We start from the raw sequence: 115,343 nt of genomic DNA, 5'->3' as shown, positions 1-115,343 counted from the left end.
AGTTGGAATATTCATATTTTACCAAGGCATCTTATTTTTACTAGAAAGGAAAACACTACCTTCTCTATGACTTAGGGGTAATTCGGCAAGAGAGTTCACTTTTTTCCAATCATTTTTTTGAAGAAAAATATTTAAGCCGACTTGTAAACTGTAGTCGAAAATAGTTTTTGCATTTTTTTCGCCATTAATTTCCATCATAAAATCAATTTTTAAAGCGTCCTCCGAAGAAATTGAAGTTAATACATCTGCTTCTTGACCTTCAATATCAATTTTAATTAAGTCAAATTCTTTAGCTATATTACCTATGTTATTAACTTTAACTTCAAATTTATCTAGCTCTCCATAGGGATTACTTTTTGCGCCGCTCAAATGACTTCCAGTTAAGTTTCCACATACTCGTGTAAATTCAGCTTTGCCATCAAAACTTGCCGCGGCTTCATTTATTGGCTTAATCTTTTTACAATTATTTAATTCTAGGTTTTGTTTTAAAACGCGGAATGTTTCAGGGTCCGCTTCAAAACATGTAACTTGATAATCTAATAAGCTCAGCACTATTGAATGCAGACCGATATTAGCGCCAAGATCTAACACATTCTTATAGTTATTTTTATTTTTCAAGTAAAAGCTTAAAATGATTAGCTCATCAATACCAAATAAATGAGTCGTATTAATATTGCCCATATCGTAATACGGAAGAGAAAATGTAATATTATCCGTTAATAAAAATGTTGGTGTTGATGTCGTGTTATAAGCGCTGGCAATTACTTTTGATAGTTTTTTGTTAAGAAGCTGGTAATCACTGCTTGATTGTACGTGTGATTGTGTATTCCTAGCTAGCATAACCAGCTCTTGGTGTAAGTTTATCATTATAGATTTTCCTTCAAACTGGGTATAAGCATAGCTTTTTTTTGTTTTATGTAAGCAAGTTCAGGGCTCATATTCTCTAATGGATTGCCATACTTGATAATCGGTTCATATCTAAAGTTTGGGTTAATTACTAATTCGATAAGCTTTGGCCCTTCTTGATCCATGCGAAGGTGTAAACGTTCTACTAATAATTTTAATTGCTCATTATTTTCAACTTTTTCAGAGTCGATCCCATAAGCTTTAGCAACTTCAGAAAAATTTATGTGAGGCAAGCCATTATTACAATCAGCAGAAAAATAATTTGAGTCTAGCCAATCATCTTGGGTTTGTTTTATCATACAATGACCACTATTGTTAAATACAATAATAATGACTGGAAGTTTCAAGTGATTTAACGTTGAAAGTTCTTGGATATTCATTTGCAAACCACCATCGCCAACTATACAAAATACTTCTTTTTCTTTTGCTAGGGCAACACCAATCGATGCAGGTAAAGCATAGCCCATGGGGGTATTATTATATGAAGAAATATACTGCTGGCCTTTTTTCTCTTTACCGTAGACAAGAGTTAAAGGTAAGCAAGTACCTGTATCCACACATATATTTTGGTCATCACAGAAAGCACCACTAAACAACTCAACAGCTAAATATGGGTTTACACCACCGTAATTATATTCAGGTATGTAGTTAAACTCTTGTGTGACATCCGTAATATAATTTAGCCACACATCGTTATTTTTAAATATTTCAATTAAATCTTCACAATGCAGTGAAAAAGCATCTAAAAAAACTTGTACAGATACAGGAAATTGATAGTTGATTACTTTGCCTAATTGGGCAAATTTCTCTATTTCGTTATGGTCAATATCCACCATTGCGATTTTAGCTTCACGTGCAAAGGTATCTAATTTTGCTGTGGCTTTTGAATCTAGTCTGCACCCAATAGAAATGATAAAATCGCAATTTTGTAAAACGATATTATTCCCACGTAAAGAATGAGTTCCAAAATTCCCTAGATTTAGCTCGTCATCATGATTTGCAATCCCTTTGAGCGGCCAAGTCGATAGAAAGGGGATTTTTAGTTTTGTTGCAAGTGAAATTAACCGTTCTGCTGAGTTATGGCACCCAGCACCAAGAATAAATAAAGGTTTTTTCGCTTGTTTTAATGACACTATGAAGTTATTAAATATGTTTTCTTGAATTACTTTATGGTTTACAGTTGATTGATTAAAAGCTTCAAATGGTATTTTTTTTATATCTAATATCTCTCGCTGAAAGTCATCAGGAATATCTATTAACACAGGCCCTGGCCGGCCACTTAATGCTGCTTTTATAGCTTCAGGTAATACAGTGATAATGTCATTAGGTCTTTTTAATTGTATTGCGTACTTTGTTATTGGCTTTGCCATAGAAACAATATCGGTTTCTTGGAAACCATATTGGCGAACCCCTAATTTATGCGATTGCCTAAATGAAGCTACATTTCCAGTTATATGTAAAGTAGCTACAGAGTCAAAGTAGGAGCTTGCGATACCTGTTAATAAATTTGTAGCGCCTGGGCCTGATGTGGCTATAGTCACGCCTAGTACATGGTGTGTTTTTGCATAACTATCAGCAGCCATCGCACATGATTGCTCATGTTGCATTGCAATAGCTGAAAGCGAAGGGTGTTTTTCAATTGAGTCAATTAAATGTAAAGCAGCACCGCCTTGCAGAACAAATACATGCTTGATATCTAATTGAGCAAGGTAAGATGCAATATAATCCGTTAGTTTCATTTATGTATGCTCTTTATTGAGTCTACGCAATTTGTAGATATTTGGGTTTTCAAGAGACTCCAAAAAATCCTCATGAAAAATTTCTTTGGATGCAATGCTATAGTTTCGTCCACTAAACTTACTATTTGCATTATCAAGAAGAAAAATTAAGGAGTCGATGACCAGTTGCATAGACACAAAGTCATTTTCCTCATATCTTCTGGCTGTTTCCTTATATGCTTCCGGCACTATTTCTTTTGCGTGGAGTGTTTGTTGGTGAATAGGTGTATCTACCCAGCCAGGACCAACATTTAGAAAGATTAAATCGGGATATTCAGCAGCTAAAACTTCAGTCATTTTTATTAATGCTACTTTCGCATTTATATAAGAGTTGAACTTCGTCGGGGCGCTATTGACGCCTCCGCCAGCAAAAGTCAGGATTTTGCAGTTTGATTTCATTTTTAGAACTGCTGAACTTAACACTTGCACTATAGATAAGTAATTAATTCTATATGCATTTTCCCAATCGTCATAAGAGCAATCTGATAGAGAACCGATTGGCTCGAGTGTGCCATGAACAAAAATTATACTATCATATATTGAAAAGTTCGTTTTATGGCACCAATCGTCAACGTTTTTTTGTGAGCTAAAATCAACTTTTGTTAGTTCAGCAAAATCTAAGTTTGATTTTCGCCCTCGATAAGTACCGTGAATAATCGTATTTTGGCTTAAGCGCTCAGCAAGTGCTTGCCCAATACCACTATTTATTCCTGTAATTAATACTCGATTCATTAAAACGGGCCTTTAAACCAGTTACCAGGAACATCGTGAGGAAATTCTACATCTTCGGTCATAAATATTTCCCTATCAAGGAGTTCAGATACAGCTTTAGTAATCTCAGTTCTGGTTTTGTAGTATTTTTTTGTTAATCCAAAGCTCGTAGGTTCAGGGTAAGAGGGGAGTGCTATTCGTTTTATTGGTTTTTTTAAGGAAGTAAAGCATGCTTCATATATTTTTGCTGAAATTTCACTAGAGACAGAAAATGAGTTATGTCCTATATCAGTGCATATGCAGGTTTGAGTCTTATTGACAGAGTTATAAATAGTTTGCCAATCAATATTTGTCGGTTCAGATACCTCAATTACCTCGCAGTTAACACCTTGTTTTTTTAGGAAGTTGTGGCAGTGTATGGCTTCTAGGAGCATATAGCTATTAGCGATGATAGTGACATCTTCACCTTCTTTGATGACTCTCGTTGTTTGCATGTTTGAGTTGTAATCGACGCACGTTTCTTTGTCGATGTTTTGGTTATGCAGCCATCGATGTTCAAGGAAAATAGTTGGATTATTATCCATTATACTTTGATAAAGTAGCTGTCCTACATTATCAGTTAAGCTTGGAGTAACAACTTTAAGTCCAGGGATATGTGCAAACCATGATTGCAAGCTTTGTTGATGAGTGGGTCCTTGACCCCAACCCCTACCTATGATTAAACGTATTGTTAAAGGTACAGTCATTTGCCCATTAAACATGTAGTGCCACTTAGCGGCATTATTTACAAGTTGGTCCATGGCAAGCAAGAAAAAATCGACTCGTTGATGGGTCATTAATACACGTGTGCCAGTAATAGCTGCGCCAATCCCTACACCCGTCATTGCATTTTCAGATGTTGGCATATCAAAGACACGGTCTGAGCCAAACTTTGATTGTAAGCCTGTAGTTGTACCAAAAATAGCTTTTGGATCATTAATACCTAATCCCATACAAATCATGCTATCGTCTTCAGCCATGGCACAGTGCTGTGCTTGGTTTATTTCTTCAGCGAATGTTGTTGTTTTATTTTGCATAAAGAAACTCTTCGTTTAACTGTGGATTTGGAAAAGGGCTATTTTCAGCAAAAAGAAAAGCATCTTCTATTTCATTTTTTATTTTGATAATCATTTCGTTATGAGTTTTCTCGAAATGTTGATCTGCTGATAGTTCCGCGAATAATAATTTTAACGGATCTTTTTCAAGCCATGTTTTGACTTCACCTGCGGCTCTGTAGTTTAAGTCATCATCAAAATTAGGACCGCAATGCTCTCTGTGACGATATGTATCAAGCTCTAAGAGTGCTGGGGCATTATTCTTTCTAATATATTCAATAGCACTCTCAACGGCATGGGTTAGTGGTATTAAAAGATTTCCATCAGCGTGAAAGCTTTCAACTCCAATTGATTGCGATAAATCCGTAATGCTTCTATTAACCGGCTGGCGAACTTCTAATGGGCTATACACTGAATAGCGGTTATTCTCACATATGAATAATATAGGAAGAGATTTAACTGCTGCAAAATTTAACGACTCGTAAAAAGCGCCTTCTTCCGTTGCACCGTCACCAAAATAACTTACGGTCAAAAAATTGCTATTTTGTAGTTTTTGACTTAGCGCACTGCCAACCGCCAGTGGTATACTATTACCCACAATTGCAGTGCTAGCTATAAAACCGCAATCCAAGTCTGTTAAGTGCATAGAGCCACCTCTGCCACCTGTGCAGCCTGTCGCCTTGCCATATAATTCAGCTATCATTTTCTTTAATGATCCGCCTTTGGCTAGATAGTGGGCATGTGCTCTATGTGAACTGAAAGCCTTATCATCTTTAGATAAAAAATTAGAAACAACAACAGGTACTAGCTCTTGACCTATTGACAGATGTGTTGGGCATCTCATTTCTTGCTCAGGGTAGCGTAAGGCTATTATTTCTTCTATTTTTCGAATTCTTAATGATTCGAAATATGCATCAAGTTTTTTCATTAGGGTATAAACCAATAAAAATCGCCAGTGTAGCCTGTATCTTTGAAAAACTCTTTCCACTGATCAACATGCATCATTGTTTTGGCTGTTAGATTCCAGGCTTCCATGCGTTCTTTTTCTTGTTCATTTCTATATGCATCAACAGTAATAAATGCTTTAGCTTTAGAAACTCGCTCTATTTCTTGCAGTGCTTTTGCACAATTATTAAGATCTAAATTATGAATAGTGTTAATTGATATTACAGTATCAAAACTATTGTCTTCGAAAGGTAATTTAGTAGCGCAACCTTGTTGTAATAAGTGCTTTACTTCCTGTTTGGCATTGTCTAATGCGTAATGGGATATATCTATTCCACTCAATATCATTGTTGGTAGCTGTTGTAAAATATCATAAAGCATAAATCCTTTTGCACAGCCTACGTCTAATAAACTGCTATTTTCTTGCAGGCCAAAGTGCGTAATAAAGTCAGGCACGACTGGCTGCCAAAACCGTGAATGATAGTTAAAACCACCATAGCCGTGCTCTCTATCACCATCAAAGAATTCCTCGTCAAATTGGCGCGCTATAGCTCTAACTGCTTCACTTTTGGCTTCTAATCTACCAGAAAGATCACGCTTAGACTTAGGGTAATTTTTTAGTAAATCTATTTCTTGTCCTATCATGATTACCTCAAGGTTTGTGAATATAGTCATGTTCTTGCTTGGCGAGTACATCTAAATTTTGCTTCATCCAATAAATTGTTCGTTCTAAGCCGTTTTCTAATGAAATAGAATCTTGCCAATTTAGCTCGGAGCGAATTTTTTTTGTGTCTAATAAATATGCTGCATCTTTTCCTAATCGATCTTCAGTCGATTGGCACACTTGTTCAAATGGGAGCTTAAGCATATTGCAGATTGTTTCAACGAGTACTCGAATAGAGATCATTTTATCTGTTGAAATATGGTAAATATCACCATTTTTACCCTTTTCGCCAATAAGTTGTGTCGCTGAAGATACATCGTCAATATGTATAAATGATCGTGTTGAATGCCCTCCGCCATGCAGCTGTAATTTTTTGCCTAGTAGGGCATATAAAATAGTACGAGGGATTATGCGATAAAGCTGTTGGCCTTCACCATAAACATTGGCAGCTCGTGTAAATACCACTGGAAAGTCATAAACATCTGCAAATGTATGTAGACTCATATCTGCAGCAGCACGGGAGACTGCATATGGTGTACTGGGTTGATAATTAGTATGCTCTGGTACTAATCCGTTACAACTACCATAAACTTCGGGAGTTGATATATGGATGTATTTTTCAAGGAAATCTAATTGTCGGAGAGAATTGTGTAACTTGATCGTTGAAACAGTGTTAGTCATAAACCAATGTTCAGGATGTTGCCAGCTTTGACCAACCATGCTTTGTGCAGCAAAGTTATAAATTTTTTTAATTTTTTTCTGTTTAACAATATCAATAATTTTTTGCAGATGATGATTTATATCCAGTTGGCTAAATTGCAATTTATCTGCATTTTTTTGCCAACTATATGGTAGTAATGCTGAATTAGGTTCTGATGAGCGACTAACAGCAACAATTTGCTGATCATTTTTTAGCATATGCGCACAAAATGATGCCCCTGAAAATGAATTGCTTCCTAAAACTAAAATTGATGAGTCATTCATAGTTTAGATTGCCGCCTTATTTATTTTATTCTCAAGAAGAGAAAATTGAGTTTGAATATTTTCAAATGAATCATCCATCCATGCATTTATTTGAAATTCATTATCATTAAAGTAATGATTTTTTCCAACTTCAAAGCCGTGCATGCTATTTGTTCTGTCTGATAGATTTGGAATATCATTCGAACACCATCTAAAAATGATTGAGCGAGCCCCTTCAAGATAGCTAATCGGATAAAGAGGACCACTGTCAACACCCATATTTATATACGCTTCATGGTATAAGGCGAGCCTGATACTTAAATCTACAGCTGCAAGGGGATACGTTGTAAGCGATTGATATTTTTCTTCAAGGGGCTCACTTACTTTATAAGTATCTCTAATAATTAGCGGAAAGTATTCATTGAGGTCTAGTGATAATGCAAAATCAAGCCATGCCGTTGTATTGCTATTTCTGTGCTCGGAATTTGCCCAATATTCTCTCAATGTAATTGTTATTAGCTTTTTTTTGCCCACGTTATGTCTTATGAAGTCATTAACAATAGTATAAGCTTGTTGTGGAGGTGCTAAGTTACTTAATTTAATATTTTGCTCGGCATAAGATTTTAATAATTTAAAATCTCCAGCTGCTTGTCTAGGGTTTTGAAAGTAGTTATTTGGATATATGCTAGGGTTCAAGCTTTTATAGTATACAAGGCTACTTTGCGAAATCGGCTGATCAATACCTATGCATGAGGCAAGACAATTAAACATGGGTTTAATAACCTTTTCGATACGCCATTTAGCATCAACGTTATCGTGATATACATTTAATCCTGGAGTATCGTCACTATGGCTAGGGATAATTACAAATTGAATATTTTTTTTATTTTGTTTTTTTCGTTCTATTTCAGCTAAAACGATAAAAGTAGTTACATCAAAGCAGGGCAAATTATAAGAGAGATCATAAAAAGCATATAACGTTGATTTAGTATCAATAGCAAATTGCATTTGTATACAAGGAATGAGCTTACCGCTCATGTGGTTAAAAAAAGAACATTGATTAGTGGTAATACCAATTTTATTTAAAGATTGTAAGATATCAAAGACAAATTCAGAACAAATTACTACTTGGAGCGTTTGTTTTTTTTCTAGTTTTGATAATTCTTCTAATGATTTTGCAGGCGTGCCTTTGTATGATTCGCCACCATTTGTACAAGCAAAAATATTATTGTCAGTATTATATTCTGATCGGATAAACATTTCTGTTGAGGCTGTAATTCCGTAGACAATGGTGGTCATTAATTAGCCTCACGTAATGCATTGTATAGAGCTTTCATTAAGATATGCCCGACAATAACTTGAGTATCTTCTGATATCTGCATATCTTGGACTTCGAAATGGAAAACTTGGTCAAGCATCGGCTTAACTTTACCGCCAGAAAATCCTAAAATGCCCACTGTTTTCATGCCAATGTCGAGTGCTTGTTGAGTCGCTCTAATTATATTTTCAGAGTTACCGCTACCAGATAAAACAAGTAAAATATCATTGCTGTTTGCTTTAACTTTTAGCTGATGTGCAAAAATATTTTCATAACCAATGTCATTGCCTAGGCAAGTTAAAACAGAGCTGTTTGCTGGTAATGCTTCAACTTTTAATGCATTACCTTCTGGGCTAATACCAAATGTAAAGTCATTTGCAAGGTGGATTGCATTTGCTGCTGAGCCGCCATTGCCACATAAATATAAAGTGCCGTTATTTGCCTTCATAGTAAGTAAGGTATCAACAAGACTCTTAACTTGTTCACTATCTAACTGTTTTAATACATCCGTTAGGGTGTTCACATAGTTTGTTGTCAGTTTTTTCACTGAATCCTTGGCTATAGTGGTTGCAGATTGGTTGTTAGTCATAAAACTTCTCTTTGCATCCATTTAAGGTTGTAAAAATGGTCTTCATCTTTAAGTAAGTCTTGTTTGTAAGCTGTAATAATTTCGGTAATGGCTGTGTCGACATTTTTATTGGGTGTAAAACCGCTAGATAGTAACTTATCTGAATTAATACGGTAACAACGAGGGTCATTTGAAGGAGTAACCTCAATCTCACATGCTATTTTAGCCTGTACCATTTTTGCTATATCCATAATTGAGATATTTTCAAACCCTGCATTAAAGACACCAGAGACTTTCTCTGGATTATCCAGCATATAAATATAGAGATCAGTAATATCGTCAATATGAATATTTGGTCTGACTTGATCGCCGCCAAACACTGTGATTTTTCCATTTTTTAGAGCTTGCATTGTCAGCATATTGACAGAAACATCTAAGCGCATTCGTTTAGATAAACCGCATACAGTTGCTGGGCGTACAATTTGTACCGCCATGTCGTCGGCATAACTAAGAAGTACACGCTCTGCAACCATTTTCGTTTTGTTGTATTCAGAAATAGGCTCAAGCGTTAAGTCCTCAGTTACTTGCTCTTCATCTTTAACGCCGTATACGCTACCCGATGACGCATAAATAAACTGTTTTATTCCACAGCGCTTTGCTTTATCGGCTAAGCGCATAGTTGCTAACGCACTCACTTCCCATGTTAATTTAGGGTTTAAATCACCACAGGGATCGTTTGCGATAGAAGCAAGATGAATAATAGAATCCACACCGTCTAAGTTAATCGTATCAGTGTCGCGTACGTCACCTTTAATGACTGAGAGGTTGTCATGAGAGGGCAAAAAATTACCAAACCATTGGATGTCAAACGCGATTACGCGATGGCCTAAAGCCAGTAGTTTTGGAACCAGTACAGTTCCTTTATAGCCAGTTGCACCGGTAACTAATATTGTTTTTGGATTCATTTAATATTCTCTAATTCTTTGGTAGTCATAAATATAATGTTCAATGACATACAATTATTATGCCTAACTTAAGTAGATTTTTGCTCTACATGTTTATTTATATCGGTGATGTGAGGGTTTTCCTTTAATGTTTTTATTAAATCATTATAGGAAAAATCTACTTTATTCAAAAAATGCTCATAAACAGCGGTAATTGCTTTGTAATCGTCTGGTTCATCAAGTGTTAGGCGAAAGTGGCTATAATCTTCATACGCACTGAATGTGTGAGTCGTTATAGTATTAAATTTTGCCATGCCTAACGTAACATGCTCACGATCGTCCGGTGATGTTGCTTTTAGATGGGTATTCTCTAGTAAATCAAATGAAAATGCGCAGCAGTCAAGTCCTCTAGGGTAACCACTATGAGGACCTAAATTAACCATGTCATAGGTTTGAGTCACTCTTTCATTAATCACTTTGTTACATAGCTCTTCATCAATCAGTGGACAATCACTCGTTAGCCTAACTATGGTTGTAGATGATTGAGCATTATAATGTTTAGCAGCCAGATAATAGCGGCTTAGTACGTCTTGTGTATCCCCTTGGTAGGTTTTAATATTCAGCTGTGTGCATAAATCCAAGATAGGCTGCTCAGTGCCATCATTAGTTGTTGCGACAATGATTTGATCGTGCCAGTTTGGTAAGCGTTCAAGCATAATTTGTAACACTGGTTTGCCACACAGCGGCAACATCACTTTGGCAGGCAATCTGGTTGATGTCATACGTGCTTGAATTATTATTAATACATCAGACATGGTCACTGGTAATCGTAATTATTATTGAGATAAATATAGCAAATCATTACACTCTTGCACATAACTTAAAAGTTAAAATCCTTTTGGATCAATATAGTTTATCAAATTGTAAGCTATTGTAGATAATTAGGTATGAAATTTGCTTTGATTTAATGATTTTTTGACAGTGCAATTTAAGGGGCGCAAATGGCGTTTAATTCTGAAATTACCATCGATGGTAGAAAAATTGGGCCAGGTCATCCTGTGTATATTATTGCCGAAATGTCAGCAAACCATGGTCAAAATTTAGAGCAGGCGAAAGCGTTAGTTAGAGCCGCAAAAGAGGCCGGAGCTGATGCGATAAAGTTACAAACTTACCGCGCAGATACTTTAACAATGGATTGTAAATTACCGCATTTTGAAGCAACAGGTCCATGGCAAGGACAATATTTATATGATTTATACGAAGGGGCATATATGCCATGGGATTTTCACGCCCCTTTAATTCAGCTGGCGAATGAAATCGGTATCACTATTTTTTCTTCACCATTTGATGATTCTGCAGTCGATTTATTGGAATCTTTTGATTCACCTGCATATAAAATAGCTTCGCCAGAGTTGATCGATCATGACCTCATTCGAAAAGTTGCTGCGACTGGAAAGCCGGTGATTATGTCAACAGGTGGAGCAACGCTTGCTGAGATTGACGAAGCTGTGAAAGTTGCTCACCAAGCAGGAGTAACAGATTTAGCTATATTGAAATGTACAAGTAGCTACCCAGCTCCCCCGCAAAGCATTAATTTAAAAACAATCCCTCATTTAACAGATGTTTTTAAAGTACCAATAGGCTTATCGGATCACACATTAGGTAACCATATACCTGTCGCCTCTGTAGCTATGGGGGCGACAATTATAGAAAAGCATTTTGTGATGAGTAAAGAAGATGAAACGGCTGATAGCTTTTTTTCCATGACACCAGATGAACTTGAAGATTTAGTTCAAGGAGTTAGGCAAGTTGAGTTGGCTATTGGCAGTGTACATTTCCCTAGTGAGCCCAGTAAAGCAAGGCGTTGCCTATTTGCAGTGAGGGATATTGCTGCTGGTGAAGTTTTGAACAAAGAGAATGTGGTCAATCTAAGGCCTGGTGTAGGTGAGCTGATGCCAAAGGATTTAGGATTTATAACGGGCAGACTCGCAACGAAAGCGATTAAAAAAGGTATGCCTTTGACTTGGCATCACGTTGGAGCGATTAAATGAACTATCTAATTTACGGAGCGGGTCATTTTGGAGAATGTTTTTATAGAATTTTAGTAAAGCAAAAGCTACAAGTTAATGGGTGGATCGATCAACGTTTAGTTAGCCAGATGAAGTATAATTTACCTATTTTTGATGAGCATACAGCTGATCGTAATATGACAGTCATTGTTGCTGTAACGCCGTTAGTTAACTCTAATAGAGGGCAAATCAAAGAGCGCCTACAAGAGCTCGGTTATAATAATGTTCTTGGCTTTTTTGAGGCTGCACGAGAGTTCCCAGAAGTGTTTAAGGAATATGCACAGCTAGAGCATTTATGGATGCGCACAAGTCATCATGATATGTTGAATTTACCAAGTATTAAGTGGTTACGAGCGCGTTTGGGGGATGATAAAAGTAAAAATATATTAGATAAATTGTGTGCTTTTAGGGCATCCCTTTCTATTGATGACTACCCTGAACCGGATAGAAAAATTGAGTACTTCCCAGATGATATACCTTTCAATTTTCAATCACCAATTCGTTTTATCGATTGTGGTGCTTATACTGGGGATACAGTAGAGGCGTTTGTAGAACTTCATAAAAAAAATATTATAACACTTGAGCATATTTCCTCATTTGAACCCGATACAAATAATTATCAAACACTTACAAATACACAAAACAGGCTAAAGAAAAATAATCCTGAAATTTCTTTTCAAGCATTCCCTTCGGGGGTTTGGAAATGTGTTGATTTACTTAATTTTAATCAAGGGCAAACAAGCTCCAGCAATATTATACAAAGTGAAGTTATAAATGATTCTTCAGTATCTGTTGTTGATTTAGACTCAACTTGTCAAGCTATGGATATAAACTATATAAAAATGGACATAGAGGGGGCCGAATTAGCTGCTCTTGAAGGTGCCAAAAGTTTAATTCAAACCCAACAGCCTGTGCTAGCTATTTGTGTTTACCATAAACCGAAAGATTTATGGGAACTCCCTCAATTTATCGATCAATTGCAGCCTAATTACGATATGTATTTACGAGTACATGAACATTTAGGGTTAAGCACCGTTTTGTATTGTATTCCAAAAGGTTCTCATTAATGAAAAATCAACTTATTAACTTTTTATATCAGTTTTTTACAGACAGAGGTTGCGCTGTTGATATTGATAATATTTTAGAGCTTTCATTCAAGGATGATATAGCTTTGGATTCATTTGAGATTCTGACATTAGTAATGCAGATTGAATTGACTTTCGGTATAAAAATTGAACCTCAGGAATTGCTTGATCCAAAGACGAATTATGTGAGTGGATTTGTTGATATGGTTATGGCAAAGCAATAATTATGTTTGCAATTCGTATCACTAATAAGCAAGACAATGGCATTGGTCATTTAATGCGAATGAAACATTTGGCTTCTGCATTAAAACAGCATCAATTAGGTGTCCACATAATTCTTGATGATTTATGTCAGTTTAGCCAAACGCTGTATGCAGATTTTAAAGTGGCTGATGTTCATTGGCAAAATTATGAAGAGGACGCACTTTTAACAATTAATTATATGCATCAGAATAGTTTATCGCATTTAATAGTTGATAGTTATACTTTACCGCATGAATACGAGCAGTTGATAAAGAAATCCGGTTTTACCTTAACCGTTATTGATGATAACGAGCGACAACATACTTGCGATTTTTTGATTGATTATAAATGGGTAGGACCGAATACAAAGAGCCGTTATGAATCGCTAGTACCGACTGATTGCGTTCGTCTTTTAGGCCCGAATTATTGTATTTTAGATCCCACATATCGTACCGTTGAAAAGCACTCTTCGGAGTCAGATCTTCCCGTTCGAGTTTTATTTTCATTAGGTGGCGGTGGTGATCTTTTTATTCTAAAAAGAATCTTTGATGGATTACCAAGAGCCATTCAAGCAAATGTTCTTTTTGATATAGTGGTAGGTCCCTATGCAACGAATAAAGATACTATGTATGCTATTGGGCAAGAGTTTCCAAATATTAATATTTTAGAGAATGTAACTTGCCTGAAAGAGTATTATGAAAGAGCCTCACTTTTTGTGGGTGCATTAGGCACCTCTTTTTATGAATGTGCTGCGACTAAAACACCAGCGATTACTTTTTCTCTTGAGGATAACCAGACTAATGATATTGATATCTTGGAGTGGTTAGGTCACTACCTCCATATTAATGATGTTTCTATTGATGATTTTTTGCGATTAGGAGAGTTAATTGATATCGCTCTTAGTCAATTACCAAGATTACAATTGCTGGTAGCCAAAAGAAAAGTATCGGTTGATGGCGAGGGGGCACGGCGAATAGCTAAAGCTCTTGTCGGTGAGAAGATATCAACAAATTGTTTTGCTATTGCTGAGCAGCACTGCGAAGTAAAGACTGAATTAACAGATAATTTGGTTGTTTGCCAAGTTGATGATACCCATATAAATAGTTATTTATCGGCTAGAAACTTACCTAGCAATAGCGTGAGAATGACTGTGCAGAATGCTATTAAGCCATTGGAACATTATTTATGGTGGTTTAATCAATCACGTTTTAACTTTGTGATTACAGAGCGAGAAGGCAGTAGGCAATCTCAAAGTTTGTATATCTGGCATAATTTATATAAAGATAAGTATTTATATGGCGGCTGGTTTTCTTGTAATCAAGATCTTTCCTTGCCCATAGCTATGATCGCCTTACAATGGCAACTTGAGTTTTGTAAAGCGAGTCATCCCAATGCTATTTGGCTTGCGGTGATCCACAAAGACAACAAATTTGTAAATTTGCTAAATAGCTATATGGGATTTGTGGCAATACCAATACATTCAAAAGAATATAAAGTAACGCAACAGTTATTTCCTTTGGCCGATGAGCAGTTTAATTTTGTAATGTGGGACCCAAATGCACAATAAAAATATATACCAGCTTGTTCAATCACATACGGTTACTCAACCTGAGAAAATTGCGTGTATATATCAACAGACCCAAATTAACTACCAACAACTAATAAATAAGGTTGATTCTTTAGCTGCTGGCCTGACTCAGTTAGGAATTAAGCAAGGACATAAAGTTGCGTTATTTTGTCCAAATAACCTCGAGTTTACATATTGTTTATTAGCTGCGGCTAAACTGGGTATTGCGCTTGCGCCATTACCACTAACTCTTAAAGGACAGGCTTTATCAAAAGCGTTACAAGTAGCTGATTGCGAGTATGCTATAGCATGGATAAGTGTGGCTGAACAACTTGTTAATAATGATGTTTTAGCTACCGACAATATAATTACGATAGGTGGCAATAGTGATAACTTGATTGATTTGGTCAATGTAATGTCTGCATCCACGGCGCAATATGATGAGTTTCCAGTAGAAAATATCAATTTACCTTATATTCTTACCATGACTTCAGGTTCTACTGGTCAACCTAAGCCAATAGTATTTACTCAAGCGACTAAAATTGTTCGCGCATTTGATGCGACGGCTCAGTATTACCAATTAGATAAAAGCGATGTTGTGTTGGTTTCAACACCTTTATATCATTCACTTGCACAGCGCTCTTTACTGATGCCACTAATGTTGGGCGCAAGTGTAGTTATTTTACCCAAGTTTTCAGTTAATGCTTGGCTTGATGCAATCAATACTCATAAAATTAGTTTTTTATTTGCTGTTTCAAGTCAACTAAAGGCCTTGATCCCAGAGTTAGCAAAAGCGCAGTTAACAAGCTTGAAGTGTGTTGTATCATCTTCTGCAACGCTTGAAAGCGACGACAAAAAGTCACTGTTATTAGCCTTGAATTGCCGTTTTCATGAATGTTATGGGGCATCAGAAATGGGGGTGATCAGTGATTTTGATATAACCGAGCCGAATGTACCGATCAATAGTGTAGGTAAGCCTTTACCAAATCTGAAAATAAAAATATGTGATGCTGAACGTAATACTTTGTCTAATGGTAATATCGGTGAAATAGCTTGTCGCTCACCAACTGCGTTTGCACAATATTATAACTTACCAGAGCAAACTGCGCAGAGTTACGACAGTGATGGTTATTTTTTTACTGGTGACCTTGGTTATTTGGATGATGATAATTATCTTTATTATGTTGGTCGAACAAAAGAAGTTATTAAATCGGGCGGGATCAATGTTTACCCGAGCGATATTGAGTTGGTAACTAATTACTTACCTTGGATTGCTGAGTGTGCGGCTTTTGGAGTAAGTGATGATAAATTTGGAGAAGTCATTTTATTATCTTTTGTTTGTAATGATACTGCGCCAGTGAATGCAAAAATGCAGTTGCAAATGCATTTATTCAAAGAACTTACTGACTATCAGCAACCGCGAATTTTGTTTGAGATGAAAAGACTGCCAAAAACCGAAATGGGTAAAATCCATAAACCGAGTATCAAGCAGGCATATCTAGAGAGTTGTAATTAAGCGTATTACACGCTTTCCCAGCCAAGTGTTTGTGTCGAACGTTTAGCAGCAGCAAATAACTTTAAGCCATCTGCGGCGTGTTCTAAACCAAATACGTATGGTTGGTTATTTTCTTGCCCTAGTTGAAAACATTGTAAATCTTCAGCGATGTCGCTGTATAAGTTTGCAAATGCTTCTACAAAACCAGTGGGGTGGCCTGGTTTCATGCGGTTATATCTAAATTGGTGGGCGTAGTCGCACTGACCCGCTCGGTCTAATATCTCTCGCCTACCATCATTAAAATTTAGTTCTAACTCATCGGGGTTGAGCTGTAACCATTTAGCACTTCCGGTATCTCCATACACTCTGATCTGTAAACCGTTACGATGACCAATAGCCGTTTTTGACATCCACATGCTGCCTTTGACGCCACTGGCATACTTTACTAGCATTTGTACGTCATCGACTAAATTAGCATATTGAGAGTGGTTACTAAATTCGGCTAATGTGTGAGTTGGTTCCTCACTCAATAAAAAGCTACTTAGGTGATGAAGGTGAACACCTAAATCTAAGCAAATGGTTGGTACTTCAGCATCTCGCAGACGCCACGCCTGCGGTTGTGATGTTTTTCCCGCGATATCGGGGGGGCGGCGAAAGCCTTCTTGCGGCATTTCTAAATGAATTTTTTGAATTGTTCCCAGCTTTCCTGAATTTATTAAATGCTTTAACTCACGTACCATTGCATAGCCACTGTAGTTAAAAGTAACAGCTAAAAATTGTTTCTTTGGATCATAATAAGGGCGAAGAATTGCAATTTCTCGTGGTCCACAAACCATCGCTTTTTCACAGATTACGGGTAATTTTTTTTCGAATAAATACTGTAAAACTTCTAAATGATGCGGTGTTGGAGTGAGCACTACAAAAGCATCAATGTGACCCTTTTCAGCTTCGACCATTTCTTTCCAATCTGCGTAAACACATTCTGCTGGGATCCCCCAATGAATACCTGTAGCTTGATTATTTTCTTGATTACGACAAAAGGCACCGGCAACAACTTGAAATTTATGATCCATGTGAGCTGCGCAAAAGTGTACATAGCCAACAGCTGACGTGTTACCCCCGCCAATAAAAGCAAGTTTGAAAGTCGGGTGAGTTTGTAACATAGTTGCCTCAAGGTTCATTAAATAATATGTTTATATCGTCAAAAAGGTTGAAAACTTTAATTTAAGATTTGCTGTAGAGTGTTCAGTATAAAATGCACTTCTTGCTCTTTCAACGATGGATGAAGAGGAAGGGTGATAGCACCTTGATAATATTTTTCAGCATTAGGGAAATCACCAGCCTTAAAGCCTAGAGCTTGATAGTATGGCTGTAAATGTATTGGAATATAATGAACGTGGCCAATGATCCCTACTGCTCGAAGCTGAGTTACAGCGTTTTTATGACGAGTTGCATCGCTATTATTAAGTTGAATTATGTACAAGTGATAAGCGGAATAACAGGTATCAATTTGTTGCAATGGACGAACCAAATTTAAATTAAGATGTGTATCATATATTTTAGCAAGGTGATGTCGCTGCTTAATAAATTCGTCAACTTTACTTAGTTGGCTAAGCCCTAACGCTGCGTGTAAATCAGTCATTCGATAATTAAAGCCAAGCTCGATTTGCTGATAGTACCAAGGCCCATGGCTTGCATCGGTCATTTCACTTTCATCTGATGTGATCCCATGGCTTCTTAATCTTTTTAAACGCTTTGCTAAATTATCATCATTTGTAACCGCCATACCGCCTTCAGCTGACGTGATGATTTTCACAGGATGAAAGCTGAATACGCAAATATCTGAAAACTCACAATTACCAACAGGCTTATCTAAATATTTAGCACCAATGGCGTGAGAGGCATCTTCGATAATTTTAAAATCATATTTAGTAGCGAGCTGATGAATGGCTTGCATATTACATGATTGACCCGCCAAGTGTACCGGTATTACAACTTTAGGTAAGCAGTTATTTTTTTCTGCTAGGATCAGCTTCTGCTCAAGTTCCTTAATCGACATGTTGCCGGTATCTAAGTCAATATCAACAAAGTCAATCTTAGCACCACAATAAAGTGCGCAATTACTTGATGCTACAAAAGAAATAGGAGATGTCCAGACTATATCGTTTTCTCCAACGCCTAATGCTAGGCATGCGATATGTAACGCCGATGTTGCACTATTTACTGCAATGCCATGCTTTACTTTACAGTAACTAGCAATGCCAGCTTCAAATGCGGGTACTTTAGGACCTTGCGTGAGCCAGTCAGATTGTAAGACATTGAGTACCGCATCAATATCTGCTTGGTCAATAGATTGCTTTCCATATGGGATCATAAAAGTGCCTGAATATTAAAAGCTGCTATTTCTTCTATCGTTAAGAAGTGGGGGTTACTTAAAGAACTATATTCAAATCCGATCTCAACTTTCCTACCGCACTCATTTAATGCATTTGTATCAAAATTATTGCTGCGACTACTAAATTTAATGCCAGGTGCAATCACAAAATGATCATCAAATTCGTAGGTATCAAAACACAAATCAGAAGGGCACATCACCTCATGTAATTTTTCGCCCGGGCGAATACCGATATTTTTTTGTGGCAGGTTTGGTGCCATTGCTGTTGCTAAATCAGTAATACGAATTGATGGGATCTTGGGAACAAAAATTTCTCCCCCTAACATCCTCTCAAAGTTAGTTAAAACGAAATCAACACCTTGCTGAAGGCTGATCCAAAAGCGGGTCATTTCTTCATGGGTGATAGGGATATGGTCGCGGCCTTGATCAATAAACTTTTGGAAAATAGGCACTACTGAACCGCGCGAGCAGACTACATTACCGTAGCGAACAACTGAAAATGTGGTGCGATTACCACCGGCAATATTATTAGCGGCAACAAACAATTTATCGGATGCTAATTTTGTCGCACCATATAAATTAATTGGGTTGGCTGCTTTATCAGTAGAAAGCGCAATGACTTTTTCAACATTATTGTCTAAGGCAGCATCAATGACATTTTCAGCACCATTAATGTTAGTTTTGATGCATTCCATCGGGTTATATTCTGCGGCAGGGACCTGTTTAAGAGCTGCAGCATGAATAACGTAATTTACTCCACGCATTGCACGGCGTAAGCGGTCTTTGTCGCGTACATCACCGATAAAGTAACGCATACATGGTTGATCAAAGTCTTGCTGCATTTCAAATTGTTTTAACTCATCACGAGAGAAAATAATTATTTTTTTTGGCTTGTATCGCTCAAGTAACGTTTTTACGTATTTTTTACCGAATGATCCGGTACCACCGGTAATTAAAATTGTTTTGTTATCGAACATAGTTTTACCCAAGTTATTTATCATTGGCGTAGTTATAGTAAAAAATTAAATACGCAAAAAGTGAAATTTAATACACTGCTCAGTACTTTACCTATTAACAGAGTAGGTTAGCAAGCACGATGCCAAGTTAATTTAATTAAACAATGGTACAAAGTGCAAAATTTGGCAAATTAAGCTATAATTTAACCAATCAGCGTGTCGGAGCCTGTTATGAAAATTCAATCACCAGCAACTAGTTTTTTAAACCAAACACAGCAAACCAGTAACAAGCTTGCAGAGCAACTTGCTACGGGTAAAAAAGTCAACTCTGCGGCAGATGATGCCGCGGCATTGCAAATTATAGATCGGTTAACCTCCCAGCAAGACGGTTACAGCCAAGCGGTGAATAATGCCTATGATGGTATTTCTTATTCGCAAGCGACCGAGTCAAACTTGTCGGGTGTCAACGATGCTGTCTCGCGTATTCGTGAATTATCTATTCAAGCAGGTAATGGCGCATTAAATGATAATGACCGTGCTGCTTTGCAAGAAGAAGTGGTGCAATTACAAAGTCAGATTACAGAGACGTTTGAAAATGCCAATTTTGCAGGTAAACCTTTGTTTGATGGTCAGTCGGTGTCGTTTCAAGTTGGTCCAGATGCGAATGCAAATCAAACGGTTACTCCTTCGGATGGTAGTTTTGCATCAGTAATATCAACAATTGATATTTCTACTCAAGCAGGTGCACAAGCTGCAATTGATATTAGTGACCAAGCGGCGGACGAAATTAACGCCCAGCGTGCTGAACTTGGTGCTTTTCAAAATACATTGGCTAGCACTATTAAAGGCCTGGGTACTCAGCAAGAAAATATTGCCGCGAGCCAAAGTCGAATTCAAGATACCGATTATGCTCAGGCGGTTTCACAGCAGGTATCAAATGATATTTTAGCTCAAGCGTCAATAGCACTGCGTGGCCAAGCTAACCAATCGGCTGAATCTATTTTAGGGTTATTATAACGGCTATGATAAAACAGTAATTCTTAAGTATTACTTGCAATTAGCTTAGTGTCTGTTTTTTGGCATCTATGTCAAAAAACTGCCGCTTTGTGCTTGCATCCCTGTCAAACTCGCTTACAATTTAAATTATTAATAGCTTGTAGTAACTGTGGTTCGCTAAATAATGATCTTGATTTTAGACAATAATAATAATCGTGCGATTGGTTTACATGCTGCGCTTACCTTTATTGGTGAGGCAGTGCAACTGCTTGACGATGCAAGCCTTGAACAAGAATGTGAAAAATACCAAAAGCAATCATGTATGGTGATCCTCGGTGCATTGCAAAGCTTAGATCATGAAAGCGTGATCAAGCGCCATCCAACAATACCATTTCTATTAATTGGTGAAACCCTTAAACCACTGTTGAGCATTGCCAATGTAGTTGGCCTTATCTGTGAACCTTTTAACCATGATGTAACGACTCAATTACTGCATGATTGCCAACAGTATCAACGGATGTTGCCAAATGAGCATAAACACGCAAAACCGCACAAAACCTTTGATGGCTTAGTTGGTGAAACTGAAGCGGTTAAAGATGTACGCTTTTTAATTGAACAAGTTGCTAAAACGGACGCCAACGTATTAATTTTAGGCGAATCAGGTACTGGTAAAGAAGTGGTTGCTCGTAATGTTCATTTACTATCAAAACGTAATACAGGGCCATTTGTACCCGTTAACTGTGGGGCTATACCTGCGGAGCTGTTAGAAAGTGAGTTGTTTGGTCATGAAAAAGGCGCGTTCACCGGTGCTATTTCAGCGCGCAAGGGCCGCTTTGAACTTGCTCAAGGGGGGACGCTGTTTTTAGATGAAATTGGCGATATGCCGCTGCAAATGCAAGTAAAGTTATTGCGAGTGTTACAAGAGCGCAGCTATGAGCGGGTTGGTGGTACAAAACCAATTCAAGCCGATGTACGGGTGATTGCTGCTACACACCGTGATCTTGAACAAATGATAGATCAAGGAAGTTTCCGCGAAGATCTATATTATCGACTCAATGTTTTTCCTATCGAAAACCCATCTCTTGCAGAACGTGCTGATGATATTCCATTATTATTAAAAGAGTTAATGCGCCGTATTAATGAGCAAAGTGGTACTACCGCTAAGTTTACTGAGCGGGCAATTGATAGTTTAAAAGAGCACACATGGCCGGGGAATATTCGCGAGTTAGCGAACTTAGTTGAGCGTATGGTGATCATGTTGCCAGATAAAGTGGTTGATATTCCCGATCTACCAGCAAAATATCGTTATATTGAAGTTGATGCTTATGAACCACAATATCCCGAAGAGCTTATGGAGCGTGATGCTTTCAATGATATTTTCAGTACTGGTTTTAGTGATTACGACGATGAGCCAGAAGTTGAAGCAATTCAGCCATCAGCAGACCTTTTACCCGACGAAGGGATTGAGCTAAAAGATTATTTAGCTGAGCTGGAAATTAGCCTGATCACTCAGGCCTTAGAGCGTTATGATTATGTCGTAGCGCGTGCTGCGGAGATCTTGGGTGTACGCCGCACAACCTTAGTTGAAAAAATGAAAAAATATAACCTATCACGAGATTAACACGTGCTAAGTTGCTAATATTTTACTTCGCAATATCAGTAATTACAGAGTGTGGTCGTCGTTTACGGTGATAAGTTCATTGACGCGCTAAAGCACTACCTACCATTTCGGTGCTTGCAAATAGTTACTTAATTTTTACCACCGAGGCGCTGCGCGCTACACGGAGCTGAAGGGCTAGGACCCTAATCCCTTCCTCTTTGAACTCGGAGTTCTCTGTGGTGGATCAATCATTTAAAGGTCTTTTGCACAAAGAGAAGTGAATGAGATCAAATGAGCAGATAAAAATATATATAAATCTTTCGTGGCTGAAGCCTGCTTATATGTGGGTTAAGCATTTGTAGGAAATGGCTTCAGCCATTAATTCCTAGACGCTAGATTTAGGATCCTAGCGCCTAGTCACTTTTCTAGCTCTTAACACCTAGTATTTTTCAATAATCTCAGCTTTACGAAAACAATCATTACTGTGATCATTCACCATACCACAGGCCTGCATATGGGCGTACACTGTGGTTGGACCTAAAAACTTAAATCCCCGTTTTTTTAAATCTTTTGCAAATGCAGTTGAGGCCTCTGTGATTGCAGGGTAGTCACTAAGTTTATCTAACTCATTCACTAACGGCTTACCACCTACAAACTGCCATTGATAGTTACTGAAGCTGCCAAATTCTTGCTGAATTTCAATAAAACGTTTGGCGTTATTTATAGTTGCTACAATTTTTAAACGATTACGTATAATTGTTTCATCAAGCATTAATCGTTCAACATCGTGCTCGTTCATTTGTGCGACTTTTTCTACATCAAAATCCAAAAATGCACGACGATAGCCATCACGTTTCTTTAAAATCGTATACCAACTTAATCCTGCTTGTGCTGATTCCAGAGTAATAAATTCAAAAAGTGTTTGGTCATCATATACTGGGATCCCCCATTCATCATCGTGATAGGCAACATAGTCATCTTTACTGGTATCGAGCCAAGGGCAGCGACATAAATTTGTTGAATTCATAGTGTCTCCTTGCTTTGCTTATTTTAGTTTGTCATTTTTTTGTCGCGTTATTTATACGCTAAGCAAATGAAATTAATCAATATAATTGTTGGTACAATTTGTGCATTTAGCTAGTTAGATCCTGTAAACGAGAATGCATTATGGCCTTAGCTAATGTCTTAAAACCACAATTTATCACAGCGACCCAGTATAACCCATGTTTACTGCAAGAAGAGTACATTGGTGAGTTAAGTGAATTACGCCAGCAAGCCAGTTGGTTAAGTCATTTAGTAGATACAATGCCTGCGGGTGTTGTGGTGCTTGATGGTCGCGGTTTGATCGCTAAAGCTAATCAAATTGCAACAGACATGCTAGGGGAGCCACTCGAAGGTGAAAAGTGGTTCAGTGTGATCCAGCGCTCGTTTCGGCCCCAACAAGATGATGGCCATGAAGTATCGCTAAAAGATGGACGCTTAATTAAGTTAGAAATAACGGCATTAGCGCCAGAGCCAGGGCAATTAATCTTAATGACTGACTTAACCGAAACGCGTCGTCTACAAACACGCGTTGCACATATGCAGCGTTTAAGTGCATTGGGTAAAATGGTGGCATCTTTGGCACATCAAGTGCGAACACCACTGTCTGCTGCGATTTTGTATGCCGCTAATTTAGGTTCAAAGCGGTTACCCGAAAGCTCGCGAGGCAATTTTCATACTAAGTTAATGTCGCGTTTAAAAGATCTCGAAACCCAAGTAAACGATATGTTGTTGTTCGCAAAAAGTGGCGATCAGCAAGTTGTTGAACATGTTTCCATGCAGCAATTATTAACTGAAGTGAAAACTGGCGCTGATGCTATGGTCGCACTTAATAATAGTGAACTTCAGGTCAGTTTACCTGAGCCTGATATCGAGATAATGGGCAATAAAACTGCGCTTGCCAGTGCCATTCAAAACCTTATTCACAATAGTATTCAAGTCATTGGCAGTAATGCACTCGTTCAATTAAGTGCGCAGCGGGATGCGAGTGACCCCGAGCTAGTGTGTATTACTGTAAGTGATAATGGCCCTGGGGTCGATTTAAGCTTACTTGATAAATTATTTGAACCATTTTTTACTACCCGAAGCCAAGGCACAGGTTTAGGCTTAGCGGTAGTTAGTTCAGTCGCAAATGCACACCAAGGACGAGTTGCAGTAACGAACAATGCTCAAGGCGGAGCCTGCTTTAGTTTACTGTTACCTATTTGTACAAAGTCAACATCGGCGGAGGCAATATGAACAACACGATTTTAGTGGTTGAAGATGATGCAGGGCTTCGTGAAGCCTTGATTGATACGCTTGAAATGTCTGGAATAGATTGCGTTGCGGCTGACAGTGCTGAGCAAGCTATGGTGCTACTTAAAAAAGACAGCTTTTCGCTGGTCGTGAGCGATGTGCAAATGGGCGCGATGAGTGGTCTTGATTTACTGCGCAGCATAAATCTTAATTACCCTGATCTACCGGTTTTAATGATGACAGCGTATGCGACTATTGATGATGCTGTTGAGGCTATGCGGTTAGGGGCAATTGACTATATGGCCAAACCGTTTGCGCCCGAAGTGCTACTTAATATGGTAAGCCGCTATCTACCTGAGCCAGAAAAAGAAACTGATGGCCCGATTGTCGCCGATCCGAGTAGCATTCAGCTATTAGAACTTGCAAGTCGGGTTGCTAAATCGGATGCCAGTGTGATGGTGCTTGGTCCTAGTGGCTCAGGTAAAGAAGTACTCGCACGCTTTATCCATGATAAATCAGATCGCGCAGAGCAGCCATTCGTCGCAATAAACTGTGCTGCGATCCCTGAAAATATGCTCGAAGCTACATTATTTGGCTACGAGAAAGGCGCGTTTACTGGTGCGATTCAAGCTTGTCCGGGTAAATTTGAGCAAGCACAAGGTGGCACAATTTTACTTGATGAAATCACTGAGATGGATTTAGGCCTACAGGCTAAGTTACTACGTGTATTACAAGAACGCGAAGTTGAACGTTTAGGTGGTCGCAAAACTATTAAGCTAGATGTGCGTATTTTGGCTACCAGTAACCGTGATTTAAAAGAGGCTGTGGCTAAGCACCAGTTTAGAGAAGATTTATATTATCGGTTAAATGTATTTCCGTTGATGTGGCGTCCACTTTGTCAACGTCCAGGCGATATTGTCGTGTTGGCAAAGCATTTAATTGAACGTCATCTCAATAAAAGCAAAGAGCCTATCGCTGTACTTAGCGAACCGGCAGAGAAAAAATTATTAGCTCATACTTGGCCAGGTAATGTGCGTGAACTGGATAATGTGATCCAGCGTGCGTTGATATTACGCCACGGTGATATGATTGACGAAAGTGCTATTTTTATTGAAAATTTAACCCAGACTCCTCTAACTGCGGCTTTATCAGCAAGTTTAGTGCCGGTTAATTCAGCACCAGAAAACACTACTTCGGCGGTTACAAGTTCACCAACTAATGATGCTTATTATGATCTGCAAGCGCCAGCAATAAAAGCGACAGCAGAACGCAATCAGCTGCGTGAAGAATTACCAAGCTTGGATTCGGGAAGTTACAAAGATGAACTTAAAGATAAAGAGCATAGAATTATTTTAGAGACCCTAAATCGTTGTCAAGGCAAGCGTAAAGATGTAGCTGAAACATTAGGGATCAGCCCACGAACATTACGTTATAAATTGGCACAAATGCGTGATTTGGGGATCACCTTACCTGCTTAAGCCTCTATAATTTTTGTTTTCCTTCACTATTTAATTTACGCTCAGCCTTGCTGGGCGTAAACTTGTCAAAACTCTGACAACAAAAACACATCTCAAGCTATTGATATTAATTAATTTATTAGTTGGCATGCTTTGTGCTTTATTAAGTTATTAGTAAACTGCATCGTCAGAGACAATTATGAAAATTCAAAACAGCGCATTATTTCAAGAAATGCAATCTATGGCTCTCGAAGCTGGTCGTAGTAATCAAGTAAACAAATTACCGACGCAGGCGCAGCCTACTTCGAGCGCCCAATTTGGCGATTTGTTAAGTGATGCACTCAATACCGTGAATGGCCTTCAAGCTGATGCAAAACAAAAAGTCGTAGCGGTTGAAATGGGCGACCGAAATGTGTCATTAGCGGATGCGATGATCGCATCACAAAAATCATCGGTTGCCTTTGAAGCCACTGTACAAGTTCGTAACAAACTTGTAGAAGCCTATAAAGAAATCATGAACATGCCTGTTTAACTAGGTAGTGGAGAATTATTGTGGCGCAATCTAATCAATCAACAGATCTTGCTTTGGCCGGCGGCGGTATCGACCAAACTGATAATGACGATCAACAAGAACAAAAGTCAGGCTATTTAAGTGCATTAAACGGCGTTGATGTATTACGTCAGGTCACTTTAATTATTGCATTAGCGATTTGTTTAGCGATCGCTATTTTTGTGATTATTTGGGCACGTCAACCAGATATGCGTCCACTTGGAAAAATGCCAACGGAAGAGCTAATTCAAACGCTCGATTTTTTAGATGCACAAAAAATTGACTATCAACTTGATGGCAATGTGGTTTCTGTTCCTGAAAATGAATATCAAAATATTAAATTGTTAATGACCCGCGAAGGTATTGAGCAAGCGCCGAACTCGGGTACTGATATTATCATGCAAGATATGGGTTTTGGTGTTAGTCAGCGTTTAGAGCGTGAACGTTTAAAGCACGGTCGTGAACAACAACTTGCGCGCACGATCGAGGAACTACAAAATGTCACGCGTGCTAAAGTATTATTGGCAATCCCGAAAGAAAATGTTTTTGCTCGTCGTGAGAAAAAACCATCCGCAACAGTTGTATTAACTTTAAAACGTGGTCGTATGCTCGGTAGTGAAGAAGTGGACGCCATTGTTGATATTATTGGTTCAGCAGTGCAAGGTTTAGAGCCGTCACGAGTAACTGTAACAGACCAAAATGGCCGATTACTTAATTCAGGATCGCAAAGTGCGTTAGCTGCTCGCTCACGTAAAGAATACGATATTGAACGTAAACGTGAACAAGAATATCTAGATAAAATAGATGGTATCTTAATGCCAGTTATTGGCATGGGTAACTACACTGCACAAGTCGATTTAAGTATGGACTTTAGCGCGATTGAAGAAACTCAAAAACGCTACAACCCTGATTTACCAGCGGTACGCAGCGAAACCACTTTTGAAGAAAACAACATCGGCGGGTTAGCTATCGGTATTCCTGGCGCGCTGACAAATCAGCCCCCAGTGGATTCGAATATTCCTGAAGTTGCCGGTCAAGGTGGTGCAGGCTCTGGTTCATCACCCAGTCGCACTCATAAAGAGGCGACACGTAACTATGAACTTGATACTACTATTTCCCATACACGTCAGCAAAGTGGTGTTATTCGTCGAATTAGTGTGTCTGTGGCAGTCGATTATGTGGCAAAAGTGGGTGAAAATGGTGAAACGACTATGGAGCCTCGCTCAGTTGAAGCACTGTCAAATATTCGTCGTTTACTGCAAGGTGGTGTGGGTTTTGACTTACAGCGTGGTGATGCATTAGAAGTAGTGACAGTACCGTTTGTACGTGAACCGATGGACTTAGCTATTGAAGTACCACTGTGGGAACAAAACTGGTTTATGAAAGTTGTGCGTTTAGTGCTTGGCGCATTGGTTATTATAGTGCTAATCATGGCGGTGGTTAAACCTATGCTGAAACGCTTGATTTACCCAGATGATACCCTTGAAGAGTATGATGATGATGCGCTTAGTTCTGGTGTAGATATTGGTGATAACACCCTAGATATGCTAAATAAAGATTTTGATTCTGCTTCGGTTGGCTTCTCAAGTGATGGTACACTACAGTTACCAGACCTACATGGCGATGAAGACTTATTAAAAGCTGTTCGTGCCTTAGTAGCAAATGAGCCAGAACTCTCCTCACAAGTTGTGAAAGCGTGGTTAACTGAAGATGACTGATCAAGAACAAAAACAACTGCCAGCAGCGTTTGATGTTGATAAATTAGACGGTGTAGATAAAGCCGCAATTTTATTGCTAAGCTTATCCGAAGAAGATGCAGCGCAAATATTAAAGCACCTTGAACCTAAACAGGTGCAAAAAGTGGGTATGGCAATGGCGGCGATAGATGATCTATCGCAAGCCAAAATCAGTGCCGTGCACAATTTATTTATAGAACAAATACAAAGCTTTAGTACGATTGGCTTCCAATCAGAAGATTTTATCAAAAAAGCGCTTACTGCGGCACTTGGTGAAGATAAAGCGGCAAGCCTCATAGATCAAATTGTTATGGGATCCGGTGCCAAAGGCCTTGATTCATTGAAATGGATGGACTCAAAGCAAGTTGCCAATATTATTCGCAATGAGCATCCGCAAATTCAAACGATTGTTTTATCTTATTTGGAGCCTGAGCAATCGGCCGAAATTTTAGCGCAGTTTCCTGAAAAAGTGCGCTTAGATTTAACCATGCGTATCGCCAACCTTGAAGAAGTACAACCTGCGGCTTTACAAGAATTGAACGAGATCATGGAAAAACAATTTGCCGGACAAGCTGGTGCGCAAGCTGCGAAAATGGGCGGTTTGAAAGCGGCGGCTGATATTATGAACTACCTCGATACCAATATTGAAGGTCAGTTGATGGATTCAATCCGCGAGCATGACGAAGAGATGTCACAACAAATCCAAGATTTAATGTTCGTATTTGAAAACTTAATGGATGTTGATGATCGTGGTATTCAAGCTATCTTGCGAGAAGTCCAACAAGATGTACTGATGAAAGCCATCAAAGGTACAGATGATGCATTGAAAGAGAAAATCCTCGGCAATATGTCAAAACGGGCTGCAGAGATGCTTGCTGATGATTTAGAAGCAATGGCACCTGTGCGGATCAGCGAAGTTGAAGCCGCGCAAAAAGAGATCTTATCTACGGCACGTCGTCTCGCTGATTCAGGTGAAATTATGCTTGGTGGTGGTGGTGGTGAGGAGTTCTTGTAAACCATGAGCAAACCTACTCAATATCAAGGTCGTCCTTTACGAGCCAGTGAAGCAGTTGATGAATTATTAGAAAACTGGCCAATTCCAGATGTTACGCAAGACACTCGAAAATTCGATGGTCGTTCAACGGCGTTTGGTACACCGCTGGCCGATTTATATCGTAAAGAGCTTGAAGAAAGTGAACAAGCACTAGAGCCCGAAGAGCCTGAGCTGCCTTCGTTAACGATGGCTGAGCTGGAACGAATTCGTCAAGATGCCTACGAAGAAGGCTTAAAACAAGGCCACGAGCAGGGTTATATTGATGGTTTTGAAAAAGGCGTAGGTGAGGGAAAAGAAGCCGGTTATAAAGAAGGCATTGAGCTTGGTAAAACACAAGGTCAAGAAGAAGTAAAACCACTGATTGAAGAACAGCTAACGGGTCTAAAAGCATTGTTGGATAGTTTGTCAGCGCCATTAGCTAAAGTCGATGATGACGCCGAAAAGCAACTTGTACAGTTAACCGTAATGCTAACCGAAGCGTTAGTTTATCAAGAAATTAAAACCTCCCCTGAAATTATTTTGCAAAGTTTAAAGCAGTGTATCGATGCGTTAGCCAATGAGCAGCAAAGTGTGCGTATTCATTTACACCCTGAAGACATTGAACTGGTTAAAAATAGTTATGGTGAAGCTGCACTAGCTGAAAACCATTGGCAGTTAGTTGCAGAGCCGACTTTAGATCGCGGTGGTTGCCAAGTAAAAACACCACAATCATCTATTGATATGACTATAAAAACCCGCGTCAAAGAAACGTTGGATAGTTTTTTGCATAGTAGTGGTATCTAACGCTATTTTTGGTTTGCAATGAGTTCTCAACCACGCCCATTAAGTGAACGTTTACAACAGTATCAAAAACATATTCATAGTCCAACGCCTGCTGTTGCGGGAATTTTAACCCGTGTTGTAGGGTTAACATTAGAGGCGAAAGGATTACGCGCGCCAGTTGGCAGCCAATGTAAAATTGAAACCATGCATGGTTTTGTTGATGCTGAAATTGTTGGTTTTAATGACCAGACGCTTTACTTGATGCCAAATGACCATATTTCTGGTGTACTACCTGGTGCGCGAGTTATCCCACAAGTAAATGATACCGGACTGCCTGTTGGTATGTGTTTACTTGGTCGTGTTGTTGATGGCTTAGGGCGTCCGTTGGATGGGCTTGGAGCTATTAAAGCAGAGCATTACTTAAAATTTGCACAAAATTCCATTAACCCATTATCTCGACGACCAATTACGCAGCCGATGGATGTTGGCGTACGCGCTATTAATTCAGTGATAACTGTTGGCCAAGGCCAGCGCATGGGGCTATTTGCAGGCTCAGGCGTGGGTAAGTCGGTATTACTGGGTATGATGACCCGAGGCTCAGAAGCGGATGTAATAGTTGTTGGTTTAGTGGGGGAGCGTGGCCGCGAAGTAAAAGAATTTATCGAAGAAATACTCGGTGTGGAAGGGCGTAAACGTTCTGTCGTAGTTGCCGCGCCCGCTGATGCATCACCATTAATGCGATTAAAAGGCTGTGAAAGTGCGGTAACTATCGCGGAGTACTTTCGCGATCAAGGTTTAAATGTTTTATTGCTACTGGATTCTGTAACGCGTTATGCCATGGCGCAGCGCGAAATAGCGCTTGCGGTTGGTGAACCACCAGCGACTAAAGGTTATCCGCCTTCAGTGTTTGCAAAGCTACCCGCGCTGGTGGAACGTGCTGGTAATGGCGGCGAAGGGCAAGGCTCTATCACAGCGTTTTTTACTGTACTGAGTGAAGGGGATGATATGCAAGATCCGATTGCTGATGCGGCGCGAGCCATTTTAGACGGTCATATCGTGTTATCCAGAGAGCTCGCTGACAGTGGTCATTATCCTGCTATTGATATAGAAAAATCGATTTCACGGGTGATGCCACAAGTTGTCTCAGAAGCACATATGCAACAAGCGCGAGTGTTAAAACAAGTGTATTCAATGTTCCAGCAAAATAAAGATATGATTACTTTAGGTGCTTATCAAAAAGGCACCGACCAAATGCTTGATCAGGCCATTAATATGATGCCAAGAGTGAATGCATTTTTACAACAAGGCATGAAGGATGTGATCAGCTATGACGATGGCCTACAAGGGCTTGCGCAATTATTAGGACAAGCATAATGGCAACCAATAAGCTCAGTTTATTGCTGAAAATAGAAAATGATAAAGAAGAAGCTTTACGGATAAATTATTTACAAGCGCAGCAAAACTTGCAAGGCAATCAACAAAAATTGCAAGGCTTGAATAACTTTCGCTTAGAATATACTCAGCAATTACATGTAAAAGGAAAGTCCGGTTTAAGTAGCGCCGGGTTTAGTCAATATCATGCTTTCATTGCCAAAATCGAAGAAGCCATTCGTCAACAAGCGAATACAGTTAGTACTGCTAAACAAGTTGTCTCACAACGCCAAAGTTTATGGCTGAAACAGCAGATTAAGGCTAAAGCGGTTGCTAAGTTAATAGAAAAACAGCAACTTAAAGCGAATGTGATCGCACAAAAAAATGAACAAAAAATGCTTGATGAATTTTCCGCAAATCAATTTTACCAAAGACGTCGCGTTTTATAGCCTATTGCCCAAAATAGGGTTATTTATTAATTCAAATCAGCTTAGGCATATTATTTGCTTGTTTAATGTAATAAGTATTTATTCTGGCAAACTGCGGCGGCAAATTGCCACTTTTAATCTAGGTGAATTATGGCTATTAGTGATCTTTCAGTGTTTATCTCAACTGAGCAGGATGTTCAGTTAAATAAAAAAGACAGTGCCAAAGGTGGTGCAGCAGCAGATAAAGAAAGCACTGATAGTGACTTTTTTAGCCAATTACAAAGTGCCAATAATGCTGCGGAAACATCTATAAAGGTTAATTCAACGGGTGCTGAGGCACGTTCAGCAGAAGCCGTAATTGTTGCTGAAAAAGCACAAGAAACGTCTGCTGACAACAGTGATGAAAATGCGATGTCTGGTGATGCAATGCTTGCGCAAATAACGGCGGCTAATAACATGGACACTCGGGTAAATAATACGCCAACTGTCGAAAATTCCTCATTACTTTCAAAGTTGGGGAAATACAGCGAGGAAAAAATAGACCCTACGCTTGTTAAAGTCACTGGAGCCCGTCCAATTGATGATGTTACGCCTATTATTGATACAGAGACTCCTGCTACTGATGATCCGATTGCACAATTAGTCGATAAACAGCTAAAACCATCGTTACTTACAGAAAAAAAGGTGCTGGCAGAGGCAATTGATAAACAACTTCAGCTAAAGGGGAACACTCCGCCTGATGATGCAGTTACTCCTATTATTGATGATATTCAAGTCGCAAAAGAGACATCGCAAAATAAAGCGATGGCAATGCAGCCAACAATCCAACAAGCAGTTGCGACTACAACTACGTTAAAAAGCGGGCAAGTTGACAATGACGCAGCTCAAATAATTGCTGCTGGAAATACAAGCCAAGGTAAACCACAAGACAGTGAAGTATTAGCTAAAGGTTCCGACGCTATGCTTGCTCAGCAAGGAAAACCTCAACAGAGCGCAGCACTAAGTGCAGATGCAGCAGTTACTAACGTTACTGCTAACGCTAAACAAGCAATCAAAAGTGCCACTGAAGTAGCAATGGACGCTGAAGCGGTTAAAGGTGTTGCTTCAAGCTCTCAAACTGATGTATCAGAAAAAGCAGCTGAACAGTCAAAGCGTAATAATAGTGCTGTATTAGAGCAAATCAGCAAGGTATTACTTAACTCAACGACAACTGTGCAAAAAAATGAAAATCCACTGTTGGCGAGCTTAACACCGGAGCAGCAAAAACAGCTGCAAACTCAGGTTGATGTCATTCGTCAGCAAGATCCATCACCGGCTAACATAACTGACTTAAAAAAAATGCTGGCTGAATTTGTAGCGCTTAATAGTAAAGAAGCTGCAAAACCTACCACTGCAGTTGCGACAATTAACACCGCAGAGCTAACTCAACTAAGTAAAGATATTTCGCTGTTAAGCCCTATGCAAAAACAGGCATTAAGCCAGCAATTACGAAATTTTGTGAGCAATGAGCAGCCCAAAGGGGCTTTATTAACTCAGATCAATAAGGCGATTACTGAATTAGCCCAGCCAGAGAGTACTGAAAAAAGGACTGAGTCAAAAGCTCAATTGACGGTTCAGTCAATGGCAGATAATTTAGCAAGCACTACAACTACCAATAGCAGCACCGCTAAATCAGATACAAATAAAGTATCTGCGCCACAAGATGCACTTATAAAGGCTGCAAGCAAAGAGCAAGAAGTGAAACTGGCAGTACAAGATAATGTTCTAAAAAGCGAGCAATTTGCTGAAAATATTAAAGCAGAGCAAAGCCCTGTGCGCGACAACACATTGGCACGTGTAAATCAATTGTTTGGCCAGCTCACCGGATTAACCACTGCAGTTACAACAGCCACGGCTGTAGAAGGGAGTGAGCAAAGTTATCAACAAGCTTTGGCTGATATGCAAGTAATGCATGCTCAGCAAGCGAGTCCTACATCACAGACAAGACAAATAAATATTGATCCAACTGCGTTACAAGCGTTGAATATCATGAAAAGTGATGCTGCCAAGTTACTGCAAGAACGAGTGAGTGCATTGTTAAGCATTAATAATAAAGAAGCTGAAATACGTCTTGATCCGCCAGAAATGGGCAGTATGCAAATTCGTATTCGTAGCGATGCAGAACAAGCTCACATTAACTTTGTGGTGCAAAATCAGCAAGCCAAAGAAGCCCTTGAGCAATCAATGCCGAGATTACGGGAAATGTTAGCGCAGCAGGGAATTGAACTGGGTGAAAGCAGTATCCAGCAGGGGAATAGTCAAAGTGATACTGGTGGTGACGGACAACAAAATGGTCGTGGTCAACAGGCAAATCAGCAACAAAATGAAGAGGAAACTGCATTAACTCAGCAACCAATTCGCGGCTCTGGGCAACAATCTTCATCATCAATAGATTACTATGCCTAACACCTGCTATTATATGAGGTATAAGACTATAAAAATAAATAACTTGATGGTGCGCGGTGACACTCGTAATATCGCTATTATCAAGGCATAAAGGAAAGCGGCATGGCTGAAGAAGCAAATTTAGAAATTGAAGATGGCAGTAAAAGTAAAAAAAAGCTGATTATAATTATTATTGCTGCGGTATTGGTAATTGGTGGTGCCGCTGGCTTTTTCTTGATGTCAGGCTCAGACGCTGCTCCTGAAACACTTGCAGACGAATCGGTTGCACCTGCAACTGAAACTGCAGAGGTAAGTGGCAGTGGTGCAAAGGTTGGCAGTGCTTTATATGTTGCGATGCCTCGACCTTTTATTTTTAACGTACCAGGTGCAAGTCGTGACCGTATTGTGCAAATAAAAGTGCAATTATTAGTGCGCGGTGATGTGAATGAAGAAACGGCCAAAAAGCATATTCCACTAATTGAAGGTACATTGCTTGGTGTGTTTTCAACCACCACCGCAGATGAACTGGGCACTAGCGAAGGAAAAGAAACCCTGCGAGTAGCAGCGCTTGATAAAGTACAAGCGGCGTTAATGGACGTAGAGGGAAGTAAAGTAATCGAGCGGGTGTTGTTTACCGGCTTTGTAATGCAATAAGGGGTCAGCGTGAGCGATTTATTATCCCAAGATGAAATCGATGCCCTGTTGCATGGTGTCGATGAAGTCGAAGAGGAGGATCTACAGGACGGTGATGATGGCAGCGGTAATACGCTACAATACGATTTTTCTTCACAAGATCGTATTGTTCGTGGTCGCATGCCGACTCTGGAGATTGTGAACGAACGATTTGCTCGACACATGCGAATTAGCTTGTTTAATATGATGCGCCGCACTGCTGAGGTTTCTATCAATGGCGTACAAATGATAAAGTTTGGTGAATATATCCACACTTTATTTGTTCCTACCAGTCTTAACATGGTGCGCTTTCGTCCTCTTAAAGGTACTGGATTAATCACCATGGAAGCACGGTTAGTGTTTATCTTGGTTGATAACTTTTTTGGTGGCGATGGTCGCTATCATGCGAAAATAGAAGGTCGTGAATTTACGCCTACTGAGCGCCGTATTGTACAAATGCTATTAAAAATAATCTTTGAAGATTACAAAGAAGCATGGGCGCCGGTAATGGACGTGTCTTTTGAATATCTTGATTCAGAAGTTAATCCAGCAATGGCGAATATCGTCAGCCCCACCGAAGTAGTAGTGATCAGTTCATTCCATATTGAGCTGGATGGCGGTGGCGGAGATTTCCATATCGCATTGCCGTATTCAATGCTTGAACCTATTCGTGAATTACTCGATGCTGGTGTGCAATCAGATACTGAAGATACCGATTTACGTTGGAGCAAAGCCTTACGTGATGAAATTATGGATGTTGAAGTTGAAATATCAACACAACTGCTTGAAGTTGATTTAACCTTAGCGCAAATTATGGAGCTTAAGGCTGGGGATATTATTCCTGTTGAAATGCCAGAGCACATAACGGTGTTTGTCGAAGAGCTGCCGACCTTTAGGGCGAAAATGGGTCGTTCTCGTGATAACGTTGCGCTGCAAATTAGTGAAAAAATTAGACGTCCTGAATCAGTCAAATCAGAGTTGCATGTCTTTACAAAAGGTGGCAAAAAGCTTGATTCAGATGCGGAATTAGCAGAACTAGAAGATGATCTACACCTTTCAGAAGGCGTAGATTTAGACTGGTAAGAGAATTAAAAGGTTTAATAGTATGAGTGATGACCAAGATACAATGGACGAATGGGCGGCTGCTTTAGCCGAAGCCGAAGGAACCGACAGTTCTGACGGTGCCAAAGTAACTGAACTTGACGAGTTAAGTGATACTAGACATGAAATGAGTGGCGAAGAAAAACGCAAACTCGATACAATTTTAGATATCCCGGTAACTATTTCGATGGAAGTTGGGCGTTCAAAAATCAATATTCGTAACTTACTTCAGCTTAACCAAGGTTCAGTTGTTGAACTTGATCGTGTTGCCGGTGAACCACTGGATGTATTAGTTAATGGTACATTGATAGCGCACGGTGAAGTCGTCGTAGTTAATGATAAATTTGGTATCCGCCTCACTGACGTGATCAGCCAAGTTGAACGGATCAAAAAGCTGCGATGAGCTGTTGGCTTTTTTTATCGACTGCAGCAAGCTCAGCACTGCCCGCAGCGACACCTATGGGCGACTTACTCTCAATGGTAATGTCTTTAATCATGGTGCTAGTACTGATTGTGGTACTGGCATTTTTGGTTAAAAAACTAAACCCCAATTTAGCAAATACCGACGAATTTAAAGTGGTGCGTAGTTTACCATTAAGTGCGCGAGAGCGATTAATGGTCGTCGAAATTGATAATTGTCAGCATTTATTAGGTGTAACGCCGCATAGTATTAACTACCTGCATAAATTAGAAACCCCGTTAACAGAAAAAGAGTTGCCAGCCCTAGCACAACGTTTTGGCAAGCTATTAAACCCACAAACTAACCACATTAAAAAGAATTAATAATATGACTAAGTGGCTGCTTATACTTTTTGCATTCGTTTTTATTCCCTCAGTTAACGCCGAAGGCATTGAAGCGTTAAGTATTACGACTAATCCAGATGGCTCGCAAGATTATTCTGTAACCTTGCAAGTTCTGGCTATTATGACCGCGCTGAGCTTTATACCCGCTGCGGTGATCATGATGACCTCATTTACTCGCATTATTGTAGTACTGGCTATTTTGCGCCAAGCAATTGGTTTGCAACAAACACCATCAAATCAAATACTGTTAGGTATGTCGCTATTTCTAAGTATTTTTATAATGACGCCGGTTTATCAAAAAGTGAATCAGCAAGCCATTGAGCCATATTTAAATGAGCAGGTGACCTCGATTCAAGCGCTTGAACTTGCCAAAGAGCCGATGAAGGAATTCATGCTCTCACAGGTGCGCATAAAAGATTTAGAAACCTTCGCTAAAATTGCTGGGTATGACAAGTTAGACTCACCTGAAGCGACGCCATTAATTGTATTGATCCCCGCATTTATAACCAGTGAATTACAAACTGCATTTATTATTGGTTTTATGTTTTTTATTCCATTTTTGATAGTCGATTTAGTAGTTGCGTCAGTTTTAATGGCCATGGGTATGATGATGCTCTCGCCGATGATTGTGTCTATGCCGTTTAAAATTATGTTGTTTGTACTTGTCGATGGCTGGAGTTTAGTAATGGGCACTTTAGCGAAGAGTTTTGGCTTAGGTACTTGATATGGCAATACAATACTTTGCCTACAAAGGTTAGGAGGGGACCATGGAACCGGAAATTTTTGTTGACATACTCAGCGATTCTTTGTTTTTAGTTATTAAGTTAGTCTCCGCAATTGTGGTACCAGGTTTATTAGTGGGTTTAGTGGTTGCCGTTTTTCAAGCTGCTACATCAATCAATGAACAAACATTAAGCTTTTTGCCGCGCTTATTAATTACCATCAGTGCGTTAATTGCTGGAGGGCATTGGTTAACGCAAGAGTTAATGGATTTTTTCACTCGTTTAGTGCTTATCATCCCAGAGATAGCAGGCTAGTATGGAGTTTCCTTTTTCAGTCATTATTCAGTGGCTGAGTGACTTTTTGTTACCACTAGTACGGATCAGCTCGATGATTATGATCATGGCGGGGCTGGGTGCTAAAAATGTGCCTACGCGGATCAAGATGGGTCTAGCGGTAATGATTACCTTTTTAGTTGTACCAGTACTTCCGCCTGCGACATTTAATAACTTATTCTCTTTTGAGATGATCTTGGTAGTTATTCAACAAATGTTAATCGGTGTTGCGATAGGTTTTGCTTCTGTATTGATGTTGAATACTTTTGTGTTAGCAGGGCAAATATTAGCAATGCAAACTGGTCTTGGTTTCGCCTCAGTTGTTGATCCCTCTAATGGTATGAGTGTGCCTGCTGTTGGGCAGTTTTATTTGATTCTAGCCACGCTATTATTCTTTGTATTTAATGGCCATTTAATGATGATCCAAATGGTAGTGCATAGCTTTGAAGTGCTGCCAATCGACGGTAATTGGTGGGCGGTTGATCATTATTGGGACATAGTGACGTGGGGCGGCTGGATGTTTACTACCGCCTTGGTGCTATCTTTGGCGCCTTTAACAGCTATGCTGGTGATTAATATGTCGTTTGGTGTGATGACCCGTGCAGCACCGCAGTTAAACATTTTTTCAATCGGTTTTCCGTTTACCTTGGTTGCAGGTTTAGTCATTATTTGGGCAACCTTAGGTAACTTTGTTACTCAATTTGAATTTCAATGGTTAAAAATGATTGAGTTAATGTGTACTTTAGTTGGTTGTTCCCCATAGGAGAGAGTGATGGCTGAAGATTCAGGTCAAGAAAAAACCGAAGAACCCACGGGGAAAAAAGTAAGCGACGCGAAAAAGAAAGGCCAAGTTGCGCGCTCAAAAGAGCTTGGCACCATGTTTGTACTTATTTTTTCAGCCATTTCATTACTTATGTACGGACCTGAGATTGGCAAGGGACTGTATAATATAATGGGTCGCATGCTCAGCTTGAACCGTAATGAAACGTACGATACCACTAAAATGTTTTCAGTGTGGGGAGCGGTGGCCGATGCGCTAGTGTTTCCGATGGCGATGTTTGTGTTTATTATTGTGCTGGCGGGTATCATAGGTAATACCTTGTTAGGTGGTTTTAACTTTAGTTGGGAGGCGGCAGCACCTAAAGCCAGTAAAATGTCACCAGCAAAAGGTATAAAGCGGATGTTAGGTCCACAAGCGGGCGTCGAGTTGGTGAAATCGATTTTAAAGTTTGTGGTAGTAGCTGGCTTTGCTATCTTTTTGATCAACACCTTCTTTGATGAAATTCTTCATCTGAGTATTGAAAGTGCGCCGGGCAATATCATTCATGCCTTAGAGATACTCGCATGGATGTTTTTAGGACTGACCTGCACCTTAACCATTATTGCTGCGATTGATGCGCCATACCAAAGCCATAAACATCACAAAGAATTAAAAATGACTCTACAAGAAGTCAAAGATGAATATAAAAATTCTGAAGGTGATCCGCAAATTAAAGCGCGTATAAGACAAACGCAAAGACAAATGTCGCAGCGACGCATGATGCAGGATGTGCCAGATGCCGATGTAGTTGTCACCAACCCTACTCATTACTCTGTGGCATTAAAGTACGACACAGAGCGCGCTGGCGCGCCGATAGTCGTTGCCAAAGGCATTGATGAGATGGCGATGCAAATTAGGAAAATAGCCATTGGTAACGAGGTACCCATCCTTGAATCCCCCATGCTAACTCGAGCACTGTATCATACCGCCGAAGTAGGAGAGCAAATCCCTGACCAACTATTTACTGCAGTCGCACAAGTTTTAGCTTATGTATTTCAGCTTAAACGCTTTCAAAAAGGCCGTGGTAAACGCCCTACAAAATTGAATAAAACACTCCCAATTCCAGATGCCTATAAGTATTGATTTGAATAATCAGTATTCTTTTAAGCTAGTAATTAATAACTTGGAATAGTTATTGCAAATTCCGTTTAGTGTCAATTTTTTGAAATTGTAGAATTATGGAATTTAAAGCTGTATTACAACAACTTAATAAAGATAAAAAAGAGTATTTAAAAGGTGTTGGTACACCTTTGCTGGTGCTCGCTGCGTTGGGTATGGTGATTTTACCGTTACCGCCATTTTTACTCGACATTCTTTTCTCGTTTAATATAGCTTTAGCATTAGTGGTGTTGTTAGTGACAGTTTACACCATGAAGCCTGTTGAATTTGGTATGTTTCCAGCAGTGCTATTGATTGCAACGATTATGCGTTTGGCACTAAATGTTGCCAGTACCCGGGTGGTGCTGCTTGAAGGTCATAACGGTGGTGATGCCGCAGGTAAAGTTATTGAAGCTTTTGGTTCAGTGGTAATTGGTGGCAACTACGCGGTTGGTTTAGTGGTGTTTTTGATTTTGATTATCATCAACTTTGTGGTAATCACCAAAGGTGCAGGCAGGATCTCTGAAGTATCGGCACGCTTTACCTTAGATGCGATGCCAGGCAAACAAATGGCCATTGATGCTGACTTGAATGCGGGTTTTATTAGTGCAGAGCAAGCACGAGATCGCCGTGAAGAAGTCACCCGTGAAGCGGACTTTTATGGCTCTATGGATGGTGCGAGCAAGTTTGTAAAAGGTGATGCGATTGCTGGTATTGTAATACTGATCATCAATATTGTTGGCGGCTTGTTTGTTGGTATGATCCAGCATGATTTAAGCTTTGGCAACGCCATGGAAGTGTATACTTTGCTGACCATTGGTGATGGCTTAGTCGCACAATTACCATCATTACTGTTATCAATTGGCACTGCAATTGTTGTTACTCGTCAAAATGAATCGCTCAATATGGGCGATCAATTTAAGAAACAACTCGGTAACGAGAAATCATTATTTATCGCCTCGGGTATTTTAATCGTGATGGGTTTAGTACCGGGTATGCCACATTTTGCTTTTTTAAGTCTTGGTGCATTACTTGGTTACTTAGCGTATTACACCCAGCAAAATAAGCTAAAAGAAGCAGCAGCAAAAGAAGCAGAAGCTACCAATGGTGGTGCAACAGGCACTGGTGTTGCTAACAAGCAAGAGCAAAAAGAGCTAGGTTGGGATGATGTACAACAAGTTGATGTAATTGGCCTTGAAGTTGGCTATCGCTTAATTCCATTAGTTGATCAATCACAAGGTGGCGAACTATTAAACCGGATCAAAGGGGTACGTAAAAAGTTATCTCAAGAACTTGGTTTTTTAATTCCACCGGTGCATATTCGCGATAACTTAGAGTTAGACCCAAATGCATACAGAATTACCATGATGGGTGTTTCAAGTGGTGAGGGGGAGCTTAAGCACGGTGATGAGTTGGCTATTAATCCTGGCCAAGTATTTGGTCCAATAAAAGGCATTGCTACTAAAGATCCGGCCTTTGGTCTAGACGCTATTTGGATCAAACCAGATCAAAAAGATGAAGCACAATCACTCGGTTATACCGTGGTTGATGCAGCAACAGTGGTAGCAACGCATATTAGTCAGTTACTAACTAACAGCGCGGCCTTGTTACTCGGCCACGAGGAAGTGCAAAATCTATTAGATATGCTGGCAAAAAGTCATCCTCGTTTAGTTGAAGGGCTAGTGCCAGATATTTTACCACTAACAGCAATTGTTAAAGTATTACAAAATTTATTAAATGAAGGCGTTGCTATTCGCGATATGCGTTCAATTGTACAAACCCTTGTTGAGTATGGCCCTCGAAGCCAAGATCCTGATGTATTAACCGCAGCAGTGCGAATTTCACTGCGCAGATTAATTGTTCAAGACGCGGTTGGAATGTCATCAGAAATCCCTGTCATAACCTTGGCGCCTGAGTTGGAACAGATGTTGCATCAGTCACTACAAAATGCAGGCGACGAAGGTGCCGGAATAGAGCCAGGACTTGCAGAGCGACTTCAACAATCATTAAATGAAGCGCATCAAAACCAAGAAATGGCCGGTGAACCTTCGATATTGCTAACGTCAGGAATGTTACGCACTGTGTTATCTCGTTTTGTTAAGTACACCATTCCAGGATTGCGAGTGATGTCTTATCAAGAGGTACCAGACGAAAGACAGATCAAGATTGTCAGCTCAGTAGGCCAATAATCGGATTTTAAAGGGGTTGAACCATGAAAATAAAACGTTTTTTTGCTAAAGATATGCGCACCGCACTGAAAGAAGTTAAAGATGAACTCGGTGTAGATGCTGTAATCATGTCAAATAAAAAATTAGCCAATGGGGTAGAGATTGTTGCCGCCGTTGATTATGAAAAAGCAGCCCCGAAAGCACCTGCACAAGCACATGTTGCTACGGCACAAGCACAAACAAATGCTAACTTTGTTAAACCTGCGCCACAACGTTCACAGCCTGAGCCGCAAGCTGCGGTAGCTGATAGCTTACAAGCATTATTAGAGCGCCAATCACCGCGTCCACGTTCACCTGAGCTTGCATCGATGTTTAGCCAGTCAGGGATTGATACATCAACTCAGTATCAACCACAGCAACAACATCAAGCACAGCAAACTCGCCATGAACCACAAGCACATAATGATTTTGCTCGTCGCGATACTGCGTCGCGTCCACAAACGCAAGCACATAGCTTAGGTTTTGATGATGATCTAGAAAGTGGTTTTGATGATTTAGATACTCCGATGCCAACAAAAAGTGCACCCAAAACAGATGAAATTACCGCTATGCGTGATGAAATGGCAGCGATGCGTCAATTACTTGAGTATCAAGTATCTGGCTTGATGCAACAAGATTTAGCGCGTCGCGACCCTACTCGCGCATGCATGATCGATCGTTTAGTCGGAATGGGTATTGACAGTGAAGTTGCAGAGCAAATGGCCTGTTTTATTCCCGATGATGTGTCACGTCAGCAAGCATGGCAAGCGCTATTGCAAATGGTTGAAAACCAAATGCATACTACAAATAATGAAATACTACGCCAAGGCGGCGTATATGCACTTGTTGGCCCTACTGGGGTTGGTAAAACTACAACCGTGGCAAAACTTGCAGCCCTTGGCGCACAAAAATATGGCGCAGATAAAGTTGCGCTTATTACCACTGATACTTACCGTATTGGCGCTTATGAACAGCTTGCTACTTATGGCCGAATCATCGGTTGTGGTGTAAAACAAGTTAAAGATGCCAATGAATTAGCAGAAGTTTTATATCATTTACGAAATAAGCGTCTAGTATTAATAGATACAGCGGGAATGAGCCAACGTGATTTACGTTTAACTGAGCAGTTAAATACACTAATGCGTAATCAACGTGTCGATATTCGCAATTATTTAGTGCTCAGTGCGACCGCACAAATTAATGTTTTACAAGAAACCGTAAGACACTTTAAGAAGGTACAATTAAGTGGCTGTATTTTCACTAAATTAGACGAATCATTAAGTTTAGGTGAGATTATTAGTATAGCGATTCAAAATCGCCTTCCAATAGGGTATCTTACTAACGGTCAGCGCGTTCCAGAGGACATTCGGGTCGCCAATGCAGAGAAATTAGTAAAAAAAGCAGAACAATTGTATTTAAAAAGAACAAAAGCACAACATTCACGACGCCAAGCAGTAGCGTCAAGCACAGTAGGGATGTATGATTAACACAGTATTAGATCAAGCAAGTGGCCTGCGTAAAATGAGTCAAAACAATAATAACGGCGTTAAAGTTATCGCTGTAACAGGTGGCAAAGGTGGCGTAGGGAAAACTAACGTCTCACTTAACACTGCGATTGCGTTGGGTCAGCTCGGAAACCGAGTGTTAGTACTGGATGCCGATTTGGGTTTAGCAAATTGTGATGTGATGTTAGGACTTAGGGTAGAGCGTAATCTATCTCATGTACTATCAGGTGAATGCGAGCTCGATGAAATTTTAGTTGAAGGGCCTGCAGGAATTAAAATAGTACCAGCGACGTCAGGCTCACAAAGTATGGTGGAACTTTCACCATCAGAACATGCTGGTTTAATTCGCGCTTTTAGTGAATTAAATACCGAATTTGATATATTAATTGTTGATACTGCTGCTGGTATCTCTGACATGGTATTAAGTTTTTCGCGCGCAGCGCAAGATGTCATGGTAGTAGTATGTGATGAACCGAGCTCAATAACTGATGCTTATGCATTAATCAAAGTATTGAGTCGTGAGCACGGTGTGTATAAATTTAAAATCGTTGCTAATATGGTGCGCAGCATGCGTGAAGGCCAGGAACTATTTGCTAAGCTCTCAAAAGTAACGGATCGCTTTTTGGATGTCTCAATGGAATTGGTAGCAACAGTCCCGTATGATGAAAATATGCGTAAAGCAACTCGTCGTCAGAAAGTGATTGTTGATTTATTTCCAAGTTCCCCAGCAGCAATAGCATTTAAAACATTAGCGACAAAAGCAGTTAAATGGCCTATACCTAATCAACCATCTGGTCATTTAGAATTTTTCATAGAAAAATTAGTAAACGGCTAACTATGACGGCATCGGTGAATAAAGCGATGGGATATCAATCGACACAAAATTTAAATGTGATTGTTGAGCGACATGCTTCCTTAGTCAAAAAAGTGGCTTGTCATTTAATCGCTCGTTTACCCGCGAGTGTGCAACTCGATGATTTGATTCAATCGGGGATGATAGGGTTAATTGAAGCATCAAAGAACTTTGATGCGACTAAAGGTGCAAGCTTTGAAACCTTTGCAGGCATTCGTATCCGTGGTGCGATGCTGGATGAAATGCGCCGAGGTGATTGGGCTCCACGCTCAGTGCACCGTAATAGCCGCAGAGTCGCTGAAGCGATTAGTGAGCTAGAAAGCAGCCTGAATCGAGAACCTAAAGACAGTGAAGTTGCTGAAAAACTTGATATTACGCTAGATGAGTACCATCATATTCTTAGTGATGTAAATTCAAGTAAAGTGTTAGGTATAGAAGACTTAGGGGTAGATGAAGATGTTATCACACCAGTGGGACATGATTTAGCACTGGACAAGCCCTTTAATAACGTTAAAAATGAACGCTTTAATCAATCATTATTAACAGCTATACAATCTTTACCTGAACGAGATGGGTTAGTATTGTCGCTGTATTATAACGATGAAATGAATTTAAAAGAGATTGGACATATACTCGATGTAAGTGAATCGCGTGTGAGTCAGATACATGGTCAGGCGATGATTAAGCTCAAAGCAAAAATCAATGACTGGATTAATTAGTAGTAAGTAAATATAGGTTCAGACCTCACCGGAGGATGTTTTGGATAAAAACATGAAAATTCTTGTTGTTGATGATTTTTCGACGATGAGACGTATTATCAAAAATCTGTTAAGAGATTTGGGTTTTACAAATGTACAAGAAGCTGACGATGGCTCAACAGCTTTACCGATGTTGCAGAATCAAGAATTTGATTTTGTAGTTACAGATTGGAACATGCCTGGCATGCAAGGAATCGATCTCTTGCGCGCTATTAGGGCCGATGACAGCCTGAAACACATTCCTGTTTTAATGGTAACAGCAGAAGCTAAAAAAGAACAAATTGTTGCTGCTGCACAAGCTGGTGTTAACGGTTATATCGTTAAACCATTTACAGCTGCAACACTGAAAACCAAATTGGAAAAAGTGTTTGAGCGTTTAGGTTAAATAAATAGGAGAGGCTTATGTCAGCACCTGCTGCGCCTCAGATCAGTTTAGAACAAGCCCGTCAGCTTGTGGTTTACCTTGAAAACGGTGAACAAGATAAAGCTGATCAGTTAATTATTGATGCGGCGTCAAAAGAGCAATCAGAATTATTTGCCGAAGTAGGCAAACTTACGCGTCAGCTTCATGATGCGTTGAAAAATTTTGAGCTTGATACACGTTTAGCTGATTTGACCAAAGATGCACTACCCGACGCGAAGCAGCGTCTTAACTATGTTATGGAAATGACCGAAAACGCTGCTAATAAAACCATGGATGCTGTAGAAGCAAGTTTACCCATTGCCCAACAGCTTGCAGATGACATTTCAGACATTAAACCCACTTGGGATCGTTTAATGAATCGTGAAATCGAGCTAGGTGAATTTAAAACACTTTGCCATAGCTTAGATAAGTTCATGAATAGCTCGCAAACTAAAACGGATGAGTTGCAAGGACTCATGACCAATGTGTTAATGGCACAAGATTTTCAAGATTTAACCGGTCAAGTGATCCGTCGGGTTATCGAGCTTGTTAGAGAAGTCGAAGACAGCTTGATCCACTTGTTGACAGCATTTGGCAGCCAAGATGATAGCGAAACAAAAACAATAGCACCAGTCATTGAAAAACCGCCTGCTGAAAATACACTTGCAGGCCCTGAAGGGCCAATTATTGATAAAGAATCTCGTGATGATGTTGTCTCAGGACAAGATGATGTTGATGATTTATTATCAAGCTTGGGCTTCTAAGAGGAGAAAACTGCATGAGCTTTGAAGTCGATGAAGATATTTTACAAGATTTTCTAGTAGAGGCTGGAGAAATTCTTGAGCTTTTGTCAGAACAGCTGGTGGAGCTTGAAAATAACCCAGATGATACCGAATTACTCAATGCAATTTTCCGTGGTTTTCATACGGTAAAAGGCGGCGCAGGCTTTTTAAGCATGACTGAACTAGTCGATGCTTGCCATGGTGCAGAGAACGTTTTCGATTTATTGCGTCAAGGTGTTCGTAAGGTTAATTCCGAACTGATGGACGTGATCTTGCAAGCACTCGATACTATCAACGAAATGTTTGCGACTATCCAAAGTAGAGAAAAACCAGAACCAGCAAATCCAGAATTACTCGCTGTTTTACATAAATTGGGGCTGCCGCCAACGGCTGAAGAATTAACTGGCAGTGCTGAACCTGCAGGCGATATCCCTGTTGTTGATGCTGATGATATTTTAGATGATTCTGACGATCCATTTGCGCTAGACTCATTATTTGATGGTCAAGTTGATAGCGATCAAAAAGATGTTCAAATCGATGAGATAACAGAAGATGAATTTGAGAGTCTGCTTGATGAGCTCCACGGACAAGGGAAAAGTCCTATAACGCCAACAACCACTGTCAGCAATGAATCATCAAATAGTGATATTACTGATGATGAATTTGATAATTTATTGGATGAATTGCACGGTATTGGTAGCTTCGGTCTAGTAAGTAATAAAGATACTGCAGGCACCGAAAGTGCTGCGCCTAAACCGACCCAAGCACCTTCAGCATCGACGAAAAGTAATGGTCCAGATGAAATCAGCGATGATGAATTTGAAGCTTTACTTGATGAATTACATGGTAAAGGCAGCGCGCCACAAGCGGTCGCTGAGACTGAGCCAGCACCCGCTAAAAAAGCACCAACACCTGCACCTGCACCTGCACCTGTTGCCGCAGCTAAGCCAGTGCCCAAACCAGCAGTGTCTGAGCCTGTGAAAGCAGCTGAAAAATCCGCACCAGCTCCAGCGACAGCTGTTGCTAAAAAACCAGCTCCTCCACAAGCTGATACGACGGTGCGTGTTGATACAAAACGCCTAGATCAAATAATGAACATGGTTGGTGAACTGGTATTGGTTCGCAATCGTTTAGTCAGTTTAGCAACCAATACTGAAAGTGAAGCGATGGGTAAAGCCATTTCGAATCTTGATGTAGTAACCGCAGACTTGCAAGGTGCGGTAATGAAAACGCGGATGCAACCGATCAAGAAAGTGTTTGGTCGTTTTCCTCGCGTAGTCCGTGATTTAGCCCGCAGTTTGAGAAAAGACATTAACTTACTGCTCGTGGGTGAAGAAACCGATTTAGATAAAAACTTAGTTGAGGCACTGGCAGATCCTTTAGTCCACTTGGTGCGCAACTCGGTTGACCATGGTATTGAAATGCCTGATGTGCGTGAAGCGGCAGGTAAGTCAAGAACTGGGACTGTTACTTTATCAGCATCGCAAGAGGGTGATCATATTTTGCTCACCATTCGTGATGATGGTGCAGGTATGGACCCTGAAAAACTGAAAAAAATAGCAATCAATAAAGGGGTGCTTGATCACGAGCAAGCAGCTCGACTATCTGATACAGAAGCCTATAACCTTATTTTTGCACCAGGCTTTTCCACCAAAGAACAGATCTCTGATATTTCGGGTCGTGGTGTGGGTATGGATGTGGTGAAAACCAAAATTACCCAACTAAATGGTTCTGTGAGTATTCAATCTGAGCTAGGTGTAGGCACAATCCTAGAAATTAAAGTACCGTTAACGTTGGCTATTTTGCCGACATTGATGGTGGTTGTCGGTGAGCAAACATTTGCATTACCACTGGCTGGTGTTAATGAAATATTCCACCTAGATCTAACTAAAACGAATGTAGTTGATGGTCAATTAACCATTATTGTTCGTAAGAAAGCACGACCGTTGTTTTATTTAGAACATTGGTTAGTTAAAGGTGCTGACAGATCATTACGCAAAGCTCAAGGCCATGTTGTAATTGTACAAATTGGTACGCAACAAGTTGGTTTTGTAGTGGATTCATTGATTGGTCAAGAAGAAGTTGTTATTAAACCGCTTGATGCTTTACTACAAGGAACACCTGGTATGGCAGGTGCAACGATCACGTCTGACGGTGGTATAGCGCTGATCTTAGATGTTCCAAACCTGTTAAAACACTACGCAGGTTAGGCCAATTCTTATCTTATTGTGAGGGCTAAATATGGCTCTCACAGATAAAATTTAACAAGAGTATGCCAATGGCAGTTAAAGTTTTAGTTGTTGATGATTCAAGTTTCTTTCGCCGCAGAGTGAGCGAAATACTCGAGCAAGATAAGGATATCGAAGTAATTGGTTTTGCGGTAAATGGCCGAGAAGCGGTCGATAAAACAAATCAACTTCGTCCAGATGTAATCACCATGGATGTTGAAATGCCCGTGCTTGATGGCATTAGTGCTGTAAAAGAAATCATGGCAGCAAATCCAACCCCTATTCTGATGTTCTCCTCACTGACTCGTGATGGCGCAACAGCAACCTTAGACGCACTTGATGCGGGTGCTCTAGATTTTTTACCGAAAAAATTTGAAGATATTGCTCGTAATAATGAAGATGCGATTAAGTTATTACAAAATAAAGTAAAAGAAATTGGACGCAAGCGTCTTTCGCGCTTTAGTCGGCCGACAACGCCTCCTGCATCGGCACCAATACCTCCCGTTTCTGCAGGTACAACAAGTCGCCCTGCGATAACTCAACCAGATCGAAGCTTTAACCGGAGCGCTGCACCTGCGACTAATATTGCAGCTAACACTCGCGCTTCAGGAAAGAAATATCAAATAGTTGCAATAGGTACTTCAACGGGAGGACCTGTTGCACTGCAAACAATTCTGACTCAGTTGCCCGCTAATTTTCCGCACCCTATTTTGTTAATACAGCATATGCCAGCTGCGTTTACGCCAGCATTTGCCGCACGTTTAAACGGCTTGTGCAAAATAAAAGTAAAAGAAGCACAACAAGGCGACCGATTAATGCCAGGCGTCGCGTATCTAGCGCCGGGCGGTCAACAAATGTTGATTGAGGGACGGGCTGGCAATCGCACTTTACGTGTTTTTGAAGACGATAGTGCCCGGATCACCTATAAACCAAGTGTTGATGTTACTTTTGCAAGTACAGCCAAATCGTTCCAAGGTGATGTATTAGCTGTGGTACTTACAGGCATGGGCGCAGATGGAAGAGACGGTGCAAGAATGCTTAAACAAGCCGGCGCTACTATTTGGGCACAAGATGAAAAAACCAGTGTGGTATATGGTATGCCACAAGCGGTTGCTAACGCAGGGTTATCATCGGCAAGCATTGCGCTTGAAGACGTTGCTAATCGGTTAGTTCGAGAGATTGGTTGTGGATAAGTTGTCGTTTCTAGGCCTGTTCGTTGCACTTTTGGCGATTGGTTATGGCTACTCACTAGAAGGCGGTGTTGTGAGTGCTTTATTTAATGGCCCGGCATTAATCATTGTGTTGGGCGGTACGTTAGGTGCTGTAATGCTACAAACACCAGCAAGTACGTTTAATAAAGCATTAAGAATAAGCCACTGGGTATTTTTCCCACCAAGTTACGATATCAACAGAGCAATTGAGCAAGTTAAAAGTTGGTCACAAAAAGCCCGCCAAGAAGGGTATTTAGCACTTGAAGAAATAGCGTTAACCCATCCGGATCCATATGTTGCCAAAGGCTTGAGTTTACTGATTGATGGCAACAGTGAGCAAAAACTCAGAGAAACACTAGAAATTGATTTGTTGCTAGAAAGAGAACGGCTGCTTGAAGCCAGTCGAGTTTATGAGGCGTTGGGCGGTTACAGTCCTACCATCGGTATATTAGGCGCAGTGCTTGGTCTGATCCAAGCGATGTCATTTATCACTGAACCTGAAAAGTTAGGTGCAGGGGTTGCGACTGCTTTTCTTGCCACCATTTATGGGGTTGGCTTAGCAAATTTATTGTTTTTACCTATGGCTAACAAGCTCAAACAACAAGTAGAACAAAAGATGCTGTTTCATGAGTTATTAGCTGAAGGAATTATTGCCATGAGCCAAGGTGATAGCCCTGTCAATATTGAGCTGAAACTTGAAGCGTATCGTGTAGAGCGTCCAAGTCAGCTTCAAGAATAATTATTATGATGCGCCGTCGACTTCGTCACTCATCGACCAAAAGTCAGCATACAGAACGTTGGCTAGTGTCGTACGCTGATTACATGACTATTATGTTTGCATTCTTTGTAGTGATGTATGCGATTGCGATTAATAAAGAAGAAAGCTTCCAAATTTTATCTGATTCGCTGGAGCAGGTTTTTGACAAGTCAGCTCGTCAGTATAGTCAAGAGGGTCAAGGCGTGACGGGGACCGGTTTATTAACCGATAGAGTGACTCCTGAAAACGAACTACTGTTTGGTGAAAGTATTCAAAAGCAAGAAGCTGGCCCAGAGTTACTGGATGGACAAAGCGATACCAGTAATATAAAACAAAAACACTTAGGCAAACCTTTAGATAGCTTATTAACTAAATTACAATCAGCCTTGATCGATGAAATACGCGATGGCGAAGCAAGTTTAGAGTTGCACCAAGACTGGTTGATCATTGAATTAAGCTCAGGAATGTTATTTTCCAGTGGCAGTGCTGTGGCGCATCAACGCGCGAAAGCAGTGATAAAATTAGTAAACGATATTATTGCCCCAGTAGATAACTACGTCAGAGTGCGTGGTTATACCGATAATGAAACCATTCATAATGAAATGTTTCGTTCTAATTGGGAGCTATCTGTTGCAAGAGCGACCTCGATTTTAGTCGAACTTGATGCATTAGGTATCAACCCTGCGCGCATGGCCATTGAAGGATATGGACAGTATTCACCTTTTGCTGATAATGATACAGAGCAAGGACGTGCTGAAAATCGTAAAGTAGTCGTTGCATTATCAAAATATGGTTTGCCACCCAAGCCCATTGTTACAACCGAGCAACCAGCAACAGAAACTGAAGCAGAGCAACCAATTGAGTTGCCAAGTGATGACAACACTATTAAAGTGATCCAACTCCCACACGGTGGTATAAGAATTACAACGCGCAACGAACAAAAATAAGGTGTGATGTGAAAATTTGGACGGTAGCAAATCAAAAAGGTGGAGTAGGGAAGACGACCACGGCTGTGAGCTTAGCTGGTATATTAGCGCTGCAAGGAAAGCGAGTATTACTGATTGATACCGATCCTCATGCATCTTTAACGTATTACTTTGGCATTGATTCAGAAGATTTAGAAGTCAGTGTATATGATATATTTGCCCGTGGAAACAGCATGGCAAGTGAAGAAATATTGCAAGCTTTGTGTCCATCGAACATAGATAACTTAGATATTCTTCCTGCAACGATGGCAATCGCGACACTTGACCGCAGTATGGGTAATAAGACCGGAATGGGGCTTATCTTAAAAAAAGCTTTAGCAAAAATTAGTGAGCATTATGATTACGCTATTTTAGACTGTCCGCCAGTGTTAGGTGTATTAATGGTTAACGCATTGGCTGCAAGTGAGCGCATTTTAGTGCCAGTACAAACTGAGTTTTTAGCACTCAAAGGACTAGACCGAATGATGCGGACCATGGAATTAATGCAAAGCTCGCAATCAAAGCAGTATCAATATACCATTATCCCTACAATGTATGATAAGCGCACTAATGCATCCCTTGAAGCATATAAGACATTACAGCAAACGTACCAAGAAAAAGTATGGCCAGGGGTAATACCCGTAGATACTAAGTTCCGTGATGCAAGTTTAGCTCAACAAGTACCGATTCAGTATTGTCCACGCTCAAGAGGTGTTTATGCTTATCGCGCATTACTCGATTATTTGATTGAACAAGGTTAATGAATGAGTAAGCAATTATTTGCTAATGAAAAAGTAATGACCCAGTACTTGGGGGCTTTACTGTGCGAAGACGATGAGTCAACAGACTTACACCCGGTTGCAAAATTACTCGAACAAGTTCCATCCACAGAAAGTAGCAATAAAATGCCACTCAAGGCGTCGCAGCAAACCATTGTGCAGCCAAACGCACTTGATGAGCCAAAGACTAGTATTGAGGAAGAAATACCCGCGCCCCTTGAGAAACCACAGATCCAAGCTAATATCAAAGATATAGCTAAAGTGAGTGAACAGCTAAATGTTGCTGAAGCTAAAACTCCTGTACAGCGTCAAGAAGATTATTTTGATGGTGAGTTTCAGGCGTTATTCTTTGAAGTGGCTGGGCTTACCCTCGCAGTACCATTAAAAGCATTAGGTGGTATTCATCAATTAGGTGAAGTTAATCAGCTTTTTGGTAAACCCAAGTGGTTTAAAGGAGTGATGCTAAATCGTGATGAGAATCTTAATGTAGTTGATACAGCGCTTTGGGTGATGCCAGAAAAGTATACCCAAGAGTTAGAAGACAAATTAAACTACCAATACTTAATTACTTTAGGTAATAGCCAATGGGGATTGTTGGCTGAAAAGCTGGTTAATAACATTACACTACGCAGTGAAGATGTGAAATGGCGAGCTAAAAGTGGCAAGCGGCCTTGGCTTGCAGGTGTAATTAAAGAAAAAATGTGTGCCTTAATTGATGTGCAAAGCTTAGGTCAATTATTAGAGCAAGGTTTAGATAGCCGCGACCAGTAACGATATTCGGAGTAATAACATGAGTGAACAAAGATTATTATCAAGCAGTAAAAATACCGATGGCAATGATGAAGTATTGCAGTGGGTAACTTTTAAGCTTGAATCAGAAACCTATGGTGTGAATGTGATGCAAGTGCAAGAGATTTTGCGTTATACAGAAATTGCTCCAGTACCAGGTGCTCCAAGCTATGTTTTAGGGATTATTAATTTACGTGGCAATGTTGTAACAGTAATCGATACGCGTGCACGATTTGGTTTGATGTCTGCAGAAGCAACAGACAATTCACGAGTATTAATTATTGAAGCTGAAGAGCAAGTCATTGGTATCTTAGCCGACAGTGTAGCAGAAGTGGTTTATTTGCGTAGCTCAGAAATTGATAGTGCACCAAACATTGGTACTGAAGAAAGTGCCAAGTTTATTCAAGGTGTCAGTAATCGTGATGGTGAATTATTGATTTTAGTTGATTTAAATAAATTACTAAATGACGAAGAGTGGGATGAGTTGAGCGATTTATAACGCTTACGGAAAAACTATGTTGTTATACTCGTTGCTTGGAGTCTCAATTGTACTGGTGTTAGTATGCTTGGGACTAATTTTTATTAATAATAATAAGTACGCTGCAGCATTAAAAAGCAAAATACTGCAACTGCAAGAAACTCAACAACAGCTCAGTATTTTACGCAGTGAAGTCGCAGAAATGCGCACCGGTATGCTAAGTATTGGTAAGCGATTAGTCGCTGTAGAGCAGCGAAATCAAGAGTTAGCGCAATTACAAGATGCGCAAAAATATGACGATCCTGATGCGAAAATTTATTCTCGAGCAGTGAAAATGGTTGAACTAGGTGCCGATATTGAAGAGATCATACGAGAGTGTGAACTTCCGCGTGCCGAAGCAGAACTATTAATGTCGTTACATCATCAAAAGGGCGCTAATTAGCGCCTTTTACTTTTTACGCCTGAATATTTAACTTGCCTTGAAAGTCTTGCCAGCCTGGTGGGAATTTACCCCGCAGTACATATGAAAAAGCAATCAGTTCGGCAATCACATAATACAGTTCTCTTGGGATCTCTTCGCCAAGCTCTAAATGCGATAACGTTTTAGCCAATGCTTCATCTTTGTGGATCAAAATTCCTTTTTCTTCTGCAGCTTTAATGATCTCTTCTGCGAGCTCACCAAACCCTTTACTACTGACTGTAGGAGTACGACCGGCTTCGTAAACTAAACCAATTGCAGACTTATGTTTTGGTATCTCACTCATGGCTTAAACCTTAATATTAATAATGGCATGGGATTGATAAAAAGCTTGGTGTTGCGGCGCACCTTGGCTTAGCTTCATTTCACCAACTTGTAGGCCATGAGCTGTTAATTTATGACGCAAACTCTCAAGGTGCGGATGAGCCATTGCGGTGATATCTTGGCTTGAGGCAAGTAATTGACAATCGAGTGCTTTATCCATTAATTCAGCGGTGATCTGTAATTGGCCAAGCTCAGCGTAATCAAAATTAAGTCGCACAAACCAAACATTTTTAGCTTCGAGTTTATTTTGGCTTGGTTTTTTATATTGTCCTAATGAAATTTCTGTTTGTGCGGTTTCCGGTGGCAGTCGCATCGGCAGTAAAAATTGTACTAACGGATTATTATCAGGCTGCTGATTGATGGGGGTGCTGTTAATTTGGCTAATTGCAGTTTTTATTTGGCTCAGCTCAGCCGCTAAGGCTTGTGATTGTGGCTGTAGTAATTGTTCTTGCAGTTTCTGTGGGTTAGTTGCTTTAAAGTTAGGCACTAATATTTGTAATAAAGCATCAAGTGAGCTTTGACTGTTAAAATTCAACGCACTGATATTTGCTAAGCTTGGAGCCGCTAAAATCGCCACTGCCAAATGCTCAATAGATTGGCTAAAACTATTTTGCAGGGCACTAGTGGTTAAGCTTTCTGGACGCAAAACACTGAGTATTTCTCGTTGAATGGTTAACGGTTGCAACGATTGGCTGTCAATCATGCGGCTAAAAGCTTGATTGACTAGCCGATTTAAATCGACATTATTACTTACTTTGGTCGCTGCTAGTTTATTAATTTGTGAAGCGATATGCTGTTTATCGTAGTTTGCTGCTGATTTAAAATTAGGTAGCGGCTTTTCGATAGGCGTTTTTAAAAGTGGTGCCAATAATTTGGCTTCCAGTGGCAAGCTAATCTGGCTGGCTGGCAAAGCGCTGGTTATCGGTCCTTTTAATAGTGCTTCTATATGTAAGTGAGTACTTGCTTTTAGATTGTCGTTGTTTAGCTGTGCTGTTAGAGATGCTACTTTGGTATCTACTCCTGCAGCAAAAGGTGGAGTTGTTTTTAATTTTTGCTGAGCATCGGCTATAACTGTTTTGGCGACAGCGCTATTATCACTGACATTGACAGTTGTACTATTGGTTTTGCTGGGTAGAACTTGTTCGGGACTGTGTGCTAGCGCTTTAGCGATAGGTTCTTTGTTTAGCTGAGCAGGTTGAGCATTAATATCAGATGCTGCTTGTTTTGGATTAACAGTAACCTGCGGTGTTTTATTTTGCGCTACTGTAGTTTGCTCGCTGGATTGAATCGCGGCAGCTAGTTTATTTAATTGTTTGTAGTTATCGGTATCTTTGCTCAGTGGCGCCGCAGTAGTACTGTTATTTTTAACCGCATTAGGCTCTGTAATACTTGCTAAACCGGCTTTTAATCGCTGAAATAACTGTACCAGGGGAGGCGATTGATGATAATGCTTTGGCAGCGCGGTACCTTGGCTAATATCTGTCAGTAATGGTTGGGTGTTGCTTGTCGCCATTGCCACAAGGTTTATTTGCCTGAGTGATTTGGGTAGTAAGGTTTGTGCAGTTTGATCTGTTGGTGTTAGTGATTGTGCTACAGCTGATTTATTGCTGACTTGACTAAATGGTTTGCTTTCAAAATAGCGTACAGCGTCACTGATCCGGGTTTTTAAGTCAGCAAAACTGTCTTGCAACCACGAGCTTATTGGGCTGCTGCTGACCAATAAGGGGCTGCTAGGTGCGACACTTGTTTGGGTATTAAACTGGCCTGGTACATGGCTTTTTTGTAGCAATGAATTAAAAGTATGGGCTAATGAATTTTTTAACTGCAGAGCTATTTTTGGTAGCTGCGTTTTTATTATTAATTGTTCATTAAGCGCATTTAATTGTACTTTTTGAATTACCCCACCAGGCTGAGTTGAGTGTATGCTGTGATTATTTAACGGCTGCTGCAGTGCGAGCTTAATATTGCCATTATAATTATTAAAGCTCAGTATTGCGGTATTTTTATCTAGCTGTAGCTGCCCATTTGGTACCAGTTTACTGAGCCAAAGAGCAAGTTTTGCTTGGCTGATTGGCTGCTGGTGAAGTGTATCAGCAAAGCGATTAACAACACTTAAGGTAAAATTATTGCGGTTCGGGGTAATTATTGCTTTTAGATCTTGCTCATTGTGCAGTAGTTGGGCGACTTCTTTATTGATAGGAATACTGGCGTGTAACTGATTTAACAGTAATTTTGCAGCAGGCTGTAAAATAATTTGCAACGACAAAGGTTTATTCTCGACCTGAACACCACTGTTAATTAAATTTAAAACACTTTGCAGTTGGTTTGTTTGACGCAAGCTGATCTCAGCTTGCTTTGGTAAAATAGTGAGTTGTTTACCATCATTACTGAGTTGAATATCGGCACTGGCAATTTTTTGAGTGTTTGTTTCAGTGCCAGTTGTAGCTAAGCGTAATGTTTGCCAATGCTTATCAACATAGACTTCCATCTGCACAGAGCCTTTGGCGAACACGATGTTTTTAGCGCTGAGTGTTTGCTCGCTGAAAACAGGTAATTGCTGTGCAACGCCATTGTGCGACGAATGACTGACAGGAAGCGAATTCGCTAATGTTATCTGTGTAGGTTTGTTCATTATTTTAAATCAAGTTTTTGTTAATCGGTGCAAAGCATTATTCGTATTACCCTATCATTATGCTAGACTAACGCCTAATTTTGGGTATAGAGAATCATCATCTTGTTACACATTAAGTCCGTCACCTGCATCAAGCAAGAACGTTGTTTGTTTGCGGATCTTAATTTCAGCTTGAAATCAGGCCAAATCATGCAATTAGCAGGCCCAAATGGGGCTGGTAAAACATCCTTGCTGCGTATAATTGCGGGTTTTTCTGCGCCCGATGAAGGACAAGTTATGTGGCAAGGTGAATCAATTGCTAAAAATTATGATGAATTTGCCCGGCAATTGTTATTTATCGGCCATAAAACAGGGGTGAATAGCCAACTTAGTGCGATTGAAAACCTGCGATTTTGGTTACAGATTCAAGGTTACGACACTGAGCAAGATCTTTACTCATTATTAGCTAAGATTGGCTTAGTTGGTCTTGAAGATGTACCTGTGCGTACTCTATCTGCTGGTCAACAACGTCGTGTTGCGTTGATCAGACTTTGGCTTAATGATGCGAAGTTATGGGTGCTGGATGAGCCATTTACAGCCTTAGATAAAGCCGGTATCGCATTTTTGCAGCAACGCTTTTTAGCTCACCTAGCACAAGGTGGGGCGATTTTATTAACCACCCACCAAGACTTAACGACCCACTTTAATGAGTTGCAAACCGTTACTCTGGAGTACCGACACTGATGTTACGCCAGCATTCATATTGGCAGCTATTTAGTGCCGTTTGTAAAAAAGATTTACGGCTGGCATTTCGCCAGCGTGCTGAAATCGTAAACCCCATTTTGTTCTTCTTAATTGTTATTACATTATTTCCGTTAGCAATTGGTCCTGAGCCCGGTCTACTTAGCCGTATGGCACCTGGTATTATCTGGGTCGCTGCGTTACTTTCAACCATGTTAGGCTTAGATAAACTATTTCGTGATGACTATCATGATGGTAGTTTAGAGCAATTGATTGCTTCATCGTACCCGTTACCGTTGACGGTGCTTGGCAAAGTCGTTGCCCATTGGATTATTACAGGCTTGCCGTTGGTGTTGATGACGCCGCTGTTCGCCTTGTTATTAAATTTAGACAATCAAGCATTGATTGCAACGGTGCTTACCTTGCTATTGGGTACGCCATTACTTAGTTTTATCGGCGCTATTGGCGCTGGGCTTACAGTGGGATTACAAAAAGGCGGCATTTTGATGAGTTTATTGGTCTTGCCTTTATATATCCCCGTATTAATTTTTGCAACGTCTGCTATCGATACCAGCACAATGTCGCTGGATTATAGTGGTCAGCTTGCCATCCTTGGTGCGATGCTTGTCATTGCAATTATCAGCGCACCAATTGCCATATCGTCAGCATTGAAAGTGAGTGTAAGTTAATATGTGGAAGTGGTTACATCCCTACGCTAAAGCAGATCGTGCATATCAATTATGCAATACGTTACTGCCCTATTTTGCCGTGATAACGGTTGTCTTTATGATTATTGGTTGGGTCTGGGGGTTAGCCTATGCACCAGCTGACTATCAACAAAAAGACAGTTATCGCATTATTTTCATTCATGTACCGTCAGCTATTTTGTCGATGGGGGCTTATTCATCAATGGCTATTGCGGCAGTGATCGCTTTGGTATGGCAACTTCGTAATGCCGAGTTGGCGGTGATTGCCATCGCACCTGTTGGCGCATGTGTAACTGCAATTGCACTTATTACTGGCGCCGCTTGGGGTAAACCTATGTGGGGTGCGTGGTGGGTATGGGATGCACGACTTACGTCTGAGCTCATTCTATTATTTCTATATTTGGGGGTATTGTCTTTATATCATGCCTTTGAAGATAAAAAAGCAGCAGGTCGAGCTGCATCTATTTTAGCTATTGTGGGGGTAATTAACCTACCCATTATCCACTTTTCGGTTGAGTGGTGGAACACCTTGCATCAAGGTGCCACTATTACTAAGTTTGATACGAAAGCCATTGATTCAAGTATGTTTTGGCCATTAATGGTAAATATAGTCGCGTTTGCTGGTTTTGTTGGCATGGTGACTTTGATGCGTCTTAAAAATGAAATTTTACAACGTGAAAAGCATCGCCCTTGGGTGCGTCAGTTGTTAAATAGGGGCTAGTTATGCAGTTTGATTCTTTTTCTGATTTTATTGCCATGGGCGGTTACGGCTTTTATGTGTGGCTTTCTTTTGGTTCATGTGCACTGATTTTATTAGGTATTTTAGTTAGTTCTTTGAATGATACTAAGCGCATTATGGCTTCTGTGCAGCAACAAGCTGAACGAGAGGCTCGCATTAAACACGCTCAACAGGAGAATCAAGCATGAACCCAAGACGTAAGAAACGTTTGCTTGGCGTCGTCGCTATTGTATTCGGTATTGGTGCCGCCATCGGTTTAGTATTGTATGCGCTGCAAGAAAATATTAACTTATTTTATACTCCAAGTGAGTTAATTGAAGGTAAAGGCCCGAATAAAGAAAAGCCGCACATTGGTCAAAAGTTGCGTATTGGCGGTATGGTGGTCCCAGGATCAGTGATTCGAGATGAAACCAGCCTACAAGTAAGCTTTACCTTGATTGATACAGGCCCTTTAGTAACGATCAAATACCAAGGTATTTTGCCTGACTTATTTCGCGAGGGGCAAGGGATTGTTGCTCAAGGTGTGTTGATTGAACCTAATGTAATAGAAGCGTTTGAAGTATTGGCTAAGCATGATGAAGAATACATGCCTGCTGAAGTTGCGGAAGCGGTGAAGGGGATCAAACACGAAAAACCTAAATATAACTTAGAAAGTGGCAATTAAGATGATCCCAGAACTCGGTTATTTTTCCCTAACACTGGCCATGGTGCTGAGTGTTTTATTGTGTATTTTTCCTCTATGGGGCGCACATACTGGTAATTTACGGTTAATGCGTGCAGCTCCTTCATTAGCTGTTGGCCAATTTGTATTTGTATTAGTGTCATTCGCTGCCTTAATTTATGCCAGTTTAACCGATGATTTTACCGTCGCGTACGTGGCTTATCATTCTAGCAGTACCTTGCCTTGGTATTATAAAATCACTTCAACCTGGGGTGGGCACGAAGGTGCTATTTTATTGTGGCTAGTAATGCAAGCCGGTTGGACAGCAGTAGTAGCACTGCGCTCTAATTCACTGCCTTGGATACTGCGTGCTCGTGTATTAGGTGTGTTAGGCTTTTTAGGTGTTGGCTTTATGCTTTACACCCTGTGGATGTCAAATCCATTTGAATTATTACTGCCGTATTTTCCTGTCGAAGGGCGCGACCTAAATCCGCTATTACAAGATCCAGGGATGATCATCCATCCACCTTTATTATATATGGGTTATGTTGGTCTATCGGTTTCTTTTGCATTCGCAATTGCAGCGTTATTAACAGGTAAACTTGATAATACGTGGGCTAAGTGGTCACGTCCTTGGACAATGACTGCGTGGGGATTTTTAACACTAGGTATTACTATTGGAAGCTGGTGGGCATATTCCGAGCTTGGCTGGGGTGGCTGGTGGTTTTGGGATCCCGTTGAAAACGCATCGCTTATGCCTTGGTTAGTAGCTACTGCATTATTGCACTCATTATCGGCAACCGAAAAACGCGGTGTATTTAAATCATGGACCGTATTACTTGCGATTGCTGCATTTTCATTGAGTTTACTGGGCACCTTTATTGTTCGCTCTGGCATTATTGTGTCAGTGCATGCGTTTGCTACCGATCCTGATCGTGGCTTATTTATCTTAGCGTTTTTAGCGATAGTGGTTGGTGGTGCGTTAACCTTATATGCATTTAGGGTATCGCAAGTACGCAGCGAAGGTCGTTACAAACTGGTATCACGTGAAGTGGCGTTATGGCTCAATAATATATTTTTAGTGGTTGCTACATTTATTGTGTTACTGGGTACTTTATTACCTATGGTTCATAAAGAAATGGGCTTAGGCAGTATTTCAATTGGCGAACCATTCTTTAATAAAATGTTTGCCATTATTTTGGTGCCGTTTGCCATCTTAATGGGCACTGGCCCTCTGTTACGTTGGAAGCAAAATAAGTGGTCTTTTTTACAAAATAAACTACTTGTGTCAGCGTTAATGAGCATAGTGATCAGTGCTGCTTGGTTATATTCAAGTTATGCCAGCGTAGCGCCTTTAACTTTATTGGCGACCACGCTTGCGATATGGATTGTGATCACCACCGGTGTTGATTTATATGTTAAAGCTACTTTGCAAACTAACTTTAGCCAAGGTCTTAAAAGGTTAGGACTTAGTTATTGGGCTATGGTACTAGGGCATGTTGGTATTGCCTTTGTTATCGCAGGTGTCACTTTAACTTCGGCGTATTCGGTTGAACGTGATGTTTCGATGAAGCCGGGCGAAATCGTACAGTTAAATCAATATCAGTATCGTTTTGAAGGGGTATACACTATTCGTGGTGCAAACTACAGTGGTCATGCTGGAGAAGTGAGCGTCCTGAAAAATGATAAACTAGTCACTGTACTGCATGCTGAAAAGCGCCGTTACGATATTGGTATGCAATTTATGACTGAGGCTGCAATTGATGCTGGCTTTACCCGTGATTTATACCTTGCTCTGGGTGAGCAATTAAATAACGGCGGTTGGTCATTGCGCATCTATCACAAGCCATTTGTACGTTGGATGTGGATTGGTGGTGTATTGATCTCACTTGCCGGTTTTATGATTTTAGGTGACAAACGTTACCGTACTAGCAAGAAAAAAACCGATAAGTCACAGGAGAAACTGGTATGAACCGCAAGTTGTTAGCGCTGATACCTCTGCTGGCATTTGTTTTAGTGTGCGTGTTTTTATTTCAAGGTTTGTTTTCAAACCCAAGAGAAATTCAAACCGGTCGGTTAGGTCAGCCAATGCCAGCCTTTGATTTACCTGATTTAATGCAGGATTCAAAGCGTTGGCAAGATAGCCAATTAAAAGGCGATGTATATCTACTCAATGTATGGGGCACTTGGTGTCCTACCTGTTTAGCTGAATTAGATTATTTAACCCAATTGCGAGAGCAAGGCGTTAAAATTATCGGGCTTTACTATGTACAAAGTTATGATGCTGACTTTGATGGTGAATTTGATATGCCAGCGCTACGTGAAGAAGTGACGTCAATGTTAAGTCGTGCCGGTGATCCGTATCAGTTTAATATTCTTGACTTACACCGTACTCTTTCGCTTGATTTAGGTGTGTCAGGTGCACCTGAAACATTTTTAGTGGATAGCAAAGGCACCATTTTATTGCACCATACTGGCGATATAAACCCACGAGTTTGGCGTGCTAAATTTGCTCCCTTGATGCAGGAATTACAGCCATGAAATATTTTTTAATTGCTTTAATGATACTAGCCAGTGGCATAGCTATGGCAGAGCAAGATCGTTACCAATTTGATAACAACGAACAAGCGCAACGCTTTACTGAGTTAACTAAAGAATTACGTTGCCCTAAATGTCAAAATCAAAATATCGCAGATTCAGATGCTGTGGTTGCGAAAGATTTGCGCGAAAAAGTATTGGCGTTAGTCAAAGAAGGCAAATCGAAAGACGATGTGATTGAATATATGATTGACCGCTATGGCTATTTTGTTCACTACGATCCGCCAGTAACGCCAGCAACATTAGTGCTATGGGTATTACCTATTTTGATAGTGGTATTTGGCTTTGGCTTTATTATTTTTCGTCAACGTAAGGCTGCGGTTAAGCAAACATGGAGTGAGCAAGATGAGGCGTTATTAGCCAAGCTCATTGCGAAAAATGAACGTCAGGAGCAGATTTAAATGATACTAATGTGGGTTTCTTTTGCATTATTAACCTTATTAGCTGTGACGTTTGTGGCATTGCCGTTTTTGAGTAAAGAGCGGGTACAAAGTCTCACTTACAATGCTAATTCAGAGCTTATTGCCATCTACCATCAGCGCCTTGGCGAGCTGGCAAATGATTTAGCAAATCAACGTATTGACCAAGTTAACCATGATGAGTCTGTGATTGAGCTCAAACGTCGTTTACTAAATGAGTTATCGCCTGAAAAATCACTGATGAGCAGAGGCAATAACCGTATTTTTGCATTAACAGGCAGTGCATTTTTAATCGCTTTTACCGCTGTATTTTATACCGCAACTGGTTCACAACAACAGTTGCAGAACTGGCACAGCGCCATGGATAATTTAGCAGTTTATGGTGAACGAGCCGTGATGCAACAAGGCGAACCTTTAACCCAAAATGAATTACAAGCGTTTGCGTTAGGGCTACGCACTAAACTTGCGCAAAGTGGTGATGATCAAGTGGCTTGGATGCTACTCGGTCGTGTTGCAATGTCATTGAATGAATACGACATGGCGCAACAGTCATTTGATAAAGTGCTACGCATGGATCCTGACAACATGCCTGTGCTGATCAGTTACAGCCAAGTACTATTACTTGAAGGCAGTGATGTAAATATGACGCGCGCTGCGGGTATGCTCTCTAAAGTGCTCAAAGACGATCCAACTAACCTTGATGCTATTTCATTGTTAGCGTTAATTGCTTATGAGCGTCATGATTGGTTGCAAGCAAAAGCAGCATTCGAAGTGCTTTTAAAGAGTATGGATGAGCAAGATACTCGCTATGACATGATTGCTCAGCGAATTACTGAAATTGAACAAAATATTACAGCTGAAAACACACAACTAGCACCTGCATTGCAACCACAAGCTGAGCAGGGCAGTGGCGAGGATAATAACGCAGCTAAAATGAGTGCTATCAAAGTTACCGTTAATCTTGCGCCACAGCTTGCGGACAAGCTTCCAATCCAAGGTACCTTATTCGTATTTGCAAAAGCTGCCAATGGTCCGCCAATGCCGCTCGCAGTGGTAAAATTAACAGATTATAGTTTTCCAATTGAAGTACAGTTAAGTGATAGTAATGCTATGGTCGCAGGGTTAACGCTTTCAAGCGTTGATAAAATTATTTTAACTGCACGCATTTCAAAGGATGCATCAGTAATGCCTTCAACGGGTGAGTTGGAAGGGCGTTCAGATGTGTTAGAACGTAGCCAAACCAAGGCTTACGATTTACTTATCAATGAATTAATACCTTAAGGATAAAAGATGTTAAGACAGAGTTTAGTTTTGTTTGGGCTATTGGTGCTAGCAGGATGCGCGCAAGTGCCTGACGAAAAAATAGATGAGCGAGATCCACTACAATCATTTAACCGTCCAATGTATGATTTTAATATGGATGTACTTGATGCTTATGTTCTGCGCCCTGTTGCGGTAGGGTATGTGGCCGTAACACCAACACCGGTGCGCCGTAGTATCGTCAATTTTACTGGCAACATTAGTGCACCAACTGATGTAGTTAATGCCACGCTACAAGGTAAAGCGGGTAACGCAGGCGTGAGCTTAGCGCGGTTTTTAGTTAATTCAACTGTGGGTATTTTTGGCTTATTTGATGTTGCGACATCGCTTGGTTTGAATATTGTCGATGAAGACTTTGGTCAAACTCTGGGGGTATGGGGAATAGGCGACGGTGCTTATTTAATGCTACCGGGAATGGGACCGTCAACAGCGCGTAACCTAACGGGTGCAGTGGTTGATGGCTATGTGTTACCAAAAATTGCCTTAACCACGCCACAAACTGTATTGGTGTTTGCGTTAAAGGCTGTAGAAGCTCGGGCTTCTTTAATACCACAAGAAAGCTTATTGAATGAGTCACTCGATCCGTATATTTTTATGAAAGACATTTACTTTCAACGTCAGTTATATGAGTTGTATGATGGTAATCCACCGGTTGAAAAAGAGCCCGACGATTTTGATGAAGACTTTTTAGAAAGCCTTTAATGTGTATTTTCAGGTTAAATAAAAATGCCAGCGTCTAAGCTGGCATTGTTATTTACGGTATTATTTATTATCCTGCCAGCACTTTCATTTGTTCATTAGCCCAGTTAACGGCATCATGATACGCATCTGGCACTTTACCAGCGCCAAGACCAAGCTCATCTTTAATCGCGTTTGCACCTTGCCAATTGGCTTGTTCGTATAATTTTACTAAGCGCAGATATTGTGCCAGTAAACCTTGATCCTCTAATAATGCTAACTTTATGTCGTTGGATAATGGTAGCTTTTTCATCACGCTTTGCATATCTTCATCTAATATGGCATCCATTAATGACATCATACCGGTTAAAAAAGCCATGCCCGTATCTTTGAGTTTATTATGGTTTATAGCTAGCAACTCAGTAAAGCGTGCTCTGGTTAACGATAAGCGTATTAACTCTGCGGGTTTATCACCAGCAACTTGAGCTGCAAACAACAAGGATAAAAACTTTTTAATTTCTGCTGCACCTAGCACAATTAGTGCTTGTTTGATGGTGCTGATCTCAGCTCTGCGCTTAAATGCCGCTGAATTACTATAACGTAATAATTTATAAGAGAGGTTTACATCTCGCTCAAATACGTCGGTAATTTTCTTTAAATTGACTTCAACAGTGGATGTCTCATAAAGCAGCTCGGCAAGAGCTATCTCTGATGGCGGCAAGGTTTTACTTTGCACCATTTCTGGTTTGGAAAAGAAAAACCCCTGAAAGTAAGTAAAGCCAAGATCTAATGCTAATTGATACTTTTCGTAGGTTTCTACCTTTTCTGCTAATAATTTTATATGCGGATAAGGTTTAATTTCTTCGATTATGGTGTGGATAGTGTCAACGTCACAATTGATAAAATCTATTTTAATAATATCAATAAAAGGATAAAAATGACGCCATACAGGCTGGTGAATATAATCATCCAGCGCGAGCGTATAACCTTTTTGTTTTAAGTCTTTGACGATCGCGAGCAAGCGTTTCCCTGGTTGAATTGTTTCGAGTATTTCTACAACAATCTGATCTTTACCAAGCAGAGTTGGGTAGCCTTTTTGTAATGTTTCAAGCGTAAAGTTGATATACGCTGGTTTATTATCGGTGAGATCTTCTAAACCAAAATTGAATTGACTACCTTCAATTAGCCGAGTGGTTGCCTCGTCACCATCAATATCAGGGAATACATTATCAACGCCATCACGAAAGAGTAGCTCATACCCTACAAGTTGTTTGTTTCGATCTAAAATTGGTTGGCGTGCAGCATAAAAATACATAAACAGCGGGTCCACATCAGTTAAGCGATTACTTGGGCAATATAAGATAAAACAGCATAAATAGCATTAATTATATTTAGAATATCAATGCTATAGTATTAATTAATTGATACATCATCGATCTAATCCTAAGGTAATTAAGTATTAATTACCATGTTCTGTAGTTAAATAATTAACCATCAGATAAAAACAACTCCACCTTATATCATTACTTGGCTACCTCAGTAAGTGGAGTTATTCACCCTTTGCGTGATATAGTCAAGTTCTAGGTTGGTTTTTACACCAATAATGACTTTATATAGTATTGATTTATGAGTCATTATTAGGATTGAAAGCCAGGTTTTAACTTCAGAGTTGGAGGCGAGTTTGGAAACTGGAATGATTATTTCTTTAGCTGCGTATTTTATCGTAATGCTAGGTATTGGCTTGTACGCTTATAAGCAGTCTACCGCCGATGTGTCGGGTTATATGTTGGGTGGCAGAAGTTTATCACCAGCTGTAGCTGCACTATCTGCAGGTGCATCGGACATGAGTGGTTGGCTACTTATGGGTTTACCCGGTGCTATGTATCTATTTGGCTTAAGTAAAGTTTGGATTGCGATAGGTTTAGTACTTGGTGCTTGGGCAAACTACTTTTTAGTCGCGCCAAGGCTACGTGTCTATACTGAAAAAGCGAATGACTCGATTACCATCCCAGATTACTTTGCTAATCGTTTTGCTGATAATAAAAATATATTACGAGTCATCTCGGCAATCGTGATCATCGTTTTCTTTACACTTTATACTTCTTCAGGCGTTGTCGCTGGCGGTAAATTATTCGAAAACTCATTTCAGATGAGTTACGAAACAGGGCTTTATGTGACAACCGGAGTCGTCGTACTCTATACATTGTTTGGTGGTTTCTTAGCTGTTAGTTTGACTGACTTTGTGCAAGGTTGCATTATGTTTGTCTCGCTACTTGCTGTACCTATTGTTACTTATACGATGCTAGACCAGCCAGTGTTAGACACACTTGCTAATGCCAGCTATGACTTGCTGTTAAGCGCTCCGAAAGAGAGCGAAGTCCACTCGCTTAATATGTTAGATTGGTTTGCTGGTGGTTCAACTATCGCTATTATTTCTGCAATGGCATGGGGCTTAGGTTATTTTGGTCAACCGCATATCATAGTACGTTTTATGTCAGTACGGTCAGTGAAAGATATGCCAACTATGCGTCGTATTGGTATGTCGTGGATGACTTTATCAGCGATTGGTGCAGTGTTAACTGGACTATTTGGTGCCGCTTACATGATCGAAAATCAAATGCTGATTGACGATAAAGAAACTATATTCTTAGTATTATCTGAATTGGTTTTCCATCCACTTATTGCCGGCTTTTTACTTGCTGCTATTTTAGCTGCGATTATGAGTACTATTTCATCTCAGTTATTGGTTTGTTCAAGCTCTTTGACTGAAGACTTCTATAAAATTTATTTAAACCGTGATGCATCACAAACCGAGCTGGTTTTAGTTGGGCGAATTAGTGTACTACTCGTTGCATTATTTGCTATTTATTTGGCTTATGATCGCGATAGTTCTATTTTAGATTTAGTAAGTAATGCATGGGCTGGTTTTGGGGCTGCGTTTGGCCCGTTAGTATTACTTAGCTTGTATTGGAAGCGAATGAATCTACAAGGTGCGATCAGTGGCATGGTTGTGGGTGCAGGGACAGTGTTGATCTGGATATACGCGCCAATCACTATAAATGGTGAGAGCCTCAGCAGTATCATTTATGAAATTATACCGGGCTTTATACTTGCAACAATTGCAATCATTACAGTGAGCTTATCAACAGCGCCACCAAATAAAGAGATCACCGAATTATTTGATGAAGTTGAACGAGGGCTATAACGGGTAGTAATTTTTATAACTAAAAAAGGGCAATTAATTGCCCTTTTTTAGTTAGTTAACTTGTAATTTTTTAGCTTGCTTCTTTATCTGCGCTGGCTTTAATCGACGCTACATTTTCTTTTTTTACTTTCGCCGTAGGTGTTTTCTGTATTGCCTCTTTGCCGCCTTTAAGTACATTCATAAAGTCGTCTTTACTTTTAGCAATCTCAAGTGCGAGCGATTCGATTTGTTGTTCGCTTAGTGGCACATCAACTTTCTCAAGCATAACCTCAAGCGACTCTGCTATATCAAGCATTTTGTCATACGCGTCAGCTTCTTTTTTAGTAGTAAACGTCATACGCTCGACTCCGTTTCTCTCTACAACATATTTAACAACAACAGCCATGATTTCTCCTGCCAATTTGCTTGGTGAATAACAAGTTCACCTTGATTGATTACTGTTTTTATGTACAGTAATTGTTTATTGGTCTTTTTGCAAGTGAACATTTTTATTTTTTACTACTAGGATTTGACAAAGAGGTACAACTTTACTTTATTTAAATAGTCGCACTTTTTTAGTATGACTTTATTTGGAGGTAGTCCAAAAGTGAAGGCATTAAAATCAACTATTAATTGAGTCCACGTATGGATATCATGGAGGAGAAACATGAAGTTTTTAACTTTAATAGTGGTAGTGCTTGGCTTAGCTATTTCATTGCCTAGTAGCGCAGCTGTAACTAAAACAGAGACTGCTGAAAGTATGAAGAAAGTTCAGTTAGTCAATGTGAATCAAGCAACAGTCGAACAGCTTACTCAGCTGCCGGGTATTGGTAAATCAAAAGCGCAAGCGATAATTGATTTCCGTACCAAGCAAGGCAAGTTTAAGTCTGTTGCAGATTTAGCGCAGGTGAAAGGTATTGGCGAAAAATTAGTCGCTAAATTGGATGGCAAAGTTACATTCTAAAAATCAGCAGGGCGAATTATTCGCCCTGCTCAAATTGCTTAATAGCGTGCCTTAAATAGCGTTTAGAGAATTGAATTTCGACTGGAGTGGTTAACAACGGGTAGCTTAACCCGGCCAGAAGTAAAGCTGGAAGTAACAACCAACCTTCAACATACGCTAATGATAGAAATACTGGGATCAATAAAACCAGCTTTATAATACGCAAACTGATTTTTTGCATTGGAGTTAACATACTCACTGCAATCGCAATTATTTGCTGACGTTGACGTATTTTAAACGATTTTAATTGCGTTACTTGACTTGAAAATAATGCCATCATCACAGCGACTTTTTAATTATTAAACGACTTGCTACAACGGCCATTAGTATCAGAGTAAATGCGGCAAAAATGATCTCCATCCACGCCGGCATACTTAGCCCTGCAAATTGCCAATCGATGTTGCCACAGTCACCTGTTGCAGCAAAAAAATGTGGCATCCATTCGTGCAATGGTAATGGGAAATTAGGTTCGAATTCACAGCTAAACGCAAAAGGATCGGTGGTAGTTTGCATATCGATATGTTCGCGTGCAATTAAATAACCCCAAATACTGGCAACTGCCCATGCAGAAAATGCTGTTAGGCGGCATATTACATTCGTGGGTTTAATTGCACCGAGTAACCCAGCGGCTAATAACCCCAGCATGGCAGTACGTTGGTAAATACACATAATGCATGGCTCTAAGCCCATTTTATATTGAAAAAACAATGCGATTACTTCAAAAATAAAAGCGCTAAAAGCGAGCTGTAACCAAGCACTGCGCTGTTGGGCTAAATTTGCTAACCAAGTCATAAAATATCCAATCTATAATTTGTAGATGAATTATGACTTAGTCATTAAACTAGGCGCAAGGATAAATATGATTTGTAACAATAAAAAAGCTGCCGAAGCAGCTTTGTTTTTACTCTTTAACCTAAATATGGGTTAAGGGATTTACTGTCCAGAGTTCGGATATTTAATGCCCTGAACTTCCTATACTTTGTAAGCTTGCGCTGTGGTGTTCAATCCAACCCCATTGATAGAGTAAATCAGTTACCTCACTAAGCCCTAGATATGTAGAGCTTAAACCAACAACCGTAAGTACAATGGTATAGGGAAGTGCCATATAAACCATACGCCCGTAAGATAAACGTAATACGGGAGCAAGTGTTGATGTTAGTAAGAATAAAAATGCAGCTTGTCCATTCGGTGTGGCTACACTTGGTAAGTTAGTACCAGTATTAATTGCTACTGCTAATAAATCAAATTGGTCGCGACTAATTTGTCCTGCTTTTAAAGCCGCCGCCACTTCGTTGATGTAAACAGTGCCAACAAACACATTATCACTGACCATCGAGAGCAGGCCATTTGCGACAAAAAACATAACTAACTGTAATTGCCCTTCAAATGTCAGTACCCAAGTTATTACAGGAGTAAATAAATGTTGATCAATAATTACTGCAACGATTGAAAAAAATACACATAACAGTGCAGTAAACGGCAATGCTTCTTCAAACGCTTTTCCTAGTTGGTGTTCTTCAATTATACCAGCGGACGCAGTTGCAAAAATAATGACGGATAAGCCAATTAAGCCAACGGTAGCAAGGTGTAAAGCTAATGCAATGATCAACCATACAGCAATAAATGACTGAAACATCAGATTAACTTTATCGCGTTTAGTGCGTTTGTTATCGAGCTCTTTTGCGTGATCAGCAAGTATTTGATGAATCGGTTCTGGTAACTTTGCGCCATAACCGAAGGTTTTTGTTTTTTCGAGTAATATTGTAGTAACAATACCAGCGATGAATACAGGCATAGTAACAGGCAACATACGCAAGAAAAACTCCCCAAATTGCCAGCTTGCTCGTTCTGCAATAATAAGATTTTGTGGTTCACCCACCATAGTACAGACTCCACCAAGCGCGGTACCAATCGAAGCATGCATTAATAAGTTACGTAAAAAAGCTCGAAATTCTTCAAGTTCCTGACGATTAACTGGGCGTACTTGGTTATCATCGTTAATGTCATGTTCACTAGTGGAGTCTTTCCCTGAGGCGACTTTATGGTAAATACTGTAAAAGCCCATAGCGACAGCTATGACCACCGCCATTACTGTAAGTGCGTCTAAAAAAGCAGAAAGAAATGCTGCAGAAATAGTAAATGCTAAGGAAAGTACAGTTTTGCTGCGAACTGATACCACCAAGCGGGTGAAAATATAGAGTAATAAATCTTTCATAAAGTAGATACCTGCGACCATAAAGATCAACAGTAAGATTACATCTACATTTTGAACAATTTCATGCTCTACTTGCCCGGCAGTTGTCATGCCTATAAACAGTGCTTCAATTGCAAGTAAACCACCTGGTTGCAGTGGATAACATTTCAGCGCCATCGCGAGAGTAAAAATAAACTCTAAAACTAATGCCCAACCAGCCATATAGGGATTGATATGAAATAACACAGGGTTAATAGCTAAAAAAGCAATAATTGTGTATTTATACCACTGTGGGGCAGAGCCTAAAAAATTCTTAAAAATTGCATTGAAAACACTCTGTTGCATAGGTGTTCCTTATTATTGTACATTTAAGTATAACTGTTGTTGGTTAAGTTAATTCAGTCTAGCCGTGGTGTAAACAAAAAAGCTATAAACAACATCACGTACCTTTTATCCATTTAATATGCCGCGCTATATTAAGTGTAGCTGAAATAGCGAAATGGGTATTTTTATTCAGTCCGTATAGTGTGCATAATGAAGTTAAATGTCTATTACTCTTTGTGGTCAATCCCTTCAATTTAGTATAAAAGAAAGCGACACTGAAAGAGTGATAAATTAGCCTGTATCCATTTTAAAAACGTGGCGAGAGTAGAGGCTTAAGCCTGTCGTCGTGGGTGAATTAATGAAGTGACTTTACTTGTTAGTTTGGCTTCATCTGGTACAATCAGTCAGTTAATCGTTTAAAGTAATGTTATGTGGTAACTCAAGTGGGAATTGAATGAGAATTTTTAAAGCGAAAAGCCCAGCAGGGTTTGCCGAAGAGTACATTGTTGAGTCAATTTGGAATGGTGATTTTCCACCAGGTTCTATTCTTCCCGCTGAGCGAGAGTTATCAGAATTAATCGGTGTTACTCGTACAACCTTACGTGAAGTACTGCAGCGTTTAGCGCGTGATGGTTGGTTAACAATCCAACACGGTAAACCGACTCGAGTAAATAACTTTTGGGAAACCTCAGGACTTAATATTTTAGAGACCTTAGCGCGTCTTGATGAAGATAAAATGCCCGAGTTAACCGACCAGTTACTTTCTGCGCGTACTAATATTAGCGCTATCTATACTCGCGCTGCCATTAAACTAGCACCTGATCGCGTGATAGAAATTCTTTCAAAAAGTGATGAACTTGAAGATAGTGCACAAGCTTTCGCTGATTATGATTATAAAGTACATCATGAGTTGGCTGTTGCAGGTAATAACCGTATTTATGTACTTATTCTTAATGGTTTTAAGGGTTTTTACTCTAAAATTGGCTGTCATTACTTTTCAGATCCAGGCACGCGTCAGTTAGCGCGTCAATTCTATAAAGATTTAACCATACTTGCTGAGAAACGCGAACATGACGGCGCAATTTCAATGATGCGGAAATATGGTCATCAAACAGGTGAGATCTGGCAAAAAATCCGTGGTGATATGCCGGAAAATATCATGGATTAACTCTGCATTTACTGTGTAGTTATATCTATAAGGAGCCTGCATATGCAGGTTTTTTTTCGCTGTTATTAATGACAAACAGCGAGTGATACACCGCGTTCGTATTTTTCGATGAGTGACATCGGAAAATACGATTGTTATTTTAAGTCTTTAGTCTCTAAAATATTCTGATAATTATGCATGCTAGCCCTTGGTATTTATTTTTTAGATCCCATATTAAAGGCAAGCATTGCGTAAGCAATTAAAAGCAAACTCAAATATTTGGAGAATAAAATGGGTGTATTAGTAGGCCGCCAGGCACCAGACTTTACCGCTGCAGCAGTACTAGGTAACGGCGAGATCGTAGATAGCTACAATCTTCACGAAACAATCAAAGGTAAAAAAGCAGTCATCTTCTTTTACCCATTAGATTTCACTTTCGTATGTCCTTCTGAACTAATTGCTTTTGACAAGCGTTATGAAGAATTCCAAAAGCGTGGCGTAGAAGTAATTGGTGTTTCAATCGATTCACAATTCTCACACAACGCATGGCGTAACACTGCTGTTGCAGACGGCGGTATCGGTGCAGTTAAATACGCACTAGTTGCAGATGTTAAGCACGAAATCTGTAAAGCATACGATGTTGAGCATCCAGAAGCGGGCGTTGCATTTCGTGGTTCATTCTTAATTGATGAAGAAGGTAATGTACGTCATCAAGTAGTAAATGACTTACCACTAGGTCGTAACATCGACGAAATGCTTCGTATGGTTGACGCTCTAGCGTTTCACACTGAGCACGGTGAAGTATGTCCAGCTGGTTGGACTGAAGGTAAAAAAGGTATGGATGCAAGCCCAGCAGGCGTTGCTAAGTTCCTTTCAGAAAACGAAAGCGACCTATAATTTAGGCCTTTGTTTTAGAATATGAAAAACCCGCCAATTTGGCGGGTTTTTTATTTAGGGTAGTCGCTAGAAAGCGAATGACACTTTGGTGTAGATATAACGTCCGCGAGGGTTGTGAACCGCGGAAGCATAACCGTATAAATCACCATCACCATCACCAATTGCAAATGGTGGCTCTTCATCAAATAGGTTATTTACGCCAATCGAGATCTTGGTCGATTCGGTAATACGATAAGCCGTTTGTAAATCAACTAAGACTTGTGAATCAACCATTCTTGACGTGTTGCTATCAAAATCGAGGGTGCCATCAAAATCAATATCAGGCGTATCTTCAAACTCACCCACATAGCTGATATTTACATTAGTATTGAATTCACCAAGCTCCCAATTAGTTGAGAACATCCAGCGGTGTTCAGGGTAACCATATTCACCAGTATAATCGCGACCGTCTTTTTCAAACTTGTCTTGATAGGACCATTCTAAGTTGAACTTAAGTAAACCAAGATCATCCAAGGAGTGATTATAATTTGCTGAGAAATCAACACCAGACACTTCCTGCGAAGAGACATTTTTAAAAGTGCTATGAATTTTTTGGATAACACCAAGGGTTTCGCTTCCGGCTGGGGCTAGGCGAACACAAATCGTACTGTTTTGGTTGTTACATTCTGCGTCATAAATTGGGCCGAATGCTTGTTCATCAATTTTGTTATCTTGAGTAATACTCCATACATCAATACTAAAGCCAAGTTCAGCCATAGGAGCCCAAATAAAACCAACGTTCCATGATTCAGATTCTTCAGCTTGTAAATCAGGGTTACCAGCAAATTGGATATTGTAATCAAGAGCTTTACAATCAAGACCTGTAGCACTACAGCGGTAATTATCAATAAAGAATTGACTTTTCTCTGATGGACCTAGACCTATTTGTGCTAGTGAAGGTGCTCTAAAACCTTGTGCCCAAGAGCCGCGAACAGTAATTTCATCAGTAGGTGCCCAGCGCAGCGCTACTTTAGGATTGGTTGTGGTACCAAAGTCACTGTAATCATCGTAACGACCTGCAAGTTGTAATTCTAAGCTATCAGCTAATGGGATTGAGAATTCAACATAGGCAGCGTATTGGTCCCGCTCAGCGGCAGCAGAAACGGACTCAGTACCAAAAATTAAACCTCGCTGAAATTGATCATCAGGGGTATCACTGACATCCTCTTCACGGTACTCAATACCAGCCGCCATCATCACGACATTGTCACCAAAACTAAACGCTTCGCCAGTGATGTTGGCATCAAAAGAGGTCATATGTGATTCACCACGACGAACTAGGCTGGTTGAAATACGTTCAATGACTGCAGGATCATTATAAGTGCCGCCAAATGGGTTGTAGTTGCCGGCATCTATTTCTTGCTGTAAAAAATCAGTTCTTACCCAGCCTTGAGTACGATCACCGGTTTGCATTGATTTACTACGGCCTTTTTGTACAGCGGCTTCCCAGCTCCAATCGCTAATTTCACCACGTAGACCGGCAACAAATCGCAAAGTGTCTGACTCAATATCCCATTGACGGGCACCCGCATCAACAGTTCTATAGTAGTTGATAATTACTTCTTGATTGAAAGGATTATTTGGATGATTCCCTGGGACTGTTAAACCTGCATCTTTATCTAATGGTGTTGGAGCACCTGCGGCAATTGAATTGTTGTGTTGAACAGCCATTTCCATAAAGGCAGTAATACCATTATCAAAGTTATATTCAAACTGAGAAATCGCGCCAACGCGTTCAGAAGCTGGGGCAATATAGCCATAGGGTCCATAATCAAACACACAACTATCGCTACCACTAATTTGATCTGCAGGACAACTTGGATCTGGAGTTTGGACGCCATTCACGCCAAATGTACCTGGAAAGCCACGAGATGAACGGAAATCTTCACCACCATTCGCGGTTTGATTAGCAGTGCCTAAGCGGCCCATTTCATCTGATGATAAAGAGGTGTTTTTAAAGTAATCGATGATCACAGACGCACTGCTTTTTTCGTTTGAGGTACCCCAAACTATGCTTGCTGAGGTTTCTTCATAGTTAGGGCCGTCAGTACCACCATAACCTAAATTAACTTCTAAACCATCGATGTCTTTTTTCAAAATAATATTCACCACACCTGCAACGGCATCGGAACCATAAATTGCAGAGGCACCATCTTTAAGAATATCAATACGTTCGATAGCAGAGACCGGAATACTGTTAATATCAACAAATGAGTTAGTGATACTCTCCGCAAATGCGCTTATAGCTACTCGACGGCCATTAATTAATACAAGTGTTGCATCAGCGCCTAAACCTCGTAGCGATACCGCTGCAGAGCCGTTAGCGGTCGAATCCTGATTATTACCGCGAGTAGAAAAAGTACCATTACCAGCAGCAGGCATTCTTTCCAGTAATTGTTGTAAGTTGTCATAGCCCATATTATCGATATCGGCGCGACTAATTGATTGTACTGGGGAAGGGCCTTCAATATCTGTTCGCTTTATTCTAGAACCCGTCACTTCAATACGTTCAACTTTTTTTGCTTCGTCCGCAGCAAATGATTGAGAAGTATAACCCGCTGTTGAAAGTGCAAGTGTTACACAAGCGATTAGCTTAGGTTTAAATGGGAGTATGTTCTTCATCCTTAAATCCTTGTTATAATGTTAATTTTATCTGGTCAAATGAACCACACACATCAATACCATGTAACAGGTTTGTTATCAAATTGAATTGTAAAGAGGTGTACTATATTTGATACAGTTAGAAGGATTTAAGGGATATAAATAAAAACGCCTAACTGGGTTAGGCGTTTTTGAGGTTGTTTAGATAGATTAAACTTTGTGCTTCATTAACCGTTCTTTTTCGCGAGACCAGTCTTTGTTTTTACCGTCTTCACGTTTGTCATGCATTTTTTTACCTTTACCAAGGTGGAACTCAAGTTTCACCCAGCATTTTTTCCAATACATGGCAGTGGCGATTAATGAATAGCCATCGCGCTCAGTCGCACCGACTAAGCGATCTAGCTCGCGTCTGCTTAATAATAACTTGCGATAACGTAATGGATCGCAAATAACATGGGTTGAAGCACTATTGAGAGGCTGTATTTGACTGCCAAGCAAAAACGCTTCGCCATTTTTAAGGTGAATGTATGTTTCAGAGATGTTTACTTTACCAGCTCGGATACTTTTTACTTCCCAGCCTTGTAGTTCAACACCAGCCTCAAACTTGTCGTGTAAAAAATACTCATGACGCGCCTTTTTATTTAGCGCGATAGTATTACTTGTCGATTTAGATGAATTTTTCTTAGCCATAGTGGCCCATATTATACGTAAAGCTCTGCTTTTTACATCGATTTTTTATTTTTGCTAATAAAAAAGTGTTTGTAAATAAAGCGCCATGAAAGTTTGGGGAAAAACGCAAAGCTTGCTAAAATTCGCCCACACAGTTGGGAGTGAGTATGCCACAAATAGAAAAAAGTGCGCTAGTAATGTATAGCAGCAAAGAAATGTTTGATTTAGTCAATGATGTGGATGCTTATCCTGAATTTTTACCCCATTGCTCGGATGCAAAAATTATTGCACAGCAAGGTAATACCATGACGGCAAGTTTGGAAATTTCCAAAGCGGGTATAAAAAAATGGTTTACTACTGAAAACACCTTTGTAGATGATAATACAGTAACATTGCGCTTAGTTGATGGGCCATTTAAAGCCTTGCAAGGGCGTTGGCATTTTCAAGTGTTGGATGACAATGCATGTAAAGTTCAGCTACAGCTTGAGTTTGAATTTGCGAGTAAATTAATTGAACTTGCGTTTGGGCGCGTATTTAACGATGTTGCAAAAAACATGGTGAATGCATTTACTCAACGCGCTAAACAGGTATATGGACTGCGATGATGATAAAAGTTGAAGTTGTGTATGCATTACCTACCACGGCAACGTGTTTGCTTGTTGAAGTACCAGTTGGTACAACGGCAGAAAATGCCGTGATGCAATCAGGTATCCTCGCTAAGTGCCCTGAAATTGATGGCTTAGCATTAACCTTAGGAATATGGAACCGTACCTGCAAGCTTACGCAAGTGCTTGAGGATGGCGATAGAATTGAAATTTACCGTCCTTTAATTGCTGATCCTAAAGACGCACGACGAAAACGTGCAGAAAAAGCTAAAGACGAAGGTCGTGCTAATAAAATTACAGGTGGGCGACCGCTTGATAAAGCTAAATAATAGCTCAAACAAAAAAGGTTAGCTGTTGCTAACCTTTTCGTAATTTACTGAACTGGAGCGTTATTGCTCAAGCGGTGTATTAAACTCTGCGGGTTGTTCATAGTCACCACTGAGCGATACCAATTTTTCATTTTCAAAATTAATAGTCAGTGATTTACGTTGTTCGTTATCACGGCCAAGATTAAAAGAATATAAGTAATGCCACGTGTTTTTATCGAAAGCGTCTTCTGCAACAGGTTTACCTAATACATAAAGAACTTGCTCACGGGTCATATTGATACGAAGCTTGTCAACATCGGTTTGTTCTAAAAAGTTACCTTGTGGGATGTTGATACGATAAACCCAGCTAGAACAACCGGCGGTTGCGCTTAAGGTCAGAGCAACGATAAACCAAAGAGAAAAAGTTTTTAACGACTGCATTGTTTGTTTGGATCCTTATTTTTTATAAACTGCATGATACCGATTAGTCACCTAAGGTAAAACCCTTTTGAGTAATTGTTTGTGACTTAATTTTTACTATCGATGTTTGGAGCGTAATTTTGACCTCTGAGTCCGCAAAAAGTTTAACTACTACTGAAAATACTATGACAACTAAGATCTCCACGTGGTCACTTTATATTGTACAAACACGTTTAGGGCATTGGTACACTGGGATCAGCACGGATGTGGCAAAACGATTTGCAGCACATCAAGCGGGCAAAGGGGCTAAAAACTTAAAGGGGAAGGGGCCACTGACTTTAATATATCAATGTGAAGTCGGTTCTCGCAGTGAAGCCAGCAAGCTTGAGATAAAAATTAAACGCTTAAGTAAGGCACAAAAGCGAGCGTTTGTTAGCTCTGGGATTTTGCTAACCTGAATTCAGTTTAAAATATATTTACTATCTACAATTTAGCTCAAAGAGTGTTTATATCGTTTATATCAAGTTGGCTAATAAATGCGGCAATATAATTAACTGCATCAATATAAAGCGCTTGGTCAATATTATTTAGTAGGTCGGAACTTTTATGATGGTGGGGGTCATGACCCATGCCAAAGTAAATATAAGCAATTCCGGCTTTAGCAAACGCATAATGGTCGCTTGCTCGGCGCCAATCAATACTATCTCCGAGGGTCATTCTGTTCATTGTGGTTGATGAACTAGCTACTTTTATCTTTAAATTATGCTCAGGCACCTGCTGTAGTTGTGCTTGTAAAGCACTGCGTTGTGCATGTGAGACAAAGGCATATAAGATTTTTTTTGGCGGCTTTACTGCTAACATATCCAAATTAATATTTAGCACGTTTACGCTGTCGTCGATTTGCAATTGACTAACAAAATATTCAGCTCCATGTAAACCATTTTCCTCTGCGTCAGTAGCAACAAAACTAAGTTGGAAAGGCAGATTTGTGTGTGCGAAGCGTTGCGCTAGGAATAACAAGGCACTGACGCCACTGGCATTATCGTTTGCGCCTGCATATAAAGTGTTACCACGCATACCTAAGTGATCATAATGAGCGGTAATTACCAAATGAGTCTTGACTAAGTGCGGTGGTTTTAAAGTCGCAACTACATTTTGCCCCGTTGCTTTTGAAGACCAGCCATGGCTGTAACTAAACGGCTGTAATTGTGTATTGTAACCGAGCGTTTGCAGTCGCGTACTAATGTATTGGGCACTGGTATGCGCGCCGTCGGTATTGGTTTTTCTACCGCTTAGAGCCGTAGAGCTTAGATGCCTCAGATCATCGATCAGCTGTTGCTGCGCGCTGCTATTACTTTGGCACAATGTTGAAAAGCTGAGGCTCAATAGCAAAATAAAATAGTTAATGATTAATTACTCGCGCAGTCATGTCACTTAGTGCCTGTAATTTATTTTGATAACGTTGCTTATCATGGTCAAAATCGGCATGTTTATTAGCCAAACGTAATTGGCGATATGCTTGCTTAAAATCACCTAACTGATAATAAGTGCGGGCAAGACCAAAGTAGCTATCATGAATATCATCATCAATTCTTTTTGCTTTATTGAAATGCTTGATGGCATCTTGATAGTTTTGTCCAAGGTATGCGTTATTTCCTAATGACACATGATAATACGGATTACTTTGGCGCTTCAAATCAAGTTTATATAAAATCTTGTCTGCCAGCTCAGGACGGTCGGTGAGTTGATACAGTAAAGCTAAGTTGCCCAGTGCTGTATTGTTGTCGTTATTAAGCAGCAAAGCATAATTATAGGCTAATTCGGCGTTATCATACTGAGAATCAAGGCGAAGTAATACGGCTAAGTTACCCCATGCAGCAGAGTAATATTTATCTGCTTTTGTTGCCGCTAAAAAGTAGCTATAGGCTAAATCATAATTTTGATTGAGCATTGCCGCTGCCCCTTTATTGTTATAAAACATCGCGGTAATTCGTTGTTTGCTGATGGGGGTCGTCTGAAATTTCTCACCTCGCGAGTTCGGATCAAAATCAATCACTAATGAGGTTTTTGCGTCATACACATAAGTCACATTAGTGTGGTTATTACGACGCTGTGTGACGATCAAATTAATATGCCCAGTCAATAAGTTATAGCCTTTATTTAGCGCCCAATACTCAGGAATATGAACCGTTTGAAATTGCCCCTGCATGCCTAAATATTCCGCGATACTATAGGCCAAAATCGATAATGATAAACAGTTAGCATTTAAATCTCGGTAGGCTTGATTGGCGGTTAGGGTAGCCCCTGCTTGATATAGTAAGGATGCATCGCCATTTTCTAACAAAAAGTTTAGTAACTTTCGAGTTGTGTTTAAATTGCGTTTAGTACTTGGAAAGGCTGCATCGAGTTGTTGTGTTATTGTATCGCTTAAGGTAAAAATCTGTTCACTACTTTCTACTGGGTAAAGCGTGAAAGATTGGTTTTCAGTCACTGGTGGCGGGATGAGTATTGGTTGATTACTCACACTGGTACAGGCAGAGATACTAAAAAGCAGCACAATGACTGCTAGCTTATAAAGCCGCGTTAATATTGTCATAATCATACCCCAACTAATTACTGACTTATTAAGTTTAGTCTGTTTTTTAGTCGGGGTAGATGTTAAATGTTACAAACTGTGTCAGCGCTTTTCAAAGGTGGCGACTAAACTTGCTAAGGTTTGTGCGCTGGTTGCAAGTCCTTTGATCGCCTGCTCGGTATCAATTTGTTCTCGCATTGCCATATCGCTGATCTCACTAATTTGTTCAATATTGCGGCCGACGTCAGCAACCACGCTACTTTGCTCCTCAGTAGCTGTAGCAATCAAGGTTGCCATATCATTAATTTCATTAGCGGTATTGGTAATGGCATCAAGCAACTGCACAGAGCTTTGCATTGTTGCTACGCTGTGTTGAGCTTTATCTTTGGACTGGGCAATATGTTCAACCACATTGGTAGCTGTTTTCGCGAGCTCTTCAATCATTGATTGAATTTCAGTCGTTGATTGTGACGTACGGTTGGCTAAGGCTCGTACTTCATCCGCAACCACGGCAAAGCCGCGGCCATGTTCACCAGCACGTGCTGATTCAATTGCTGCATTTAGTGCTAATAAATTGGTTTGCTCTGAAATACCACGAATAGAGTCAACAATACTGGCAATAGTCTGGGTTTTATTGGCAAGCTCAGTCACTTGTCTCGCAATTGTGTCAATATCACTGGCTAATGCGGTAATACTCTGTTGGCTTTGCACTACTTGCTGGTGGCTCTGTAATGTATTCGCTTTACTATCTTCGGTCAGTTTTGCGGCAGTTGCGGCGCTGTGGGCAATTTCTTGCACTGTTGCACCCATTTCGTTGATTGCTGCTGCAACAGAGATAGTCTGCTCTTTTTGGTTGTCCATTGCCTGTGAGTTATGCTTGGCTTGAGTAAATACCTGATCTGAGCTTTGACGAATTTTTAAACTTTCGTGGGAGACTTGCGCAATGGCGGTTTCAATTTTATCAATGAATTGGTTAAAACCATTCGTTAATGCTGATAGCTCAGGCTGGTCACTGTGAGGTAAACGGTAAGCTAGATTGGCATCACCAGATCCTAAACGAGTAAATAACTCTGCCATTTTTGATAGCGGTGAAGCTAACGAACGAGCCAGTAAAAAACTAACGATACATGCCAACAGCGCAATTGCGATAGCAAAACTTAAAATTTGCCATTGTAATGTAGTGATCCCAGCAAAAACTTCTGTTTTTGGTACTTGTGCAACCACATAGAGTTGGGTGTTTTTAATCGGACTCGCCGCTAGGAAAAAAGTGTCGCCATTGAGTTCGACTTCTTGCAAGTTAAATTCATTGCTTGTTAATAATTGACCACTTACTTGATGACCATACAAGCTATCTAGATTTGTTTTTTCTACTTTATTAACGTCTTGATGGAGTTTAATTACGCCTTTATCGTCAGTGATAAATACAAAACCGGTTTGCTCGATAGTAAATTTATTTAGCAGTGCCTGCATATCATCAATACTTTTTGCCAGTCCAGTTAAGCCGATGCCATTGATCTGTTGATGATTTACAAACATTTTTGTGTCGCCATTAGGCTCTTGATATAAGCTAATAGAGTAAGCTTGATTGGCGTTTTTAAAATCAAAAAACCAGCCATCTTGCTGCCTATCTAATACTCTTAAAAAGCCATCTTGATTCCAGTACTGCGCGGTATCGCGATTTGCCCATGATGCGGTTGCTAAGCCGTATTGTTTTACCAGACGATTTAATTCTTTGATTAAAACGTCATCATTGTTATCACGACTATTTGCCCACGCGAGTATAAAATGATTACTTGATACTTGTTCGGCCGCACTAAGCAATTCATTTATTTCTAAGCTGATATAGTTATTAATTGCGTGTAGTTTACTGGGCAACTCAGATTGTATCATCCGTTGTTCGATAATGGTTTTGGCGGATAACAGCGCCGTAATGCCAATTAAGCTGGCAACTGACAGGGCAATAGCGATCCCTAAAATAGTGATCTTACGCGTGATACTAAGAGTTTTATACGACATTGTGGGTACTGAATTTACAAATTATGCGGGTATTTTAGCATGTTTTTTTCATGCAGTTCATCATCTATTAGAGTAAGTACTCAGTTTGTAATTTACTCTAAGATGTATTTTGACAAAGTAAATAAAATGAAAAAGCCCACTGCGTTTAGCATGTGGGCTTGGTTTCTAACAAGCGAAATTGTTACTTTCCAGGGTTAAACAATTTTCTTCATTGCTGACATGTAGCCACGCAATTTGGTACCAATGATTTCAACAGGGTGCTCACGCAGCGACTTGTTGATTGCAATTAGTGTTTGGTTATCAACATGATTACAGCGCTCGCCTAAGCCTCTACCAATCACATCAGTATCGATGTTTTGCATAAAGTCTTGTAACAGTGGCAAACATGCGTGATTGTATAAGTAGCAACCATACTCTGCAGTATCGGAGATCGTGCGGTTCATTTCGAATAATTTTTTACGTGCAATGGTATTGGCAATTAATGGCGTTTCATGTAGCGATTCATAATATGCTGACTCAGCTATAATACCTGCAGCAGTCATGGTCTCAAACGCTAATTCTACACCGGCTTTCACCATTGCAACCATCAATATACCGTTATCAAAAAACTCTTGTTCGGTGATTTCAACATCACCGGCAGGGGTTTTTTCAAAATTTGTTTCAGCTGTTTCTGCACGCCATTTCAAAAGGTTTGCATCATCATTCGCCCAATCTTCCATCATTACACGAGAGAACGTGCCATCGATGATGTCGTCTTGGTGTTTATTGTAAAGCGGGCGCATGATTACTTTTAATTCTTCACTTAATTCAAACGCTTTTACTTTCGCTGGGTTTGATAAACGGTCAAGCATATTTGTAACGCCGCCGTATTTAAGTGCTTCAGTAACAACTTCCCAACCGTATTGAATTAGTTTTGATGCGTAACCGGCATCTATACCTTTTTCGATCATCTTATCAAAACATAAAATTGAGCCTGTCTGTAACATGCCGCAAAGAATTGTTTGCTCACCCATTAGGTCTGATTTTACTTCAGCAATAAATGAAGACTTTAATACCCCAGCGCGATGACCGCCAGTACCCGCTGCATAAGCTTTAGCCTGGGCTAGACCATGTCCCTGAGGATCATTTTCTGGGTGAACAGCAATAAGAGTTGGGACACCAAAACCGCGTTTATACTCTTCACGAACCTCAGAGCCTGGGCACTTAGGTGCAACCATGATTACAGTGATATCATCACGTACTTGCATACCTTCTTCAACAATGTTGAAGCCATGTGAATAAGCAAGCGTAGAGCCTTGTTTCATCATCGGCATGATTGCGTTTACAACCGCAGTATGCTGTTTATCAGGTGTTAGGTTTAACACAACATCAGCAGTAGGGATCAATTCTTCGTAAGTACCTACAGTAAAACCATTTTCTGACGCATTAAGAAATGATTGACGACGTTCGCTGATTGCAGAATCACGCAATGTGTAGGCAACATCTAAACCTGAATCTCGTAAGTTCAGTCCTTGGTTTAAACCTTGTGCACCACACCCAACAATAACAAGTTTTTTGCCTTTAAGTGCTTCAACACCATCGGCAAATTCAGCCGGATCCATAAATTCACATTGTGCTAGTTGTGCTAACTGCTCGCGTAAGGGAAGAGTATTAAAATAATTCGCCATTGTTAGTATCCTATAAATTTCGTATTTGTTAGATGCAAGCGCTTGCTGCTTTGCTTAAAGTCACCATAAGGAATTTTTACCCTTGCGTAAAATGATATATTTGCATTAAAGTATTTCAAAAAATGAAATGCTTTAATTAATAACCGCTAACTATTGGGATCACTATGGACCATAAACGATTACATTACTTTCTGGCACTTGCCAAAACCTTACATTTTGCCCGTGCCAGCGAGTTATGCCACATAAGTGCTCCCACCTTAAGTCGCAATATTAAACAGTTAGAGGATGAAGTTGGAGTCGCATTATTCAGTCGCGATAATCGCAGTGTAAAGTTAACAGCTGAAGGAGAATCGTTTATCGACTATGCAACGGCTACGTTAGCTAATTGGCAGCGTTTTCGAGCAAATGTACAAAATCCTGAGCAAACTATTTACGGTAAAGTAAGCATTTACTGTTCAGTAACGGCCTCTTATAGTTTTTTGCATCAACTATTAGAGCAACTGCGTTTGCAACATCAACATATAGAAATAAAGCTTAATACTGGCGATCCCGCAGTGGCAATAAACCGTGTGCTTGACGGACACGAAGCCATGGCAATTGCCGCAAAGCCTGATAAATTACCGACGCAAATTGCATTTGCCAGTATTGGTTATTCATCCTTGGTATTTATCGCGCCACGTATTCCGTCGTTGCTCACTGAAAAACTGGCCCAGTTTGGCGATAAGATAGATTGGTCTGAGCTTGAGTTTATAGTGCCAGAGCAAGGTTTTACTCGTCAAAGGTTAGAGCTGTGGTGGCGTAAGCACGGTATTAATGCAAAGATCTATGCGCAAGTAGCGGGGCATGAAGCTATGGTGTCAATGGTGAGTTTAGGGCTAGGCATTGCCATGGTGCCAAAAATTGTTTTAGATAATAGCCCATTAAAAGATCGCGTTCAGGTGATCAGTGATCAAAAAGAGGCCCCTGCCGGGTTTGAGATTGGTTTGGCAGTATTACGTAAAGAGTTACCAGATGCCGCGTTAAATGCATTATGGGAGATTGCTCAATCACTGAAAAACGTTAATAGCTTAGCTCCTTAGCCGAGTCTAAATACGCAGATGTAAAGTTTATTTACCTTGAATCGTTCCATATGTATCAAAAGTGTGAATGATTGTAATCGTCTAGGGATTAGTTATTAATACCTTGCTATGATAACGATATTGGGTTGTCTCTTTTGGCATAAATAACAACAATGAAGTCGATAGTTAATATTCTTACTGCGCTTTGCATCTCTGTATGGCTTACAGTACCTTGTTTTGCACAGCCATCAGAAATTGAGCCTGTGCAGGATATAACAACAGGGCAGTGGCACTTGAGCCTTAACACGGGATTAGGAGTCATAACAAATCCATTAGCTGGTGGAGGTGATTTACCATTAGTGTTGATCCCAGATATAGCTTATTACGGTGAACAGTTCTTTTTTGATAATGGTCGCTTAGGCTATAGCCTGATACAAGACTCCCCACATACCTTTAATTTAGTCACTGAGTTTAATTCGGAAACTCGTTTTTTTGTTGATTGGCATCCAAGTAACATTTTTGCATTAAGATCAGAAAGTTCATTTACGAACAGTGAAAATGAACTTCAAATCCAACAACCTAGTCTAGATATCCGTGAGCTTAATAAACGTAAATGGGCACTCGATGCTGGCCTGAGTTACCATTATAGCTATCAGCAGCATGTATTTTCCGTGCAGGCATTAGCTGATGTATCCGGAGTGTATGACGGGTGGCGAAGTGCACTGCAGTGGCAAATGCACAAGAACATTGGTGAGTTACAGATTAAGCCGACTATTGGCATCTGGTATAAATCGGCAGCACTGAATACATATTTTTATGGCTTAACAGAAAAAGAGTCTCCAGTTCGTGCAATTGAGGTTGGCAGTAGTTGGCAGCCTTATGCTAAAATAGATGCCCGCTGGCCCTTAAATGGAGCCAACTCATTGCGTTTTCATCTGGCTTATTATGATTATTCCGCCTTAGCTGACGACAGTCCGCTGTTTGAACAAACGTATTCTCTGACTGCCTTTATAGGGTTTGATCATATTTTTTAATATGAAGTATTTACAACTTGGTGCGTGCGTCATTTTTTTGTTGGTATGGCCAAAGTTAGCTGCCGCAAAAAAAGATATATTAACAGTTACTCCAAAAGTCTGTGTGGTTTCCGAACAACAAGACTTTTGCGATGTTGATGTAAAATTTGCTTTAAATATGCCCCATAAAATGGACGTTTGTTTATACAGCGAAGATCAACAACTGCAATGTTGGCAACAGGTTACCTTAGAAGAATTCAATCATAAAGCGCGTGTTCAGGTTGAAACCATATACTCCCTAGTCAATCCTCACACGGATGAATTACTGGCGACAACACGCATTGAAGTACAGAGCACTCGCGCTAAAACAACTCGGCGCCGATTACGTTCTCCGTGGAGCTTTTTTTAATCTTGGAGCTGCAAATGGCAAAGATCTTACTTGTAGAAGATGATTTAGGGTTACAGCAATTAACCCGTGACTATCTTGAAAATAATGGCCTTGAAGTGGCGGTGCTAGACCGTGGCGATGAAGTGTTTAGTTACCTTGAAAACAATCCGGTTGATTTGATGATCCTCGATGTAATGCTGCCAGGTAAAGATGGCTTTAGTGTTTGTCGTCAAGTGAGAGATAAATTTAGCTTACCAATATTAATGTTGACCGCCAAAGGTGAAGACTTTGATCAAGTCATTGGTTTGGAACTTGGTGCCGATGATTATGTTATTAAGCCAGCTGAGCCAAGAGTATTGCTTGCCCGTATTAATGCGCTATTACGCCGTGGCCAAGCATCAGTAAAAGCGCCAGAGGAATTACAATTTGGCGATTTATGTATTGATAAAACCAGCCGTATTGTTCGCTTAAAGAATAACGAAATCACCCTCACTTCCCATGAATTTGAATTACTGTGGCTATTAGCTTCAAATTCCGGTGAAGTACTAAGTCGTGAACATGTTCATCAACACATGATCGGTCGCCAATATGATGGATTAGACCGCACCGTAGATGTACGCGTATCGCGGATCCGTAAAAAATTAGGTGATAACAGCGATAAACCATACCGTATTAAAACCGTTTGGGGACAAGGCTACTTATTTGTCTCCGATGCATGGGGTATGTAATTATTAATGGGGAAACTATTCGCAAGTTTATATTTGTACATTATAGTTTCCTTGTTTTTAGTCAGTGGGGTAATTGAACAACTTTGGCCGTACGAAGATAGCCAACAACAAATTGCGCTCGATGATGAGTTTGGTCAATCCCTATGGCTATTAGCGCAAACCCCGCAAGGGCTTACTAAAATAGCCACTCGCTTTCAAAGTGAAATAGTACAAAAACAAGACCTAATGTTGCCCGCACAACAACAACAAGAACTTAACCTACATAATTATATTTATCTATTTGATCAACAACAGCGAGCTATCTGGTATATCGTTGTTGATAATGAGCAATTATTGCAAGTGGGTCCAATTACCGTTTCTGCGCCAGTATTCTCATCCGTTTGGCCTTATCTATTATTATTGTGTGTCGTTGGGATCCCTGTTGGCTTATGGAGTTTTTTACTGTGGCGTGATTTTGCTAAGTTGCGACTGGCCTGTGAAGCCGTTGGTGGATCACAAGACTTTGAGCTGAGCGCCACCTCGAAATCATTCTTTTTACCAATTACCGACACCTTAAGTGCTATGCAGCAGCGTATTCAGCATTTATTAACCGCTCAACAAGAACTTACATCGTCGGTATCGCATGAGTTTAGAACGCCACTGGCACGTTTAAAATTTGCGTTGGCAATGCTTGAGGATAAAGTAGCTGACGAAAAAGCCTTTGAATATATCGATAACATGCAATTAGATATTGTGGAGTTAGAGTCGTTAGTTAAAGAAATGCTTGATTATGCTCGCCTTGATAGCCAACAACCTAATCTTACGGTGCAAACATGTAACTTAGTGCAGCTAGTAGAAAGTGTTGTCACTAAACTTGATTTTGCTACGCAAATAAAACTCAATATGCAATTACCAGCTTTATGCAGTTACACTTGTGACAGTCACTTTATCGCCCGCAGTATCCAAAACTTAGTAGGCAATGCGTTGAAATATGCTCGTCACGAAGTGCGAATTAGCTTAGTTGAAAATACTGGGCAGTTAATTTTATCGGTCGAAGACGATGGCCCTGGCATTGAACAATCACAATGGGATGCAGTGTTTAAACCTTTTGCCCGACTTGATAAAAGTCGCGATAAAAAGACTGGAGGCTTTGGGCTTGGTTTAGCCATTGTGGCAAAAATAGTGTCTTGGCACCAAGGCAGCTGTTCGATATCGAATTCAGAATTAGGTGGCGCCAAATTTACAATCTATTTGCCTAAGTAACCAGAGTTCAGGGTAAGTAACTCCTTTTCTATTGCTATATCTGTGGCTAAATTGATACTCAAAAAAAAAGCGCCTAATAGGCGCTTTTCTGCGGTTAAAACCAAAATCAACAAGTAGCAAAAGAGTAGACTTCACTTTGCTAAGTAAGTTCCATTATTTATTACTTTTAATTTATTTATGTGTTTTTAAAAGCGGCATGAGCATCTGCTCCAAGCCATTGAGTTTAACTTCATACATCATTGCTAATTGAGCACCGAGTGTGCCGTGAGGAAATCCTTGCTGCTTAAACCAGACTAAGTATGGTTCTGGTAATAACAGCAAAGGGCGGCCTGCATATTTACCAAATGGCATTTTTGTATTAATCGCTATTTTTAAAAGCTCTGGATCCATGGTTAACTTAGTTTGCTAGGTTATGCGTGAAGTGTATTACAAAAGAGAGAGAGAAAATAGGCTGTGACGGGCAAGAAACAGCCTATTTAATGAGGGAGAGTAGGGCCCTCATAATTACTAATGGATCTGGTATTGATGCTTTTTGGTAAATCCAAGTTGTTTAAGTTTGTTTATAATTGACGGATCATCGATGCGGCTTGGTGTTTCGCTATCACGCAAGAAATGATTTTCCGGCACTTGATATATATCGAGCATTTTTTGAAATAGCACTGCGCGCATTGTTAACGCTGTCATTCCATTTCTTTGTATTTCATCAAGGCGATTTTGAAGTTCAACCAGTTTTGGGTTATTTACATCATCCGCCACTGTCTGAAACTGTGTAGCAAACTTATTTTTCATCTAAAAACCTTATTTAATAGTAAAAGACAAAATGCCGATAAATACGTATACACAAACATGAGAAGGCTTTTTTTGTGCTAAAAATAGATACTTACGTATTACTCAACAAGTGCAGTTTACTCTTTTTTCATGGGTAAATGCCAATCTGGATGTAAAGCTTTGTAAATGCGCTTGACTCTTATTTGGGGACTTCTGCGGGATTGTTTCAGGCGGCTATATATAAGGATATGAAAATTAAATGAAAATAGTTCTCAGTACCTTTTGTGGTACTGAGAACCTTTCTATATTATGGAAATAATTTTTGTTTTACATGCTCAGCGAAGCCGCTACCGGCCTCTAAATAGAAGTTATAAGTAGAGTCAACGCCCATATCTTCTAATTCTTTTTGCTGATCTGGATAGTTAGCAATGGCAGTAACTTGACCTTGGTAACCCGAAGCACGCAATTGCTCTAAAGCAAAAATGTTCTGCATATGTTTCGGCATCGCGAGCATGATCATCTCTACATGGGAGTGATTTACCCGTTGCCAAAAGTCTGGATCGGTTGCATCTGCCAAGAGTGCCTTACGACCTCGTGTAACATGCTTTTCGACCACTTCAGGTTTGATATCTATACCCGCTACAACGCCAGGATGGGTGATGTTAATTGTTTCATATGCACCGGTGCCAATACGACCCATACCAAAAATAACAATCTTGGTGTCATTTAAGTTCACAGGAAGTTCTTCTGCTAAGCGAGTAGGGCTTTCAAAACGCATGAGCCAAGCTTCGATCTTTACATAAATTTCGTTTGAACGTTTATTTAGTGGGGATGCAATGATAAAGGTCATTGATACTGCAATAGCCATAACAGCCAACCACTCAGAGGTGATTAACCCGCTACTGGCAGCAACCATACAGACTATCAAGCCAAATTCGCTGTAGTTAGCTAGACTAAAAGCACTTAATAAAGAAGTACGAGCGCGTAACTTAAAGGCATTCGTTAGTACATAATACAGGGCAACTTTGACTGGTAGCACCAATACAATAATAAGCGCTATAAGTAATGAGTTGAGCGTCAGATCAGCACCTAAACCAATTGTTAAGAAAAACCCAACTAATAAAATTTCTTTTAAATTAAGTAGTGATTTTGCAAGCTCACTGGCTTTTTTATGAGGAGCAAAGATCATACCGATGATCAACGCGCCTAAATCACCTTTCAAGCCTGCAAATTCAAATGCATGATAGCCAACGACAAGTGCAAAGAAAAAGCCAAACAAAGGTAATAGCTCACCATGTTTAGAACGATTTAACACCCAAAACATGACTGGGCGTAATAATGGCAAGGCAACTAATAGCGCAAAAGCCCAACCGTTGGGGATTTTACCTGTGCTGATGGCTAAAAATATCACTGCAAAGATATCTTGCATAACCAAAATACCAATGGCTATTTTGCCGTGAAGGCTGGCCATTTCGCCACGTTCTTCAAGTACTTTTACAGCAAAAACTGTGCTAGAAAAGCTAAAAGCAAAACCAACAAGCAACGCACTTTGCCAACTTAGGTCTGCAAATAATGGCAACGAAAGTGCGCCTAAGAACAGCATCAAACTGCAAAAAATAGCGCTACTAATAATAATATGTAAAGAGGCAGGGGCCCAAACTTGTGGCTTAATAAGATGGCTAACTTTTAGTTTCAGACCAATACTAAATAGTAATAACGTGATCCCTAAATTAGCAATCGTATTAAGTAGCTCAGTGGTTTTAAAGCCAGATAAGTTCAGTACAAAGCCAGCAATCAAAAAACCGATTAGCGGAGGAAGTTTAAGTTGGTACACGGCAAAGCCACACACAAATGCGACAGCAAAATATAATAGTTCCATAATTCTTAATATCACTTCATTTGGTTACCTAGTGTAGCGAAATATCAGCATTTTTGAAAATCATTCGTGTATATTATGCATATAAATTGCGCGCATAGAGATATACCTGTGTATGAAAAACACTCGTTTAGTTAATTATTCTGCTAAAAACTCAAAAAATAGTTATTTTTTCACTGACAGCAGCTTTTAAATATGGTTAAGATGCAGTAACAAAGGAATTTAAGCGTGATTCAGGTTTAGGTGAATTAAGCTTAAGGAGAAATAGATGTTTAAAAAAATTCTTGCATCAGTCGGTATTGGTGCAGCAACAGTAGATACCGTGCTTGAAACTGAGCATTTACAACCTGGGCAACTATTTAATGCCCAAATAGTGATCACCGCAGGGGATGTTAGCCAAGCAATAACAGGTCTTGATTTAGCATTAATGACGCGCGTAAAAGTGGAAGGTGAAGACGGTGCTTATTTTACCAATCATATTATTGATAAGTGGCGTATAACCGATATTGGTACAATTGAACCGGGTCAGCAAAAACACATTCCGTTTGAAGCGCGCTTACATTCAGAAACACCGATCACCGAAATCAACGCCGGTTATAACCAATCACATGTTTGGCTTGAAACAGGTTTAGATATTGATTTAGCACTTGATCCTACGGATAAAGATCATCTTCATATTTATCCAAATGATGCCGTAACTACTTTTATGCAAGCGATGGATAAACTGGGTTTTAGCTTGGTAAAAGCGGATGTTGAAAAGGGCTTCTTACGTGCTAGTACGTTTAACTCTGTCTCTGGTTGTTATCAAGAGCTGGAATATAAACCAAATAGCCGTAGCTTGTTCGGTATTCAAGAGATTGAACTATCGTTTGTGCCTGAAGCTCATAAAACTCATGTTTTAATTGAGCTTGACCGTGGTTTTCGTGGTGATGGCTATGTTGACCTGACGATTGAACATGATCACGTTAATCTTTCGCATTTATGTGATCAATTAGAACGTTTGCTTGCCTAGCTATTCAGAGCTCGGTTAGTTAGCTAAGCGTAATAAGTAGCCCAGTATTGACTGGGCTTTTTTTATGTTAGGAGTTTTTATGCGATTAACAACAAAACCATTTTCTCAACTGTCTGCGCAGGTACTGTTTACTATCATGCGCACGCGGGTCGATGTATTTGTAGTTGAGCAGCAATGCCCATACCCTGAATTAGACGATATCGATTGCACTGCAACAACTCAGCATCTCTATTGGCTCGAGGCTGAACAATTAGCTGCATACGCACGTTGTTATGAGAAAAATGAGCAGTACAGCGCTATTGGTCGCGTGCTGGTTGAAAAATCACAACGGGGTAAGGGGTTGGCAGTGTTATTGGTTAAAGAGGCGATCCAGTGTTGCTTTACGCATTGGCCGAACAAGGATATATACATTGGCGCGCAAACCTATTTACTCGCGTTTTATCAGTCGCTGGGTTTTCAGTGTATTGGCGAGCCTTATTTAGAAGATGGTATTGCACATCAAGATATGATTTTAAAAAACCGCTCCGTGTAAAGAGCGGTTTTTTGAGTTAGCCTAATAGCGAGCTGACAAACACTAAACCAATTGCAATTGGGCAAATGAATTTAATATACCATGGCCATATTTTCCAAAATAGGCTGGTAGCAACTTCTGGGCAGCCTTGTTGTATTTCGTTTAATAGTGAGTTGCGATACCAAATCCAGCCGACAAACAAGCAACACATTAAACCAAGAATAGGCTGACCAAATTTAGTTGTGAGCGCAATAACTAAACCAAACAGCGCATTAAAGTTCAGGACTATCGTAAAGCTCACCAATGCTATAATCGTTCCTATTAACCAAGTGGCTTTTACACGGCCAAGATCAAAGCGCTCTACCGCATACGAAACCGGTGCTTCAAGCATTGAAATAGACGATGTCAGTGCAGCTATACTCATCAATGCAAAAAAGGCAAAGCCAACGAATAAACCAATGGTGCCCATGCCATCAAAAAGAGCGGGTAATACTTGAAATACTAAAGTGTCTTCAGAAAGCAACTCTCCAGTAGCTGAGAATATTTCCACCCCTTGTGCCTGCGCAACGTACATCGCAGGGATAATTAGTAACCCAGCAACAAAAGCAATAAACACATCAATAAGGGTAACGTAGGCGCCAAGTGAGACTAAATTTTCTTTTTTACTAATGTAGGAGCCATAAATGATCATCACACTAGTGCCTAATGACAACGAAAAGAACGCTTGTCCCAGTGCACTAACAAGTAATTCAGGGTCTAAAATAGAGCTGAAATCAGGCACTAAGTAGGCTTTTAGGCCTGTCATAGCGCCTTCTTGCATCATCACATAAACAATCAGTGCAAATAAAATAGTCAGCAATGCGGGCATTAGGCGTTTTGACCATTTTTCAATGCCATTTTCTACTCCGCGGCTAATGATTGCGACAGTAAGAATAATAAATCCAGCAGTAAATATAAGGTTTCTAGAGAGTGACTGCTCACTCAACCAAGTTGAAGAGCTCTCACTGCCCACTAAAGTCGCAATGGGCTCTAGAGTGGCACTGATCATCCAACCGGCGACAATGGCATAAAAGCTGAGGATCAGTCCGGCACATATGATACCACCAAAACCGACCACAAACGCAAAACGTTTTTGGAGCGGGTTATTTGAAATTTTCCGCAATGAACTAACCGCATTGGCTTGACCATGGCGACCAATTGTTAGCTCTGCCATCAGTGCTGGGTAAGCTAAACAAAATGCTAATACAAGGTAAGCAATTAAAAAGGCCGCGCCTCCATTGCTGGCTGTCTGTGTTGGGAAACCCCAGATATTACCAAGACCTACTGCAGATCCTGCTGCGGCCATAATGAATCCAAAACGGGAGCTAAACTCCCCTCTGACTGCGCTCATAATTATTTTTTCTTCTCTATATAGTGACGGCGCTGACAATCTACTGTAAATGTTAAAAAATAAAAAGCTCTTATTTTTAACTGCAGCCGTGAAGAATTAACGCCTGACTGTATTTACAAAACTTAGAATGCCAATGCTGTTAACATTTATAATTTAAGTTGTTGTTATCTAATCATAATGAGGTGATTTATGATAATGTAAACTGTAACATAAAAGTTACAATTGTTCTGGGTTATGTATTTTAAGGGTAAAGCATGCACCCGCTAGCTGCTTACTGCGATTTACGCTTACACTGCCATGATGCCAATCAGCTACTTTAGCTACTATGGCAAGTCCTAGGCCATAACTTTGATCGGCTCGATTGCGATGACTCTGTTCTTGAAAAAAAGGACTAAAAACTTTGTGCCAATTTTGCTCTTCGATACCTGGACCATCATCCTCAACAGTGATTATCAGTGTTTGCTCTTTCATTGATGCTGTGAGAATAATTTTTTGTTTGGCAAAGTCACAGGCATTGCTAAGCAGATTAGTGATTGCGCGTGCTAACCAGTGTAAATCTGCATAAATATGAGAATTATCATGACAGATAAGTTGTAAATCAAGTTGTTGCTGTACTAACTTAGGCTCTAGTTGTTGTATTAGGGTGCTTAGGTAGCTGTTTAACTCAGTGTGTGAGTAGGTCAGTTGGTTGGCTTTTTGCTCAAGCGTGGCAAATGCTAAATAACTTTTCAACATTGATTCCATTTGGTCTAAATCAGCTTCCATACGATTTAAATAATGTTTTATTTTTTCTTCGCTATGACTATCTAGTGCCGCATCTAAGCCAAATCGTAGGCAGGCAATGGGGGTGCGTATATCATGAGATAAACTCGAGGCCATCAGTTTATTTTCATCGAGTAATTTTTCGATCTGGCTTGCCATGCGGTTAAAAGTAAGCTCAACATCTTTAATGTAAGTGAAATGGGATACCCGAATGCGAGCATGTAAGTCGCCACTGGCAAACTTTTTAGCTGCGTCATTAACCACGCCTAGTCGTTTAGCTAATGGTGCAATAATAAACCCCATAAACACACATAACCCAGCGTAAAACATTAAGGTAAGTAACATATCATTTTGTTGATCTTGTTCGTGGGGTTTTTCTAAACGTAATTTAAGATGAAAAGGCGCAAGCAAATCATTACTGTAGAGTAGGTAATACCCTTCTTGATCTTCTAAAATCAGTCCGCCTTCAGCATTGATCTCTTCTAGCAGTGATGGTGGCAGCGCTAAAGATTGCGTGGCTCGATAACTTAATCCCAACGAAAACTGTTGTGCAAGTAAGGCGGTGTAGTCTGCTCTTTGCATGAAGGGTTGGCTGGCAATTTGCTGGCTGAAGCCCATTAAAAGTTTACTTTGAAAGCCAAACTCATCCTGCGAGGTATGAGTTTGCTGACTAAAAGCATCAATTAACCAACCTAATATCACAATCGAGAGCAGGGCACTGGCTAATAAGGAAAGATAAAACTTTTTCATAGCGTTCGCCAGTATACCTTAGCGGCGATCACCAAGCGCTTGCGACGAGTAAATAGCCTCGCCCCCAAATTGTTTTAATTTTTTCAGGTTGCTGGGGATCATCATTAAATTTTTTACGCAGCGCAGAAATGAGCACATCGACACTGCGATCAAGGCCATCATATTCACGGCCCTTGGTTGCTTTGAATACAGCATCTCGCGACACAACTTGCCCTGCGTTACAGGCTAAATAATGCAGTAATAAGTACTCAGCGCTGGATACCCCTTGATCAATATCATTAATAAAAACATTGCGAGATTGTGTATCAATTTTTAAAGAGCCTACCTGAATAATGGTATCATCCGCTTGCGACTCCGAATTATCGTTATTGGCGCGCAGCGCCGCTTTGATCCGCGCTAGTAATGCACGCGGCCTGACCGGTTTCATTATATAATCACTGGCACCGACTTCAAGACCAATCACTTCGTCCATTTCTTCGTCTCGAGCGGTTAGCATAATAATAGGGCTTTGGTAAAATTGACGTAGTTCACGACAGACACTAATACCGTCTTGGCCGGGGAGCATAATGTCGAGTAAAATTAAGTCAGGCTTGAGCTCTTTTACATGACTGACAACTTGGTCGCCTCGCTCACAAATATGAGTTGTGTAGCCTTGCTCAGTTAAATACTCTGCCACCCACTGGGCTAAAGAGCCGTCATCTTCAACAAGTAATATTGTGCCGTAATTATTCATGCTTTATCTCGTTTTAAAAAAGCCGCCAGCGGCGTTTCTTTTGGCGATTTTGATACACCCATTGCAACTGTACTTGTTTTGATGCAATGATCTTACCGGTATCGCTGTTTATTAACTCAAATGAAATGCTTTCAACAGAATCAAAAGCATAATTTAACTTCCCGCTATTTTGTCTAAGCCAGCATTGCATAATATGCTTCGATGTTGCATCACGTAAACAGTAATTACCGATGCTAGTTTGTTGCCAGCTTAACTCAATATCAGCATAGCAGCTGCGTCCTTCTCGCAGTGCAACACAGGTATCGGGCAATGCAATTAAACTACTGTCGTGCGGTTCTTCGCCATCGGCCAATAACGGCTTTGTGTTAAGTAACAGTAATAAAATTACTGTGGTTTTAAAATACATAGCGCACGCCTACCATGGCTTTATGCTGATAATCCTGAGATACAATGGGACTGTTGGAAATTTCATTTGAAAACCAGGTAGATAGCCAGCCACCTAAAAATACCCAGTGTTGATTGAGTGGGTACTCGGCGTGGAATTCAAAAATCATACTCATTGCGGTGTCTGTTTGATAGACCGCACGAGTAGCGGTGGCTTCCTCTGTTGTAATGCCAAAATAGTAATTGGTGAAATCAGCTGAGTAAGCGCTGATACCAACACCGGTGCGAAACTCCCAGTTTTGCCATGGTAAAATATGACTAAAAAAGCTATTTACAACCCAGCCATTATGAGCACTGGAAATGTCATGTAAGTATTCAAAAGAGATTTGTGAGTTTTCAAAGCGGCGGGTAAGGCGTAAGCCAGTATCAAAGTCACTTTTTCGGCTTCGTATTCCTTTAAGTTCTGACACCACTCCACTGCTATAAAAGTCGAGTCCTGTTTCATCAAACCCAGCTTGCATATTAGTGCCAAGAATATCAAGATCCCAATCATACTTATTGATGATGCTATAACCAATAATAATGCCGCCACTGAGTTGGCTATGATCAATATCTAAATAAAAGCGTTCGTAAGAAATAGCAAGGTTAATATCAAGTTCTAGGCCGTCACTGTAAGAATCCATTCCAACTAAATAAGAATCTTCAACATAATAGCCCGCACCCGCGCTCCAATCCCAAGCAAAGCCTGAGGTAGGCTCTAAGGTATTATCAGCATAATAGCGATTGCTGGCATTGCTAGAGGTGCTCCATAAACCCACACTGATCAGTAATAACAGTAGTTTCTGTAGAGTGTGTTGTTTACGTTGCATCCATGATCCAAATAAATTAAGCAGTTGTTAAGTGTATTATATTGTCAAAGAGTTCCTTTGATCTGTAAAAAATTGTAGCCAGTAGTCATTCTGCAGACATGAACTTAGTGTACTTTAATTTTATCGATCAAAATACTACTCAGATAATAGTGCATCATCGGTGTTAGAGCACTCACTTCAGTGCGATTACACGGTCCTTGAAGTTTAGCTAAACTGGTCATTTTAGAAATGGTTTTATAGCTTGGTATACTGACTTCTTGATTGGCACGGGCAAGACGTGCTTGCTCAGTATTTTGTTGATGGATAAAAGTGGCTACTTCAAGCTCATTACTGATCACTTGTTCATCACTGAAGCTGTAAATAAGTGGTTCGCGGTGGAAGCTTGCACTGTCGATTGAGGATTTTCCAAACCACACTACATCACCTGATGCACGATGGATCAGGCGCATGCTAACCTCTGCATTGATGGTTGAGCATTGTTGGATCGGATACAGTTGTGTTATTTGCGCAAATAAAGGATACGCTTTATTCGGTGGTTGTATTTGATATTCAGTATCTTCAATAAAGTTGAGCTCTAGCTGGTGTATAGCTAGGGTATAATCACTATTGCCTTGATCAACGACACGTAAGTTCATAGTCGTTAATGCATCAGTTATTTGTTTAAATAGGGTATCCGTGACACTTGCTTTATCGGCAATAACTTGCACAGTTTGGTTACGAGTAATTTTATGCGCTGGTAATTGTACTGATTTTACTTTCGGTGAAGCATGTTCGGTTTCATAGGCTACTTGATAGCTTTGGCTTTTTAATTGCGGTTTGAGTGGCATTTCTAAAGGCGCAGCAGGTGGCGGCGCAGTGACACAGGCCGTTGTAATGAAAGTAAAAAAAACTATTGATAAATAACGTATGAACACTTTAAAACCCTTTGAAAGCTCGATAATCGGAATATTGTACGTTAGTCTTAATAAAACTTCATGGTATTATAAAGCTAAGAATGTCTTAATCTAGATAAAAATAATAAAAAATGAAGCCTTTTGTGTCGTTAATCAACTCCTTTTTTTTCGTTATCACGTTAGTTTTATTTCAATCGCAGGTTCATGCCAGCAAGCAACAGTGGCAAGAATTTGTCAATGATTATACACAACATCTCGAACATAAATTAAAAAGCAAAGGGATCCCAGGGGCTGCGTTGTCGATAGTTAATGGCCCTGATGATACGCATATACAAGGGTTTGGGGTAACAAAGCTAAATAAGGGCTTAGCAGTCAATGCCCATACTCGGTTTCGCTTAGCATCGGTATCTAAAACGTTTGCAGGCTCACTCAGTGCAAAGTTAGCCAATGAGGGGAAGTTTGCTTTAGACGACCCTGTCAGTAAATTTATTCCAGCCTTCGCCAATACGGATTACAAAAATAATTTAAAAGTTTTTCACTTACTCAGTCACTCCAGCGGTTTAGTACCTAATGCGTATGATAACTTGATTGAATCAAGAATGAGTTACCCTGATATAGTGCAAAAGTTGTTGAGTGTTGAACCTATCTGCCAACCAGGGCAGTGCTATGGCTATCAAAATGTGATGTTTAGCTTAATTGCTGAAGTGATCAAAAGCAGTACTAAATTGGATTACTCTCGGTGGATGAGTGAATTTATATTTTCACCATTAAATATGAATGATGCAAGCCTGGGTTATACCGCGATGGTAACAGATGATAATTATGCTCATCCCCATGTAAGAGGGCGCAAACGCTGGCATACCGCAAAATTGAAAAAAAATTATTACAAGGTACTTCCCGCAGCCGGCGTTAATGCTAGTGCCAGTGATATGGCTATTTGGTTAAAAGCGCAGTTAGGATATTACCCAACGGTATTATCCAGTGCAGTGCTAGCCAGTCAAACTCGTCCTTATACGCATACAAAAAAAGAGTTACGGCGTCGAGTGTGGAAAAAGCACCTTAGCGAGGCCTATTATGGCTTAGGCTGGCGGGTTTACGAATATGATAATGAAACCATTTACTATCATAGCGGCTGGGTGCAAGGATATCGCAGTGACCTTGTAGTAATACCGCACTTAAACATAGGTTTCAGTCTGATCCTTAACGCCGAAACCGGTATCATTAATGAATTAACCACAGAGTTTATTGATCGTGTGTTGCTATTCAAACGCTCACAACAACTAGCAATGTATAAAGAGGAAGACAAATGAACTATATTTTAGCGAGCGTAATATTACTGTTTACTGCGAATTTAACAGCAGCACCGCAAAGTATTTTTTTGTTTCGCCATAGTGAAAAATTAACAGGCAACGATCCCCATCTTACGGATGCCGGCAAGCAACGGGCGCAGCAGTTAGTGAGTCTGCTTAGTAAAGTCCAGCCAACAGCAGTTTTTAGTACGGACTATAATCGCACTATCGAGACCGCAACTCCTATTGCTGAACATTTTAATATTACAATTCAAAGCTACGACCCTCGTGACTTAGCCGCATTTAAACACACTGTTTTAGCGCAAGATGGCGTAGTGGTGATTGTAGGCCATAGTAATACCACGGCAGAATTGGCAGAATTGGCAAAATTAATAGCGCAAATAGATGTTGAAAAGATGCCTGAAACTGAATTTAACCGCTATTTTATCTTACAAAGCGAAGCGCAAGGTTATCAGTTGAGTGATATGAAGATGAATTTTTGAGCAATGTAATATATTTATTTACAATTTATTGCAGTTGCGTCGCAGATATAAAAAAACCAGCAATTGCTGGTTTTTTTATAGCGGAATAGAAAATTAATTACGTGGTAATTGGATCTTCTTTTCTTCGCTTTGGCGATAAAGCACAAGGGTGTGGCCGATTGACTGTAATTTCTCAGCACCGGTTTCACGAATAATAGCTTCAAAAATCAGTGCTTTAGTCTCACGATCATCAGTAGGTACTTTTACTTTAATAAGTTCGTGGATTTCTAGAGCGCTTTGAATTTCAACTAATACACCTTCAGTTAAACCGTTAGAACCAAGAAGTACAACTGGTTTTAGAGAGTGTGCTTGACCTTTTAAAAACTGCTTTTGTTTGTTCGATAATTTCATGTTGTTACAAATTTTGCTGAATATGGCTTGAATTAAGGGTATTCTAACGCCATCTAGAGAATATTACTAATTAGTTGCGTGTTAATTTATGACGAATAAGAAACTTTCGGCCAGTTCACAGCGATGGTTGAAGGAACATTTTGATGATCCTTATGTTCACGAGGCACAAAAGAAAGGTTGGCGCTCTCGTGCGATTTTTAAACTCGACGAGATCCAAAATAAAGATAAATTACTACGCCCAGCCATGACTGTTGTTGATTTGGGAGCTGCGCCGGGAAGCTGGTCACAGTATTTAGCAGAAAAAGTAGGCGATAAAGGGCAGGTGATCGCTTGTGATATATTACCTATGGATTCATTGGCCGGCGTTGATTTTTTGCAAGGAGATTTCCGAGAAGAAGCTGTTTTAGATGCGTTATTAAATCGCATTAATGGTAAAAATGTTGATGTGGTGCTCTCTGATATGGCACCAAACATGAGTGGTAATAGCTCCGTTGACCAAGCTGGAAGCATGTATTTAGTGGAATTAGCATTAGATATGTGTAGCCAAGTTTTAAAGAAAAATGGTGCATTTGTTGTTAAAGTATTCCAAGGTGAAGGCTTTGATGAATTCTTAAAAACAGTGCGTGATAGCTTTAAAACTGTAAAAATCCGTAAACCCGACGCCTCACGTGCGCGATCACGTGAAGTATATATAGTAGCGACAGGCTACAAACTGTAGTACAGTTGTCAGGCGTTTAGTTGAATTTAAATTAATTGGATACAAGAGGTTAACCCCTTGAGCGATATGGCGAAAAATCTAATACTCTGGCTGGTCATTGCAGTTGTGCTAATGTCAGTATTTCAGAGCTTTAATGGTGGCGATCAAACAGACCGTCAAACTAGTTACAGTCAATTTGTAAAAGATGCCCGAAGTGGCGCTATACAAGAAGTGGCAATCGAAAGTACCAGTGGCACAATTACTGGCACTAAAACCAATGGCGATCGCTTTCAAACGATCATGCCTATTTATGATAAAGACATTCTTAATGACTTATTAAAAAGTGATGTGAATGTAAAAGGTGTGAAGCCAGAAGAGCAATCATTCTTAGCGAGCATCTTAATTTCATGGTTCCCAATGTTATTACTAATTGGGGTATGGATTTTCTTCATGCGTCAAATGCAAGGCGGCGGTGGCAAAGGTGCTATGTCGTTTGGCAAGAGTAAAGCACGCTTAATGAGTGAAGACCAAATTAAAACCACCTTCGCAGATGTTGCCGGTTGTGATGAAGCTAAAGACGATCTAACAGAGCTTGTTGATTTCTTACGTGATCCATCTAAATTCCAAAAACTTGGCGGTAGTATTCCTAAAGGCGTATTAATGGTTGGTCCTCCAGGTACGGGTAAAACCTTACTTGCTAAGGCCGTTGCTGGTGAAGCAAAAGTACCATTCTTTACGATTTCAGGTTCAGACTTTGTTGAGATGTTTGTTGGTGTGGGTGCTTCGCGTGTTCGAGATATGTTTGAACAAGCGAAAAAAGCAGCGCCATGTATCATCTTTATCGATGAAATTGATGCCGTAGGCCGTAAACGTGGCGCAGGTATGGGTGGTGGTCACGATGAGCGTGAGCAAACACTTAACCAAATGCTAGTAGAGATGGATGGCTTTGAAGGCAATGAAGGTATTATCGTTATTGCCGCGACTAACCGCCCAGATGTACTTGATCCAGCATTACTTCGTCCTGGTCGTTTTGACCGTCAAGTAGTGGTTGGCTTACCTGATATCCGTGGCCGTGAACAGATCCTTAAAGTACATATGCGAAAAGTGCCATTAGGCGATAACGTAGAAGCTTCTGTTATTGCGCGTGGTACACCTGGATTTTCTGGTGCTGATTTAGCAAACTTAGTCAATGAAGCGGCTCTATATGCTGCACGTGGTAATAAACGTGTTGTTAGCATGGCTGAATTTGATGCTGCTAAAGATAAAATCATGATGGGCGCAGAGCGCAAGACCATGGTGATGAGCGAGAAAGAAAAAGAAATGACTGCGTATCATGAAGCCGGACATGCAATTGTTGGCCGCATCGTACCAGAGCACGATCCTGTTTATAAAGTATCGATTATTCCACGTGGCCGTGCCCTTGGTGTAACGATGTATTTACCAGAGCAAGACCGTGTTAGTCACTCTAAAGAGCTATTGGAATCTATGATTTCAAGCTTATATGGTGGCCGAATTGCTGAAGCACTGATTTATGGTGAAGATAAAGTAACTACCGGTGCTAGTAACGATATTGAACGTGCTACTGACATTGCGCGCAAAATGGTTACACAGTGGGGCCTAAGTGAAAAATTAGGGCCATTACTATACGCTGAAGATCAAAATGAGATGTACATGGGTGGCGGCGGTGGTCGTGCCATGAGCATGTCGGATGAAACGGCAAAAGTAATTGATGCTGAAGTTCGTTTGTTCTCAGATCGCAACTATCAACGCGCTGAGCAAATCTTGAAAGATCATATTGATATTCTGCATTCAATGAAAGATGCATTAATGAAATATGAAACGATTGATGCTAAGCAAATTGATGATCTAATGGCACGTCAGCCTGTACGTGAACCACGTGATGCGCATGACCGCCGTGATACTGCTGATAAAAAACCAGCAGTTGAAGAGAGCAAAGCAGAGCCAGTTGCTGAAAAAGACGACAAGCCAGCTCAAAAAGATGAAACAAATCTTGATGATAAAGCTGAATAACAGTTAAAATAGCTAAACGAAAAGCCCCGATTGTCGGGGCTTTTTTGTAACTGGTTAAATAAAGTATATATATCAATGCAATGGATGTATTGAAGGTGATAGATGACCACAGTTAAGTTACCTAGAGGTCGCAGTTTACACCTCGACACCCCAGTTATAATGGGGATCTTGAATGTCACTCCTGACTCTTTTTCAGATGGTGGGCGCTACTATCAAACAGACAGCGCTGTCATACAAGCTCAAAAGTTACTCGCAGATGGTGCTACCATATTAGATATTGGTGGCGAATCAACACGTCCTGGTGCGCCTGATGTTAGCCTTGAGGATGAATTAGCCAGAGTAATACCCGCAATCGAGGCAATTCGTGCCCACAGTGATAGCGCCGTTAATGATTGCATCATTTCGATTGATACCAGTAAAAGTGAAGTAATGCGTCAAGCTATTCTAGCTGGTGCTGATATTGTTAATGATGTGCGTGCTTTACAAGAGCCAAACGCACTGGCAACAGTTGCTCAGTATCCAGACGTTGCGGTGTGTTTAATGCACATGCAAGGCCAACCTCGAAGTATGCAAAACTCTCCACATTACGATGATTTATTCAGTGATATAAATGATTTTTTTGTACAGCGGATCAATGCCTGTGAAACAGCGGGTATTCAGCGCCAGCAAATTATTTTAGACCCCGGGTTTGGCTTTGGTAAAACCCTCAGTCACAACTACCAATTACTGGCGCGGTTTAATGAATTTAACCACTTTGGTTTACCTGTTTTAGCAGGACTATCGCGCAAATCAATGATTGGCAACTTATTAAATAGACAAACAAACGAGCGCCTTGCTGGCAGTTTAGCAGGGGCATTAATTGCAGCGCAAAATGGCGCAAAAATTATTCGTGTACATGATGTAAAAGAAACCGCAGATGTGCTTGGCGTGTGGCAAGCTTGCGAACAAGGAATTTAAAAATGAAAGAAAGAAAGTATTTTGGCACCGATGGTGTACGTGGCATGGTAGGTGAATACCCAATTACACCAGAATTTGCACTTAAATTAGGTTGGGCTGCAGGCAAGGTACTATCAAAAAATGGCACTAAGAAAGTCATTATTGGTAAAGATACTCGCATTTCTGGTTATATGTTAGAGACATCACTTGAAGCGGGTTTGATCGCCGCAGGTATCGATGTGGTATTACTTGGCCCGATGCCGACGCCAGCCGTTGCATATTTAACGCAAACATTTCGTGCTGAAGCTGGAATTGTGATCAGTGCATCTCATAACCCATATCATGACAACGGCATTAAGTTTTTTTGTGGCCGAGGTTTGAAGTTAGCTGATGAAGTTGAGCTACAAATTGAAGCAATGCTTGATGAACCAATGACCTGTGTAGCATCTGATAAGCTAGGTAAAGCCCGCCGTTTAGAAAGCGCTGATGGCCGTTATATTGAGTTTTGTAAAAGCCAATTCCCACAAGGCCTGTCGTTAGAAGGTTTAAAGATTGTATTAGATTGTGCCAATGGTGCAACTTATCATATCGCACCATCAGTAATGCGTGAATTAGGCGCGCAGATAATTAGCCATGCTTGCGAGCCAAATGGTGTAAACATCAACCTAGAATGCGGTGCGACCCATGTTGATGCATTAAAACGCAAAGTATTAGAACATAATGCTGATGTCGGCATTGCCTATGATGGTGATGGCGACCGTGTAATGATGGTTGATCACAATGGCCGTGTCTTTGATGGTGATGATATTGTTTATATTATTGCCTGCCAAGCTGCCAATGATGACATGTTAGGCGGTGGTGTTGTTGGCACGGTAATGTCTAATATGGGTCTTGAAAACGCGCTTAAAGCGAAAGGTATTGAGTTTGCTCGCAGTAAAGTGGGTGACCGTTATGTAATGGAATTACTACAAGAAAAAGGCTGGAAAATCGGCGGTGAAAGCTCAGGGCATGTATTGAATCTGGATTTGATCAGCACCGGTGATGGCATCATTTCAAGCCTACAAGTTTTGGCTGCTATGGTGGCGCAAAATCGTACGCTAAAAGATCTTGGCGCAGGGTTTGTTAAATACCCGATGAAGATGATTAATGTGCGCTATAAAGCGGGCACAGATCCAACACTTGCACCAGAGGTTATTGCTGCGGTTGCTGATGTTGAAAAACAACTTGCTGGTAAAGGCCGTGTGTTATTACGTAAATCTGGCACTGAGCCGGTTGTTCGCGTGATGGTAGAAGCCGAAGAAGAGAAAATAGTCCTTGATAGTGCACAAAAAATTGCTGCAGTTGTCGAATCTATGAGCAAACAAACTGATTAAGAACAATAACCTCTTGTAACTTTGGGCGAGTCGAGTTACTATCTCGCCCGCTTTCTAATGTGGAGTGGAAAAATGGCAATACGCAAGCCAATGGTCGCAGGCAATTGGAAAATGAACGGCTCGAAAGAGTTAGTACAGCAATTATCTGACGCTATCAACAACGTAAAATCAGATCAGATAGACGTTGTGGTATTTCCACCTTACCCATTGTTACCTATGCTAACAGCAACAGGTGTAACAACTGGGGCACAAACGGTTTCTGAAAATGAACCGGGTGCATTTACTGGTGAAGTTGATGCGCAATTAATTAAAGATATAGGTTGCCAATATACCTTAGTTGGTCACTCTGAACGTCGTAGTATCTACGGCGAAAGTAATGACACTGTTGCAGCTAAGTTTGCTCGTGCACAACAAGTGGGTTTAACACCTATCTTATGTGTTGGTGAAAGTGAACAGCAACGCGAACAAGGTCAAACTGAATTAGTCGTTGCTGCACAAATTGATGCAGTAATTGATAAATTAGGTCTAGCAGCACTGAAAGATTCTGTGATAGCATACGAGCCCGTTTGGGCCATTGGCACAGGTAAGACTGCATCGCCTGAACAAGCACAACATGTGCACAAATTTATCCGTGATAAAATTGCTGCTAACAGTAGTGATTTAGCACAAGGGCTGACCATTCTTTATGGTGGCAGCGTAAATGAAAAAAATAGCGAATTATTATTTGCACAACCAGATATAGACGGCGGCCTGATTGGTGGCGCTAGTCTAAAAGCAGAGTTATTTACTGCAATCTGCGAAAGTGCAAAAGGGACCGTATAAGATGTACGAAATTTTATTAGTAGTTTATTTAGTTGTTGCTTTAGCGCTTGTTGGTATGGTTTTAATTCAACAAGGTAAAGGCGCAGACATGGGTTCATCATTTGGTGCTGGTGCCTCTGCAACCGTTTTCGGTTCGTCAGGTGCAGGTAACTTTATGACAAAAACAACTACAATCTTAGCCAGTGTTTTCTTTGTGCTAAGTATTGTACTAGGTAACTTAACTGCAGGTCAGATAAAAAAGACTGATGAGTGGGAAAACCTAGAAGCAGCACCAGCAGTTGAAACAATTGCTCCTGCAGCTGATGATGTTCCAGTAACATCAACGAAAGAGAAATCTGACGTACCAAATTAATACTTATTAAAAGTATCGTTAAACGATTTATCATCCTCAAATAAATCATATGTTTAACACCTAAAGCGAAAGCTTTAACAATGCGGTTGTGGTGGAATTGGTAGACACGCTACCTTGAGGGGGTAGTGCTTTCGGGCGTGGGGGTTCAAGTCCCCCCAACCGCACCATCTTATAAAAACCAGTAACAGCGATGTTACTGGTTTTTTGCTTTTTGTGGTCTGCAATTAGCACAGACTCTCACCTCGATTAGCTCCTCCTGTTTATTATACCAATCGTGTTAAGTTACTGACCATTTATAGCGACAGATAAATACAGTGATAACAAGGCGTAAATTTTGACATGTAGTTGTTCTACTTGAAAAAATTATAACGCAGTTAGCGCTTTATTTAGCGCGCTAGAATGATTAAATATTTAAGTCGATTGGTATTAAAATTAGCATCACTTCAAGTATAGCGCTGTAGCGCACAGACGAAAAACGACGGTTAGTCCAAGTTATCAATACCTATTACGTTCTTTGATATATGGATTTATCCATTGGAGGCCTGAGTGACTGCAACGTGCACCTTACCAGTTTGTAAGCAATCATTTATTAAACTATTTACCTAGACTCGAATACCAATGGTTTGTTGAAAATTGCACGCCAGTAGAGCTGTTGTTTGGCGAAACACTCAATATTGCTGATAAAGTGATATTGAGTGTTTATTTTCCAGTGATGGGGTGGAGAGTTTTGGTCTGATGGTTATTTTGCAAATACGGTAGGAAAACATGGTGACGGATCAATGATAAGAAAGTATGTGAAAAACTAAGGAAATAATTATGACCAACTCCATTTGGATCATCAGTTAGCTATGTTCTAACCAAATACCCCACTCACGAAGTGAGTACTGCGTTAGCAGAAGGGCTTGCCCGGGGATGTTTATTAAATTGTTAGTCAGTCCATAGTTACAATAGTAGGGGCTACCTCAGTAAACTATAGGCCGCAGGTAAACTAGTTATTACTTTCTTTGTTATGTTCTTCACGTGCAGCTTGTAATTCGTCAACGAGCTGTTGGGCTTTTTGCTTGGTTTTTTCAGTTAACTCGCCTGCTGCTTCTTTACTTTCAATCCAGGCATCTAAAGCCACCTCTTTGCCATCATCATACATATCAAGGCCAAGTTTTTTACTTTCTTGCAGTAGCTCATCAAGTGATTCACCTTTAAATTGATTGCTGGTTTCTTTTACTTCATCCCATGCATCATTAAGTGCTTTTTTAACCTCAGTTTTAGCTTCTGCGGCATCTTTTTTTGCTTCGCTAGCATCTTCACAACCGGTTAGTGCTACACAGCCTAATAAAACTAAACTTGCTAATTTGTTCATATTCGTTCCTTTGTATAATAATGATGTCCCGAGGAATATTTCCTCTGGTACAGTATTGATGGCAATCTTAAAACAAGCAATATACAGGCTAGAAAATGAATATACCTCGAACAGCACGACTTAATTTTAAATTAATGGATGAAAATGACAGTGCGCTACTGTTTGAACTCGATAACGACCCACAAGTTATGGAGTACCTTACTCGTGGCAAGACGACGACCATGAGCACCATCAAAGACGTTTTTATTCCGCGCATGCAAGCCTACCGTAATCCACAAAAGGGCTGGGGGCTTTGGCAAGTTAACCTTAATGATAATGACAGCTTTATTGGTTGGATATTAATTCGGCCAATGAGGTTTTTTACTGCAGAGCCTGATTTTAGTGATATTGAAATTGGCTGGCGTTTTAAACGTACAAGTTGGGGTAAAGGTTACGCCAGTGAAGCCGCGCAAGCCGTTGCCGATGTGATCACCGCCAATGTTGAGATCAAGGCACTTAGCGCCACTGCACTAAAAGACAATAACGGCTCGATTAAAGTGATGGAAAAGCTGGGTCTGCAGTTTATTGAACACTATACCTATAGCGACGAGTTCGGCGAGTTACCAGCCGTGTTATATCGAAAATTTGTGTAAAGTTATTCATTGTAGTTTGACCCTTGTTAACTGAATGTGTATTAATGGGGTTAATAAAATAATCAAAAAATAAAATCAACAAGGAATTAAATATGTTTGCTGGTGTAAAACATTTACTGATTTTTAGTGTCGTTGTAATGCAGTTACACATAACTGCATTGGCAGCTAGTGGAAAAACAGCCCAAGCGGCAGTGGCTATGCCCGATAGTTACAGTAGTGACGTAGCAAGAGCCATTTTGGAGCAGGGCGGTAACGCGGTTGATGCAGCCATTGCTGCGCAATTTGTATTAGCCGTTACTTTGCCTGAAGCGGGAAACATTGGCGGTGGTGGTTTTATGCTGATCCAAAAAGACGGGCAAGGCGACTTTATAGATTACCGCGAAACAGCTCCAATTGCCGCCCATCGCGATATGTATTTGGATGACAAAGGTAATGTGGTTGCAAATAAATCGATATACGGCATTTACGCCAGTGGTGTACCCGGTAGTGTGGCGGGTATGTGGCTTGCTCATCAAAAACACGGCACACTAGATTGGAAAATCCTTGTTGAGCCTGCAGTAACGTTAGCCGAACAGGGTTTTATTGTTCACCCGAAATTAGCCAGCAGTATTGAGCGCTACATTGCCCGCATGGCTAAAAAAGACGTAACAATTAACTTTGCTGATTATTTTGCCAGCGCTAAAGCTAATCAAAACTTTAAGCAACCTGAGCTTGCAACCACGTTAAAACGTATTCGCGAGCAAGGTAAGGCAGGATTTTATGAAGGAGAAACGGCTAAAATCATTGCCGATTTTATGGCTGAACATGGCGGGATCATTACGCAAGCGGATTTAAAAGCCTATCAAGCAAAATCACGTACCCCAATGAAAGCAGCTTGGAACGGTTACCAAGTACTTACATCACCACCACCAAGCTCCGGCGGTATTGCAATAATACAATGGTTAAAAATGTACGAGCTGACTAAACCCAAAGCAGGGCTTGAGCACAACTCCACAGCATATATTCATTTATTAGCAGAAATTGGCAAACGCGTATTTGCTGATAGAGCAGAGTACTTAGGTGATCCAGACTTTTTTGATGTGCCAAAGAGCGAACTAATCGCCATGGATTATCTTAAAAAGCGCAGTAGCAGCATCACACTCGATAAAATATCGACGACTGAAAACATTAAACCTGGGTTATATGAAAGCGAACAAACCACGCATTTTTCTATAGTTGATAAATGGGGTAATGCAGTATCGAATACCACCACCATTAATTTAGGTTATGGCAGTGGTGTAGTCGTTGCTGGCGCGGGCTTTTTGCTTAACGATGAAATGGATGACTTTAGTGCCAAACCAGGGGTGATGAATGTATTTGGCGCGCTCGGTGGTAAAGCCAATGAAATCCAGCCGCATAAGCGTATGCTTAGCTCAATGACGCCAACTATCTTACTCAAAGGCAATAAAGTTAAAATGGTCACCGGCTCACCGGGCGGCACCACCATAATAAGCTCGGTGTACGAATCTATTTTAAATGCGGTTGAATTTAATATGAGCGCCGATGAAGTGGTAAATAGCCCGCGTTTTCATCATCAACTTTGGCCTAAAAATGTGATCCGTCATCATGCAGGTTTAGATGCAAACGTTGTTAAAGCACTAGAGAAAATGGGCTACACCTTAGACGAGCGCCATTTTGGTGATATGCATGTGATCATCGAACGTGATGGCAAACTAGATGCCGGCTCAGAAGCGTCAGGGCGCGGTAAGGCGATGGTGTTTTGATCGCAGCTTTAAGCGGTAAGTCATAAGTTGTAAGATTGCTTGGTGTTAAATTAAGCGATTGTAGTTGGGGTGAGGGTAACGAAGCCCAATTACAAAAAGGTTTCAGGGGCTAGGTAACTAGGTGCTAGGGGAGTGTGTTGTAGGCGCGAGTTTATCTCGGGCAGTACGCAGTTTAATGAAATTGGCAGTCAGCGAACGACTCGCCATAGCATTTGGTATCACCAGCACCAAAAGTAGGCGCTTGGCAGCGAAGGCCCTTGTCGAAGCTAAAAAACAAAAGGAATTAACATTGCGCTAGGCAATGACTATTTAGCTTCACAAGGTTAAGCGTCATTGAGATCTTTGGATCAATATTCATTACGGGAGATGAACCGCCCATAGCACTTCCTGTTAATAAAAGTGCATGATGGGTGGTGTGGGGGCTGGAGGTTAGAGACCTCCGGCTACCCGATTATTTTTTATGGCACTGCAAAGTTTACTGCGTGGACATTGGTTAAATTAATTTGTTGTTTTGCATGCCACAGATCGTAGTTATCTTGCATTGCTAACCAACTCTCAGGAGTTCTGCCAATGGCTTTAGATAAGCGAAGTGCCATTTCTGGTGAGATTGCACTTTGACCTTTTAGAACTCTATTTAATGTAGACGATGCTACATCTAGTTGTTTAGCTAAATAACGGCAACTAAAGCCTGCAGGCTCTAGGTAAACGTCATAGATAAACTCTCCTGGGTGTGGTGGATTATGCATAGTCATTAGTGATAGTCCTCATAATTGAGAATGTATGCATTACCATCGATAAACTCAAAAGTAATGCGCCAGTTACCATTTACAGTAATAGACCAAATCCCGTCACGATCCCCTTTGAGAGGGGGCAATTTAAAACCGGGTAAATTGATATCATCAATTTCTTGTGCGGTATCTATTGCTGCAAGTTGCATGCGCAATTTGCGTTGATGTTTGGCCTGAATTCCAGCAACACTTCCTGTTTGGAAGTATTTCTTGAGGCCTTTATGTTTGAAAGATTTAATCATGGCACAAGTATAGCGCGATGCGCATCACTCGTCGATAAAAATATCGCCCAATTAAGCGGATGAAAACAGTGGGCTAAAATGTGGAACGAAGCGAAACTAACTGTTTTTTGTTCTTGTTTAACAGCTTGTTATACGTTTTATACAAATCGTGCAAGCATTCATTTTCTATGTCGTTAAGCAGTGTGTCACCGTGCGTTAACTTTAGGTTGTTAGAGTCACCTGTATCAAAAATTGACCTGACACCATCGAGTACACAAAGGAAACCAAAAACAGATTCATTTACAGCATCAGATATAATACTTTTTACCATATCTTTATCCGAGTCACTTAAGGAATTAAACCAAGCCTCCTGAAACGTATAACGAGCTTGTAGAATAACCCGTTTTTAATTTATTTTTATTGATGCATTAACCATAGCCGAGTTCCTATTCTGATTCAATCGACAACTGACTTTTACGTAAAATATAAAAAGAGCATTTGCTGTTGCTTTAATGGGCGTTTTGGAATGTATGACAGGTGTTTAAGTGGCTTATTTGATGAGGTAGCAGCTTACCTTTATTAATGCATCGTGTTTTACGCATGCTAATATTAGCCTTTAAGATAATCCTCATTTACTTCTCATTCTCTGCTCTTTGTGCAAAAAATCTTTTATTGAATTATTCATAAAGAGGTTCAGAGACGCTGCGCATTAGAGTAATAGATTAGCTTCATCTACTCGATGCCTCGTAAAACATAACGCTTTGCCAATGGGCAAATGCGAACGTTGTTGGGCGAAGCCCAGTGAGTATTTGTCCCAGCCGCGTTGTTTGCGGCGATTTTGGGCAACTTGTTAAGCCTCATTTTCTAACAAGTTCCTTAATGCTTTTTACAACCAAATCACGGTCTGCGATGTGCAGATGATGCTTTTCTGATTCCGAATAGATAATTCGGCTATTTGTAGATAAACTTTTAAAGTAACTCTCTGCATTTGCATATAGGGAGTCCATTGACTTCGCGATTTCCTCGGGAACAAAAGGAGGGTCATAACGCTCTTCGGTCTGTTTTGAACGTAAAATTATAATTGGCTTATCACCGAATTTAGCTGCTTCAGATAGAATTTTGTAGCTTTTCATATGATCTACGTTTTCAGGAACTCTTTCAAACATTGGATCATGAACACTTTGCTCAAAATTATAAAAACGCTCCAATTTTTCATTGTTTGTTTTAAAGTTTTCAGGCCACCTTGTACCCATAGTGTAAAAGTAGCCTAAAGGAGGTGGATCAATCAGCACAGCCCCCATAACCTCTTGTGGATATAGGTTATTGAATGCCGTAATGATATAAGATGCATATGAGCCACCAGTAAAGTAATACGGCATTTTAACACCGGCTACTTGAAGCAGTTTTTTTAGCCTTTTAGCCATATCATCGACGGTGAAAGGCACGGGACCTTTTTCACTTTTTCCAAGACCTGATCGATCATATAAACAAATACTGAAATCATTTTTCAATTGTTTAATATTCTCCAACCAAACCCCATCAGAACCAGAACGACCGAAGCCTTGCTCAACTATTAATTGAGGCTTGTCATTTTCGTAGCACTCAAGATACAACTTAAACCCACCAACATCATATAGTCCTGACGTTGTTGGTTGTAACTCTTGCTCTGTACCTGGTGCACCAAAGCTAATAAAAATTGAGAATAACCATATAATTGATTTCATTTAGACTCCATTCCCTCGATGAGGCATAACTTCGGCATGACACGATTGTGTACGCCCGACATGGGCATTGACTTATGAGGTGAAAGTCCTCTGTAGGAAGATCACCGTTTAAATAACACGCTATTATTAAACGATAGACACTCGCGAATGGCAAGGGCTAAATCGCGAGAGATAGTCTGGAGGCGGAGTTTTTCAAGTTAGTTGTCGCCTCAAGTTAAATTTTATGCCGCCCGCATTTCTTCTTTTTTCTCAGGATTCAAATTTACTTCGTTTATCATCGGAGTTTTTCAAGTTAGTTGTCGCCTCAAGTTAAATTTTATGCCGCCCGCATTTCTTCTTTTTTCTCAGGATTCAAATTTACTTCGTTTATCATTGACCAATCTCGTGACTTTCCTGACCAACGACTTGGGTTATTCAATTTAGCTGCGTCGTTTACCTGCTGACGCTTGGCTAATATCTCTTTATCTAAACCTAAATGACGTTGATTTGGCGTCACAAATTTTATACCACTGTGTAGGTGCTCATTATTGTACCAATCAACGAACCCGCTTACCCATTCTCTTGCTGCGCTTATATCTTCAAATGCCTTTTCTGGGTATTCTGGGCGATACTTTAACGTTTTAAATAACGACTCAGAGTATGGATTGTCATTACTTACTGATGGTCGACTAAATGATGGCACAATCCCTAACTCCTGTAATGTTGCCAACAATGTCGCGCCTTTCATTGGGCTGCCATTATCTGAGTGCAACGTGACTTGCTCGCGCTTTATTTGCTCCCGACTGCAAATATCCTTCATTAAATCTGCGGCTAACTCACTTAACTGTGTGTCGTAAACCTGCCAGCCAACAACCTTTCGACTAAAAATGTCCATCACTAAATATAAGTATAAAAATTGCCCTTTCACGCTCGTTGGTAAATAGGTGATATCCCAAGTATATACTTCATTTGCACGCACTGCCTTCAATGCCCTTGGCTTTTTCATCGGCTTAGCTGGCTTTACTTTTTCTCTATGCGTTAATAAGTTATGTGCCTTCATGACACGATAAAACGAACTTTCAGACGCTATCCATATGCCGTTATCAAGCAGCTTAGGGACTATTTTACTGGCCGGTAAATGCCCATACTCAGTTGAGTTAACCGTATTAATAATGCGCTGCCGCTCTAATTCTGTGAGACGATTTGGCGGCCGTTTTATCGTACTTGTTCGCTTGTCAGTCATATTGTCAGCTTCAATCCAGCGCTGAACGGTTCTTACCGTCAGCCCAAGTAACTCACATGCTTTTTCTTTCCTTGCCCCTGAAGCCTGTGCGCTTGTGATAAGCGTTATTAATTCATGTCGCTCAGCCTGTGTTGTTAATCGTCCTCGTTGAAACCCCAGAGTGCATCCGCTTTTTTTTTGAGAACAAGCAGAGCGGCTGTTTCAGCTAAGGCTTTATCTTTACGATTAAGCTCTTTTTGCAGCTGTTTTATTTCTTGCTTTAACTGTTTACTGTCTGATTTAGCTAGTTTCGTTGTAGGTCCTTGGGCAAAGTCGTGCTT

General features: G+C 40.3%; 116 protein-coding genes, 1 tRNA gene and 2 pseudogenes (1 of these 119 running past the window's edge). 74 read left to right on the top strand and 45 right to left on the bottom strand.

The annotated features are described in order from the left end of the window. The 12 genes from H5186_RS06865 to H5186_RS06810 form a co-directional block, all read right to left on the bottom strand. On the bottom strand, nucleotides 1-15 hold the 5' end (the start) of the coding sequence (locus tag H5186_RS06865) for an alcohol dehydrogenase catalytic domain-containing protein (RefSeq protein ID WP_182718196.1). The gene continues 1,041 nt to the left of window position 1, outside the view; 15 of the gene's 1,056 nt are visible here — the first part of the coding sequence; the start codon lies at nucleotides 13-15; the stop codon falls past the left edge of the window. Between the two features lie 3 nt (nucleotides 16-18). Continuing rightward, entirely contained in the window at nucleotides 19-867 is an 849-nt protein-coding gene (locus H5186_RS06860) for an FkbM family methyltransferase (protein WP_145239468.1), read from the bottom strand. Next, nucleotides 867-2,645 (bottom strand): thiamine pyrophosphate-binding protein, encoded by a 1,779-nt coding sequence (locus H5186_RS06855; protein ID WP_076923528.1) that lies wholly within the window; start codon nucleotides 2,643-2,645, stop codon nucleotides 867-869. Before H5186_RS06855 ends, H5186_RS06860 begins: the two co-directional genes overlap by 1 nt. Continuing rightward, nucleotides 2,646-3,416: an SDR family oxidoreductase gene (locus H5186_RS06850; protein ID WP_145239465.1), complete on the bottom strand. Its 771-nt coding sequence runs from the start codon at nucleotides 3,414-3,416 to the stop codon at nucleotides 2,646-2,648. It lies immediately after the preceding gene. Continuing rightward, nucleotides 3,416-4,471 carry an alpha-ketoacid dehydrogenase subunit beta gene (locus H5186_RS06845; RefSeq protein WP_076923526.1) on the bottom strand — a complete coding sequence of 352 codons (1,056 nt, stop codon included), beginning with the start codon at nucleotides 4,469-4,471 and terminating at the stop codon, nucleotides 3,416-3,418. The genes H5186_RS06850 and H5186_RS06845 overlap by 1 nt, the downstream gene beginning before the upstream one ends. Beyond that, nucleotides 4,461-5,417, bottom strand: a complete 957-nt coding sequence (locus tag H5186_RS06840) for a thiamine pyrophosphate-dependent dehydrogenase E1 component subunit alpha (protein WP_182794263.1) — start codon at nucleotides 5,415-5,417, stop codon at nucleotides 4,461-4,463. Before H5186_RS06840 ends, H5186_RS06845 begins: the two co-directional genes overlap by 11 nt. After that, nucleotides 5,417-6,109 (bottom strand): class I SAM-dependent methyltransferase, encoded by a 693-nt coding sequence (locus H5186_RS06835; protein ID WP_259399423.1) that lies wholly within the window; start codon nucleotides 6,107-6,109, stop codon nucleotides 5,417-5,419. The genes H5186_RS06840 and H5186_RS06835 overlap by 1 nt, the downstream gene beginning before the upstream one ends. After that, entirely contained in the window at nucleotides 6,087-7,082 is a 996-nt protein-coding gene (locus H5186_RS06830) for a GDP-mannose 4,6-dehydratase (RefSeq protein WP_182794262.1), read from the bottom strand. Before H5186_RS06830 ends, H5186_RS06835 begins: the two co-directional genes overlap by 23 nt. 3 nt (nucleotides 7,083-7,085) lie before the next feature. After that, a complete protein-coding gene (locus H5186_RS06825) occupies nucleotides 7,086-8,360 on the bottom strand; it encodes a hypothetical protein (protein WP_182718194.1) in 1,275 nt (424 codons plus the stop codon). After that, the gene (locus H5186_RS06820) at nucleotides 8,360-8,968 is read right to left on the bottom strand and encodes an SIS domain-containing protein (protein WP_182718193.1); all 609 of its coding nucleotides are present in this window, start codon (nucleotides 8,966-8,968) and stop codon (nucleotides 8,360-8,362) included. The genes H5186_RS06825 and H5186_RS06820 overlap by 1 nt, the downstream gene beginning before the upstream one ends. Then, a complete protein-coding gene (locus H5186_RS06815; RefSeq protein WP_182718192.1) occupies nucleotides 8,965-9,912 on the bottom strand; it encodes an NAD(P)-dependent oxidoreductase in 948 nt (315 codons plus the stop codon). Before H5186_RS06815 ends, H5186_RS06820 begins: the two co-directional genes overlap by 4 nt. A gap of 68 nt (nucleotides 9,913-9,980) precedes the next feature. Further along, nucleotides 9,981-10,706, bottom strand: a complete 726-nt coding sequence (locus tag H5186_RS06810) for a cytidylyltransferase domain-containing protein (RefSeq protein ID WP_076923520.1) — start codon at nucleotides 10,704-10,706, stop codon at nucleotides 9,981-9,983. Between the two features lie 186 nt (nucleotides 10,707-10,892). Here H5186_RS06810 and pseI point away from each other — a divergent pair, with 186 nt between their 5' ends. The 5 genes from pseI to H5186_RS06785 are packed head-to-tail and all read left to right on the top strand — an operon-like array spanning nucleotide 10,893 to nucleotide 16,371. Continuing rightward, complete coding sequence (pseI, locus tag H5186_RS06805) at nucleotides 10,893-11,942, top strand: pseudaminic acid synthase (protein WP_182794261.1); 1,050 nt, start codon at nucleotides 10,893-10,895, stop codon at nucleotides 11,940-11,942. Further along, nucleotides 11,939-13,027 (top strand): FkbM family methyltransferase, encoded by a 1,089-nt coding sequence (locus H5186_RS06800; RefSeq protein ID WP_182718190.1) that lies wholly within the window; start codon nucleotides 11,939-11,941, stop codon nucleotides 13,025-13,027. Before pseI ends, H5186_RS06800 begins: the two co-directional genes overlap by 4 nt. After that, nucleotides 13,027-13,269, top strand: a complete 243-nt coding sequence (locus tag H5186_RS06795) for an acyl carrier protein (protein WP_076923517.1) — start codon at nucleotides 13,027-13,029, stop codon at nucleotides 13,267-13,269. Before H5186_RS06800 ends, H5186_RS06795 begins: the two co-directional genes overlap by 1 nt. A gap of 2 nt (nucleotides 13,270-13,271) precedes the next feature. After that, nucleotides 13,272-14,855, top strand: coding sequence for a hypothetical protein (locus H5186_RS06790; RefSeq protein ID WP_182718189.1), 1,584 nt, complete (start codon nucleotides 13,272-13,274; stop codon nucleotides 14,853-14,855). Further along, complete coding sequence (locus tag H5186_RS06785) at nucleotides 14,845-16,371, top strand: class I adenylate-forming enzyme family protein (RefSeq protein ID WP_182718188.1); 1,527 nt, start codon at nucleotides 14,845-14,847, stop codon at nucleotides 16,369-16,371. Before H5186_RS06790 ends, H5186_RS06785 begins: the two co-directional genes overlap by 11 nt. Nucleotides 16,372-16,376: 5 nt before the next feature. Here the strand turns inward: H5186_RS06785 and H5186_RS06780 are convergent, their stop codons facing one another. Genes H5186_RS06780 through pseB form a run of 3 tightly spaced genes read right to left on the bottom strand, consistent with a single transcriptional unit; the run spans nucleotide 16,377 to nucleotide 19,722 of the window. After that, complete coding sequence (locus H5186_RS06780) at nucleotides 16,377-17,513, bottom strand: Gfo/Idh/MocA family protein (protein WP_182794260.1); 1,137 nt, start codon at nucleotides 17,511-17,513, stop codon at nucleotides 16,377-16,379. A gap of 56 nt (nucleotides 17,514-17,569) precedes the next feature. After that, nucleotides 17,570-18,724 carry a UDP-4-amino-4,6-dideoxy-N-acetyl-beta-L-altrosamine transaminase gene (gene pseC / locus H5186_RS06775; RefSeq protein ID WP_182718186.1) on the bottom strand — a complete coding sequence of 385 codons (1,155 nt, stop codon included), beginning with the start codon at nucleotides 18,722-18,724 and terminating at the stop codon, nucleotides 17,570-17,572. Next, entirely contained in the window at nucleotides 18,721-19,722 is a 1,002-nt protein-coding gene (pseB, locus tag H5186_RS06770) for a UDP-N-acetylglucosamine 4,6-dehydratase (inverting) (protein WP_149981506.1), read from the bottom strand. The genes pseC and pseB overlap by 4 nt, the downstream gene beginning before the upstream one ends. Before the next feature lie 210 nt (nucleotides 19,723-19,932). On the opposite strand from pseB, the gene H5186_RS06765 reads away from it, so the two are divergent. Both H5186_RS06765 and H5186_RS06760 read left to right on the top strand, forming a co-directional pair. Beyond that, a complete protein-coding gene (locus H5186_RS06765) occupies nucleotides 19,933-20,718 on the top strand; it encodes a flagellin (RefSeq protein WP_149981504.1) in 786 nt (261 codons plus the stop codon). A 163-nt stretch (nucleotides 20,719-20,881) separates the two neighbouring features. Next, nucleotides 20,882-22,318, top strand: a complete 1,437-nt coding sequence (locus tag H5186_RS06760) for a sigma-54 dependent transcriptional regulator (RefSeq protein WP_182794259.1) — start codon at nucleotides 20,882-20,884, stop codon at nucleotides 22,316-22,318. A gap of 418 nt (nucleotides 22,319-22,736) precedes the next feature. On the opposite strand, the gene H5186_RS06755 is transcribed toward H5186_RS06760, so the two are convergent. Further along, nucleotides 22,737-23,324, bottom strand: coding sequence for a DNA-3-methyladenine glycosylase I (locus H5186_RS06755; RefSeq protein ID WP_145239421.1), 588 nt, complete (start codon nucleotides 23,322-23,324; stop codon nucleotides 22,737-22,739). Between the two features lie 140 nt (nucleotides 23,325-23,464). On the opposite strand from H5186_RS06755, the gene H5186_RS06750 reads away from it, so the two are divergent. The 31 genes from H5186_RS06750 (at nucleotide 23,465) to H5186_RS06600 (ending at nucleotide 54,063) form a co-directional block, all read left to right on the top strand. Next, nucleotides 23,465-24,577 carry a PAS domain-containing sensor histidine kinase gene (locus H5186_RS06750; RefSeq protein WP_182739663.1) on the top strand — a complete coding sequence of 371 codons (1,113 nt, stop codon included), beginning with the start codon at nucleotides 23,465-23,467 and terminating at the stop codon, nucleotides 24,575-24,577. Next, a complete protein-coding gene (locus tag H5186_RS06745) occupies nucleotides 24,574-26,052 on the top strand; it encodes a sigma-54 dependent transcriptional regulator (RefSeq protein WP_182718184.1) in 1,479 nt (492 codons plus the stop codon). The genes H5186_RS06750 and H5186_RS06745 overlap by 4 nt, the downstream gene beginning before the upstream one ends. 178 nt (nucleotides 26,053-26,230) lie before the next feature. Then, nucleotides 26,231-26,563 (top strand): flagellar hook-basal body complex protein FliE, encoded by a 333-nt coding sequence (gene fliE, locus H5186_RS06740; protein WP_145239413.1) that lies wholly within the window; start codon nucleotides 26,231-26,233, stop codon nucleotides 26,561-26,563. 20 nt (nucleotides 26,564-26,583) lie between these two features. Next, nucleotides 26,584-28,299, top strand: coding sequence for a flagellar basal-body MS-ring/collar protein FliF (gene fliF, locus H5186_RS06735; RefSeq protein WP_182718183.1), 1,716 nt, complete (start codon nucleotides 26,584-26,586; stop codon nucleotides 28,297-28,299). Next, a complete protein-coding gene (gene fliG / locus H5186_RS06730) occupies nucleotides 28,292-29,332 on the top strand; it encodes a flagellar motor switch protein FliG (RefSeq protein ID WP_145239407.1) in 1,041 nt (346 codons plus the stop codon). Before fliF ends, fliG begins: the two co-directional genes overlap by 8 nt. Before the next feature lie 3 nt (nucleotides 29,333-29,335). Further along, nucleotides 29,336-30,154 (top strand): flagellar assembly protein FliH, encoded by an 819-nt coding sequence (gene fliH / locus H5186_RS06725; RefSeq protein WP_145239404.1) that lies wholly within the window; start codon nucleotides 29,336-29,338, stop codon nucleotides 30,152-30,154. 18 nt (nucleotides 30,155-30,172) lie between these two features. Next, nucleotides 30,173-31,507 (top strand): flagellar protein export ATPase FliI, encoded by a 1,335-nt coding sequence (fliI, locus tag H5186_RS06720; protein WP_145239400.1) that lies wholly within the window; start codon nucleotides 30,173-30,175, stop codon nucleotides 31,505-31,507. After that, nucleotides 31,507-31,953, top strand: coding sequence for a flagellar export protein FliJ (gene fliJ, locus H5186_RS06715; RefSeq protein WP_149981493.1), 447 nt, complete (start codon nucleotides 31,507-31,509; stop codon nucleotides 31,951-31,953). The genes fliI and fliJ overlap by 1 nt, the downstream gene beginning before the upstream one ends. Nucleotides 31,954-32,082: 129 nt before the next feature. Then, nucleotides 32,083-34,377, top strand: a complete 2,295-nt coding sequence (locus H5186_RS06710) for a flagellar hook-length control protein FliK (protein WP_182794258.1) — start codon at nucleotides 32,083-32,085, stop codon at nucleotides 34,375-34,377. Between the two features lie 102 nt (nucleotides 34,378-34,479). Then, complete coding sequence (gene fliL, locus H5186_RS06705; protein WP_149981489.1) at nucleotides 34,480-35,010, top strand: flagellar basal body-associated protein FliL; 531 nt, start codon at nucleotides 34,480-34,482, stop codon at nucleotides 35,008-35,010. 9 nt (nucleotides 35,011-35,019) lie between these two features. Continuing rightward, nucleotides 35,020-36,111 (top strand): flagellar motor switch protein FliM, encoded by a 1,092-nt coding sequence (fliM, locus tag H5186_RS06700; RefSeq protein ID WP_149981487.1) that lies wholly within the window; start codon nucleotides 35,020-35,022, stop codon nucleotides 36,109-36,111. A 22-nt stretch (nucleotides 36,112-36,133) separates the two neighbouring features. Beyond that, nucleotides 36,134-36,532, top strand: a complete 399-nt coding sequence (gene fliN, locus H5186_RS06695; RefSeq protein ID WP_149981486.1) for a flagellar motor switch protein FliN — start codon at nucleotides 36,134-36,136, stop codon at nucleotides 36,530-36,532. Next, nucleotides 36,529-36,912, top strand: coding sequence for a flagellar biosynthetic protein FliO (gene fliO / locus H5186_RS06690; RefSeq protein ID WP_182794257.1), 384 nt, complete (start codon nucleotides 36,529-36,531; stop codon nucleotides 36,910-36,912). The genes fliN and fliO overlap by 4 nt, the downstream gene beginning before the upstream one ends. 4 nt (nucleotides 36,913-36,916) lie before the next feature. Further along, nucleotides 36,917-37,657, top strand: coding sequence for a flagellar type III secretion system pore protein FliP (gene fliP, locus H5186_RS06685; RefSeq protein ID WP_182718180.1), 741 nt, complete (start codon nucleotides 36,917-36,919; stop codon nucleotides 37,655-37,657). A gap of 43 nt (nucleotides 37,658-37,700) precedes the next feature. Further along, nucleotides 37,701-37,970: a flagellar biosynthetic protein FliQ gene (locus H5186_RS06680; RefSeq protein WP_182718179.1), complete on the top strand. Its 270-nt coding sequence runs from the start codon at nucleotides 37,701-37,703 to the stop codon at nucleotides 37,968-37,970. Nucleotide 37,971: 1 nt separating this feature from the next. Beyond that, nucleotides 37,972-38,751: a flagellar biosynthetic protein FliR gene (fliR, locus tag H5186_RS06675; RefSeq protein WP_145239372.1), complete on the top strand. Its 780-nt coding sequence runs from the start codon at nucleotides 37,972-37,974 to the stop codon at nucleotides 38,749-38,751. 9 nt (nucleotides 38,752-38,760) lie between these two features. Then, nucleotides 38,761-39,891, top strand: a complete 1,131-nt coding sequence (gene flhB / locus H5186_RS06670; protein WP_182718178.1) for a flagellar biosynthesis protein FlhB — start codon at nucleotides 38,761-38,763, stop codon at nucleotides 39,889-39,891. 95 nt (nucleotides 39,892-39,986) lie between these two features. Further along, on the top strand, nucleotides 39,987-42,095 hold the full coding sequence (flhA, locus tag H5186_RS06665) for a flagellar biosynthesis protein FlhA (RefSeq protein WP_149981479.1): 2,109 nt from the start codon (nucleotides 39,987-39,989) through the stop codon (nucleotides 42,093-42,095). A 23-nt stretch (nucleotides 42,096-42,118) separates the two neighbouring features. Beyond that, the gene (gene flhF, locus H5186_RS06660; RefSeq protein WP_182794256.1) at nucleotides 42,119-43,600 is read left to right on the top strand and encodes a flagellar biosynthesis protein FlhF; all 1,482 of its coding nucleotides are present in this window, start codon (nucleotides 42,119-42,121) and stop codon (nucleotides 43,598-43,600) included. Continuing rightward, nucleotides 43,593-44,453 (top strand): MinD/ParA family protein, encoded by an 861-nt coding sequence (locus H5186_RS06655; protein WP_149981477.1) that lies wholly within the window; start codon nucleotides 43,593-43,595, stop codon nucleotides 44,451-44,453. The genes flhF and H5186_RS06655 overlap by 8 nt, the downstream gene beginning before the upstream one ends. 26 nt (nucleotides 44,454-44,479) lie before the next feature. Continuing rightward, a complete protein-coding gene (locus tag H5186_RS06650) occupies nucleotides 44,480-45,190 on the top strand; it encodes an RNA polymerase sigma factor FliA (RefSeq protein WP_149981786.1) in 711 nt (236 codons plus the stop codon). 40 nt (nucleotides 45,191-45,230) lie between these two features. Further along, complete coding sequence (cheY, locus tag H5186_RS06645) at nucleotides 45,231-45,614, top strand: chemotaxis response regulator CheY (RefSeq protein WP_016708035.1); 384 nt, start codon at nucleotides 45,231-45,233, stop codon at nucleotides 45,612-45,614. A gap of 17 nt (nucleotides 45,615-45,631) precedes the next feature. After that, a complete protein-coding gene (locus H5186_RS06640; protein WP_145239357.1) occupies nucleotides 45,632-46,396 on the top strand; it encodes a protein phosphatase CheZ in 765 nt (254 codons plus the stop codon). A gap of 14 nt (nucleotides 46,397-46,410) precedes the next feature. Next, nucleotides 46,411-48,624 (top strand): chemotaxis protein CheA, encoded by a 2,214-nt coding sequence (locus H5186_RS06635; RefSeq protein WP_182794255.1) that lies wholly within the window; start codon nucleotides 46,411-46,413, stop codon nucleotides 48,622-48,624. A 68-nt stretch (nucleotides 48,625-48,692) separates the two neighbouring features. Then, nucleotides 48,693-49,835 (top strand): chemotaxis response regulator protein-glutamate methylesterase, encoded by a 1,143-nt coding sequence (locus H5186_RS06630; RefSeq protein ID WP_182739668.1) that lies wholly within the window; start codon nucleotides 48,693-48,695, stop codon nucleotides 49,833-49,835. Beyond that, entirely contained in the window at nucleotides 49,828-50,592 is a 765-nt protein-coding gene (locus H5186_RS06625; protein WP_182761088.1) for a flagellar motor protein, read from the top strand. The genes H5186_RS06630 and H5186_RS06625 overlap by 8 nt, the downstream gene beginning before the upstream one ends. 5 nt (nucleotides 50,593-50,597) lie before the next feature. Beyond that, a complete protein-coding gene (locus tag H5186_RS06620; protein WP_149981470.1) occupies nucleotides 50,598-51,557 on the top strand; it encodes a flagellar motor protein MotB in 960 nt (319 codons plus the stop codon). An 8-nt stretch (nucleotides 51,558-51,565) separates the two neighbouring features. After that, nucleotides 51,566-52,336: a ParA family protein gene (locus H5186_RS06615; RefSeq protein WP_149981469.1), complete on the top strand. Its 771-nt coding sequence runs from the start codon at nucleotides 51,566-51,568 to the stop codon at nucleotides 52,334-52,336. 3 nt (nucleotides 52,337-52,339) lie between these two features. Beyond that, nucleotides 52,340-53,125 (top strand): chemotaxis protein CheW, encoded by a 786-nt coding sequence (locus H5186_RS06610; protein WP_149981468.1) that lies wholly within the window; start codon nucleotides 52,340-52,342, stop codon nucleotides 53,123-53,125. Between the two features lie 19 nt (nucleotides 53,126-53,144). Next, on the top strand, nucleotides 53,145-53,642 hold the full coding sequence (locus H5186_RS06605; RefSeq protein ID WP_145239335.1) for a chemotaxis protein CheW: 498 nt from the start codon (nucleotides 53,145-53,147) through the stop codon (nucleotides 53,640-53,642). A gap of 16 nt (nucleotides 53,643-53,658) precedes the next feature. Further along, nucleotides 53,659-54,063 carry a DUF2802 domain-containing protein gene (locus H5186_RS06600; RefSeq protein ID WP_145239332.1) on the top strand — a complete coding sequence of 135 codons (405 nt, stop codon included), beginning with the start codon at nucleotides 53,659-53,661 and terminating at the stop codon, nucleotides 54,061-54,063. Between the two features lie 13 nt (nucleotides 54,064-54,076). Here the strand turns inward: H5186_RS06600 and H5186_RS06595 are convergent, their stop codons facing one another. Continuing rightward, nucleotides 54,077-54,385, bottom strand: a complete 309-nt coding sequence (locus H5186_RS06595) for an EscU/YscU/HrcU family type III secretion system export apparatus switch protein (RefSeq protein WP_145239329.1) — start codon at nucleotides 54,383-54,385, stop codon at nucleotides 54,077-54,079. 3 nt (nucleotides 54,386-54,388) lie between these two features. Continuing rightward, nucleotides 54,389-57,055 carry a flagellar hook-length control protein FliK gene (locus H5186_RS22995; RefSeq protein ID WP_259399173.1) on the bottom strand — a complete coding sequence of 889 codons (2,667 nt, stop codon included), beginning with the start codon at nucleotides 57,053-57,055 and terminating at the stop codon, nucleotides 54,389-54,391. 102 nt (nucleotides 57,056-57,157) lie between these two features. Between H5186_RS22995 and ccmA the strand changes: the two genes are divergently transcribed. Genes ccmA through H5186_RS06540 form a run of 10 tightly spaced genes read left to right on the top strand, consistent with a single transcriptional unit; the run spans nucleotide 57,158 to nucleotide 64,921 of the window. After that, nucleotides 57,158-57,778 carry a cytochrome c biogenesis heme-transporting ATPase CcmA gene (gene ccmA, locus H5186_RS06585; RefSeq protein WP_149981467.1) on the top strand — a complete coding sequence of 207 codons (621 nt, stop codon included), beginning with the start codon at nucleotides 57,158-57,160 and terminating at the stop codon, nucleotides 57,776-57,778. After that, nucleotides 57,778-58,464 carry a heme exporter protein CcmB gene (gene ccmB, locus H5186_RS06580; RefSeq protein ID WP_182718172.1) on the top strand — a complete coding sequence of 229 codons (687 nt, stop codon included), beginning with the start codon at nucleotides 57,778-57,780 and terminating at the stop codon, nucleotides 58,462-58,464. The genes ccmA and ccmB overlap by 1 nt, the downstream gene beginning before the upstream one ends. A gap of 1 nt (nucleotide 58,465) precedes the next feature. Further along, nucleotides 58,466-59,203, top strand: coding sequence for a heme ABC transporter permease (locus H5186_RS06575; RefSeq protein ID WP_149981466.1), 738 nt, complete (start codon nucleotides 58,466-58,468; stop codon nucleotides 59,201-59,203). A 2-nt stretch (nucleotides 59,204-59,205) separates the two neighbouring features. Further along, a complete protein-coding gene (gene ccmD, locus H5186_RS06570; protein WP_182718171.1) occupies nucleotides 59,206-59,409 on the top strand; it encodes a heme exporter protein CcmD in 204 nt (67 codons plus the stop codon). Further along, complete coding sequence (ccmE, locus tag H5186_RS06565; RefSeq protein ID WP_149981464.1) at nucleotides 59,406-59,885, top strand: cytochrome c maturation protein CcmE; 480 nt, start codon at nucleotides 59,406-59,408, stop codon at nucleotides 59,883-59,885. Before ccmD ends, ccmE begins: the two co-directional genes overlap by 4 nt. Before the next feature lies 1 nt (nucleotide 59,886). Next, nucleotides 59,887-61,854 carry a heme lyase CcmF/NrfE family subunit gene (locus H5186_RS06560; protein WP_182794254.1) on the top strand — a complete coding sequence of 656 codons (1,968 nt, stop codon included), beginning with the start codon at nucleotides 59,887-59,889 and terminating at the stop codon, nucleotides 61,852-61,854. Then, nucleotides 61,851-62,423, top strand: a complete 573-nt coding sequence (locus H5186_RS06555; RefSeq protein ID WP_182718169.1) for a DsbE family thiol:disulfide interchange protein — start codon at nucleotides 61,851-61,853, stop codon at nucleotides 62,421-62,423. The genes H5186_RS06560 and H5186_RS06555 overlap by 4 nt, the downstream gene beginning before the upstream one ends. Continuing rightward, nucleotides 62,420-62,881, top strand: coding sequence for a cytochrome c-type biogenesis protein (locus H5186_RS06550; RefSeq protein ID WP_182739671.1), 462 nt, complete (start codon nucleotides 62,420-62,422; stop codon nucleotides 62,879-62,881). Before H5186_RS06555 ends, H5186_RS06550 begins: the two co-directional genes overlap by 4 nt. Continuing rightward, nucleotides 62,882-64,180 carry a c-type cytochrome biogenesis protein CcmI gene (gene ccmI / locus H5186_RS06545; protein WP_182761086.1) on the top strand — a complete coding sequence of 433 codons (1,299 nt, stop codon included), beginning with the start codon at nucleotides 62,882-62,884 and terminating at the stop codon, nucleotides 64,178-64,180. Between the two features lie 9 nt (nucleotides 64,181-64,189). Next, the gene (locus tag H5186_RS06540) at nucleotides 64,190-64,921 is read left to right on the top strand and encodes a VacJ family lipoprotein (protein ID WP_182718166.1); all 732 of its coding nucleotides are present in this window, start codon (nucleotides 64,190-64,192) and stop codon (nucleotides 64,919-64,921) included. Nucleotides 64,922-64,988: 67 nt separating this feature from the next. On the opposite strand, the gene H5186_RS06535 is transcribed toward H5186_RS06540, so the two are convergent. After that, nucleotides 64,989-66,212, bottom strand: a complete 1,224-nt coding sequence (locus H5186_RS06535) for an EAL and HDOD domain-containing protein (RefSeq protein ID WP_182718219.1) — start codon at nucleotides 66,210-66,212, stop codon at nucleotides 64,989-64,991. Nucleotides 66,213-66,590: 378 nt separating this feature from the next. On the opposite strand from H5186_RS06535, the gene putP reads away from it, so the two are divergent. Next, nucleotides 66,591-68,102, top strand: a complete 1,512-nt coding sequence (putP, locus tag H5186_RS06530) for a sodium/proline symporter PutP (protein ID WP_149981458.1) — start codon at nucleotides 66,591-66,593, stop codon at nucleotides 68,100-68,102. A 70-nt stretch (nucleotides 68,103-68,172) separates the two neighbouring features. Here putP and H5186_RS06525 read toward each other — a convergent pair whose 3' ends face one another. Further along, nucleotides 68,173-68,487 carry a YebG family protein gene (locus tag H5186_RS06525; protein ID WP_182718165.1) on the bottom strand — a complete coding sequence of 105 codons (315 nt, stop codon included), beginning with the start codon at nucleotides 68,485-68,487 and terminating at the stop codon, nucleotides 68,173-68,175. 261 nt (nucleotides 68,488-68,748) lie between these two features. Between H5186_RS06525 and H5186_RS06520 the strand changes: the two genes are divergently transcribed. Further along, nucleotides 68,749-69,045 carry a ComEA family DNA-binding protein gene (locus tag H5186_RS06520; protein ID WP_182718164.1) on the top strand — a complete coding sequence of 99 codons (297 nt, stop codon included), beginning with the start codon at nucleotides 68,749-68,751 and terminating at the stop codon, nucleotides 69,043-69,045. Between the two features lie 16 nt (nucleotides 69,046-69,061). Here H5186_RS06520 and H5186_RS06515 read toward each other — a convergent pair whose 3' ends face one another. The 3 genes from H5186_RS06515 to nhaB form a co-directional block, all read right to left on the bottom strand. Further along, nucleotides 69,062-69,364 (bottom strand): DUF6170 family protein, encoded by a 303-nt coding sequence (locus tag H5186_RS06515; RefSeq protein WP_182718163.1) that lies wholly within the window; start codon nucleotides 69,362-69,364, stop codon nucleotides 69,062-69,064. Further along, nucleotides 69,364-69,876, bottom strand: a complete 513-nt coding sequence (dsbB, locus tag H5186_RS06510) for a disulfide bond formation protein DsbB (RefSeq protein ID WP_182718162.1) — start codon at nucleotides 69,874-69,876, stop codon at nucleotides 69,364-69,366. Before dsbB ends, H5186_RS06515 begins: the two co-directional genes overlap by 1 nt. A 163-nt stretch (nucleotides 69,877-70,039) precedes the next feature. Beyond that, the gene (gene nhaB / locus H5186_RS06505) at nucleotides 70,040-71,623 is read right to left on the bottom strand and encodes a sodium/proton antiporter NhaB (RefSeq protein WP_182718161.1); all 1,584 of its coding nucleotides are present in this window, start codon (nucleotides 71,621-71,623) and stop codon (nucleotides 70,040-70,042) included. Between the two features lie 433 nt (nucleotides 71,624-72,056). On the opposite strand from nhaB, the gene fadR reads away from it, so the two are divergent. Further along, a complete protein-coding gene (fadR, locus tag H5186_RS06500; RefSeq protein ID WP_149981452.1) occupies nucleotides 72,057-72,770 on the top strand; it encodes a fatty acid metabolism transcriptional regulator FadR in 714 nt (237 codons plus the stop codon). A 270-nt stretch (nucleotides 72,771-73,040) separates the two neighbouring features. Beyond that, nucleotides 73,041-73,646, top strand: a complete 606-nt coding sequence (locus H5186_RS06495) for a peroxiredoxin C (RefSeq protein WP_145239274.1) — start codon at nucleotides 73,041-73,043, stop codon at nucleotides 73,644-73,646. 66 nt (nucleotides 73,647-73,712) lie between these two features. Here H5186_RS06495 and H5186_RS06490 read toward each other — a convergent pair whose 3' ends face one another. Continuing rightward, nucleotides 73,713-76,307 carry a TonB-dependent receptor gene (locus H5186_RS06490; RefSeq protein ID WP_182719321.1) on the bottom strand — a complete coding sequence of 865 codons (2,595 nt, stop codon included), beginning with the start codon at nucleotides 76,305-76,307 and terminating at the stop codon, nucleotides 73,713-73,715. Nucleotides 76,308-76,496: 189 nt separating this feature from the next. After that, nucleotides 76,497-76,976, bottom strand: a complete 480-nt coding sequence (smpB, locus tag H5186_RS06485) for an SsrA-binding protein SmpB (RefSeq protein WP_064666579.1) — start codon at nucleotides 76,974-76,976, stop codon at nucleotides 76,497-76,499. Between the two features lie 146 nt (nucleotides 76,977-77,122). Between smpB and H5186_RS06480 the strand changes: the two genes are divergently transcribed. Together H5186_RS06480 and H5186_RS06475 are read left to right on the top strand one after the other, a co-directional pair. Then, nucleotides 77,123-77,560 (top strand): type II toxin-antitoxin system RatA family toxin, encoded by a 438-nt coding sequence (locus H5186_RS06480; RefSeq protein ID WP_149981450.1) that lies wholly within the window; start codon nucleotides 77,123-77,125, stop codon nucleotides 77,558-77,560. Further along, nucleotides 77,560-77,889, top strand: a complete 330-nt coding sequence (locus tag H5186_RS06475; protein ID WP_145239596.1) for an RnfH family protein — start codon at nucleotides 77,560-77,562, stop codon at nucleotides 77,887-77,889. Before H5186_RS06480 ends, H5186_RS06475 begins: the two co-directional genes overlap by 1 nt. A 60-nt stretch (nucleotides 77,890-77,949) precedes the next feature. On the opposite strand, the gene H5186_RS06470 is transcribed toward H5186_RS06475, so the two are convergent. Next, complete coding sequence (locus H5186_RS06470) at nucleotides 77,950-78,309, bottom strand: outer membrane protein assembly factor BamE (RefSeq protein WP_145239264.1); 360 nt, start codon at nucleotides 78,307-78,309, stop codon at nucleotides 77,950-77,952. Between the two features lie 119 nt (nucleotides 78,310-78,428). Here H5186_RS06470 and H5186_RS06465 point away from each other — a divergent pair, with 119 nt between their 5' ends. Then, complete coding sequence (locus tag H5186_RS06465; protein WP_182719322.1) at nucleotides 78,429-78,746, top strand: GIY-YIG nuclease family protein; 318 nt, start codon at nucleotides 78,429-78,431, stop codon at nucleotides 78,744-78,746. A 37-nt stretch (nucleotides 78,747-78,783) separates the two neighbouring features. Here H5186_RS06465 and H5186_RS06460 read toward each other — a convergent pair whose 3' ends face one another. From H5186_RS06460 to ilvC, 4 genes are all read right to left on the bottom strand, one after another. Next, nucleotides 78,784-79,653, bottom strand: coding sequence for a M28 family peptidase (locus tag H5186_RS06460; RefSeq protein WP_259400102.1), 870 nt, complete (start codon nucleotides 79,651-79,653; stop codon nucleotides 78,784-78,786). Between the two features lie 37 nt (nucleotides 79,654-79,690). Next, on the bottom strand, nucleotides 79,691-80,884 hold the full coding sequence (locus H5186_RS06455) for a tetratricopeptide repeat protein (RefSeq protein WP_182719323.1): 1,194 nt from the start codon (nucleotides 80,882-80,884) through the stop codon (nucleotides 79,691-79,693). Nucleotides 80,885-80,965: 81 nt separating this feature from the next. Further along, entirely contained in the window at nucleotides 80,966-82,879 is a 1,914-nt protein-coding gene (locus H5186_RS06450) for a methyl-accepting chemotaxis protein (RefSeq protein ID WP_182794253.1), read from the bottom strand. Nucleotides 82,880-83,073: 194 nt separating this feature from the next. Continuing rightward, nucleotides 83,074-84,546 carry a ketol-acid reductoisomerase gene (ilvC, locus tag H5186_RS06445; RefSeq protein WP_182731024.1) on the bottom strand — a complete coding sequence of 491 codons (1,473 nt, stop codon included), beginning with the start codon at nucleotides 84,544-84,546 and terminating at the stop codon, nucleotides 83,074-83,076. A gap of 164 nt (nucleotides 84,547-84,710) precedes the next feature. Here ilvC and ilvY point away from each other — a divergent pair, with 164 nt between their 5' ends. The 5 genes from ilvY (at nucleotide 84,711) to H5186_RS06420 (ending at nucleotide 88,975) form a co-directional block, all read left to right on the top strand. Continuing rightward, nucleotides 84,711-85,625 carry an HTH-type transcriptional activator IlvY gene (gene ilvY, locus H5186_RS06440; protein ID WP_145239251.1) on the top strand — a complete coding sequence of 305 codons (915 nt, stop codon included), beginning with the start codon at nucleotides 84,711-84,713 and terminating at the stop codon, nucleotides 85,623-85,625. 152 nt (nucleotides 85,626-85,777) lie between these two features. After that, entirely contained in the window at nucleotides 85,778-86,638 is an 861-nt protein-coding gene (locus H5186_RS06435) for a MipA/OmpV family protein (RefSeq protein WP_182794252.1), read from the top strand. 1 nt (nucleotide 86,639) lies between these two features. Continuing rightward, nucleotides 86,640-87,026: a DUF3019 domain-containing protein gene (locus H5186_RS06430; RefSeq protein ID WP_182719327.1), complete on the top strand. Its 387-nt coding sequence runs from the start codon at nucleotides 86,640-86,642 to the stop codon at nucleotides 87,024-87,026. Between the two features lie 14 nt (nucleotides 87,027-87,040). Continuing rightward, nucleotides 87,041-87,733 (top strand): response regulator, encoded by a 693-nt coding sequence (locus H5186_RS06425; RefSeq protein ID WP_145239242.1) that lies wholly within the window; start codon nucleotides 87,041-87,043, stop codon nucleotides 87,731-87,733. A 6-nt stretch (nucleotides 87,734-87,739) separates the two neighbouring features. Further along, a complete protein-coding gene (locus tag H5186_RS06420; RefSeq protein ID WP_182794251.1) occupies nucleotides 87,740-88,975 on the top strand; it encodes an ATP-binding protein in 1,236 nt (411 codons plus the stop codon). 171 nt (nucleotides 88,976-89,146) lie between these two features. Here the strand turns inward: H5186_RS06420 and H5186_RS06415 are convergent, their stop codons facing one another. The 3 genes from H5186_RS06415 to H5186_RS06405 form a co-directional block, all read right to left on the bottom strand. Next, the gene (locus tag H5186_RS06415; protein WP_182719329.1) at nucleotides 89,147-89,365 is read right to left on the bottom strand and encodes a DUF3820 family protein; all 219 of its coding nucleotides are present in this window, start codon (nucleotides 89,363-89,365) and stop codon (nucleotides 89,147-89,149) included. A gap of 117 nt (nucleotides 89,366-89,482) precedes the next feature. Next, nucleotides 89,483-89,764 (bottom strand): hypothetical protein, encoded by a 282-nt coding sequence (locus H5186_RS06410; protein WP_145239233.1) that lies wholly within the window; start codon nucleotides 89,762-89,764, stop codon nucleotides 89,483-89,485. Between the two features lie 286 nt (nucleotides 89,765-90,050). Further along, nucleotides 90,051-91,622 (bottom strand): cation:proton antiporter family protein, encoded by a 1,572-nt coding sequence (locus H5186_RS06405; RefSeq protein ID WP_182719330.1) that lies wholly within the window; start codon nucleotides 91,620-91,622, stop codon nucleotides 90,051-90,053. A 265-nt stretch (nucleotides 91,623-91,887) separates the two neighbouring features. On the opposite strand from H5186_RS06405, the gene H5186_RS06400 reads away from it, so the two are divergent. Together H5186_RS06400 and H5186_RS06395 are read left to right on the top strand one after the other, a co-directional pair. After that, the gene (locus H5186_RS06400; RefSeq protein WP_145239228.1) at nucleotides 91,888-92,631 is read left to right on the top strand and encodes a sporulation protein; all 744 of its coding nucleotides are present in this window, start codon (nucleotides 91,888-91,890) and stop codon (nucleotides 92,629-92,631) included. Between the two features lie 79 nt (nucleotides 92,632-92,710). Next, nucleotides 92,711-93,163: a GNAT family N-acetyltransferase gene (locus tag H5186_RS06395; protein ID WP_145239226.1), complete on the top strand. Its 453-nt coding sequence runs from the start codon at nucleotides 92,711-92,713 to the stop codon at nucleotides 93,161-93,163. 16 nt (nucleotides 93,164-93,179) lie between these two features. Here the strand turns inward: H5186_RS06395 and H5186_RS06390 are convergent, their stop codons facing one another. From H5186_RS06390 to H5186_RS06365, 6 genes are all read right to left on the bottom strand, one after another. Then, the gene (locus H5186_RS06390) at nucleotides 93,180-94,532 is read right to left on the bottom strand and encodes a sodium-dependent transporter (protein WP_149981437.1); all 1,353 of its coding nucleotides are present in this window, start codon (nucleotides 94,530-94,532) and stop codon (nucleotides 93,180-93,182) included. 216 nt (nucleotides 94,533-94,748) lie between these two features. After that, nucleotides 94,749-96,044, bottom strand: coding sequence for an ATP-binding protein (locus H5186_RS06385; protein WP_182719333.1), 1,296 nt, complete (start codon nucleotides 96,042-96,044; stop codon nucleotides 94,749-94,751). Between the two features lie 28 nt (nucleotides 96,045-96,072). Next, the gene (locus tag H5186_RS06380) at nucleotides 96,073-96,777 is read right to left on the bottom strand and encodes a response regulator transcription factor (RefSeq protein ID WP_149981435.1); all 705 of its coding nucleotides are present in this window, start codon (nucleotides 96,775-96,777) and stop codon (nucleotides 96,073-96,075) included. 13 nt (nucleotides 96,778-96,790) lie between these two features. Next, complete coding sequence (locus H5186_RS06375) at nucleotides 96,791-97,183, bottom strand: DUF3019 domain-containing protein (RefSeq protein WP_182761082.1); 393 nt, start codon at nucleotides 97,181-97,183, stop codon at nucleotides 96,791-96,793. Beyond that, entirely contained in the window at nucleotides 97,173-98,030 is an 858-nt protein-coding gene (locus H5186_RS06370; protein ID WP_149981433.1) for a MipA/OmpV family protein, read from the bottom strand. Before H5186_RS06370 ends, H5186_RS06375 begins: the two co-directional genes overlap by 11 nt. 104 nt (nucleotides 98,031-98,134) lie before the next feature. Continuing rightward, nucleotides 98,135-98,938, bottom strand: coding sequence for a hypothetical protein (locus H5186_RS06365; protein WP_182719340.1), 804 nt, complete (start codon nucleotides 98,936-98,938; stop codon nucleotides 98,135-98,137). A 116-nt stretch (nucleotides 98,939-99,054) separates the two neighbouring features. Between H5186_RS06365 and H5186_RS06360 the strand changes: the two genes are divergently transcribed. Further along, nucleotides 99,055-100,233 (top strand): serine hydrolase, encoded by a 1,179-nt coding sequence (locus H5186_RS06360; RefSeq protein ID WP_182719335.1) that lies wholly within the window; start codon nucleotides 99,055-99,057, stop codon nucleotides 100,231-100,233. Beyond that, nucleotides 100,230-100,715 (top strand): histidine phosphatase family protein, encoded by a 486-nt coding sequence (locus H5186_RS06355; RefSeq protein WP_182794250.1) that lies wholly within the window; start codon nucleotides 100,230-100,232, stop codon nucleotides 100,713-100,715. Before H5186_RS06360 ends, H5186_RS06355 begins: the two co-directional genes overlap by 4 nt. 93 nt (nucleotides 100,716-100,808) lie before the next feature. On the opposite strand, the gene yhbY is transcribed toward H5186_RS06355, so the two are convergent. Next, on the bottom strand, nucleotides 100,809-101,105 hold the full coding sequence (gene yhbY, locus H5186_RS06350; RefSeq protein ID WP_016707974.1) for a ribosome assembly RNA-binding protein YhbY: 297 nt from the start codon (nucleotides 101,103-101,105) through the stop codon (nucleotides 100,809-100,811). An 88-nt stretch (nucleotides 101,106-101,193) separates the two neighbouring features. On the opposite strand from yhbY, the gene rlmE reads away from it, so the two are divergent. The 8 genes and pseudogenes from rlmE to H5186_RS06310 form a co-directional block, all read left to right on the top strand. Next, nucleotides 101,194-101,823 carry a 23S rRNA (uridine(2552)-2'-O)-methyltransferase RlmE gene (gene rlmE / locus H5186_RS06345; RefSeq protein ID WP_145239201.1) on the top strand — a complete coding sequence of 210 codons (630 nt, stop codon included), beginning with the start codon at nucleotides 101,194-101,196 and terminating at the stop codon, nucleotides 101,821-101,823. 66 nt (nucleotides 101,824-101,889) lie between these two features. Then, nucleotides 101,890-103,833, top strand: a complete 1,944-nt coding sequence (gene ftsH / locus H5186_RS06340) for an ATP-dependent zinc metalloprotease FtsH (protein WP_145239198.1) — start codon at nucleotides 101,890-101,892, stop codon at nucleotides 103,831-103,833. Between the two features lie 102 nt (nucleotides 103,834-103,935). Beyond that, a complete protein-coding gene (folP, locus tag H5186_RS06335) occupies nucleotides 103,936-104,790 on the top strand; it encodes a dihydropteroate synthase (RefSeq protein WP_182761081.1) in 855 nt (284 codons plus the stop codon). 2 nt (nucleotides 104,791-104,792) lie between these two features. Beyond that, nucleotides 104,793-106,142, top strand: a complete 1,350-nt coding sequence (gene glmM, locus H5186_RS06330; RefSeq protein WP_145239192.1) for a phosphoglucosamine mutase — start codon at nucleotides 104,793-104,795, stop codon at nucleotides 106,140-106,142. A 72-nt stretch (nucleotides 106,143-106,214) separates the two neighbouring features. Continuing rightward, nucleotides 106,215-106,964 (top strand): triose-phosphate isomerase, encoded by a 750-nt coding sequence (gene tpiA / locus H5186_RS06325; RefSeq protein WP_182719338.1) that lies wholly within the window; start codon nucleotides 106,215-106,217, stop codon nucleotides 106,962-106,964. A gap of 1 nt (nucleotide 106,965) precedes the next feature. Then, the gene (gene secG, locus H5186_RS06320; protein WP_169019853.1) at nucleotides 106,966-107,316 is read left to right on the top strand and encodes a preprotein translocase subunit SecG; all 351 of its coding nucleotides are present in this window, start codon (nucleotides 106,966-106,968) and stop codon (nucleotides 107,314-107,316) included. Nucleotides 107,317-107,398: 82 nt separating this feature from the next. Then, nucleotides 107,399-107,483 (top strand) — tRNA-Leu (locus tag H5186_RS06315). A 546-nt stretch (nucleotides 107,484-108,029) separates the two neighbouring features. Further along, nucleotides 108,030-108,122: pseudogene (locus H5186_RS06310) on the top strand (transposase); the annotation flags it as partial. Between the two features lie 182 nt (nucleotides 108,123-108,304). On the opposite strand, the gene H5186_RS06305 reads toward H5186_RS06310, so the two are convergent. Further along, nucleotides 108,305-108,673, bottom strand: coding sequence for a hypothetical protein (locus tag H5186_RS06305; RefSeq protein ID WP_182761078.1), 369 nt, complete (start codon nucleotides 108,671-108,673; stop codon nucleotides 108,305-108,307). Between the two features lie 95 nt (nucleotides 108,674-108,768). Here H5186_RS06305 and H5186_RS06300 point away from each other — a divergent pair, with 95 nt between their 5' ends. Both H5186_RS06300 and ggt read left to right on the top strand, forming a co-directional pair. Further along, nucleotides 108,769-109,305 (top strand): GNAT family N-acetyltransferase, encoded by a 537-nt coding sequence (locus tag H5186_RS06300; RefSeq protein WP_182794249.1) that lies wholly within the window; start codon nucleotides 108,769-108,771, stop codon nucleotides 109,303-109,305. Between the two features lie 92 nt (nucleotides 109,306-109,397). After that, nucleotides 109,398-111,068 carry a gamma-glutamyltransferase gene (ggt, locus tag H5186_RS06295; RefSeq protein WP_182794248.1) on the top strand — a complete coding sequence of 557 codons (1,671 nt, stop codon included), beginning with the start codon at nucleotides 109,398-109,400 and terminating at the stop codon, nucleotides 111,066-111,068. A gap of 458 nt (nucleotides 111,069-111,526) precedes the next feature. On the opposite strand, the gene H5186_RS06290 is transcribed toward ggt, so the two are convergent. The 4 genes and pseudogenes from H5186_RS06290 to H5186_RS06275 all read right to left on the bottom strand — a co-directional run. Next, nucleotides 111,527-111,820, bottom strand: a complete 294-nt coding sequence (locus H5186_RS06290; RefSeq protein ID WP_182719628.1) for a HigA family addiction module antitoxin — start codon at nucleotides 111,818-111,820, stop codon at nucleotides 111,527-111,529. Next, the gene (locus tag H5186_RS06285; RefSeq protein ID WP_182740827.1) at nucleotides 111,820-112,098 is read right to left on the bottom strand and encodes a type II toxin-antitoxin system RelE/ParE family toxin; all 279 of its coding nucleotides are present in this window, start codon (nucleotides 112,096-112,098) and stop codon (nucleotides 111,820-111,822) included. The genes H5186_RS06290 and H5186_RS06285 overlap by 1 nt, the downstream gene beginning before the upstream one ends. 836 nt (nucleotides 112,099-112,934) lie before the next feature. Further along, nucleotides 112,935-113,801: an alpha/beta fold hydrolase gene (locus H5186_RS06280; RefSeq protein WP_182719627.1), complete on the bottom strand. Its 867-nt coding sequence runs from the start codon at nucleotides 113,799-113,801 to the stop codon at nucleotides 112,935-112,937. A 316-nt stretch (nucleotides 113,802-114,117) separates the two neighbouring features. Next, a pseudogene (locus H5186_RS06275) lies at nucleotides 114,118-115,343 on the bottom strand (IS3 family transposase); the annotation flags it as partial.

Origin of the sequence: Pseudoalteromonas sp. SG41-2 (assembly GCF_014164535.1) — a bacterium.
Classification (GTDB): Bacteria; Pseudomonadota; Gammaproteobacteria; order Enterobacterales; family Alteromonadaceae; genus Pseudoalteromonas; species Pseudoalteromonas rhizosphaerae.
The sequence above is the reverse complement of the archived record's forward strand: the minus strand, read 5'-3'. Positions and strand labels throughout refer to the sequence as shown.

Coding starts and splice junctions, on each gene's coding strand:
- H5186_RS06860 (WP_145239468.1), bottom strand. CDS start 867: ATGATAAACTTACACCAAGAGCTGGTTATGCTAGCTAGGAATACACAA.
- H5186_RS06855 (WP_076923528.1), bottom strand. CDS start 2,645: ATGAAACTAACGGATTATATTGCATCTTACCTTGCTCAATTAGATATC.
- H5186_RS06850 (WP_145239465.1), bottom strand. CDS start 3,416: ATGAATCGAGTATTAATTACAGGAATAAATAGTGGTATTGGGCAAGCA.
- H5186_RS06845 (WP_076923526.1), bottom strand. CDS start 4,471: ATGCAAAATAAAACAACAACATTCGCTGAAGAAATAAACCAAGCACAG.
- H5186_RS06840 (WP_182794263.1), bottom strand. CDS start 5,417: ATGAAAAAACTTGATGCATATTTCGAATCATTAAGAATTCGAAAAATA.
- H5186_RS06835 (WP_259399423.1), bottom strand. CDS start 6,109: ATGACTATATTCACAAACCTTGAGGTAATCATGATAGGACAAGAAATA.
- H5186_RS06830 (WP_182794262.1), bottom strand. CDS start 7,082: ATGAATGACTCATCAATTTTAGTTTTAGGAAGCAATTCATTTTCAGGG.
- H5186_RS06825 (WP_182718194.1), bottom strand. CDS start 8,360: ATGACCACCATTGTCTACGGAATTACAGCCTCAACAGAAATGTTTATC.
- H5186_RS06820 (WP_182718193.1), bottom strand. CDS start 8,968: ATGACTAACAACCAATCTGCAACCACTATAGCCAAGGATTCAGTGAAA.
- H5186_RS06815 (WP_182718192.1), bottom strand. CDS start 9,912: ATGAATCCAAAAACAATATTAGTTACCGGTGCAACTGGCTATAAAGGA.
- H5186_RS06810 (WP_076923520.1), bottom strand. CDS start 10,706: ATGTCTGATGTATTAATAATAATTCAAGCACGTATGACATCAACCAGA.
- pseI (WP_182794261.1), top strand. CDS start 10,893: ATGGCGTTTAATTCTGAAATTACCATCGATGGTAGAAAAATTGGGCCA.
- H5186_RS06800 (WP_182718190.1), top strand. CDS start 11,939: ATGAACTATCTAATTTACGGAGCGGGTCATTTTGGAGAATGTTTTTAT.
- H5186_RS06795 (WP_076923517.1), top strand. CDS start 13,027: ATGAAAAATCAACTTATTAACTTTTTATATCAGTTTTTTACAGACAGA.
- H5186_RS06790 (WP_182718189.1), top strand. CDS start 13,272: ATGTTTGCAATTCGTATCACTAATAAGCAAGACAATGGCATTGGTCAT.
- H5186_RS06785 (WP_182718188.1), top strand. CDS start 14,845: ATGCACAATAAAAATATATACCAGCTTGTTCAATCACATACGGTTACT.
- H5186_RS06780 (WP_182794260.1), bottom strand. CDS start 17,513: ATGTTACAAACTCACCCGACTTTCAAACTTGCTTTTATTGGCGGGGGT.
- pseC (WP_182718186.1), bottom strand. CDS start 18,724: ATGATCCCATATGGAAAGCAATCTATTGACCAAGCAGATATTGATGCG.
- pseB (WP_149981506.1), bottom strand. CDS start 19,722: ATGTTCGATAACAAAACAATTTTAATTACCGGTGGTACCGGATCATTC.
- H5186_RS06765 (WP_149981504.1), top strand. CDS start 19,933: ATGAAAATTCAATCACCAGCAACTAGTTTTTTAAACCAAACACAGCAA.
- H5186_RS06760 (WP_182794259.1), top strand. CDS start 20,882: ATGATCTTGATTTTAGACAATAATAATAATCGTGCGATTGGTTTACAT.
- H5186_RS06755 (WP_145239421.1), bottom strand. CDS start 23,324: ATGAATTCAACAAATTTATGTCGCTGCCCTTGGCTCGATACCAGTAAA.
- H5186_RS06750 (WP_182739663.1), top strand. CDS start 23,465: ATGGCCTTAGCTAATGTCTTAAAACCACAATTTATCACAGCGACCCAG.
- H5186_RS06745 (WP_182718184.1), top strand. CDS start 24,574: ATGAACAACACGATTTTAGTGGTTGAAGATGATGCAGGGCTTCGTGAA.
- fliE (WP_145239413.1), top strand. CDS start 26,231: ATGAAAATTCAAAACAGCGCATTATTTCAAGAAATGCAATCTATGGCT.
- fliG (WP_145239407.1), top strand. CDS start 28,292: ATGACTGATCAAGAACAAAAACAACTGCCAGCAGCGTTTGATGTTGAT.
- fliH (WP_145239404.1), top strand. CDS start 29,336: ATGAGCAAACCTACTCAATATCAAGGTCGTCCTTTACGAGCCAGTGAA.
- fliI (WP_145239400.1), top strand. CDS start 30,173: ATGAGTTCTCAACCACGCCCATTAAGTGAACGTTTACAACAGTATCAA.
- fliJ (WP_149981493.1), top strand. CDS start 31,507: ATGGCAACCAATAAGCTCAGTTTATTGCTGAAAATAGAAAATGATAAA.
- H5186_RS06710 (WP_182794258.1), top strand. CDS start 32,083: ATGGCTATTAGTGATCTTTCAGTGTTTATCTCAACTGAGCAGGATGTT.
- fliL (WP_149981489.1), top strand. CDS start 34,480: ATGGCTGAAGAAGCAAATTTAGAAATTGAAGATGGCAGTAAAAGTAAA.
- fliN (WP_149981486.1), top strand. CDS start 36,134: ATGAGTGATGACCAAGATACAATGGACGAATGGGCGGCTGCTTTAGCC.
- fliO (WP_182794257.1), top strand. CDS start 36,529: ATGAGCTGTTGGCTTTTTTTATCGACTGCAGCAAGCTCAGCACTGCCC.
- fliP (WP_182718180.1), top strand. CDS start 36,917: ATGACTAAGTGGCTGCTTATACTTTTTGCATTCGTTTTTATTCCCTCA.
- H5186_RS06680 (WP_182718179.1), top strand. CDS start 37,701: ATGGAACCGGAAATTTTTGTTGACATACTCAGCGATTCTTTGTTTTTA.
- fliR (WP_145239372.1), top strand. CDS start 37,972: ATGGAGTTTCCTTTTTCAGTCATTATTCAGTGGCTGAGTGACTTTTTG.
- flhB (WP_182718178.1), top strand. CDS start 38,761: ATGGCTGAAGATTCAGGTCAAGAAAAAACCGAAGAACCCACGGGGAAA.
- flhA (WP_149981479.1), top strand. CDS start 39,987: ATGGAATTTAAAGCTGTATTACAACAACTTAATAAAGATAAAAAAGAG.
- flhF (WP_182794256.1), top strand. CDS start 42,119: ATGAAAATAAAACGTTTTTTTGCTAAAGATATGCGCACCGCACTGAAA.
- H5186_RS06655 (WP_149981477.1), top strand. CDS start 43,593: ATGATTAACACAGTATTAGATCAAGCAAGTGGCCTGCGTAAAATGAGT.
- H5186_RS06650 (WP_149981786.1), top strand. CDS start 44,480: ATGGGATATCAATCGACACAAAATTTAAATGTGATTGTTGAGCGACAT.
- H5186_RS06640 (WP_145239357.1), top strand. CDS start 45,632: ATGTCAGCACCTGCTGCGCCTCAGATCAGTTTAGAACAAGCCCGTCAG.
- H5186_RS06635 (WP_182794255.1), top strand. CDS start 46,411: ATGAGCTTTGAAGTCGATGAAGATATTTTACAAGATTTTCTAGTAGAG.
- H5186_RS06630 (WP_182739668.1), top strand. CDS start 48,693: ATGGCAGTTAAAGTTTTAGTTGTTGATGATTCAAGTTTCTTTCGCCGC.
- H5186_RS06620 (WP_149981470.1), top strand. CDS start 50,598: ATGATGCGCCGTCGACTTCGTCACTCATCGACCAAAAGTCAGCATACA.
- H5186_RS06610 (WP_149981468.1), top strand. CDS start 52,340: ATGAGTAAGCAATTATTTGCTAATGAAAAAGTAATGACCCAGTACTTG.
- H5186_RS06605 (WP_145239335.1), top strand. CDS start 53,145: ATGAGTGAACAAAGATTATTATCAAGCAGTAAAAATACCGATGGCAAT.
- H5186_RS06600 (WP_145239332.1), top strand. CDS start 53,659: ATGTTGTTATACTCGTTGCTTGGAGTCTCAATTGTACTGGTGTTAGTA.
- H5186_RS06595 (WP_145239329.1), bottom strand. CDS start 54,385: ATGAGTGAGATACCAAAACATAAGTCTGCAATTGGTTTAGTTTACGAA.
- H5186_RS22995 (WP_259399173.1), bottom strand. CDS start 57,055: ATGAACAAACCTACACAGATAACATTAGCGAATTCGCTTCCTGTCAGT.
- ccmB (WP_182718172.1), top strand. CDS start 57,778: ATGTTACGCCAGCATTCATATTGGCAGCTATTTAGTGCCGTTTGTAAA.
- H5186_RS06575 (WP_149981466.1), top strand. CDS start 58,466: ATGTGGAAGTGGTTACATCCCTACGCTAAAGCAGATCGTGCATATCAA.
- ccmD (WP_182718171.1), top strand. CDS start 59,206: ATGCAGTTTGATTCTTTTTCTGATTTTATTGCCATGGGCGGTTACGGC.
- ccmE (WP_149981464.1), top strand. CDS start 59,406: ATGAACCCAAGACGTAAGAAACGTTTGCTTGGCGTCGTCGCTATTGTA.
- H5186_RS06560 (WP_182794254.1), top strand. CDS start 59,887: ATGATCCCAGAACTCGGTTATTTTTCCCTAACACTGGCCATGGTGCTG.
- H5186_RS06555 (WP_182718169.1), top strand. CDS start 61,851: ATGAACCGCAAGTTGTTAGCGCTGATACCTCTGCTGGCATTTGTTTTA.
- H5186_RS06550 (WP_182739671.1), top strand. CDS start 62,420: ATGAAATATTTTTTAATTGCTTTAATGATACTAGCCAGTGGCATAGCT.
- ccmI (WP_182761086.1), top strand. CDS start 62,882: ATGATACTAATGTGGGTTTCTTTTGCATTATTAACCTTATTAGCTGTG.
- H5186_RS06540 (WP_182718166.1), top strand. CDS start 64,190: ATGTTAAGACAGAGTTTAGTTTTGTTTGGGCTATTGGTGCTAGCAGGA.
- H5186_RS06535 (WP_182718219.1), bottom strand. CDS start 66,212: ATGTATTTTTATGCTGCACGCCAACCAATTTTAGATCGAAACAAACAA.
- putP (WP_149981458.1), top strand. CDS start 66,591: ATGATTATTTCTTTAGCTGCGTATTTTATCGTAATGCTAGGTATTGGC.
- H5186_RS06525 (WP_182718165.1), bottom strand. CDS start 68,487: ATGGCTGTTGTTGTTAAATATGTTGTAGAGAGAAACGGAGTCGAGCGT.
- H5186_RS06520 (WP_182718164.1), top strand. CDS start 68,749: ATGAAGTTTTTAACTTTAATAGTGGTAGTGCTTGGCTTAGCTATTTCA.
- H5186_RS06515 (WP_182718163.1), bottom strand. CDS start 69,364: ATGATGGCATTATTTTCAAGTCAAGTAACGCAATTAAAATCGTTTAAA.
- dsbB (WP_182718162.1), bottom strand. CDS start 69,876: ATGACTTGGTTAGCAAATTTAGCCCAACAGCGCAGTGCTTGGTTACAG.
- nhaB (WP_182718161.1), bottom strand. CDS start 71,623: ATGCAACAGAGTGTTTTCAATGCAATTTTTAAGAATTTTTTAGGCTCT.
- fadR (WP_149981452.1), top strand. CDS start 72,057: ATGAGAATTTTTAAAGCGAAAAGCCCAGCAGGGTTTGCCGAAGAGTAC.
- H5186_RS06495 (WP_145239274.1), top strand. CDS start 73,041: ATGGGTGTATTAGTAGGCCGCCAGGCACCAGACTTTACCGCTGCAGCA.
- H5186_RS06490 (WP_182719321.1), bottom strand. CDS start 76,307: ATGAAGAACATACTCCCATTTAAACCTAAGCTAATCGCTTGTGTAACA.
- smpB (WP_064666579.1), bottom strand. CDS start 76,976: ATGGCTAAGAAAAATTCATCTAAATCGACAAGTAATACTATCGCGCTA.
- H5186_RS06480 (WP_149981450.1), top strand. CDS start 77,123: ATGCCACAAATAGAAAAAAGTGCGCTAGTAATGTATAGCAGCAAAGAA.
- H5186_RS06475 (WP_145239596.1), top strand. CDS start 77,560: ATGATAAAAGTTGAAGTTGTGTATGCATTACCTACCACGGCAACGTGT.
- H5186_RS06470 (WP_145239264.1), bottom strand. CDS start 78,309: ATGCAGTCGTTAAAAACTTTTTCTCTTTGGTTTATCGTTGCTCTGACC.
- H5186_RS06455 (WP_182719323.1), bottom strand. CDS start 80,884: ATGACAATATTAACGCGGCTTTATAAGCTAGCAGTCATTGTGCTGCTT.
- H5186_RS06450 (WP_182794253.1), bottom strand. CDS start 82,879: ATGTCGTATAAAACTCTTAGTATCACGCGTAAGATCACTATTTTAGGG.
- ilvC (WP_182731024.1), bottom strand. CDS start 84,546: ATGGCGAATTATTTTAATACTCTTCCCTTACGCGAGCAGTTAGCACAA.
- ilvY (WP_145239251.1), top strand. CDS start 84,711: ATGGACCATAAACGATTACATTACTTTCTGGCACTTGCCAAAACCTTA.
- H5186_RS06435 (WP_182794252.1), top strand. CDS start 85,778: ATGAAGTCGATAGTTAATATTCTTACTGCGCTTTGCATCTCTGTATGG.
- H5186_RS06430 (WP_182719327.1), top strand. CDS start 86,640: ATGAAGTATTTACAACTTGGTGCGTGCGTCATTTTTTTGTTGGTATGG.
- H5186_RS06425 (WP_145239242.1), top strand. CDS start 87,041: ATGGCAAAGATCTTACTTGTAGAAGATGATTTAGGGTTACAGCAATTA.
- H5186_RS06420 (WP_182794251.1), top strand. CDS start 87,740: ATGGGGAAACTATTCGCAAGTTTATATTTGTACATTATAGTTTCCTTG.
- H5186_RS06415 (WP_182719329.1), bottom strand. CDS start 89,365: ATGGATCCAGAGCTTTTAAAAATAGCGATTAATACAAAAATGCCATTT.
- H5186_RS06410 (WP_145239233.1), bottom strand. CDS start 89,764: ATGAAAAATAAGTTTGCTACACAGTTTCAGACAGTGGCGGATGATGTA.
- H5186_RS06405 (WP_182719330.1), bottom strand. CDS start 91,622: ATGGAACTATTATATTTTGCTGTCGCATTTGTGTGTGGCTTTGCCGTG.
- H5186_RS06400 (WP_145239228.1), top strand. CDS start 91,888: ATGTTTAAAAAAATTCTTGCATCAGTCGGTATTGGTGCAGCAACAGTA.
- H5186_RS06395 (WP_145239226.1), top strand. CDS start 92,711: ATGCGATTAACAACAAAACCATTTTCTCAACTGTCTGCGCAGGTACTG.
- H5186_RS06390 (WP_149981437.1), bottom strand. CDS start 94,532: ATGAGCGCAGTCAGAGGGGAGTTTAGCTCCCGTTTTGGATTCATTATG.
- H5186_RS06385 (WP_182719333.1), bottom strand. CDS start 96,044: ATGAAAAAGTTTTATCTTTCCTTATTAGCCAGTGCCCTGCTCTCGATT.
- H5186_RS06380 (WP_149981435.1), bottom strand. CDS start 96,777: ATGAATAATTACGGCACAATATTACTTGTTGAAGATGACGGCTCTTTA.
- H5186_RS06375 (WP_182761082.1), bottom strand. CDS start 97,183: ATGTATTTTAAAACCACAGTAATTTTATTACTGTTACTTAACACAAAG.
- H5186_RS06370 (WP_149981433.1), bottom strand. CDS start 98,030: ATGCAACGTAAACAACACACTCTACAGAAACTACTGTTATTACTGATC.
- H5186_RS06360 (WP_182719335.1), top strand. CDS start 99,055: ATGAAGCCTTTTGTGTCGTTAATCAACTCCTTTTTTTTCGTTATCACG.
- H5186_RS06355 (WP_182794250.1), top strand. CDS start 100,230: ATGAACTATATTTTAGCGAGCGTAATATTACTGTTTACTGCGAATTTA.
- yhbY (WP_016707974.1), bottom strand. CDS start 101,105: ATGAAATTATCGAACAAACAAAAGCAGTTTTTAAAAGGTCAAGCACAC.
- rlmE (WP_145239201.1), top strand. CDS start 101,194: ATGACGAATAAGAAACTTTCGGCCAGTTCACAGCGATGGTTGAAGGAA.
- ftsH (WP_145239198.1), top strand. CDS start 101,890: ATGGCGAAAAATCTAATACTCTGGCTGGTCATTGCAGTTGTGCTAATG.
- folP (WP_182761081.1), top strand. CDS start 103,936: ATGACCACAGTTAAGTTACCTAGAGGTCGCAGTTTACACCTCGACACC.
- glmM (WP_145239192.1), top strand. CDS start 104,793: ATGAAAGAAAGAAAGTATTTTGGCACCGATGGTGTACGTGGCATGGTA.
- tpiA (WP_182719338.1), top strand. CDS start 106,215: ATGGCAATACGCAAGCCAATGGTCGCAGGCAATTGGAAAATGAACGGC.
- secG (WP_169019853.1), top strand. CDS start 106,966: ATGTACGAAATTTTATTAGTAGTTTATTTAGTTGTTGCTTTAGCGCTT.
- H5186_RS06305 (WP_182761078.1), bottom strand. CDS start 108,673: ATGAACAAATTAGCAAGTTTAGTTTTATTAGGCTGTGTAGCACTAACC.
- H5186_RS06300 (WP_182794249.1), top strand. CDS start 108,769: ATGAATATACCTCGAACAGCACGACTTAATTTTAAATTAATGGATGAA.
- ggt (WP_182794248.1), top strand. CDS start 109,398: ATGTTTGCTGGTGTAAAACATTTACTGATTTTTAGTGTCGTTGTAATG.
- H5186_RS06290 (WP_182719628.1), bottom strand. CDS start 111,820: ATGACTATGCATAATCCACCACACCCAGGAGAGTTTATCTATGACGTT.
- H5186_RS06285 (WP_182740827.1), bottom strand. CDS start 112,098: ATGATTAAATCTTTCAAACATAAAGGCCTCAAGAAATACTTCCAAACA.
- H5186_RS06280 (WP_182719627.1), bottom strand. CDS start 113,801: ATGAAATCAATTATATGGTTATTCTCAATTTTTATTAGCTTTGGTGCA.